Origin of the sequence: Sphingomonas faeni (genome assembly GCF_023195535.1) — a bacterium.
In the GTDB taxonomy this organism is placed as follows: domain Bacteria; phylum Pseudomonadota; class Alphaproteobacteria; order Sphingomonadales; family Sphingomonadaceae; genus Sphingomonas; species Sphingomonas faeni_B.
On the sequence record NZ_JALPNF010000001.1, the window covers coordinates 115,151 to 230,493 of the forward strand.

The window sequence follows — 115,343 nt, forward strand, 5'->3', positions numbered from 1 at the left end:
CGACCAGGAAGGCAAGCGCGGACAGCCGGCCTCGGATAATGCGTTCGTCCGGGAGCGAGACGTTGACCGCGACCATCACCGCGGTGTCGGGTGCGCGACCGGCTGCGATCAGGTTGCGCGCGATCTCGCCGGCGGCGGCGCGGCCCATGTAGACGGCGAGCGTCGCATCGGGTGCGGCGAGTGCGGTCCAGTCGAGATCGAGCGCTTCGCCCACGCGGGCGTGCGCGGTGACGAAGGTGAGCTTCCGCGCGATGCCACGCAGTGTCAGCGAGGCGCCACCCGAGGCTGCGGCGGCGCTCGCGGCGGTGATGCCGGGGCATATCTTCACCGCTATGCCCTTGGCGGCGAGATGATCCATCTCTTCGGTCGAGCGGCCGAAGATCGACGGGTCGCCGCCCTTGAGCCGGACGACGCGCTTGCCGGCGAGCGCGGCGATGTCGATCAGCACGTTGATCGACACCTGGTCCTTGGAATGCCGCCCCGATCGCTTGCCGACGCTCACCGTTTCGGTTGCCTCGGGGATCAGCGCGAGGACGCCCGCGCCGACCAATGCGTCGTAGAACACGATGTCTGCGGCCGCGATCAGCCGTTCGGCCTTGCGCGTCAGCAGGTCGGGATCGCCGGGGCCGGCACCGACTAGCCAAACCGAACCGGGCGGGAATTCATGCGACATGGGCTGATCCTTGCGTGACGAGGAGTTTGGCGAGGGCAGGGCGGCACGATCCGCAATTGGTGCCGGCCTTCAGCGCCGCACCGATCGCGGGGACATTGGCGAGATGCTGCTCGGCGATCGCGGTGAGGATGGTCTTCAGCCCGACATCGAAACAGGCGCAGACGATCGGCCCGCGGTCGACCTGCATGCCGGGTGCTCGGCCTGCGAGCAGGGTGGGCGCGGCAACCGCCTCACTCAGTTGTGCCACGAGCCAGTCGCGGGGCGGGAGTGTGCCGTCACGCGTCACGAACAGGACGCCGGCGAGCCTGCCACCATCAAGGACTGCGATCCGGCGGCTCCCGCGTGCTGCATCGACAGCCTCAGTCCGCTGGCCCTTTGGCAGCAGCGCATCGAGCGTGGCGGCGTCGCCATTCCCCGCCATGTCCCATGCCGTTCCGCACGGCACCGCAACGCGCGTTGCCCACAGGCAATCGGGGGGCGTCGCCAGTTCGCCGCGGACCACGACGAACCCGCGCCATTCGGTCGCGACCGGCTCGATCCGCACGGGAGTCGACTTGAACCCCGGCTGGCCCGAGATCGGATCGGCAAGCGGGCGAGGGAGCAGCCCAGCACGACCGCCGGTCGCGGTGCGATCGGTCCAATGGATCGGCACGAACAGCTCGCCGACCCGCTGCGTCGCGGCGACGCTCGTGCGGAAGACGCTGTTGCCCTGCGGCGTCGACACACGGGCCAAGCCACCGTCGACGATCCCTAACCGGGATGCATCATCGGGGTGGATCTCGACCAGCGGCTCCTCACGGTGCCGCGCCAGCTTGGGCGACAGGCCGGTGCGGGTCATCGTGTGCCACTGGTCGCGGTAGCGCCCGGTGTTGAGGGTCATCGGCCATTGCGCGAGCGGTGCGGCGACGGGCTTCTGCACGACCGGCACCAGCCGCGCGCGTCCGTCGGGCGTCGAGAAACGGCCGTCCGCAAATGGCGTGCCACCCCAGCGGAACGGTGGCATCGCGTCATACTCGGCATTGCCCTTGGCGGCATGGCCGGGGAGCGTGAACAGTCGCGCGCCGTCATTCTCGTATGCCGACAGCCGGCAATGCTCGCGCCAGATCTCGGCCGGTCGATCATAGGGGAACGCCGTCTTCCACCCCATCCGCCGCGCGACCTGCGTGACGATCCACCAATCGGGTTTCGCCTCCCCCGGCGCGGCCATGAAGGCGCGCTGGCGGCTGATCGTGCGGTCGGAATTGGTGACGGTGCCGTCCTTCTCCCCCCACGCCGCGGCGGGCAGGCGGACATGCGCGTGGACCGACGTGTCGGTCGTCTCGATCACGTCGGACACGACGACGAACGGGCACTCCGCCAGCGCCTCGCGGACGCGGCCGGCATCGGGCATCGACACCGCGGGGTTGGTCGCCATCACCCAGATCGCCTTGATCCGGCCGTTGCCGAGCTCGCGGAACAGGTCGACCGCCTTCAGCCCCGGCTTGGTCGCCATGTTGGGCGCGGCCCAGAACCGGCCGACCCGCGCGACGTTCTCGGGTGCGAAATCCATGTGCGCGGCGAGTGACGAGGCGAGCCCGCCGACCTCGCGCCCGCCCATTGCGTTGGGCTGGCCGGTGATCGAGAACGGGGCGGCACCCGGCTTGCCAATCCGCCCGGTCGCGAGGTGGAGGTTGGTGATCGCGTTGACCTGATCGGTGCCCGACAGCGACTGGTTCACGCCCTGGCTGAACATCGTCACGGTCTTCGGCGTCGCGGCGAACAGTTCGAAGAAGCGCCTGAGGTCCTGCGGCGGAACATCGCAGGTGCGCGCGACCGACCACAGGTCGCTGCCCTCGCCAAGCTGGTCCCAGAAAGCGTCGGGCGTTGCGACATGCGCGGCGAGATAGTCGTAATCCACCACCCCCGCGTCGCGGCACCACGCCAGCAGCCCGTTCATCAGCGCGACGTCGGTGCCTGGCCTGATCGCGAGGTGCAGGTCGGCCTCGTCTGCGGTCTCGGTCCGGCGCGGGTCGATGACGACCAGTTTCGCGCCGGCATCGCATCGTGCACGGACACGTTGATAGACGATCGGGTGGCACCAGGCGGTGTTCGATCCGACCAGCACGATCAGGTCGGCGGCGTCGAGATCGTCGTAAGCAGCGGGCACGATATCCTCGCCGAACGCGCGGATATGCCCGGCGACCGCGCTCGCCATGCAGAGCCGCGAATTGGTGTCGATGTTGGCCGAGCCGATGAACCCCTTCATCAGCTTGTTGGCGACGTAATAGTCCTCGGTGAGTAGTTGTCCGGAAACATAGAACGCGACGCTGTTCGGCCCGTGCTGTGCGATCGTGTCGCGGAAGCGTTTGGCGACGAGGTCGAGCGCCTTGTCCCAGGATGCGCGGCGCTGGCCGATCATCGGGGTGAGCAGGCGGCCTTCGAGCCCGATCGTCTCGCCGAGATGGGTGCCCTTGGAGCAGAGCTTGCCGGCGTTGGCGGGGTGATCCGGGTCGCCCTTGATCGTGACGGTTCGATTCCCGGTCGGAGTCGCGAGGATGCCGCACCCAACACCACAATACGCGCAGGTAGTGCGGATATCCTCCCCGGCACGGGGAGGGGGACCATCCGAAGGATGGTGGAGGGGGGCTTCCACAGGCGTCCCCCTTCGTGGAGTCCCTCCCACAGGCGTCCCCCTTCGTGGAGGCCCCCCTCCACCGCCTGCGGCGGTCCCCCTCCCCGTGCCGGGGAGGATCATGCGGCGGCTTTCATCGTCGAGGTGCGGCACAGCAGCACCCGCCCCCCCGACACCTTCACCGGGATCACCGGCGTGCACCCCTTATCCTCGCCTAGCGCCTCGCCCGTATCCAGTGCGATCCGCCAATTGTGCAGCGGGCACGCGACCGCACCGCCATGGACGATCCCCTGCGACAGCCGTCCCCCCTTGTGCGGACAGCGGTCGGCGAGCGCGAACACCTTGCCGTCGCCGGTCCGGAACACCGCGATGTCGCCGCCGCCGGTGACCTGCACGGTGCGGCTGCCGCGGACCGGGATCTCGTCGACCCAGCCGATATCGAGCCATTCGCCGATCATGCCATTTCCCTCGTTGCGTCAAGAGGCGTGAACCGCGCCATCGGGGCGTGCTGTTCGCGGTGCTCGCCCGCCGCGCGCGCCGCCCAGGGATCGTCCTGCGTGAACTGTTGCGAGAACAGGAACCGTGCCGCCAGCGCATCGCGACCCTCGGGATCCTCGGCGATCCGTTCGCGGATATACTCGACGCCGATCCGCTCGATCCACGGCGCGGTGCGCTCCAGATAGCGCGCCTCCTCGCGGTACAATTGGATGAACGCGGCGCAATAGTGCATCGCCTCTTCCTCGGTCGCGACCTTGCACAGGAAGTCGGTCGCGCGGACCTTGATCCCGCCGTTTCCGCCGACCGACAGCTCGTAGCCAGAGTCGACGCAGACCACGCCAAAATCCTTGATCGTCGCCTCGGCGCAGTTGCGCGGGCAGCCGCTGACCGCGATCTTGAATTTGTGCGGCATCCACGAGCCCCACGTCATCCGCTCGACCTTGACGCCGAGCCCGGTCGAATCCTGCGTCCCGAACCGGCACCAGTCCGACCCGACGCAGGTCTTCACGGTGCGCAAGCTCTTGCCATACGCATGCCCGCTGACCATCCCGGCGGCGTTGAGATCGGCCCAGACCGCGGGCAGATCCTCCTTCTTGATCCCGAAGATGTCGAGCCGCTGGCCGCCCGTCACCTTGACCATCGGTGCGTCGTATTTCTCGACGACATCGGCGATCGCGCGCAGCTCGCGCGGGTTGGTGAGGCCACCCCACATCCGCGGCACGACCGAATAGGTGCCGTCCTTCTGGATGTTGGCGTGCAGCCGTTCGTTGACGAACCGGCTCTGCTGGTCGTCCTTATAGTCGCCCGGCAGCGCGCAGAGCAGATAGTAATTGAGCGCGGGCCGGCACGACGAGCACCCGTCAGGCGTCGACCAGCTCATCTTCTGCATGACCTCGGGGATCGATCGCATGCCCTGCGCGACGATCTCGCGGCGGACGTCGTCGTGCCCGAAGCTGGTGCATTTGCACATCGTCTTGACGTCACGCTCACCCGAATATTCATCGCCCAATGTGACCGCGAGCAGCGTCTCGACCAGCCCAGTGCACGATCCGCACGATGCCGACGCCTTGCAGGTCGCGCGGACCGCGTCGAGCGTCGCGTTGCCCGCGCCGATGCACGCCACGACCTTGCCCTTGGTGACGCCGTTGCAGCCGCAGATCTCCGCATCGTCGGAGAGTGCCGCAACGGCCGCCTTAGGGTCCGCCGCGCCCCCTCCCGAGGCGAACGACTGGCCGAAGATCAGCATGTCGCGGATCGGCGCGATGTCTTCCGCCCGCTTGAGCAGGTCGAAATACCAGCCGCCGTCCGTCGTATCGCCGTACAGCACTGCGCCGACGATCCGGTCGTCCTTGACCACGACGCGCTTGTAGATGCCGCGCGACGCATCGCGCAGGACGATGTCCTCGCACGCCCCGCCGCCCGAGAAATCGCCCGCCGAGAACACGTCGAGCCCGGCGACTTTCAGCTTGGTCGACGTCACCGAGCCGCGATAGCCGCTGTGACTGTCGGTCAATCCATCGGCGAGCGCGCGGCACATGTCCCAGAGCGGCGCGACGAGGCCGTAGACGTTGCCGTCATGCTCGACGCATTCGCCGACCGCGAGGATCGACGGGTCGCTGGTGACCATATGGTCGTCGACCTTGATCCCGCGGCCAATCTCCAGTCCGGCGTCGCGCGCGAGGGCGACGGAGGGGCGGATGCCGACGGCCATGACGACCAGGCTCGCGGGGATCAGCGTGCCGTCCTTGAGCCGCACGCCTTCGACATGGGTGTCGCCGACGATCTCGGCGGTGTTCGCTTCGGTCAGGATGACCTGGCCGCGCGCCTCCAGCGCCGATTTCAGCAGCCAGCCCGCCGCCTCGTCGAGCTGGCGTTCCATCAGCGTCGGCATGAGGTGGATCACCGTGACCTTCATTCCCCGCAGCGTGAGGCCGTGCGCTGCCTCCAGTCCGAGCAGGCCGCCGCCGATGACGACCGCAGCGCCACCCTTTCCGGCCGCCTCCAGCATGTGATCGACATCGCCCATGTCGCGGAACGAGATGACGCCGGGCAGGTCCTTGCCGGGGACGGGGATGATGAACGGATCGGAGCCGGTCGCGATCAGCAGCCGGTCGTACGACACGGTCAGCCCCGAACGCGCGGTGACGGTCTTCGCGATGCGGTCGATCGCCTGGACCGGATCGCTCGTCACCAGTTCGATCGTGTTGGTCGCGTACCAGGCGTGGTCGTTGATGACGATCTGCTCGAACGTCTTCTCGCCCGCCAGCACCGGCGACAGCATGATCCGGTTGTAGTTCACATGCGGCTCGGCACCGAAGATCGTGACGCGGTAGCGGGTCGGATCGCGCGCGATCAGTTCCTCGACCGCGCGACAGCCGGCCATGCCGTTGCCGATTACGACCAAGTGTTCGCGGGTGTCGGGGGAGGGGGTTTGGTGGTCCATCAGATCGTCCAGTCGGGTTGGAGCCGGGGAAGGGAGGGTCACGCGGGGAGCGCCCCGTTCACGGAGCGGTCGCTGTTGCGCCGCGCGTCGAGCGCCGCGTCGAGCAGCGCGCGCTCGTCCGATTTGTGCGTCGCGGAAAAGCGGACAGCCAGAGCGCAGACCGCCGTGCCCGCAACGATGTAGCCGAGCACGATGAGGCATTGCTGCGGGGTGGCCGAGGCCTTGTTGAGGAACCCCGCCGCGACCGCACCGATGTTGCCGCCTGCGCCGATCAGCCCGGCGACCCCGCCCAGCGCCTTGCGGTCGATGAACGGCACCAGCGCATAGGTCGCGCCGCACGCCATGTGCGTGAACAGCCCGAACATCGTCATCGCCAGGATCGCGAGCGTCACGCTGCCGGCATTGCCGAACAAGACCAGCCCGATACCCTCGCCGAGCATCAGCGCGAACAGCAGCAGCGCGCGGCCATCGAGACCCTTTTTAAGCGCGATCCGGTCACTGGCGATCCCGCCGAGCGCGCGGGCGAACAGCGCTAGCCCACCGAAGATCCCCGCCGCCAGCCCGGCGCTCGTTAGCGACAGACCGAACCGATCGACATAATAGCTCGCCGCGATGTTGTGGATGAAGATCTCCACCCCGAAGCACGCGCCATAGGTCGCGGCGAGCATCCAGGTGCGGTAATTGGCGGCGGCGCGGCGGAAGATCGCCATGCCCGTCGCCTTGCCGCCGTCGAGTTCGACCCCCGCCGCCCGGAGGTCGACGATGTCGCCCTGCGGCGTGTCCTGCGTGTAGCGCGCATAGACGAACGCCATCGCGACCATCGCGACGCCCGGCACGAACATCGCCGCGCGCCATCCCCAGACGTGCTCGACGCCGAGCCCGATCAGCGCAGCGACGACCAGCGGCATCAGGCTCTGCGCCGCGCCGCCGCCGGCATTGCCCCACCCGCCGACGGTCGCGTTGGCGGTGCCGACGACATTCGGCGCGAACATCACACTCGTGTGATATTGGGTGATGACGAACGAGGCGCCGATTGCGCCGATTGCAAGCCGGAAAAACAGGAACGTCTCATAAGTCTGCGCGAACGCCAGCCCAAATACGGGGATCGCACCGAGTAGGAGCAGCCACGTATAAGTACGACGAGGCCCGAACCGGTCGCAGAGCGGACCGACCACCAGCCGCACCACGATCGTCACCGCGACCGCGGCGATGTTGATGTTGGCGATCTGGTCTTTGCTCAGCCCGAACTCGGTCTTGATAAGCGGCATCAACGGCGCGGCGGCGAACCATGCGAAGAAGCAGACGAAGAACGCGAGCCACGTGACATGGAACGCGCGCATCTGCGGCGTGGCGGCACTGAACAGGTCGATCCGTGTGGCTTTCGGCGCGGTGGTGTCGATACCCGGTGATGCGAACAACATGGTCGGTCCCCCATCTGCGATGGACAAAGAAAAAGCCGCCCCGACGGCGACCTTGCGGACGCATCGGAGCGGCTTCGTTGCCTATGGACGATCGGTGGATCGCCCTACGCGGTCAGGTCCCGCCATTGGAACCGGTCTCGCGATGATTTCGTGTCCGACTCCCTTGCCGGACGGTGCGAAGATGACCGAAGTGGCCCCATTGCGCAAGCGTCATTTCGCGGGTGCAGCAGATTTGGGTTTGGCGCCTAAATTATCGCCTTCCCCTACCGTGTTTCCCCGCGAAGGCGGGGACCCAGACTGGGCTACCGCCTTCGCGGGAGAACAAGGAGGTGCAGGGCCGCCTGCCGTCAGGGCAACCCGGCCAGATATCCCTCGATATCATCTGGATCGAACGCGCGCCGGTCGAAGAACGCATCGCGCCCAAGGATCAACCGCCCCTGCGTAGACCCCGCACCGATGCCGTCCGCGCCGATCGCCCCCTCCAGCTTCGAACTCGCATTGGGCAACGGCGCGCCCGACCCGGCCAGCGCGGCGCGGTAAATGTCCGGTCGGAACACCCCTTGCGCGATATCCGCCTCCTCGGCCGAGAACGGCGTACCGTCCCACCGCACCATCTGCGAATACAGCCACGCCGCCTGACTGCGCCACGGGAAGTTTGCCGCCTCGCGGTACTGGAACATGAAGTCGGGAACGTGGATCGGCACGGCATCCTTCACCAGCCGCACCCGGTCGCCGATCGCGCGCGCCACCGCATCGACCGGCGCATCGAGATACTCTGGGCGAGACAGGATCGCCGCATTCGCCTCAAGCGTGCCTGGATCGACGAACTGCGCAGCCGCAGCGTGCAGCGCGCGGATCAGTCGGTGGACGACGTCGCCGCGCTCGACCAGCGTAGTCTCGCGCATCGCCAGCACCTTCTCGACCCCACGCCGCCAGACCTGCGCCGTCACCAGCGCGATCCGCCCGACCCCGCGATCGACTGCCACCCCGTTCCACGGTTCGCCGACGCAGATACCGTCGACCTCGCCCGCCGCCAACGCATCGGCGGCGAAGGTCGGGCTGGTCGTGACGATCTCGACATCGGTATCCGGTCGGATGCCGACCGCAGCGAGCCAGTAGCGCAGCATGTAGTTATGGCTCGAATAGCGATGGACTACGCCGAACCGCAACCGCCGCCCCGCCGCGGCGCGCGCGACCGCCACCGCCTTCAACCGCGCGCCGAGCAAAACGGGATCGCCCAACGCATCCCCGTCCAGCACCTCAGCCGCGAGCGGCAGCGACAACGTGATCGCATTGCCGTTCAGCCCCAGCACGAACGGCACCGCCATCGCCACCGCCGGCCTCCCACGTCCCAGCGCCGTCGCGATCGCCAGCGGCGCGACCATGTGCGCTGCGTCGGTATGCCCGTACAACAGCCGGTCGCGCACCGTCGCCCAGGTCATGTCGCGAACCAGCTCGATCTCCAGCCCCTCGGCCTCCGCGAACCCGCGTTCGCGCGCAAGGATCGGCAGTGCCGCATCGACCAACGGCAGGAAGCCGATGCGGACCCGGTCGAGCGCCATCATAAATCTCCCATGAGTGCGTCGCTGGTGATGATTGCGTCGGCGATCTCGGCGATCCGGCGGTTGGATCGCATCGCCTGCGCGCGCAGCAGGCCATACGCGGTCGGTTCGTCGATCCCGCGGCGCTTCATGACGATCGCCTTGGCGCGGTCGATCGTAGTGCGATCGGCCAGCGCGCTGCGCGCTTCATGCAACTCCGCCTGCAACCGCGCGAAAGCCTGGAACCGCCGGATCGCGAGATCGATGACGGGCTTGATTCGCTGCTTGGCGAGCCCGTCGACGATGTACGCCGACACGCCCGCATCGACCGCGGCGTTCGTGGACTCCGCATCGCTCTGGTCAACAAACATCGCGATCGGCCGCGCCAGCGCGCGCGACACCGCGAAAAACTCCTCGAGTACGTCACGGCTCGGATTTTCGAGGTTGATCAGCACCACTTCCGGCGCGGCTTTCTCCAGCGCGGCGACCATCCCGATCGTTCCATCGATCACCACGAGATCGTCGAGCCCCGCCTCTCGCAGGCCGTCCGAAATGATCGCAGCACGCGTGGTACTCGTGTCGATGATCGCGATGCGCATCGTCGAGGCTTATTACGCGCCGTCTCGATTGGCGAGGCCGTGTCGGCGATTTTGGCAGCATGGGCTCGTCCGAAGCGACTGCGCATCGGACTATAAAGAGCCTCTGTCGTTCCCGCGATCCGGTGGTGGCGGCACTGCCGCGTTGCCCTTCTGATCCGACCGCGTCATTGTCGGTGCAATCAGGGGAGAATCGCGTGCGCAAGAACATCTGGCGAGCGTATGGGCTCGCGGTGCTGCTCGGATCGGCGGCCACCGCGCAGCAGCAGCCGGCCCCTGCCGATAACCCCCTTGCTGGTACCGCGCAGGGGGACGTGTCGGTCACGATCTACAATAACGACGTCGCGCTGGTGCAGGACATACGGTCGCTGTCTCTGCCGAACGGGCGGGTACGGCAGAGCTTCCCCGACGTGAGTGCATCGATCCGGCCGGAGACGGTATCGCTGACGGTGCCCGATGCCGCCATCGTCGAGCAGAACTTCGACTATGATCTGCTGAGCCCGTCGAGCCTGATGGAGAAAGCGGTCGGCGAGACGATCACGCTGGTGCGTACCAATCCCGCTACCGGTGCGGAGACTCGCGACCGTGCGAAGGTGCTGGCGGTCAATGGCGGTGTCGTCATCGAGGTCGGCGGCCATGTCGAAGTGCTTCGTGACGACGGACTGCCGGTGCGCGCGATCTTCGACCGGGTGCCCGACGCGCTGCGAGCCCGTCCGACGCTGTCGGTGACGCTCGCCAGTACGCGCGCGGGATCGCGGCCGGAGACACTCTCCTACCTGAGCCGTGGGCTGGGCTGGAGCGCCGACTATGTGGCGCTGTTCGACGACAAGAGCGGGAAGGTGGACGTCCAGGGCTGGGTGACGCTGAAGAACACCAGCGGGACGACGTTCGGCAACGCCAGGACGTTGCTGGTCGCCGGCGAGGTCGGCAGCGCCGACGATGACGGGAACGGCAGTTACGCGCCACGCCGCCGCCGCATGACGACGACCCGGCCCGGGACCGAAAGCAGCGCGCGCGAGCAACTCGGTGACTTTTATCTATACCCCTTGGCCGAGCGGACCACGATCGCCGACAAACAGACCAAGCAGGTCAGCTTTCTCGACGCGAAGGGCGTGGCCGCAAGCGCTGGCTACCGGTTCGAGAATGGCTGGCTCGGCAGTTCGGATGAGCCGCGCAGCGCGCAGTCGGTGCTGCGCTTCAGCAACTCGGGAGCGGCAAGCCTTGGCGACGCGCTGCCGGCTGGGGTGGTGCGGGTATACGTCCGCGATGCGCGTGGCCAGCCGCAGTTCACGGGCGAGAACCGTATCGAGCATACCCCGCAGGGATCGACCATCGCACTTCCCACCGGCGATGCGTTCGACGTGAAGGTGCAGCCCACCACTGTCTTGCGCACGCGACAGGGAGACAGCCGCTGGCGCACGGCGATGCGGTACACGCTGACCAACGCGCGCGCGCGGCCGGTGACGGTGGAACTCTTGCAGGGCGGGCTCGACTGGGGCGACGTGCGCGTCGTCGCGGACAGCGCCAAGGGAGAGCGCCGGGACGCCGGCACGCTGGCGTGGCAGATTTTGGTGCCGGCCAACGGCAGCGCGACGGTAACCGCGACCTTCGATACCCGCTACTGATGCGGAGCCTGCCCTGGCTTCTGCTGGAGGTCCTGCTGCTGTCAGGGATGCTGCTGACGGGCGAGGCGGGGGCGCAGACGATTGTCACCTCGTCGGCGCCCGATCGCGTTGCGTTGACGGTGTACCGTTCGCCCTATGGCAGGGGGGCGATCAACCTTCAGTATCTCGGCGGCTTTGCGCTGGTGACCGAAACGCGCCGGGTGCGATTGCCACGCGGACCCGCGGTGCTCCGCTTCGAGGGCGTGGCGGAGGGAATCGTGCCGGTCAGCGCCATCGTCGACGGCCTGCCCGGCGGCACGATCGAGAAGAACCGCGACGCCCGCCTGCTGTCACCGGCCTCGCTGGTCGATGGCACGCTTGGTCGCGAAGTGACGCTGACCCGCACCGACAAGGCGACCGGACGGCTGGTGAATGAACCCGCGACGATCGTCGCAGGCCCGACACCGGGTGTCATCCTGCGCACGACTGCCGGGATCGAGGCGTTGCGCTGCTCGGGTCTGGCGGAGCGGCTGAATTTTGGCCGCGTGCCCGCGAGCCTGTCGAGCAAGCCGGTGCTGAGCGTGACGACGACCAGCCCAAGCGCGCGCACGGTGACGGTCCGGCTGTCCTATCTTTCTTCGGGGTTCGACTGGCGCGCGAGCTATGTCGCATCGCTGGCCACCGACCGGCGAACGGTCGACCTGTTCGCCTGGCTGACGCTCGCCAACGGCAATCCAGAGGTATTCTCGAACGCAGACGTTCAGGCCGTTGCAGGCCGGCTCAACCGCGTCGCGGTTCCGGCGATCCCCGCGGCGGCTGGCGCCCTGCGGCTGGTCTGCTACCCGCTCGGCACGACGACCTCGGACCTACGCGAAACGCAATTCGAGCCGGCCGAGGAGATCGTGGTAACCGCGTCGCGAGTGATGTCGTTCGCGCTATCGGCGCCGCCGGCACCACCTGCGCCGCCACCGCCACCGCCGCCGCCACCACCGCCGCCCGAGGATCTCGGCGACCTGAAGCTGTATCGCGTGCCGACGCCGACGACCGTTGCGGCCCGGGGGCAGAAGCAGGTTGCTCTATTGGTCCAGAAGACGGTGCCGGTCGAACGCCGCTACCGGCGGGCCGTGTATCCCGGCCAGCAACTCGACGGTGTGCCAACCTCGATCGTGCTGGTGCTGAAAAACGATAAGCAGGGCGGCTTGGGCGTGCCGCTGCCCGCCGGCAGCACCGCGCTCTACGCGGAGCGGGCAGGCGCACGACTGCTTCTCGGTTTGGGAGCGATCGGCGACCGCACCATCGGCGAGACGGTTCGCCTTGCAGCCGGCGTGAGCACCCAGGTGACGCTTACCCAGGCGGTAGTGCCGCTTCGCGCACCGGCAGCGACCGCGCCGGGAGCCGGGGGTTCGCACGAGGCGGCGATAACCGCAACCAACAGCACCGCGTTCCCGGTGCTGCTCGACGTGCCGATCGGCGCAGCGGGGCAGGCGATCGAAGCCGACGCGCAGGAGGTCGGCCGTACCGATGGGATCGCCACCTGGTCCCCGCTGCTGCCGCCGGGTGGCAAGGCCGAGTTGCGCTACCGCTACTGACGGTCGAACTTCGAGCGCGGGCCAGTTTCCTCCACGGCCGACCCTCTCGCGTAATCTCGCTATGGTCGTCGATCTGAACACCGAACGTGGAAATTGACATGGTGACCGCGAACGTCCGGTCGTCGGTCGTATGGCGCGGGCCTAAGCCTCTGGGGGACATGGCCCGTACAAGGTATCGATCTGGGCGGCGTTTGCCTTGAGCGAGCCGAGCTTCGCCGTCGCACGCAAAGCGTCGGTGACCGCATCGGTGGTCGCCAGCGGCAGGGGCACGCGTTTGCCGCCCTTGCAGGTCCATTGCGTCCCGTATCGCTGTCGACCAGACAGCTTGAGCTGGACGCGGTCCGTCAACATCGCAAAATTGCGCGGATCGATTTCGTCTTTGGCCGCTAGCGGCGCCATGAGGCGCAAGGCCGTCAGCTGGAAGGCAGGATTGGTGTCCGCATGTTGGACGAGCAGCCAAGCGGCGCTGGATGCCTCGTCCCCTACCGTTGAACGCGTCGGCCAGCCTTGATGCGCGACCTTGGCGGATAGCCATGCCGTATTCGCTTGATCGCGATCGTCCAGGGCACGCAGAAGAATGCCTTCGTACGCGATCCGTTCGAGCGACGAATAGGTCGCGGTTTGCCCCTCGTGGCGCTGGCTTTCGACCCATGCGAACCGCAATGCCTGCTCCCCCATCGGTCGGGTGCGCAACTGCTCGGCATACGCGCCGTGATCGATCACCTGCCGCTCCACGAGCGCGGTCGCACGGATAATACCCAGGGCATAGGGCCGGACGCGATCGAGCGCAGAGGAAAAGGCCGGCCATGTCACGTCCGCCGGTATCGGCAGGCGGACGAACTGACGGCACGGTGCAGGCCGAGCATAGACGTCCGGACCTGGGTCGAAGGTCTGGCCCATCGCCGCCAGCCGGTCCTTCATCGCGGCACGCGACTGGTTTTCACACCCTTCGTTCCACTTCAAAGCGGTAACGAACGCCTGTTTGTCGCCATCGGTCGCGTCGGCAAACCGCCCGCGCAACCATCGATAGTCGCCGTCCTCGACGACGCCGTTATGCAGGAAAGAGGAGAGGGCAGGTGGAACACTCGACGGCTGAATCGCTGCACCTGCCGGAGCCGATCCGATGAGTAGGGCGCTCAGACCGATCTGGAATGCTCGCACATATATTCTCCGCCAGCGTCAACGCTTCGATGCGGCGGGCCAAGGGAAAACGCAACTGCGCCAACGACGTTCGATGGCGGCTTCGACGTCGTATCGGAAAGCGACGTGGCGGCGCACCCCCTTGTCGCCATTCGGACAGCGGATCCGCTTCACGTCGATCTTCCGCAGCGTGCGTACTTACTGGCACAGTTTCTTCAATGCGCCGGCCAGGGCATCCATATCCGCCATCGTATTGAACAGCGCGGGGGTCACCCGGACGCACGCGCCTCCTGCGGGGCCATCGCGATAGACGGTGAAGATCCGAAATTCCTCGAGCAATCGTTTCGACACCGCGATATTGTCTGCAGTGCTGGTCTGTCCTTTGAGACGGAAGGACGTGATCCCGCCGTGGAGCGTGGCGTCGTCCGGGGTCAGGATTTCGATGCCGGTCAGTGGCCGCACTTGTTCGACCCATCGATTGCGAAGTGCGGCGAGGCGATCGGCGCGGCGCTTGCTGCCGATCGTGTCCTGAAATGCCAGCGCTGCGGGGATCGTCAGGGGCGCGGCGAAATCGACCGTGCCGGTGTGGATGCGCGCGTTGATGGTGTCGCGGTCGGATGCGGGATTGGCAGGGTCGCGGTCGATCGCCGACAGCGCGCGCTGCCGGATATGGATCGCGCCGACGCCCAACGGCGCGCCGAGCCATTTGTGGCAGTTTATGCCGACATAATCGCAATCGAGATCGGCGAGCGTCATGTCGAGCTGGCACCAGCTATGCGCCGCATCCACGATCGTCGCGATGCCGCGAGCGCGCGCCATCGCGGCGATCTCGCGCACTGGCAGGACGAGGCCGGTGCGATGGCTGAGATGGGTGAGCAGGATCAGTTTCAGGCGCGGATTCGCCTCCATCGCGGCTGCATAGGCGTCGATGAGCGATTGGCGCGTGGCGGGCTGGGGCAGGGCGATCCTCACGACCGTCACGCCGCGCCGCGCCCTCAGGCTATCCATGCACGCCTGCATGCTGTCATAGTCGAGGTCGGCGTAGAGCACCGCGTCGCCGGGTGTCAGTGCGTTATAGCCGAGGATCAGCGCCTTCAAGGCCTCGGTCGCGTTGCGGGTGAAGGCGATTTCCTCTGCTGGCACCCGCACCGTGGCGGCCAGCGCGTCGCGCGCGGCCATCCAGTCCTTCATCATGCCACGTCGGGTATAATAGCTGGTGTCGCGGTTCACCCGCTCGAGATTGCGTTCATACGCCTGGAGCACGGGGCGGGCCATCATGCCCCAATTGCCGTTCTCGAGCTGGATCACCTCGCGCGTGACATCATAGTGTGCCGCCACGCCCTTCCAGAACGCGTCGTCCTCGGTCGCCGACGAATGTGGAAAGGCGCTCGCCGGAACTGCCGCAACGGCGGCGGCTCCGGTCAGGAACAGGCGGCGGTCCATGACAGTCGCGACGATACCGGACATCAGAAGCTCATCCCCATCCGCACGTAATATTGGCCGCCATCGGTATCGTAAGGCGCATTGCGTGAATAGATCAGGCCGCGCACCGCCTGGTTCGTCGCCTCGTCCGGATAGGTGTTGGCGACGTTCTCCGCGCCGACCCGCAGCGTGAAATGATCGTCGAACTTGTACGCAGCCGACACGTCGAACAGCGCGATCGAACCGAAGCGCTGGAACAGTTCGCCGGTCGCGTTGCCGGTGACGTCGGTCCAGGCGCCGTAATACCGCGCCTGCGCAAGGAGCGACAGCGCGCCGATGTCGTAGCCCAACGTCGCGGTGCCGTTATGCTTGGGCAGGCGCTCTTCGAAGATCCGCCTTTGCGTGTCGTTGGGGATCGCGGCGCTGGTACCGCTGCGCACATTGGTCTGGTTGTAGTTGTAGGCGAGGCTCAGATTGGCGCGGCCCGGTCCGACGCGGTGGCCATAGCCGACCACCGCGTCGATGCCGCGCGTTCGGGTGTCGAAGTCGTTGGTGAAATAACTGACCGCCGTGAAGCGCTGCGGGTTCGCAAAATTGGCCGGCACCGCGAAGGTGCGGGACTGGCTGAAGCGGTTGTCGACGTCGATCTGGTAGAGGTCGACGCTTGCCGTCAGGCCGAAACGGCTCTGGAAGGTCAGGCCGGTGGTCGCGGTCTTCGACGTTTCCGGGGTCAGCGGCGTGGCGCCCAGCGCGATCGCCAGCGGATCGCTGGGCGACAGGCGGCCCTGATTGAAGACCTGCAACGTGGTGGTGTCTAGCCCCTGCGTGGTCTGCGACGTGTTGAGCTGCGCCGGCGTCGGTGCGCGGAAGCCGGTGGAATAGGTGCCGCGCGCAGCGATGCCCTTCACCGGTTCGAACCGTGCCGACAGCTTGTAGTTGAACGTGTCGCCGAATGCAGAGAAGTCCTCGTAGCGGCCGGCGGCCCCCAGCGTGACGCTCTCGATCGGCTGCCATTCGAGATCGACGTAGCCGGCATAGCTGGTCTGGTCGAAGGTACCGGCAAGCGCGGGGCTGAAGCCTGGAAAGCCGTTGGAATTGGGCGCGAGACCGGTCGCCGCGCCCGCACCGATCGCGTAGGATGCGGGATCACCGGCCGACACCTGATAGGTTTCGCGGCGACGCTCGGCACCGAACGCGACGTTGACCGGCTCTGCCGTGCCGACCGGAAGGCGATAGACGAAATCGGCGTTCAGGTTGAATTCGCGCTGCTCGAGGCGTCCGAGATAGAAGCTGGTCGGGCTTGCCGGACCGAGCGAGGCGTTGAGGCTTTCGTTCAGCGTATAATCGATCCGGCTCCGTCCGAACGCGGCGCTCAGATCGTAGCTGAACCGGTCGCTCAGATCGCCGCGCAAACCGGTATCGCCCTGATAGTCGCTGTACGTCGTACCGAAGCGCGGCGAGAAGCCGACCGGATAGACGCTGTTGAACGAAAAGCCCGGAAACGCGCTGCTCGCGCCGTACACGCTGCTGGTGCCGGCCGGATTGCGCCAGTTGAAATCGGTGACGCCTTCGCCGCTTTGCGCCGTGCCGAAGACGTACAGCTTGGCGGCGTTGCTGAACGCATAATTGGCGTCGAGTGCACCGCGGATACGCTCTTCGTCGGGCTGGCCCCAGCGCTGAACCGGGTTACGCACGGACAGAGTGGGGTTGGCCGCCTGGAAGGCGATGGCGTCGGGGCGCTGGCGCGTACGCGATGTCGCCTCGCTATGATCATATTCGCCGGTGACGGCCAGCGTGCCGCGATCGCCGAGCGCGATGCCGCCCCGTGCACCGGTCTGATATTCCTTGCCGTCGCCTTTGTAATATTGGGAATATTGGCCGAACGCATCCATCCCGACGGTGTCGTCGAGGATGATGTTGACGACGCCGGCAATCGCGTCCGAGCCATATTGCGCGGACGCGCCGTCGCGCAGCACTTCGATCCGTTTGATCGCGAGTGACGGGATGCCGGCAAGATCGGGCGCCTGCGCGCCGCGTGTGCCGAGCAGTGCGGAACGGTGATAGCGCTTGCCGTTCACCAGCACGAGCGTCTGATCGGCGGACAGGCCGCGCAGGCTCGCCGGGCGCACGAACGCCTGACCGTCCGCTGCAGGAAGGCGCTGGACGTTGAACGAGGGCAACAACTGCGCCAGCGTGTCGGACAGGTCGCCCGACACGCTCGATCGCACCGCGTCGCCGGACAGGACGTCGACGGGCGCGAGCGTATCGAACTGGGTGCGCGATCGATCACGCGTGCCAGTGACGACGATCTGGTTCTCGGTATCCGCGCCATCTGCGGTCCCGGCTGCGGTGCCATCTGCGGTCCCGGCCGCGGTGCGATCTGCGGTACGATCTGGGCCCCGATCTGTGGGCAACGACGGGGTAACGTCCCGCGCCGTCTGCGCAAGCGCAGGCGTGCCGGCGAGCAGCGCAATCAGCGCGCTGCTGGTGGTGTGTTTCATGATGCCCCTAACGGTTGTCGACTTGGTATCCCGGCCTGAAGGGGCAGCTAGGCCGGGCGCATTTCATCGTGATGACGGGCCGGCGGCATTTCGATGACGCAATGATAGCCGCCTACACTCAGCACGATCGGCCGTGGGTCTCCGAATCCGCGACACGACGGAGACGCCTTCCAAGGTCGAAAGAAGTGTATTGCAACATATTGCGCAATATGTTGTATACCGTTTTCTAGTCAAAGGGGTCCAAATCGAAATGCGCTATCGACCGTCCTCGCTTGCAATACTCTCGGCTCTGTCGTTGCTCTGTCCGACGACCGCCTTTGCCGATCCACCCGCCATATCCGCGACCGAAAAGGCTGCGATCGTTGCGTCGCTGAACAGCGCGCTGGAGGCAAATTACGCGTTCCCGAACATGACCCGGAAAATCGGCCCGGTGCTTCGCGATCATCTGGCAAAGGGCGATTACGACGCGATCACGACCAAGGACGATCTGGCCCACCGCCTGACCGACGATCTCCTGAAGATCAGCGGCGACCTGCACTTCTTCGTCGGCGTCGATCCGAAATGGGTTGCCGACTTTCGGACAAAGGACGTGCCGGCGCGCAAGGCCGAGATCGGCAGAGCCGAACTTGCGAAACTCGAGGAAAGCAATTTCGGCTTCGACCAGGTCAGCCGCCTGAGCGGCAATATCGGCTATATCCGTTTCAGCTATTTCGCCGACCCGGTGCTTGCCTATGATACTGCCGCGGCGGCGATGCGCTTCGTCCAGAACAGCGATGCGGTGATCCTCGACCTGCGATACAATAATGGCGGGTATCTGGAGATGGCGCAGTTTCTCGCGAGCTATTTCTTCCCCGGCGACAAGGATCAGCTGCTCTTCGATTATGATTACAACGAAGACGGCAAGCGGATCGCGCGCGGGCAATGGGTGCTGCCAGGGTTGCCCGGCAAGCGCATGGTCGACACGCCGCTCTATATCCTGACCGGTTCGACATCCTTCTCGTCGGCAGAGTGGTTGTCCTACGCGATGAAGAAGCTCGGCCGGGCGACCTTGATCGGCGCACGGACCGGGGGCGGCGCGCATCCGGTGGCGCGTAAACCGGTCGACGACGACCTGTTCGTGCAGGTGCCGATCGGTCAGATTCGCGACCCGGTGGATCATGGCGATTTCGAGGGGACCGGGGTGCAGCCCGATATCGAAAGCCCGTCGATCGACGCATTGCCTTTGGCGCATAAGCTCGCGTTCGAAAATCTGGCGAAGGCCGACACGGTAAAAGGACGGGATTATGCCTGGCTCCTTCCCGCCCTGACGGCGAGCGTCCACCAGCCCGATGTCGATCCCGCCCAGATGCGAAGAGCGGTCGGGAAATATGAGGGGCGCGAGATCATTCTGGAAAACGGTACGCTCTTCTACGTCTGGCGGACGCGGCTTCGCGTTGCGCTGCAGCCGCTTGGCGCGGACCTGTTCGCAGTGGAGGGGGTGTCGGATTTCCGCTATCGGCTGAAGATCGAACGCGGCAGGGCGACTGCGCTGGAGCGTGTGAACAAGGACGGTAGCATGCAGACGTACAAACGCCTTGGCTGAGCGGAGGACCAACCCGCCGGCGATCGACGATGTCGCATTTCTCGGCCGTACGGTCGAACGACTTAGCGTACTGATCGCCGAACAGTCGAAAGCGGTGTTCGACGATCGGGGGATCGTCATCCCGGTGCGTTCATGTTCGCTCATGACCGTGCTTGCGAAACTGGGCGCGGCGTCGGCCTCGGATCTGGCGAGAGAGCTCGGTCACTCACATCAGCTCGTGATGCAAAAGATACCCAAGCTCGTCAGTCTCGGGTTGATCCGGGATCGCCCCGATGACGACGACGCACGCCGACGCCTGTTCCAGTTGACCGACAAGGGCACCGCGCAGTTCGCGAAATTCGAACAATGCACGGTGCTGCTCCGCACCGCCTATGCGCGGTTGTTCGCCGACGTGGGTGACGTGAAAAATCTTGTCGAGCGAACGACTGCTGCGCTCGACGATACCCCGCTGCGCGATCGTGTGGATAAGGGCGAATAGGGTGCGGCTGATGATCAGTCAAAACAGGCCGGCCGTCCCAAGCGATGTCGAAAATGTACCAATCCGCATGATTCGGTCGTGAAAGAAACGCCGGACGCAGCCCTTCTGACGTCGCGATCTTCAGTTCAGGATCTGTAGCGTCAGGTGCGGACCGCGCATGAGCGTCTGATGGCCGCGCGCAATGTGTTCGTTATCGCCGGGCAGGGATGCGGTGGAGCAGATCATGCGTTCGATCGGCGGCGTGACGCAGATCGGTTATCCGCTCGATCTAAACCTCGAAGCCTGTGATCCGTGCCCGTCAAAGCCCGATGCTTGTTGCGAGGTGCTCGATTCAGCTCCAGTGACGCAGTGCCCCTGTATCCATGTGCACGAAACCGTCGTTCGGGTAATAGCCCACGCCCCCACCGCGCAGCGACAAGGCGGCGCTTCGGAGATGACTGAGCGGCACCCCGGGAATCGCGATATCTGTCGCTTTGCCGAGCATGTGCTGGCTTTTGCTGGCGACGCCGTGCGACCGAGCATGGAGCGCGCGGTTGGTCTTCGGGCTCCGATACCCCGAGACCAGCTTCAGCGCCTTGCGCGGCGGCACGTCGAGCCGATCGCGGACCCGCACCAACAGATCGAGGAGCCCGGGGTCCATTTTCCGCGTCGCTCCGGTACGCCAATCGCGCATGGCGTGATTGAGTTCGGCAAGGCCGTCCGCGCGATAGCGGCCATTGGCGAAGAAACAGGCGTCGTAGCGCTCACCGTTGTGCGGATTGACCAGTACGAGCCGGCGCTCGGGCGCGCGCGCGGAAACCCGTTCCGACAAGGCGGCCGTCACGAGCGCGGCGACACCGCCGTTGATCAGATCACGGCGGGAAAACAAGGCGTTGGACAAATGTCGGTTCCGGTCAAAGAGTGGCTCCAACCTTAGGGCATGACAGTGCGCGTGTTCCTTAATGGTGTGCGCGTTCGTCGCATCCATTCCACCGTTCGCCTGATTGTCGGGCGCTGAGCGGGGGGCTTCTCGACAAAGTCACGTCGTCCGCTGGCTGGCTTATGAAGAAACACACCTTTTCTCCGAAGGCGCGACGGAAACGACGTCCTGCGTCGTTGAAGCCGGCATGACGCCGCGCAACCGGCGTTGATCACGTCAGGAGGTATCTCATGAAAAAGCTCGTGCTGGCCGCACTGGCGGTCGGAACCGCCATCACGACGGCCATGCCCACCGAAGCGCGGCAGGGCTGTGGCCCCCGGTTTCACCGCGGCGCTTATGGTCGCTGTATTCCCAATCGCGTAGGGCGCGTCGTGGTCGTGCCTGCGCCGCGGGTCGGCGTCTACTACCCCGGTCGCGGCTATCGGCATGCCAACCGCTATTGGGGGCATCGCTATCGCTGGCATGGCGGCTGGCGGTATCGTTAATCGACGATGGATATCATGGCGGCGCGAAAGACCAGGCTTGCTCGATCGCGATCCGTATACCCCCTTTAATCAGGCGGGATGGGTCCCAGCGCGGCTGGGCGATCAGCTATTGGCGGTCGATGCCTGCGTGTCCTTTTCCGGTGCTTCGAAGGTCGCCCAGTCGCCTTCGCCGGCTGGGCGCGGCGGGGGGCCGGCGATGCCGTCGGGCTCCTCGATCGCGCCGATCCGCCGACGATGAAGATGGACCTTCGCGATCATGTTGGCGGAGATCGGGGCGGTGATGAACAGGAACAATGCGATCAACAGTTCGTGGGCCGTCCAGATGCCGAGCCGCCCCTGGAAATAGACCACCGACGCGAGCAGCAGCGAGCCGAGCCCGAGCGTCGTCGCCTTGGTCGGGCCGTGCAGTCGCTCCATCGTCGAGGGCAGGCGGACGAGCCCCCAGCTGCCGATCAGGACGAAGGTCGCGCCGAGCAGGACCAGCGCGACGACGATGATATCGACCAGCGTGCTCACTCGACGATGTCCCCGCGCAGGATGAACTTGCAATAGGCGATGGTGCTGACGAACCCGACCATCGCGAGCAGCAACGCCGCCTCGAAATAGGTGTCGCTGCCGCCGGACATGCCGACCAGCACGATCAGCGCGATCGCATTGATGACCATCGTGTCGAGCGCGACGATCCGGTCGCCGAGCGCCGGCCCCTTGAGCAGTCGCCAGCCATTGAAGAGCAGCGCGAGCGCGACGCACCCGAACGCGATCCCAAGCGCGATGGCGATCATGCGAATATCCTTTGCAGCCGCGCCTCGTAGCGGGTCTTGATCCGCGTGATCTCGGCCGCCTCGTCACCGACGTCCAGCGCATGGACCAGCAGCGACCGGCCGTCGGCGGACACGTCGGAGGAGACCGTCCCCGGTGTCAGGCTGATGGTGGCGGCGAGCACGGTGACCGCCTCCGGCGTCCTCAGCGCGATCGGGACGACCAGCCAGCGCGAGCGCAGATCGCGGTTGCGCCGGAACAGGATCAGCCGCGCGACCTGGAAATTGGCGACGACGATGTCGAACAGGACGATGACGCAATAGCCGAGCAGCGCGCGCCCGAACCGGACGCGCGGGCGGTCCGGCCAGAACGGCTCGGTGAACTTGGGCAGGACGAGCCCGAACACGGTGCCGAGCAGGACTCCGCCGACCGTGACGGTGTTGGCCATCAACAGCCAGACGATCAGGAGCATGATCGACAAAGCGGGATGCGGCAGGAGGCGCTTCATCATCTTGGCCCTCCCCCCAGTACTGCGGCGCTATACCGGTCGGGGGCGAAGATCTGCGCGGCGGTCTGCTCGGTCTGCTCCGTCGCCCAGCCGGCGCCCAGCGTCAGGAGCGCGAGCAGCGCGATCAGCGCGGCGGGCGCGACCATTTCGGCTCGCGACCGGTCTGCGCCGGCGATCGGATCGGCGTCGGACGCGGCCGCCTTCCAGAAGATCGCGCTGCCGCTGCGGGCGAAGCCGATGACGCCGACCAGCGTCGTGCCCAGCACCGTCGCCCAGATCGCCACCCACGCGGGTGCCGTAAACGTCGTCTGGAGGATGAACAGCTTGGCGACGAAGCCCGACAGCGGCGGCAGGCCGACGGCAGCGATGGTCGCCGCGAGGAACAGCAGCCCCGTGGCCTGCTGATCGGCGAAACGCGGGCTGGGTGCGGTCGCGTCGCCATATTGGCCGCGCCGCCGCAGCGTCGCATCGGCGACCAGGAACAAGGCCGCCCCGGCCAGCGTCGCGTGGACCAGGTAGAAGAGTGCCGCCGCGGTGGTGGCCTGCGTCCAGCACGATACGGCGAGCAACAGCGTGCCGGTCGACCCGAGGATCGCGAAGGCCGCCTGCTCGCGCATCGCCCGCGCGGCGAGCACGCCCGCAAATCCGATCACCGCCGTCAGGACCGCGGCGGGTAGCAGCCAGGGCGCCGGCACCCACGCCGCGGCGCCTGCGGACTCGCCGAAGATCAGCGGCACCGTGCGGATCATCGCGTAGACCCCAACCTTCGTCATGATCGCAAACAGCGCCGCGACCACCGGCGTCGTCGCCGCATAGGTGCGCGGCAGCCACAGATGGAGCGGCACGACCGCGGCCTTCAGCGCGAACACGGTCAGCAGCAGCAGGCCGGCAAGGCGGATCATGCCCTGGTCCTGTGCACCGAGCAACGCGATCCGGCGCGACAGATCGGCCATGTTGAGCGTGCCGGTCAGGCCATAGAGCAGCCCGAGCGCGATCAGGAACAGCGCCGACCCGACGATGTTGACGATGACATAGGCAACCCCGGCCTTCAGCCGCGCGGATCCCTGCCCGTGCAGCATCAGCCCGTAGGAGGCGATCAGCAGGACCTCGAAGAACACGAACAGGTTGAACAGGTCACCGGTCAGGAACGCGCCGTTGAGACCGAGCAGCTGGAAATGGAACATCGGATGGAAATGCCAGCCCTTGCGATCGACGGCGGTGACGATCGCATGGATCATCACCACCAGGGCAAGTACCGACGCCAGCACGAGCATCATCGCGGACAGCCGGTCGAGCACCAGCACGATCCCGAACGGCGCCGGCCAGCCGCCGAGGGGATAAGCGCGGATCGCATCGTCCTGCGCGATGCCGAACAGCATGAGGGCCGCGATCAGCATCGCGACGCACCCGGCGAGCGACAGCGCCACGCCGACGCGGCGACGCCGGCGCATCGCCAGCAGCGCGAGCGGCGCGACGATCGCGGGAATGACGACCGGCGCGATCACCAGCTGGTCGATCGCCATCATGACGGGCTCTCGTCTTTCGCGGGGTCGGCAAGACCGTCGACCTGATCCGAACCGCTCTCGAGGAAACTGCGGAGCGACAGGATGACGACGAGCGCGGTCATGCCGAAGGTGATGACGATCGCGGTCAGCACCAACGCCTGCGGCAGCGGATCTGCATGCTCGGTCACCCCCTTGGCGAACAGCGGCGGACGATCGACGACCAGCCGGCCTATCGCGAACAGGAACAGGTTCACCGCATAGGACAGCAGGGTCAGCCCCAGGACGACCTGGAAGGTCCGGCCGCGCAACGACAGATAGACGCCGCCCGCGACCAGCACCGCGATTGCGCTGGCGATCAGGAACTCAAGGCTCATCGCACCGCCTCCCGGTCGGTCATGTCGGTTTCGTCATTGACCTCGGCATAGCGCGCGGCGCGCTGGGCGACGTGGCTGAGCTGCGCCAGTGCCATCATCACCGCGCCCACGACGACGCAGGCGACGCCGGTATCGAACAGCGTCGCGGTCGCCAGCTCGACCTCGCCGACCAGCGGGACGTGGAAATAGCCGAAGCTGCTCGACAGGAACGGCGCGTCGAAGGCGAGTGAGCCGAGCCCAGTCGCGGTGGCGATCAGCACGCCGAACGCGATCAGCGGATGCTCGCCGATCCGGCGGCGCTCGTCGGTCCAGTCGAAGCCCGAGGCGAGGTACTGGAGCAGGATCGCGATCGAGAAGACCAGCGCGGCGATGAACCCGCCGCCGGGCTGATTGTGACCGCGCAGGAAGATGTAGAGGCCGACCAGCAGCGCGAGCGGCATCAGCAACCGCGTCGCCATCACGAACATCATCGGATGACGCTCCGGCGAATGCGGCATGTCCGCGCGCCATTCCCGCAGCCGCCGGCCGGCAATGCCGCGCGCTGCGGGTTCGAGCAGCGCGAAGATCGCGAGCCCGGCAATTCCCAGCACGATGATCTCGCCCAGCGTATCGAAGGCGCGGAAATCGACGAGCGTCACGTTCACGACGTTGGTACCACCTCCGCCCGAATAGCTGTTCGCCCAGTGATAGGACGACACCGTGTCGCGCGTCTCCCGCGTCATGATCGCCCAGGCCGCCCATCCGGTCCCGAGACCCGCGACGATCCCGAGCGCGGCGTCGCGCATCTTGCGGGGCGTGCTCGACAGGCTTGGCGGGGCCTTCGGCAGCAGGTTGAGCGCCAACAGCAGCAGCAGGATCGTGACGACCTCCACCGCGACCTGCGTCAAGGCGAGATCCGGGGCGGAGAGGTGGACGAAGGCGAGCGCGATGACGAGGCCGATGACGCTGATGAACACCAGCGCCAGGAACCGCTGTCGCTGGCGGACGACCACGAGCAGCGTGGCGAGAACCAGCGCGACCCACGCGACGATCGCCACCGGCGAGGCCGGAAGCGTCGGGCGCATCCCTGCGGCAAACCCGCCCGGAGTCCGCGCCGCATCGACGGCCAGCATTGTCGCCACCGCGAACAGCGCGAACAGATAGCGCTGGAGCGAGGCGACGTGGAGCGCGAGCGTCGCCCGGCGGGTGGTGCCGACGACCGCCGCCATCGCGCGATCGAACAGCGATTTCGCATCGATCGCCGGCCGTTGGTCGAGCCATGCCGCGATCGATGCACGTTGCCATAGCAGAAGCGCGCCGATCGCGACGGCGGCGACGCTCATCGCCAGCGCCGGGTTGATCCCGTGCCACAGTGCGAGATGCAGGTCGGGGGCCGGGCCGCCGACGACCGCGGCCGTGGCTGCGGCGACGAGCGGGCCGGCGATCGTCATCGGCAGCAGGCCGAGCGCGATCGCGATCAGGACCAGCAAGGCGGGCGGGGCCAGCATGGCGGCTCCCGGATCATGCGGTGCCGCGGCCTTGCCCGTGCGGCGCTGCCCGAAGAACTGCGCGGTCGCGTAGCGCAGCGAATAGGCCACCGACAGCGTCGCCGCGATCGTCGCCAATAGCGGCACGAGCAGCGCCTGCCCCGCAAACACGGTATGCACGCTTTGCTCGAGCATCATCTCCTTGGAAATGAACCCGCCGAGCGGCGGCAGGCCCGCCATTGCCGCGACCGCGAGCGTCCCCAGTGTCGCGGTGATCGGCATCAGCGCGGCAAGGCCGCCGAGCCGGCGGATGTCGCGCGTGCCGGTCTCGTGATCGACGATACCGGCGTTCATGAACAACGCCGCCTTGAACGCGGCGTGGTTGAGGATGTGGAAGATCGCCGCCGACGCCGCAGCGGGCGTGCCGAAGCCCAGCAGCATGACCATCAGGCCGAGCTGGCTGATCGTGGAATAGGCCAGGATCGCCTTCAGGTCGTTGCGGAACAGCGCGACGCCCGCCCCGAACAGCATCGTGACGAGGCCGGTGGAGGCGACGAGGTAGAACCACATCTCGGTCCCGGCCAGCACCGGCCACAGCCGCGCGAGCAGGAACACGCCGGCCTTCACCATGGTGGCCGAATGGAGATAGGCGCTGACTGGAGTCGGCGCCGCCATCGCGTGCGGCAGCCAGAAGTGGAAGGGGAACTGCGCCGATTTGGTGAACGCACCGAGGAGAACGAGGATCAGGATGCCGGGATAGAGCGGCGAGGCCTGGACCATATCGCCGCGATCGAGGATCGTCGCCAGATCGTACGAGCCCGCTGCCTGCCCGAGCAACAGCATCCCGGCGATGAGCGCGAGACCACCCCCGCCGGTGACCGCAAGCGCCATGCCCGCGCCCTGCCGCGCGTCGGCCCGATCGCGCCAGAACCCGATCAGCAGGAAGGACGAGAGGCTGGTCAGCTCCCAGAACACCAGCATCAGCAGGATGTTGCTCGACAGCGCGATGCCCACCATCGCGCCCTGGAACAGCATCAGGAACGACAGGAAGCGCCCGGTCGGCTCGGTCTTCGCAAGATAGCCTTGCGCGTAGATCACCACGAGCAGGCCGATGCCCAGGATCAGCCCTGCGAACAGCAGCGCCAGCGGATCGAGCCACAGGCTGAAATCGAGCCCGAGCGCCGGTATCCAGCCGATCCGCGCGGTCATCGGCGTACCGGCGAGCACGCCGGGTGCCGCGGCCAGCAGCAACGCGAGCCCTGCACCGCTGGCTCCCGCAGCGATCGCCATGTGCGCACGACGCGACGCGCCGGCGTTCAGCGCCAGCATCACCGCAGCCGCGAACGGCAAAGACAGCAGGGCCACCAGGACCATTCGACATTCCCCCGGAGATTAGAACGCGCAGCCATGACACGGCGCGCCGCTCAGGTCGACGTCTGCATCGACGCGCGCGCAGAGGATCGCTTCACCCTGAGTTTTTCACCGCGCCGCCGCCGTTGCTCGACGTGGACTCGATGATCGCCTGCATCCTCGCGCGGCGTAACGGTGGTACGGTCATGCTGACGAACTTGCCGGAGCGGGACCTGAATGCGACGGTGCGTCTGACCTTGATCTGACGACCCCGGAGAACCCGCCGTTGCGCACCATCGATTTCAGTTCCTGGCAGAGCCTGCTCGCCACCATGTTCGGGTTGGCGCTCGTCACGCTGATCGGCGTTGGTATCCGCTTGTTGACCATGGTCACGATCCAGCAACGCCGCGAGCGCACCAACCGCCAGATCAACGAACGCCTGCGGACGCTGATCGCCGCCTACAAGACATTGGGCGGATCGTTCACGGGGACGCTCACGGTCGACCCGACGCACCGCCGCGACCAGCGCCAGCGGAGCGAAGTCGCGGCGGAACAGGACGCGGAGGCACTTGATCTGGGCTCGGCTGGCACCGGTTCCGACCGTACGCGCCGGATCCGCGACGCCGTCGAGGCCGCGCTGTCCGACATCATTCTCCTCGGCACCGAAGAGCAGGTCCGGCTTGCCGCACAGGCCGCGCACGAACTCGTGGCCGGACGCCCCGTGCCGACGCACGCGCTGGTCGTGTCGATGCGCGATTTCATCCGCGAAGCCCTGGATCTCGATCCCATCCCCCGCGACCTGGCGTTGCCCGCACAAGGTCCGACGCGACCCTCGGGCTCAAGCGGCCGAGGGAAAGGCGAGCAAGGCAAGGCGGAGCCGGCGAGGGGAGGCGGCGGTAGCGGCGGGGGCGGCGGAATGGGAACGGGCGGCGGCTCCGGTCCGAACCCGACGGACGAACAGCAGTCCACCGATCTGTCAGACGCCCGTAAGTGAAGCCAGCCGCGGCTGTTCAGACTTCTTCCAGTCCCATCGCCAGCGGTCGATCGTGGACGCGCGCGCGAGGCACGCCGCCGACGATCCGCGGATCGACCGCAAAGTCGCGCGCGATCTCTCGGGCGGTCATCTTGGCGGACATCATCACCGATGGCGTGCCGCCGCCGGGCTGTGTGCCCTGGCCGACAAGATAGAGGTTCGCGACATCCTCGCTGCGGTTGTGCGGGCGGAAGAACGCGGTCTGCGTCATCCGTGGCTCGACCCCGAAGCCGTTGCCGAGATGCGATCCCAGCACCTCTTCGAAATAATCCGGCGTCACGAAGCTGCGATGGACGATCCGCTCCCGCAGGCCGGGGATGTACCCGCGCTCGTCGAGGAATTTCAGCACGGTGTCGGCAAAGCCTTCGCCGACCGCATCCCAGTCGATGTCGCTTTGGTTGTTGGGGACCGGGATCAGCGTGTAGGCGGCGTGGTGCCCGGCCGGCGCGAGGCTGGGGTCGGTGATCGTCGGGATGTGGAGATATTGCGAGAAATCGTCGGCGAGGATCTTGCGCTCGAAGATATCGGTCAGGAGCTCCTCGTAGCGCGGGCCGAGGATGATGTTGTGGTGGCGCAGATCGGGGTCGCCGTCCTGCATCCGATAGCCGAAATAGATCACCATCAGTGACATGCTCTGCTTGCGGAACTTGACCAGCGTATCGCGATTGATCCGCCGATGCGCCTTGTCGACGAGCTTCAGGTAGGTCGTCGCATAGTCGGCGTTCGAGACGACCAGATCGGCCGCCAGCGTTTCGCCGTTCGCCAGCGTCACGCCGGTCGCGACGCGCTTGCGGCCGTGCTTCTCGACGTCGATCCGGTCGACCTTGGCGTTCAGCCGCACCGATCCGCCCAATTCCTCGAACTTGCGGACCATCGCCGCGACCAGCGCGCCGGTGCCGCCAACCGCGAAATGCACGCCCCAGGTCTTCTCGACGAAGTGGATCATCGCATAGATTGCCGGCACCTTCAGCGGATTGCCGCCGATCAGCAGCGGCTCGAAGCTGAACACCTGCCGCATCTTGTCGCTCTTGAAATATTTCGAGATCAGCGAGAACAGCGGCTGGATCGCGCCGAGCTTCAACAAGTCGGGAAGCACGCCGACCATCGAGCCGAGCGACCCGAAATAGGTATAGCCTAGCTCCAGAAAGCCGCGTTCGAAGATCGCCCGTGCGGCCTCGTGGAAGCGTTCGTAGCCGTCGAGGTCCTCAGGGGCCAACCGCGCGATCTGCGCCCGCACGTTGACCGGGTCGGCGTCGTAATCGAAGAAGGTGCCGTCGTCGAAATAGATCCGGTAGAATGGCAGGATCGGCACGATGTCGACATAGCGCTGCGTGTTGGGACCACCGCTTGCGCCCGAGACGACGCGGCTACCCTCAGCGAGCACCGACGGTGGAAAGTCCGGTTCGTCGAGCATCGCCGCGTCGCGCTCCAACGAGAACAGCTCCTCGATGAAATGCGGGACGGTCAGCACGGTCGGCCCCATATCGAAGACGAAGCCATCGACCCGGCGGACATAGGCGCGGCCGCCGACATCGGCGAGCTGCTCGACGACCTGCGTCTCGAAGCCGAGGCTTTGCAGGCGGATCGCGCAGGCGATGCCGCCGATCCCCGATCCGATTACGATAGCGCGCTGGCGGGTCATGACGGTCGTCTTTCTTGGAAGTCAGAAGAGGGTCTGCAACTCTGCAGGAACTGATTTTCGATCCGGCACGATAGCCGCAGATACGGCCCCGCGATGGTGGCGAGCGACTGGAACGTCCGAGCGGCGCTGGCGGGGGCATGACCGTCGACACGATTGCAGCGAACGGCATCAAGGTCACCGATTGCCGCAGTGCGCGACCGATGTTGCAGGCGGTCGGCACTGCTGCTTGTGAAACCCCGGTAATCCACCGCGTGCCGCTAAGCCCTTGTCGATTGGGTCACGATACGGACCTTGGACTATATCCTTCGGCACTGACGTCGCTCGATCAACACAAATCTTCCCTTGCCAGCCGGATCGAGGTCGGCAGTCGCACCCTCGATCGATCGAACCGGTCCTTTAGTCCGTATTGCCTGCGGCCCCCCCGATAGCGAGACCGCTGACAGGCTGACAGTGAGTTATCTAGCGCCCTGTAAGAAGGCGCTGTGACTGCGCTCCAGGCTGTCGTTTCGAGGTCCCGAACACGTTCGGTGGCGGGCAAACGGGAATGTAGGATGCTAGGAGAATCACGATGACATCACGGATTGCACGCACATTGGGCGTTTGCCTCGCGCTCTCGGCAGCGGTGCCGGTTATTGCGGTTGCCGCTAACCCGAAGGTTGGCGGCGCCGCCATGTACGCCAACAAGACGATCGTTCAGAACGCCTCCGCTGCCAGCAACCTGAGCACGCTGGTCGCCGCGGTGAAGGCGGCAGATCTGGTCGAGACCCTGTCCGGTCCCGGCCCGTTCACGGTGTTCGCGCCCACGAACGCGGCCTTTTCCAAGTTGCCGGCCGGGACGGTGGCGACGCTGTTGAAGCCGGAGAACAAGGCGCAGCTCGCAAGCATTCTCACCTATCACGTCGTGTCCGGTACCATCACGGCGAAGGCAGCGCTTGCGGCGATCAAGGCCGGGGGCGGCAAGGCGTCGCTCACCACCGTCCAGGGTGAGGCGCTGACCGCGCGGGTGACGAACGGCAAGATCGTGCTGACCGACGCCAAGGGTGGAACGTCGACCGTAACGACGGCGGACGTGATGCAGTCGAACGGCGTGGTCCATGTGGTCGACACCGTATTGATGCCGTGAAGCGTTTCGTGGCGCCGGATTGTCCGGCGCCACGTATCGCCGAACAGATCACGGGCGGTAGATGCTGGCGCCGTCATGCCGGTCGGGGTTCATCGATCGGCGTCCGAACAGGCCTCGGGCGTCCACCGCAGGGTGTCGATCAGGACGCGCAGTGCGGGTGTGACCTGTCGGTTCGGATAATAGAGGTAGCAGCCGGGGAAGCGCGGACACCAGGCGTCGAGCACCTGGATCAGCCGACCGTCGGCGATTTCGGCGGCCACGTCGTGTTCCAGCATATAGCCGAGGCCTGCACCGGCGCGGACCGCCGCGGCCGTCAGCACCTCGTCGTTCACGATAAGCTGCCCGCGCGGCCGGACCCTGATGTCGCGGCCATCGCGCTCGAACTCCCACGGCAATAGCCCGCCACCGCCCAGCAGTCGGTAGTTGATGCAAGTGTGGCTCTCCAGGTCGGCCGGAACGGCAGGCAGGGGGCGTGTCGAGAAATACTCGGGCGTGCCGACCACCAGCGTACGCAGTTGCGGGCCGACTGGCACCGCGACCATGTCGAGGTCGACCGTTTCGCCAAGCCGGATGCCGGCATCGAATCCCCCCGCCACGATATCGACGAGCCGGTCCTCGACGATGACCTCGACCGAAATTTCGGGATGCGCGCGCAGGAAGCCCGGCAAAGTCGGCGCCAAAACCGTCCGCGCCGCAGATCCGAAGGTAGTGAGCCGGATCGTGCCCGATGGCACGCCGCGCCAGTCGGCGAGCGCCGACAAGCCGCGCGCGAGCTCGGCCAGCGCCGGATCGAGCGACCGCAACAGGCGATCGCCAGCGGCGGTCGGGGCGACGCTCCGCGTCGTCCGCGCGAGCAGGCGCACGCCCAGCCGCTGTTCCAGGCTGCGCATCGCGTGGCTGAGCGCAGAGGGCGACATCCCGAGTTCGGCCGCGGCACGGGTAAAGCTGCGCGCGCGTGCGACCGCTGCGAAGGCCGCCAGGTCGTCGAGATCGCCCCGCATCATTGCTGCATAATCTTCATGAGCCCTTGCTGGAAATGGGGGATAATTCGCTCGGCTGAGACGGTCTATCCTGCCAGCACATTCTCTCGGGAGCTACAGCAATGACTCTTTCCACCTATCGCACGTTAGGCCGCTCCGGCCTTGCGGTCAGCACGCTCGCGCTCGGTACGATGACGTTCGGCGCCGGACGCTGGGGCACCGATGAGGCGAGGTCGCGGGCGGTCTTCGACGCCTATGTCGAGGCCGGCGGCAATTTCGTCGATACGGCGGATATCTATTCGGGTGGGCAAAGCGAAGAGATGCTGGGCCGGTTCATCGCCGAGCACGGCAATCGCGAACGGATGGTCATCGCAACCAAGTCGGGCTTCCCGCGCGTCGCGGGTACGCCGCTTGCCGGCGGTAATTCCGCACGCAATATCCGCGACGGAATCGAGGGGTCGCTGCGTCGGTTGGGGACCGACTTCATCGATATGTACTGGACGCATGTCTGGGATCGAACGACTCCCGCCGAGGAAGTGCTGCGTGCGCTGACCGATGCCGTGCGGCGTGGGGACATCCTGTATTACGGCTTTTCCAACGCCCCCTCCTGGTACGCCGCACAGATCGCAACGCTTGCCCGCGCGCACGGCCTGCCGGAGCCAGTCGGGTTGCAATATGCCTATTCGCTGATCGACCGCGGGGTGGAACTCGACGTGATTCCGGCCGGACAGGCGCTCGGGCTGGGACTGGTGGCATGGAGTCCCTTGGGAGCAGGCATGCTCACCGGCAAATACGGCCGCGAGAAGCTGGCTGATGCGGGGCCTGCAGGCAGTCTGCCTGATCGCGCGGGCGACGAAGCGGGGGACAGTGCAGGGGCGGGCGCAGGGGCAGGGGCAGGGGCAGGGGCAGGGGGCGCCAGCGACGGCAGGTTGAATGGCGACAATCCGTTTGGCGGCATGCTGTTCACGGCCGCGAATTTCGCCGTCGTCGATGTCTTGCGGTCGGTTGCCGCCGAGATCGGTCGGCCGATGGCGCAGGTCGCGCTGGCCTGGGTTGCCGGGCGCGTGGGCGTATCGTCGGTGCTCGTCGGCGCGAGCCGGCCCGAGCAACTGCGGGAGAACATCGCCGCGCTTGAAATCCGGTTCAGCGCCGATCAGCAGGCGCGGCTCGACGCCATCGGCGCGCCGCCGATGTTGAACCCCTATTTCATCTTCGATTTGCCGCGCTCACAGATATTCGGCGGTCAGGACGTAGCAATGTGGGCGCCGAAACCGCGGTAAGGCCGACCGTCGATTGCGGGACGTGGCGACCACGTCCTGCTTCCGCCAGCTCGGCTCGAGGCGATCGTTCCCCGCGTTTGAACTCGCCTATCGGACTCCGGATACGGCGCTGGTCGGTCTCGCAAGGTGGCGGTCCAGAAACTGCTGGTGCGTCGGCATTCCTGCAACCGCATCCGCGATGTTGCTGCGGATGTTGGTCAGCACGCTGGCGAGCTGCGGCGCGCCCATGATGCTGCCCAGACGGTGGTGATCGCGTGGGATGAGGCGCTGGCCGAGCATCACCTGCACCCAGCTGGCGACCCGGAACAGGTCCTCGCCGCCCTGATACGCCTGTGCCCCCTCGGCGAAGAGTGCGATGCGCTCGACCAGCGTGTCGGGGATGGGCATGTCTCGGCGCGCCGCCCAGAACGGCTCGGGACGTTCGTTGAGGTGGTAATGGAGGATGATGAAGTCGCGCACGCGCTCAAGCTCGGCCTGCGCCTGATCGTTGAACCGCGTGACCATCGAGGGTGCGATGCCGCCGAACGGGAAGCTCTGCATCAACCGCATCACACCGGTCATGACCAGGTGAATGCTCGTGGATTCGAGCGGCTCGACGAACCCGCCGGATAGGCTGAGCGCGACGCAGTTCCCCATCCATACCTGGCGCCGACGGCCGGTGCGGAAGCGGATCAGCCGCGGCTCGGTCAGTGGCGCGCCACCGATCGCGCCGAGCAGCCTGGCATGCGCTTCGTCGTCCGACAGGTGCTCGCTTGCATAGACCAGGCCATTGCCAACGCGGTGTTGCAACGGGATGCGCCAGCGCCAGCCCGCGTCGTGCGCGATCGCGCGCGTGTACGGATGCGCCGGCCCCGTCGCGGCGCTTTGCACGGCCAGCGCGCTGTTGGTCGGGAGCCAATGCGACCAGTCCTCGTAACCGGCGGCATAAGTGCCTTCGATCAGCAGCCCGCGAAAGCCGGTGCAGTCGATGAACAGGTCGCCTTCGACGCGCTCGCCCGAGTCGAGCACTAGGGCGCGGATGAAACCGGTTTCGCCATCGCGATCGATGCTCGCGATCCGGCCCTCGATCCGCTTCAGCCCGTTTGCCTCGCTGCGCGCGCGCAGGAAGCGGGCGTAAAGCCCGGCATCGAGGTGATAGGCGTAATTGATCTCGCCTTCGGAGGGGAGCGCGAACCGTTCCGCCTTGGCCGCCTGAAGCTCGAGGCAATAGTCGCCGATTTCGCTCGGATCGCCGGCGGCTTTGGCGGCAAGCCAGAAATGGTGGAAGTCGCCCATCCAGGTCGATTTGCCGATGTCGCCGAACGAATGGATGTAGCGATCGCCGTCGCGTGCCCAGTTCTCGAACGAAATGCCGAGCTTGAACGTGGCTTGCGTCGCGCGCATGAACTCGCGCTCGTCCAGGCCCAGGATCGTGTGGAAGGCGCGCATCGTCGGGATCGTCGCTTCGCCGACGCCGATGGTGCCGATTTCCTCGGACTCGACGAGCGTGATGTCGAGCAGCTGGCCCAATTGCCGCGACAGGGCGGCGGCGGCGAGCCAGCCCGCGGTGCCACCGCCGGCAATGACGACTTTCTTGACGCGCTGCTCGACCATGATCGGCTCCTATCGGTTGATGCGCTGGAGGATTTTAGCGCGCAATCGACGCGCCGACATCGGATCCAGGGGCGCGAGTTCGCCGCGCGCATGTTCGGGAAGATGCGCCGCGGCCTGGTCTGCGGGGCCAAAGACATAATGGTCGAACATCGCGCGCCACGCCTGTTTCTCGTGGTCGGGCCGGTCACGCAGCGACAGCAGACCGTGGAGCAACGTGTTCATCGGCGTATCCATGAACCGCGGCACCGCGTTCCACCAATAGTTGATCATGACGTTGAACGCATCCAGCGCCTCGACATTATGCCACCACAAAGCCGGGTAGAGCAGCACGTCGCCAGGCTCGAGTTCGGCGATCTCGGCGTGCGCCAGCGCCTCGGCAAAGCGCGGGTACCGGTCGAGATCGGGGGCGCCGAGGTTGACCATGCTCACCACTTGCCCGCCCGGCGTCGGCTCTAGCGGTCCGGGGTAGAGATTGGCGACCTGCTCGGGCGGGAACAGCGTAAACCGCCGTCGACCCACGAGGCAGCACGCCAGATTGTTCGACATGTCGTAATGCGTCGAGGCGATGGTACGATTGCCGATCCAGATGCTGACCAACGGCGGGTTCTCGACGAGCTGCGCGTCGCCGAATGGCAACGCCGCCTGCGCGCGAAGGCCAGGCAGATACAGATCGATGTCGGTCGAGCCGATATAGATGGCGGGCGCATCCGGATCGTCGAGGCTGGCGCGTAGCTGATCGAGATAGCCCGAAAGCGAACCACTCTCCCGTTTGAAGTTCAGCGCCGTGCAATCGTCCGAATAGCCGAACCGGCCGCCGATCGCCGGATCGCCCAGATACGCCGTGACCGGACGACCACCGTCGAACTGCTTGAGCCACGCGATCGCCGGCGCGGCCCCTTCCAGCCCGGCGGCGACCAGCGGCAGGTCGCGAGCGATCCCGCGCAGGATAACCGGGCGTCCGTCGGCGATCAGATCCGCCACCGGCACGCTGTCGGCGGTCGCCCCCTCGATTACCCGCGTGCGGCGCGTAATGTCCGGCACCGCGTTCAACCGACCTGGCTCAGCAGCGCCTGCTTGCGCACGATCAACTGCTGGATATTGCCGAGCGACGCTGCGGCGAGAATGGCGAGACGCAGTACGCCCGATCGATGCAGGCGTTCGAGCGGCTCGCCGGTCAGCGCCGCCAGCCGTTCGATATCGACGACCATCACGTCCGGTATGGTATAGCGGCGCTCCTCGCTGACATCGACGGTCAGCGTCACCGTCGTGAGGAGACCGGCCTCGTCGAGCGCGGCATAGGCTGCCGGCGCGGATTCGATCCCTTCGTACAGAAGGCGCAAAACGCCGGTGATATGATCGAGATACGGCGTGTTGCCGCCATGTTCGAGGAACAGCGGCAAACCGGCAGCATCGCCGACCCGCGTGTCGTCGAAATCGACATGGAGCATCGGTTCGCCCACGTCGTTACCGGCGTCATTGCCCGCGTCATCACCGGCAGCCCGGACCATCCCGATCGAGAACGGCCCGCGCTGGTGACTGGCCGGCACATAGCGGCTCGTCCAATAGTCACCGGATAGAAACAGATTCTCGTCGCGGTCCAGACCCAGCAGGGCATAGGCCTGTAATCCTTCGTCGCGACGGCGGAATATGAGGGCGAATTCGCGCTGCACCTCCTCGAATTCGGCGGGCATAACCAGCGCCTGATTTGCGGCATCGCCGAAGGCGGCCCCCGCACGCGGGCTGATGCGCAACGCGGCATGGTCGATATTGTTGATCTGTACGGGGTTCATCCGCTCCGGTCCTGTTGTTGGATCAGGTCTATCAGCGCGATGGCGACCGACAATAGGAAAAGGCCGCTGCACGACGTTGCGGCGGCCATTCTCCGGTGTCGGGAGTGGACCTGGATCCACTCCCGCATTCGTCAAAAGCGGTAGCGCGCACCGAGATAGAAGCGTGGCTTGAGTTCCTGCACATAGACCAGATTGGTCTCGGTGCGGGCATATTGCCGGAACGGTTCGCTCGTTAGATTGACCGCTTCGAGCGACAACGAGACATTCTGCGTCACGTCGTAGCTCACGCTCGCGTCCAGGGTGCCGAACGCCGCCGTGAAGAGCGGGTTGCGGTTGGCGCCCTGGTTGGTGGCGGCGAGGTATTTATCGCGCCAGTTATACGATACGCGAGCCGAAATGCCGTTCTTGTCGTAGATGCCCGTCAGGTTTGCACTGTCGCCAAGGCCGGTCAGCGCGAAGATGTTGACGTTGGGATCGGCATAGGGATCGACATTCACGTCGCCGCTCACCTTGGTGTACGAGACGGCGAAACCGAACCCGGACTGGCCAAAGAAGTTGGTCCAGGCCATTTCGAAACCGTGAATATTGGCTTCGCGGTTGTTGATCGGTTCGCTGATCGCAAAATTGACGAGTGGATCGTTGGCGTCGCCGACAAGATTAACGTCCAGCGCGAGCTGGTTGTAGAACGCACCATTGAGTTTACCCGTGGCCGGGTCGAGCGCGCCCTGGAAGGCCGTCGTCGCCGCTGCCTGATTGCCGTTATTGCGCTGCAGCAGCGCGGTGTAGGCGAACAGATTCTCGTCGGTCTGCGCGATCCCGTTGGTACGGAGATAGTCCAGCGCAGTACCCGACCGCGATCCTGCCGCGCCCGACCCCGGATCCCGCAGCCCGAACAGGGTGCCGCTCGTCACCTGGTTGCCGACGAAGTTGCGCACGTTCTTGTTGAAGAAGCCGACCGAAACGAAGCTGGTGGGCTTGTAGTACCACTCGACCGACACGTCGAAATTGTCCGAAACCAGCGGCAACAGCCCGGGGTTCTGACGCGACGCGGGCGCTGCTCCCGCGCCGAGCGCGGTCGGGCGGTTCGGTGCGTTTGCGGATACCGAGGCGAACAAATTGCCGTAGTCGGCACGCGCGAGCGTCCGGCTGAACGACGTACGCGCAACCACGTTGTCGAGCACTTCGATATTGAAGTCGAGCGATGGCAGCAGGTTGTCGTACTTCGCCTTGACGTTCACTGCGCCACCGGTCGCTCCGCCGAGGACCGCGAAGTCGTTATCCGATTGCCATTCCAATGCCGACGGGATCGACTGGAGCGCAATCGAATTGACCCGGGTCTGCTCGTAGCGGACGCCGATCAGCGCGTTCGCACGGCGGCCGCCGATATCGGCGGCCCATTTCATCTGACCGTATACCGCCCAGGTCTTCTCGCCGACCGTATCGTCCGACGAACCCTGCAGCACGCGTCCGCGCCCGGGGACATCCGCATAATAGGGCGAGAAGACGTTCAACAGGTCGACCGCATCGCCACGGAACGCGACCAGCGCCGAGCCGGTCGACCCCGGATCGAACTTGTCGAACTTGCAGGTCAGGCAATAGGTGCTGACCAGATCGCCCGCGAGCTGGTCGACCAGACCGGTGTCGGTGATGCCCCAGTCACCCAGCAGCTGCTGCGTGTTGGAACTGGCCGAGCGGGTCTTCGCATCGACATAATTGCCGCCGAACACGAAACGGCTCTCGTTACCAAGATCCCAGCCCAACTCCGCGTTGAACTGATTGACCCTCGACTCCTGCTGCGAGAAGATCTCGCGCGCGATCTGCGTGCCGAGATCGCCGACGTCGAGCAGGTTGTTGCAATTGCCGCCGCGGCCGCCGTTCGTGGCGTTGCAGTCGTTCAGTGTTTCGGACTGCTTCGGGAAGCCGTTGGTAAAGTCGACCATATGGGTCGCGCGGACCGGGGCGCCGATCGAGATCGTCGTCGCCGACGTGCCGTTCGCATTGTCGGGATCGGTGGTCGATTTCGAATGGTTGGCGTCGAGCTTCAGCGACAACGCGTCGGTGAAGTTCCATTTCATGTTGCCACCGAACGAGTACAGCTCGGTCTTCGTCGCGAACCGCTGCTGCTCGTATCCCTTGTCCGCCTGTTTCGCTTCGGCCAGGATGACTGCGGTCTGCATCTGCGTGTTGTCATCGAACGTGACGTCGGTGAATGGCCGCTGGAACCAGTTGGTCTGCTCGCTGCGCTCGTCGCTCAGCTTGTTCCGGGCATACAGGCCGTCGATCGTGATCTCGAGACGGTCGGTCGGCTTGAACTGGATGTTCGCCTGGCCGTTCAGTCGCTCGCGGCGGTTTTCCGAGAACTGGTACCGGCTGTCGTTGGGGATCTGCACATAGGCCGTGGTCGGCGAATTCGTGATCCGTGTCGCCGCATCGGTGTAAACGCCGTTGCGCGCCAGGAAATCGGCCACCGGAACGATGTTCCAATAGTTCGGATTGGACTGGACCGATGCCGATTCACGCAGCTGATAGCTGCCGAAGACGTTGACGCCGAAGGTTTCGCTCGGGTTCTTCCAGTTGATCAGACCCGAAAGCTCGGGCGTGACCTTTTTAAGATTGGCCTCGGCCTTCTCCACCGAGCTGTCATAAAGTGCCTTGGCGCCGATCGAACCGGACAGGCCGTCCTCGCGCGCGTCGAGCGGGCGGCGGGTGACGACGTTGATGGCAGCGCCGATGCCGCCCGACGGGATGTTGGCCCGGCCGGTCTTGTAGACCTCCAGCGTGGCGACGCCTTCGGATGCCAGGTTCTGGAAGTCGAAAGAACGACCGGTGCCGACCGCGAAGGCGTTGCCAGTGCTGGTATCGATGCTCGTCGATGCCAGCTGGCGACCGTTCAGCGTTACGAGGTTGAAGCCGCCACTGAAGCCGCGGACCGCGACCTGAGAGCCTTCGCCATTGGCACGCGTGATCGACACGCCGGTGATCCGCTGAAGCGATTCCGCCAGGTTGGTGTCGGGGAACTTGCCGATATCCTCGGCCGAGATGGCGTCGACGACGCCTGCGGAATTACGCTTGATGTCGATCGCGCGATTGAGACTGGCGCGGATGCCGGTGACGACGATGTCCTCGGTGGTGCCGGCCGTACCGTCACTGACGGCGTCGGTCGCGGGCGCCGCGTCGGGCACCGTCTGCTGCGGAGTAGGCTGCTGCGGGCTGGTCGTTTGGACAGTCCCGGTCGGGGCAGTGCCCGTCTGCGCGGCGGCGGCGCCCGAAGTCGCCAAGCCTGCCACTACAGCGATAGTCGATGCCGAATGCGCAAGTGCGCGCGGAAATCTTATCATACATCCTCCCCGATTCCCGGCCGCCCTAATCAGACCGGAGTGCACACGGTCGTTGCCGTGTATGATAGGGCTACCATTTGGCGTGCGGGTGTCAACAGTGGAAACGCGGGGGCCGTATTTGATCGTCCCGCATTCGTATGCAATAGGCTGAAAAATCAGAAAAACGCGTTTTATATCAGTGATATAGATATTATCCGGTCGTAGATCTTATACGATCCTTCGGCCTGGACGTTACACGGTCTGCGCGAATCCTTACGATGTGTGACATTATAAGCGCTATCGTAAGCCAAGAGCGGTTGATCGAGGTAAAGAGCGCTATCAAACTCGCCAGGATCGAACGCGAAAAACGGCAAAGCACCTGTAATCTCTCGACATCTACAGCATCGCCGCATCCGGCGTCGGACTGGATTCTTGGCAAGGTACCGCTACGCGGCCGTTGCGGACATTGCACTCGGACTGGCACCCCGATGTATTTTGGACTGCTGCCTTGTAGGCGGCTCGAGACCGTTATCCCCCGCCATCGTCCATTTGCCGTTCTACCGACTGCCGGCCCAGCGGATCGCATTGACGAGAATGCGCCGATAGTTCGGATCGTCATAGGCCTCCGGCGCATGGCCCAGTGCGGCATAGACGACCCGGCCTTTCGTTGCGGGATTGGTCCAGATGACGGGGTGGTCCCCCATCGCCAGTTTCGCACCGGGACGATAACTGGACTCGTCGATCCGCGCGAGCACGGTCATCCCGCGCGCGGCCGGATTGGCGTCGAACGAATACCATTCATCGACCGGCGACCAAGGCAACGTCACGCCGGCCATGACCGGATGGGCCGGTCGATCGACGATGACCCTCGCGGGTTGGAACTGATCGCTCCCGCCCGGATGGCCGATGAACTTGGTGCCGATCACCGTGTCGCTATACCAGGCGTCGGTGTGGCTATCGTCGCCCGCGGCATGCAAGGCCACCACGCCGCCGCCCCGCGCCACGAAGCGGGAGAAGGCCGCGCGTTGATCTCGCGTCAGGAAATCGCCGCTGGCACTGTTCAGCACGACGACGGAAAAATGCCGCAAATATTCGTCGTTGAAGACCGCCGCATTCTCGGTGGCGAAGCTCGCACAGCCCAGGCCCTTCGCGATATCGGCGAGCACGATGTTCGAGTGCGGAATATGCTCGATGTGTCGCCAGCCATTGGTCTTCGACACGATCAGGACCGCGTCGTGCAACCCCTTGGGAAGCACGGGGGCGACGGTGTCGTAAGTGGCCTTCGGCAGATGCGGATTGGGCGCCGCCTGCGCCATCGTCAATAGTGCGACCAGCGCTAACATCTTGTGCATCGTGCAATCTCCCGCCCGACCATTAGCCCAAATGGCGGGACGGCGCGAGCAAGCACCTGCGGTAGTGCCAGCCGGAGTGAAATCGCTGCGTGCGATCGCTGCGAGCGCGATAATCACCAGAGCGTGCATAGACGGACGTTCAACTGGTATCGATAACACGCTAGGCTATGGCTAATCGCTGGTCGAGCGATGGTTGAGAGGCGAATGTCTATGTGGTTTGATCGAGCAATGGTGGCGCTTCTGGTGCTGTCCGCCCCCGCGACCGCGCAGACGTCCAAGGAACGGGCCCGCGCCATTGCGGGCGCGCCGGCGACCACGTCGCAGCGCCTCACGCTGACGGACATACCGGTGCCGACCGGCAAGCCGACCGCGCTGTTCGACGGGCACAGCCTGAAGGGCTGGGCGCCCTGGCTGGGCTATGCCGACCCTTCGATCACGTACAAGTCCGACCCGAGCACGACGCCGATCGGTACCACCCGGGACACCAGCGGCGATTTCGCCGTGCGCTCCGTGGACGGTGCGCCGGCGATCTGGGTGAACGGCAAGACCTGGGGCAGTCTGGTCAACCAGGCCGACCTGCGCGACTATCATTTGCGGTTGCAGTTCAAATGGGGCGCCAAGACCTGGGCGCCGCGCGTCACGCTGCCTCGCAACAACGGGCTGCTGTATCATACCCACGGTGCGGCTGGCGAAGTCTTCGGCACGTGGCGTCCATCGGTCGAGTTCGAGATCATGACCGGATCGACCGGCATGATCGTCGCTGTGGGCGGCAAGCTGCGCGGGCGCACCAGCGTCGTCTTCGATCCGTCGTTGATCGAACCTCATCTTCGCTTCCGCGCCGGGGGGCGCGAGATCGACATCGTCAACGGCACGCCGACCTGGAACGTCGAGGCCGCGACCGACGCCGAGCGCCCGATCGGCGAATGGAACACGCTCGACTTGTATGTCGTCGGCGACCGCGCGGTGCATGTCGTCAACGGCGTACCGGTTGCCGAAGTCCACGACGTGGCGACGATCGCCCCCGACGGCACCCGGCGCCCGCTGACGCACGGCCATATCCAGCTTCAATCCGAAGGCGCCGAGACCTGGTTCCGCGCGATCACGGTCGAACCGATCAAGACGCTCCCGAAGATCGTCGTGGCGGCGCAATAGACGTCCCGTTTGCAAAGGCGCGCAGGGAAGGGGGCCAACCGACGCCCTGGGCGCGATCTTTCCGGTAGCTATGGGTGAAACGCTGCGGTTGGCCGCCGTTGCGGGGCAGGAGGGGCGCTGTCGCTACCAGGTCGAAAATCTATCGTTCGCGCAGGATCGGGTACATCAGATGCATGGTTTTGCGGTCGGGCAGGCGTGCCATGAGCCAGTCGAGCCGTGCGTCCGGGTCTTTTGCGAACGCAGGGTCATCCCCGAGTTTCGCCGCGAACGCCGTACGGACCTTTCCGTCTGCCGCAAGCAGCGCTTCGGCGAGGGGCGCGCGGACGAAGTCTTCCGCGCCCGGCGGGGAGGCGAGCATCTCCGGGAAAAAGCTCCAGGCGAGCAGGGAGTCCGGGGCCTCCGGCTCCAGCAGCGCGGCAGCGAGCAGGCCGAGCGGCTGGTCGGACGGGACGCGGACCGCACCGGCGGGGAGCGTCTCGGTCACGGGGACGTGCTCGAACGATGCCTTGAGCGGCAGCCGTCCGTCCTGCGCGCGTTGCACCACCGCATCGCGCAGGTGGACGCGGTCGAGCGTCAGCGTCTGCGGGGTCGTGATCGGATCGAACCGTATGCCGTGCAGACGGAGGCGATCGAGCACCTCGGTCTGCTCCGCCGGCACCCACCAGGCGGTCGGCAGAGTCACCGTCTCGACCGGGTCCTGTCCGATGATCGGCATGCGGAAGGTGATCGGCTTGCCCGTCCAGCGCTGTTCCATCCGTCCGCTCGCCGGCGAACGATAGGTCTCGAAACCGATCCCCTTGAACCGCTCGATCCAGCCGATCGGCGTCGCGGCGGGCTTCCAGCGCGCGAGCATGGTGGCCGGCCGGGTGGCGCGATCGGTCGCCTTCGCCGCGGCGATCCGTTCCCGGTCGGTCGCGGCCAGTTTCAGCGCCGCTTCGAGCAGGACATAGGTGCCGAGCACGCGCTGCCGATAGGGTTTGAGCATGTGGTTCTCGACCAGCACGGTCGGCACGCCGATGAAGTCGCCATAGCCGGTCGAATAGCGCGGTCCCTCGGGCGCCTGGCGGATGCCCTTGGCGGGATCGCGCGTGTCGACCGGGCTCGGGTAGAGCGTCGGTATATGCCCGGCGCGCTCCAGTGCCGTCGTCACCGTCGGGCCGAACCGTGCCGTCAGCCAGTCGGCCGTGGCGCGGTGATAGGCGTAGCGCCCCCAGCCGGCATAGGTGAAGGTGATGTCGTACTGCATGTCGAAGCCGTCGCTGACATGGCAATCGACATAGAGGATCGGATCGAGCCGCCGCAGCAACGCGATCATCGCGCGCGATTCCGGGGCGTCGGCCTTGGCATAGTCGCGGTTCAGGTTGATGCCGCGCGCGGTGGCGACATAGCCCTTTTCCAGCGGTCCGCGCAGCGCGGGGAAGTTCCAGCGGCTCATCGCCTCGTGCCCGTCAATATTGTAGATCGGCACGAACACCAGATTGACCGAATCAAGCAGCGTGTCCTTTCCCCTGAGCGCGATGTCGCGCAGCAGCATCAGGCCCGCATCCTTGCCGTCGATCTCGCCCGAATGGATGCCCGCCTGGATCAGGACGACGGGTTTCCCCGCGCCACCCTTGCTGGCGCGGACCATGAGCATGTCGCGCCCCTGCGCGGTGCGGCCGAACGTCTCGATCCGGATCAGCGGCGACGCAGCGGCGAGCCGTTCGAGCCAAGCACGTGTCTCGGCATAACGTGGTGTCGTCGCGAAGTTCGCGCGTTCGGCGGGAGTGATCCACGGATCGTTCGCCGCGACGATCAGGCGCTCGCTCGCGCCCGACCAAGGCTGCACCGGCGGCAGGATCGCGGCCGGCAGCCTCGGTAGCCGTGTGGGCGTTTGCGCCGAGGACGCTGCGGACAGGGCGATGATGGCGAGGGAGATAAGACGCATGGGGATCATTACTCAGAAGCTGGCGCGCAGGCCGATCGTGGCGGTGCGCGGGGTGCCCGGCTGCACCCAGACGGGCGAATAGCTGTTGGCGTACCAATGGTCGTCGAACAGGTTGGCGATCGAGCCGAACAGCTGCACCCCCTCGATCAGGTCGGCCTGGCCGAACACGCGGAACAGCGTGTGCGAGGGCAGCGTGAAGTCGGTCCCGGTTTCGCCGTTGCGCGCGCCGACATGCTGGACGCCGGCCCCGACCAGCAGGTCGCGCGTGCCCGCCTTGAACCGCTTGGCCGCCTGCATGTTGAGATTGTGCTTAGGGATGTTGATCAGCGGGTCGCCCGGCTCGATCTGGAACGAGAAATTCGGGTCGAGCACGCGCGACCGCGCCTCGGCATCGGTATAGGCATAGCTCAGCAGCAGCTCGATCCCGCCGGGCAGCCGGCCGTTCAGGTCCGCCTCGATCCCCCTGCTGCGCGCCTTGCCGATCGCGATCGAGAAACCGGGATTGGCGGTGTCGGTGGCCAGCACGTTGGATTTCTCGAGCTGATAGGCCGCCAGCGTGCCGGTTAGCCGGCCACCCAGCGCGGTCAGCTTCACCCCGGCCTCGATCGACTTGCTGGTTTCGGGCTCGAACACGTTGCCGTTCGCGTCCGCGCCGATATTGGCGCGGTAGCCCTCGCCATACGCCGCATACAGCGACAGCGGCGTGCTGAGTTCATAGACGATCCCCGCCTGCGGGCTGAAGCGGCTGCGCTTGCGCCGACCCAGCACGTTGGTCAGCCGGTTGTCGACGCGGAGCAGAAAGTCGTCGTAGCGGCCGCCGACACGAACCTGCAACCGATCGGTCAGGCTGACCTGGTCCTGCACATAGGCACCCATCGTGCGCTGTACGTCGAGCCGGTTGGTGATCGGCGCGGTCGCAGGCACCGGATAGCGGCCATAGACCGGGTTCTGGAGATCGAGCACATAGCCCGCCTGATCGGTCGTCGTCGCGGTCACGACTGGCCCGCGATAGCGCGTGAACAGCTGGTCGGTATCGAAATAGTCGAAATCCCCGCCCATCAGGACACGGTGACGCAGCCCCCCCGTGGCGAACTCGCCGGCCAGTTCGGCGCGCAGCACGCTGTGCTCGGAGGTGTACTGGCGGGTGCGCCGCTGCCGCGACAGCGATCGACCGTCGATATAGAGCTTCTGGCGCGATCGCAGCGTTTCCGCGTCCGACGATGCGCCCGTCAGCCGCGTGTCGCGGTGGCTGGCGCCTACCGACAGCGACCACCTGTCGCTGAAGTCGTGCTGGAGACGCAACTGGTGGCCGGTGGCGCGCGCAACGGTGTCGCCGTCGCTCGGTTCGCCCAGGAACCGGGAGCGCGGCATCGTGTCGAAATTCCCGTTGAGCACGACGATACCGCGATCGAACGGCACCTCGACGCGCGTCCATTCGAAATCATAGGTGACACGCGTGGCATCGCCCAGTTTCAGGCCGATCGACGGGAGGAAGCCCCAGCGCTTTTGCGCCACCGTGTCGCGGAACGTGTCGCCGCTTTCGGCATAGCCGATCAGCCGCGCCGACAGCGTGTCGGTCAGCGCCAGGTTGGCATCGCCCTCGGCACGGACGGTGTCGAAGCTGCGATATTGCAGCGATGCGGTGCCGAAGGTCCGGCCGAGTTCCGCCTGTTTCGTGACTAGGTTGATCGAGCCGCCGGGTTCGCCGCGGCCCAGCACCGCTGCGGCCGGCCCCTTCAGCACTTCGACGCGCTCGATCCCCGCGACGTCACGCTGCCCGCTGAACCCGCGCCCGGCGTTGAACCCGTTGACCAGATAGCCGCTCGGCAGATTCTCGTCGCCGGCAAAGCCGCGCACCGCAAAACTGTCCCACAGCCCGCCGAGCGTGTTCTGCCGCACCACCGATGCGTTCAGGTCGAGCGCGTCGGTCAACCGCGTGATGGCATTCTCGGCGATCACCGTGTCGTCGATCGTCGCGATCGCCTGCGGGATCTCGCGTAGCGTGAAGTTGCCGCGATACGGTTGCCGCACCCCGGTCACCGTGATTTCCTCACGTTCGCTTTCGGTTCGGCCCCGTTCGGACCGGCCTTCCTCGTCCGACTGCGCAACGGCAGGGGCGTAAGACAAGGCAATGGCAAGCGGAATGGCACCGGCCATCGAGGCGGCACGCATGGACAGACGCAAGACAATATCCCCTTCGGCAATTCGGATCGGGAGCGCTGCGACGCTCCGAACTGGCCTGCCTATGAAGGTTATGATGTAACATCGTCAATGATATCTTGTTACACAGGCGTCGACCGGGCATTGAGCGTCGATGTTCATTGCCGAGGATTTGATACGCCCGATGACCGAACCGATCCTGATCGACGATCTGACGTTCGCGTACGATACGCATGACGTCCTCAACGGCCTGTCGCTGCGCGTACCGGCGGGCAGCATTACCGCGTTGCTGGGTGGCAATGGCGCCGGCAAATCGACGACCCTGTCGACATTGCTCGGATTCACGCGGGCACGATCGGGGACGGTCGAGGTTTGCGGGATGAATCCGGCGACCGATCCCGACGCGGTGCGACGGCGGATCGCGTATCTGCCGGAGAACGTCGCGCTCTACGAGCATCTGACGGCGGTCGAGAACGCCGACTATCTGCTCGCGCTTTCCGGCGAGCGCCAGGGGCATGATGCCATCACCGCGGCGCTTGCTGCGGCCGGCTTGCAGGATCAGGCGTGGCACCAGCGGCTCGGCGGCTTCTCCAAGGGGATGCGGCAGAAGGTCGCGATCGCGGTGGCGCTGCTGCGGCAGGTGCCGGTGCTGCTGCTCGACGAGCCAACATCGGGGCTAGATCCGCGCGCGACCGCCGACTTCTCGCAGCTTCTCTTGCAGGTCCGGGAACGGGGCACCGCCATATTGATGGTGACGCACGACCTTCTCTCCGCCGCCGACATCGCCGACCGCATCGCCTTTCTGGAAGCGGGACGCGTCGCGCACGAAGTGCGGGCGGACGGCCCCGAGCGGTTCGACGTTCGCGCGCTGCACGCCCGTTTCCAGCTCGGCGGCGATCGGTTGGCGGCATGAGCGCGGTCGGACTGATCGCGCGCGACGAAATCCGCCTGATGACGCGCAACCGCGTCGCCATCATCGCCTTCGTCCTGGTCGTGCTGCTGACATTGGTCGCGGTCGCCAGTTCCTGGGCGCACCAGCGCGGGATCGCCGAGCTGCGCGCGCGTCAGGCCGAGGCGGCAGAGACGGCGTTCAAGGCGCAGCCCGACCGACACCCCCACCGTGTCGTTCACTATGGCACATTCATCTTCCGCCCACTGGGGCCGCTGGCCGCGTTCGATCCCGGCGTCGATGCATTCACGGGCAACAGCATGTTCCTGGAGGGGCATCGCCAGAACAGCGCCAATTTCGGCGATGTACGGCAAAGCTCGTTGCTGGTGCGCTTCGGCCAGTTGACGCCAGCCTTCGTTCTGCAGGTGGTTGCGCCGTTGCTGCTGATCTTCCTGGGCTATGGCGCGCTGGCGCGGGAGACCGAACGCGGCACGGTGCGCGTGCTGATGCTGCAAGGCGCCGCCCGCGGGCAGATCGTTCGCGGCAAGCTGCTCGCGTTGGGGGCGGCAGCGCTGCTTGCCGGGCTGCCGGCGATGATCGGCCTGGTCGCGATCGCCGGCCAGCCCGGCGCGTTGGTCTGGCCGATGCTGGTGCTCGCGCTAGGCTATATCGGCTATCTGGCGCTGTGGACCGTGTTGATCCTGCTCGTATCGGCGTCGGTCCGCCGCAGCCGCGATGCGCTCCTCGCGCTGGTCGCGGTGTGGGCGGTCGCGGTGGTGCTGTTGCCCCGTGTCGCACCCGACCTCGCCAGCGCCGCGATTCCCCTGACCAACCGGCTGCAGACCGAAGTCGCGGTCGCGCGCGACCTGCGCACGATGGGGGACAGCCACAATCCCGACGATCCCCATTTCGCGCAGTTCAAGCAGGCGCTGCTCGCGCGCTACGGCGTCGCGAAGGTCGAGGATCTGCCGATCAACTACAAGGGCGCGCTGGGCATCGAGGGCGAGCGGCTGACCTCGGCGGTCTATGGCCGCTATGCGACTGCGAACCACGCCGCGCAGGCGCGACAGAATAGCTTGGTCGACGCTATGGGATTGCTGAGCCCGGCTATCGCACTGCGGTCTTTGTCGATGGCCGCCGCGGGCACCGACCTTGCCGGGCACCAGCGGTTCCTGGAGCAGGCGGAGGCCTATCGCTACGCGCTCGTCCAACGGCTGAACCGGATGCAGATGGAGGACGTCAGCTATGCCGACGACGGCGCGACCGATGCCGGCGCGGACCGTCGCAAGCGCGTCTCCGCGCGCAATTGGCAGGCCATGCCGGACTTCAGGTTCATCGCGCCCGACGGTCGCACACTCGCCGCCGCCGCACTGCCCGGGCTTGCCATCGTGTTCGCCTGGCTGGCGGGGGCGCTGATCCTGCTGATGGTCGCGTCGCGTCGATTGGGAGCACGATGATGGGCCTGTTCCGCTATGAATTCCGGCTGTTGCTGCGCCAGCGCCTCACGGTCGGCGCGCTGGCCCTGCTCGCGCTGCTGACGGTGGCCGCGCTTGCTATGGGGATGGCCGAAGTCGCTCGCCAGCGCGCCGCCATCGCCGCCATCCCAGCCGCCCAAGCCGAGGATATCGGGGCGATCGCCGACTATGTCGATCGTACCAAGGATGCGGGGAGCGCCGCCTATTACAGCTTCCATCCGACCTGGGATGCGCCCGCGCCGCTCGCCTTCGCCGCGCTCGGCATGCGCGATGTGGCACCGTACATCCTGCGGGTCCGCACGCTGGGGCTGGAGGCGCAGATCTACGACGGCGACACCTTCAATCCCGAACTCGCACTGCCCGGCCGGTTCGATTTCGCCTTCGTGCTGGTGTTCCTCGCGCCGCTGTTCGTGATCGCGCTGTTTCACGATCTGCGGTCGGCCGAGCGCGAGGCGGGGCGGCAGAGGATGCTCGATGCGTTGCCGAACGGGGGGCGTGCGCTGTGGCGCCGCCGGACGCTGCTTCGCTTCCTGCTGACATGGAGCGCGCTCGGCATACCCTTCGGCATCGCCGCGGCATTCGCGGGCGTCGGCGTCGCATCGATCCTGATCGTCCTTGCCGTGGTCGCCGCCTATCTGCTGTTCTGGGTCGCACTCGCCGCGCTGATCGGCCGGTTGCGCTGGAGTTCGGTCGCCAACGCAGCGGCGCTGGCGGCGGCATGGCTCGTGCTGGTGCTGATCGTCCCGACCTTGTGCAACGTGGCGATCAACGCTGCGATCCCGGTAAACCAGGGCGCGGAGATCGCGATGGCGCAGCGTGAAGCGGTCAACGGCGCGTGGGACGTGCCCCGCGAAGCCACCATGCGGCGCTTCTACGCCCGCCATCCCGAATGGGCGGATTCGGCGCCGCTCGGTCCCGAATTCCATTACAAATGGTATCTGGCCTTCCACGAGAATGGTGACGAAAGCGTCGCCCCCGCGGTTCGCGCCTATCGCCAGGGCCTGGAAGCGCGCGATGCCGCGGGCCGTGCGCTCGGCTGGGTGCTGCCTTCGGTTGGCGTGCAGGCACTGCTGACCCGGATCGCGCATACCGACCTGACGGCTCAACTCGCCTATCAGGACCGTATCCGCGCGTTCCACCAGCGTCTCCGCACCTTCTACTACGGCTATCTCTTCCGCGACCGACCGTTCGGCAGAACCGATTTCGACCGCGCGCCCCGCTTCGACGATCGAGATCGTGGCTGACGGCAAGCGCGCGGTCCTTCGCGGTTAAACCGGGGCGGGAGCAAGCGTTGCGACGGAGTTGACGACCGCGTTCAGCCATTCCATAGGGCGCGGCGGCGATGGATTTCCGCCGGGCAATGTGGCCGAACCGCTCTGACAAGAGCTGATGATTCCTACTTGGCGCCCTGGGGCAGCAAGGAGGATTCGTGCGCGCTACCTTTCATAATCTCATCCGCGAACTGCATGTCGCCGTATTCGTCCGCGACCGTCGCGATCACGCTTTGTCGGTCCTACGCTGGGTGCTGGTTCTCGTGCCGATCGCCGCGCTCATCGGCACGCTATGCGCCGCGTTCCTGTGGAGCTTGGATGCCGTCACGCGATTGCGCTTCGCCTTCCCGTGGCTGCTCTACTTGCTGCCGCTGGGCGGTTTCGCGGTCGGGCTGCTCTATCATCTGACAGGTCGCTCGGTGGAGGGCGGCAACAATCTCATCGTCGAGCAGATCCATGAACCGGGCGGCGGCGTGCCGCTGCGTATGGCACCGCTGATCTTCCTCGGTACGGTGGTGACTCATCTGTTCGGCGGGTCGGCCGGGCGCGAAGGCACCGCAGTCCAGCTGGGCGGCAGTCTCGCCAGCGGCTTGGGCCGCGCGCTGAAGCTCGACGCGGACGACACCCGCATCCTGTTGATGACCGGCATCGCGGCCGGGTTTGGCGCGGTGTTCGGTACGCCGATCGCGGGGGCGGTGTTCGCGCTGGAGGTGTTGGCGATCGGCCGGGTCGAATATCGCGGACTGGTACCGTGCCTGCTCGCCGCGCTGGTCGGGGATTGGACGTGCCTTGCCTGGGGTATCCACCACGGCGTCTATCGTATCGATACGCTCGTGCCGGTCGATGCCCTGCTCGTCGCCAAGGCGGGTATCGCCGGCGTGGCGTTCGGGCTGGTCGGCCTCGTCTTTGCGGAATGCAATCACGCCCTGGGCGGTTGGCTCAAGCGGGTCGTATCCTATGGCCCGCTTCGCCCGGTCATCGGCGGGATCGCGGTCATCCTGCTCGTCCATCTTTTCGGAACGCGCGACTATCTCGGGCTTGGTACGCTTGCGGCGGCCCCCGACAGCATCACCATCGCCAGCTTTTTCGGGCCGGACACGCATCCCTGGAGCTGGGCGCTAAAGCTCCTGTTCACGGTCGTGACGCTCAGCGCCGGCTTCAAGGGCGGCGAGGTGACACCGTTGTTCTTCATCGGCGCGGCGCTCGGCAGCGCGCTCGCGCCGATATTCGGCGTCCCGACGGGCGTGTTCGCGGCGATCGGCTTTGTCGCTGTGTTCGCGGGCGCGGCGAATACACCGCTCGCCTGCACCTTCATGGGGATCGAGCTGTTCGGTGCGACCTATGCCGTGCCGATCGCGGTCGCCTGCTTCGTCGCCTATCTGTGTTCCGGCCATAACGGCATCTATCTGTCGCAGCGCGTCGCCATTCCGAAGGTGCCGACCAACGGTCTCGCCTCGAACGCGACCCTGCGGGACGCCCGCGCGCATCGTGCCGTGCGCCGCCCGCGCCCTTGAACGCCATCGTCATAGGCAGGGGCGGTTCGAGCAGGCGCAGGAAGCCAGGACCGCGCCCCGGGGTCGGCCTCGCATCGCGCGACCCCAATCTTGCGCAACCAGGGTTAACCTTGGACGCCTCCGAAGCGAAATTGTCCGCCGGCGCCCTCGCATCGCCTCGTCGTAAGCGTTATATATGGGCTATGTTGAAGTCCCCCCGCCTGCTCGTCATCAATCCCGCCGGCCCAGTCTGATGGCGTGGTTCGAAAAACTCGCGATCGTCGTCTTCATGGTGTTCTTCATGGAATGCTTCGCATGGGCCGCCCACCGATACATCATGCACGGCTGGGGATGGGGCTGGCACAAATCGCATCACGAGGATCATGAAGGCTGGTTCGAGAAGAACGATCTTTATGCGGTCGTCTTCGCGATCGTGCCGATCGTCCTGTTCATCGTTGGGCTTTGGTGGGAGCCCTTGTGGTGGGCGGCCCTGGGCATCACCGTCTATGGCGGGATCTACGCCTTCGTTCATGATATGCTCGTCCATCAGCGCGGAGGCTTTCGTTGGGTGCCCAAGCAGGGGTATTTCAAGCGTCTCCTGCAGGCTCATCGGTTGCATCACGCCGTCGAAGGCAAAGATGGTACGGTCAGCCATGGCTTTCTGTTTGCACGCAAGCCTGCGGTGCTGAAGGCGCAGTTGCGGGCGAATGCCGATCCGCAACGGCGTACCGCACCCCTCAACAGGGCGGCGAACGCCCAACCGTTAGACGCAAGCAAGTGAGCGCAGCGGCTCGTGATCGGCGAGATGTCATGAAGCGGCAGATGCGTATCAGCGTCTCGCTGGCCGCCGCCATCGTCGTGGCGTGGCTGTGCATTCATGTGACCGGCATCTTTTTCTGGCACTGGACATTGAGCACGGTTCCGATCGCCATTGCGATGGTCCTCGCCCAGACATGGCTGAGCACGGGGTTGTTCATCATTGCCCATGACTCGATGCACGGTGCGCTGGCGCCGGGTCATCCCAGGCTGAACCGAGCGATCGGTGCGACGTGTCTGACGCTGTACGCCTGCCTGTCCTATGCGACGTTGTTACCGCAGCATCACCTCCATCACAAAGAGACGGGAACGGCGGGAGACCCTGACTTTCACGGCGGGGACCCGCGCCTCATGGGCTGGTTCATGCAGTTCTTCCGTACCTATTATTCTCACGGACAGATTGCGCGCATAACCGTGATGGCGCTGATCTATACCCTGTTGCTCGGCGCGCCGCTCGGTAACATCGTCATCTTCTGGGCACTGCCGGCCTTGGGTGCGGTCGCACAGTTGTTCGTGTTCGGTACCTGGCTGCCGCACCGGGAGCGGACGGAACCCTTCGTCGATTCCCATCGCGCCCACAGCGTCAGCATCGGTCCGGCATTGTCGCTGCTGACCTGTTTTCATTTTGGCGGCTATCACCACGAGCATCATCTGTTCCCAGGGACGCCGTGGTGGGGGCTTCCGGCGAAACGGCGTGACATTGCCGCGCGGACTCCCGATCGCCAGCGGGTGAAGGATCTAGCCTGACACTCGCAGTCAGGCTCGCTGTAATGCCGAGGACCGGTCCGTGCCTGGCCGTTTACCGATACCAGGCGTAAGGACCGACCAGCGTGCCGACAAAGCCGCCCGCAGTCTTGGTGCTGAGAAACTTTGCGTCGACGTTGCGCATCAACGTGCGTCTGCTCTCGGCACTTGTATAGTCGAACGCCAGCGTACCGCCGTCCGCACGGATCGTTAGCGATATCGGGCCCGAACCGGAAATAGGGGCGGACGCCACGAGCAGCTCCTTGCCCTTGTCGGCGGTGTAGAGCGCGACGACGGGCTTTCCGGCGATCCGGGTTATGCCGAAGAAGAGATAGTTCGCATCGCTTTGCATAGCCACCAGACCCGCGCGATCGCCGTCGGTGTCGGGTGCGAAACGGACGGTGGTCGACATTGTCGCCACATGATGGTGCTGCCGGCGTCCGACGAATGACGGTACACGCGACAGATCGCCAATCCGTCCGCCGCGGTCCAGCACGAGATCGCCGCCGTCGAGCCGGTAGAACGGCGTCTTCGGCGTTCGTACGCCGACCCACTGCATCGCCAGCGTGCTGCCGTCGAAGTTGTCGACATAGCCGAAGTCGCCGCTGGTCGGCAACGGGCCGGGTGTGCCCGCGGGCAGCCGCGGCTTCGTCCCGACGAACGGTATCGGTTGTCTCTTGGGCAGGATGATCGGCCATCCGTCTTTCCACGTGACCGGCAGGAGGAACGTCTCGCGGCCGATATTGTAATAGTCGCCCTCGTACGGACGGACGCCCAGGAAGGTCGCATACCAGTCGCCATGCTGCGTCTGCACCAGCGTGGCGTGGCCCGCCGAGGTGATCGGATTGGGGCGGGCAGGGTCGAGATCGCGCTGGGTCAGGATCGGATTGTCGGCGTACGGCACGAACGGCCCGCGTAGAGACTTGGATCGCAGCACGACCTGCGAATGGTTGACGCTCGTGCCGCCCTCGGCCGCGGTCAGGTAATAATAGCCGTCCTTGCGGAAAATGTGCGGGCCCTCGATCCAGACCGGCTTCTTGGAGATGTCGACGCCGCCGTTGATCAGCTGCGTGCTGTCGCCGACCATCTTGCCTGCGCGCCAGTCATATTCCTGGATCCAGATCGCGCGGTGGCCGTCATAGCGCGGCGGCTCGGCGGGCGCGCGGTTGTTGACGATATAGGCCTTGTCGCCTTCCCAGTAGATCGACGGGTCGATGCCTTCGAAGGGTAGCCATATCGGGTTCGACCACGGCCCCGCCGGGTCCTTCGCGGTGATGACGAAATTGCCTTTGCACTCCACACACGTGTTGACGATGTAGAACACGCCGTCGTGATACGAGATGTCGGGCGCGAACACCGCCTGCGACGTCCGCATGCCTGTGAAGTCGAGCTGTTCGGGCCGGTCGATCGCATTGCCGATCTGCGTCCAGTTCACCAGGTCCTTCGACCGGAAGATCGGCAGGCCCGGATAATGCGCGAACGACGACAGGACGAGGTAATAGTCGTCGCCGACCCGCGTCACCGAAGGATCGGGATAATAGCCGGACAGGATCGGGTTGCGGTATTGGTTCGGCCCGACCGTCACCTTTTCCTGGGCGTGGCCGTCATAGCTGAAGCGGCTGAACCGCGGCGCATCGCTGGCAGCGGCGGGCGATGCGAGGGCAGCGCCCGAGAGCAACAGGGCAAGCGTTTGAAGTTTCATGATGGTCCTCATCGAACGGCGCCCCCGCGCACGGTTGCGGTCGGCTTTGCGCTGGCGGAGCGATTGGCGAGATCCTGCGCGGCGAGCGCGAGTTCGATCCACATCGCGCCCTCGGGAATGACGTATTCGTTCTCACCCCAGAAGAACGGCCAATCCTCGTGGTTCTCGGGCAGGTCCGGCTTGACGATCAGCACGCCCGGCACGACGCCGCCGGCGATGAAGGAGAAGTCCGCGCGGTTGTTGCCGTAGGCGACTTCCTTCGACACGGTGCCGACGCCCGATACGAACGATATGTCGGACGCGGGGTGATGCCCGACCAGGAATTCCAGCCCGCGGAACACCGCGTCGGCGGGCATGATCTCGGGAAACGCCGTGTGCAGCGCATAGGCATTGAGTGCGGTCCCCAACACGGTGCCGCTGCCCGCCCAGCCGCCGGTAGTGATCGGCACGCCGAACGGGTTGGCCTTCGCCGCCGCAGCCGTTGCGGCCGCGTAGGCGCGGACTGCCGGGACCATGCCGTCGCGGTAGGCGGGCGGCATGAACGGGATCGCGGCCACCGCGTCCCGCAGCGTGAAGGCGAAGCGTTTTTCCATTGCCGGCCATAGCGACTGGACGGCGGCGGCATAGCGCGGGTCGCGGGTGGACCGCAGCAGTTCGACGGCGGCGGAGAATTGCTCGGCCTCCAGCGGCCCACCGGTCGTGTTGCCGTGCTGGTACATATCGGGCGCGTGCGACTGTTCCTCGGCCCAGGTCCGCGTCGCGATATCGAGCGCCTTTTTCGACAGGGCAGGGTCGACGTCGGCCAGCGCGCGCGAGGCCGCGGCGAGCCCCGCGATCGAGCCGTAGTTGAGCGCGGACGCCTTGGTCGTAAAGGCCCAGCGATCGTCGGGCGTACCGCTGCGTCCGCCCTTTTCCTCGCCGAGCTTCAGCGCCGGATCGTAGACCAGCCCATCGGTTTTGGTCGATGCGTCGCCGAGATGGGTATATTGCGCGACGTCGGGCTCGACGATGCCGTGGATCGCATGGCCGACCGCGTCGAACTGCGCGATCAGTTGCAGCGTGCCGTGGCGGATCTGCTGGACGAGATCGGGCGTGCCATCGGGGACGTGCATCTCGGTCTTGCGCCGCGTCCAGTCGATCGCGGTGGTGTCCCGCGTCGGATGCCAGCGCTCCCAGCTGTCGATCAGTGACCGGATCACCTGATATTGCGACTGGGTGCGGATGTCGTAGTCACCCGCGTCGAACCATCCGCCGACCGCTAGGCCGGGAATGTGCTCGCCCGGCTTGAACTTCGTGTCGGTAGTCGGCCCCTGCGCGTAAAGATCGATATGCTCGTGGTTCACGGGTGCCTGGCGCGCATCGTCGCGGTGCGCGTCGCCGTGCCAGACCCGGTAGCCTTCGTTGACGAACATATGATCCATCGCGACCGGAAAATACACGTCGAGCGTGGGATGCCACGCGCCCGCATAGGCGTCGGCGGCGATCCGGAACGGCGCGGTGCGGGTCGCACCATATTCGAGCACATAGGTGCCGGGCTGCCGGACCGCGCTGAAATCGAGCTGAAGATAGGTGTAGCGCAAATACTCGCCCCAGCGCTTGGCCGGCGCGGTGCGGATCGGCGTCATGCTGCCGTCTGCTCCGACGCGGAGCAGGCGCGCGGGCAGCGTTCGACGATCGTTGCGGTCGAGTTCGATCGTCGCGACCTTCCGCGCATCCGGCGTGTAGCCGAGCTGCGAATGCGCGATCACCGGAGGACGCAGCCAACCGGGTACGCTGTTCGGCTGGATCGTCCATTCGAGGACCGTGCCGGTGCGTCCAGCGGGCAGGAGCGACCGGAGCACGAACCAGCCGTTCTGCGCCTGGTTGCGACCGTCGAACAGCTGCACCTCGGCGGTGGACCGTATCGTCACGCGCCGGGCAGGATCCTCCGGCGCGAGCACGAAGCGAGTGCCCTTGGCGATCGCGGTCGGCTCGGCGCCGGGCCCTTCGGCACGGCCGCTCGCCGCGTTGCGGTCCGGCGTCGCGACCATCGCGTCGGCGGGATAGATCGGGAAAGTGCCGGTGGCGTCGTCCGCCATATAGCTGTGATGGAAATAGGCGGTGGGGAGGAATTCCAGGTTGAACCCGGCCTTGCCGGCAAGCGCGGCTGGTACCGGCTGGTCGAGGATCACCGAGACGGCGACCGCCCCGCCGCGCTTTTCCGATCGCACCCGGTACTGCCATTTATAGTCGGGATATTCGAGCGTCACCGTGATCGCGCCGGTTGCCGCGTCGACCTTGCGGTCTACCAGACGACCGATCGCGTCCCACTGGCCGGGGGTGGCGGAGAGGCGGACATCGCCATTGGTCGCGATGCGCTCGCCCTGCTGGATGATCTCGACGCCGCTGATCTTCGAATCGGCGAACAGCCCGTCATACCAGTTGGAGAAGACGAGCACGTTGGCGGCGGGCGCTTCGTAATAGCCGGCCGCATTCAGCGTCAGCGCCGGTGCTTTGCTCGACGGCTTTGTCTGAGCGATTACGGGTGCCACGGTGGCGAGCAAGGTCGCTATTACGCAGAATGCCGGTCTTACCGTCACTGGCAGATCCTCCCCAAGTCGTTGTGCAACGGTCAATCCGAGTCACATTTCCGCCAACTATAGCGCTAACAGCGGGCCGCGCCAGTCACTGTATCGAATGCCTCGATGAAAGGCGGGCATGGAGAATTACTCGACTTGATAGCGGTATCACATTATCACTCCGACAAGGACGCAAGAGCGGCCGGCGGAGCCGATTGTCGGCAAGGTCGAATACCGCCTATCAGCAGTCCCTGGGAGAAGAGGATGACCGGGATGATCGGCGATCTTCGTGATACGCTGCTTGCATCGATCGCCACCGAGGCGAGGTTGATGATGCCCGCGGACGATCGCGCGCCTATCGGCACATCCCGACGGCGATGCCGGGAATACGCGGCGATCATGCGGCCCCATACCGCCGCCTGGAGCGCATCCTGCGACGTGCGTCTTCATGCTCGGTCTGGGCTGACCTGTGCCTAGCGATCCGTCGCGGCGCGATCTGATCGAGGGTGCCGCGGCGAGCGTCGCTGCCCTTACCTTGCCTGCGCCTGCATGGGCGACAGCAGGGAAGGCGGCGGCGGGGAAGGACGCGCGGCTGTGGTATCGCCAACCGGCCGTCGCCTGGACCGAGGCGTTGCCGGTGGGCAATGGGCGGCTCGGGGCGATGGTGTTCGGCGGCACCACGCGCGAGCGGTTGCAGCTCAACGAAGACACGCTGTGGACGGGCGGGCCCTATGATCCGGTCAACCCGGCGGCGCGGGATACGCTTCCGGAAGTGCGACGGTTGATCGATGCCGGCAAGTTCGCCGAGGCGCAGGCTCTGGCGAACGCCAAGCTGATGGGCGTGCCAAGAACGCAGATGGCGTATCAGCCGGTCGGCGACCTGCTGCTCGACATGCCGGGGATCGGCGCGATCGCGGCGTATCGGCGCGACCTCGATCTCGACACGGCGATCGCCACGACCAGCTTCATCGCAGGCGGCACGCGGTTCCACCGTGAGGTGTTCGCCGCACCGGGCGATCAGGTGATCGTCGTACAGGTCACCGCGGATCGCCCCTTCGATGTCCGCATCGGCCTGACGTCGCCGCATCCCGGCGCGGTCGTCTCGGCGAGCGGGGCGGTGTTGACGCTGACCGGGCGTAACGGCGAGCGCGCAGGTATCGCGGGGCGATTGAGGTTCGCGGCCCGCGCGCGGGTGTCGACCGCCGGCGGGACGATCGTCGCCGATCGCGACCGTCTGCACGTCCGCGGTGCGCGATCGGTTACCGTGTCGATCGCGATGGCGACGAGCTATCGTCGTTTCGATGACGTGAGCGGCGATCCCGAAACTGCGACGCTCGCCACGCTTGATCGGGCGCAAGCTCGCGGGATCGACCGTATCCGCACCGAGATGATCGCGGCGCATCGAACGCTGTTCCGTCGCGTAACGCTGGATCTCGGGCGGACGGCTATCGCTGACCGCCCGACCGACGAGCGTATCCGCGCGAACGATGCCACCGCCGACCCGGCGCTCGCCGCGCTGTATTTCGACTATGGCCGCTATCTGCTGATCGCGTCGTCGCGGCCCGGCAGCCAGCCCGCCAATCTCCAGGGCATCTGGAACGACCAGATCAAGCCGCCCTGGGAGTCCAAATACACGGTCAATATCAATACCGAGATGAACTACTGGCCGGCGGAGGTCACCGCGCTCGCCGAATGTACCGAGCCGCTGGTCCGGATGGTGCGCGAACTGGCGATCACCGGCGAACGCACCGCGCAGAAAATGTACGGCGCGCGGGGCTGGGTGTGTCATCATAATACCGACCTGTGGCGTGCGACCGCGCCGATCGACGGGGCGGAGTGGGGGCTGTGGCCGACCGGCGGCGCGTGGTTGTGCACGCATCTGTGGGATCCCTACGATTACGGGCGCGACCTCGCCTATCTGCGCTCGGTCTATCCGCTGATGCGCGGGGCGGCGTTGTTCTTCCTCGATACGCTCCAGACCGATCCTGCGACCGGCGCGCTGGTGACCAACCCGTCGCTGTCGCCCGAGAACATCCATCCGGCGGGGGCCTCGATCTGCGCGGGGCCGGCGATGGACATGCAGATCCTCCGCGATCTGTTCGATCAGGTGGGGCGGGCGGCGGCTTTGCTGGCGATCGATGCCCCGTTTGCAGCCCAGGTAGCGGCGGCACGGGCGCGCCTCGCACCCGATCATATCGGTGCGCAGGGGCAGCTTCAGGAGTGGCAGCGCGACTGGGACGGGGCCGCGCCAGAGCCGCACCACCGCCACGTATCGCATCTCTACGGGCTGTTCCCGAGCGACCAGATCGATCTCGACCGGACGCCCGCAATGGCTCAGGCGGCGCGGCGTTCGCTCGAACTGCGCGGTGACGAGTCGACCGGCTGGGCGACGGCGTGGCGTGCGAACCTGTGGGCGCGGCTGCGCGACGGCGACCACGCGCACCGTATCCTCGCCTTCCTGCTGGGGCCCGAGCGGACCTATCCCAATTTGTTCGACGCGCATCCGCCCTTCCAGATCGACGGTAATTTCGGCGGCACGCGCGCGATCGCCGAGATGCTGATGCAGAGCCGCGGCGACGAGATACTCCTGCTGCCGGCACTGCCGCGTGCATGGCCGACTGGATCGGTGAGCGGATTGCGCGCCCGCGGCCGGTGCACGGTCGACGTGAAGTGGCGGGGCGGCGAACTGGTCATGGCGGAGGTCCGTGGCGAGCTATCGGGACGCCGCGTGATCCGCCTGGGCACGCGGCGCGTCGAGATCGTGCTGACACCGGGCAAGGCGGTCAGGCTGCGCGGTAGCGATCTGACGCGCGCATGAACAAACAAAGGGGATGTCCGTGAACAGAGTTTTCGTCGCAATCGGTACCGCGTTGGCGATGCTGTCGATCGATCCCGCATCGGCGCAGGTCAAGACGCCGGCACCGCCGCCCGTCGCCGGTGCGCGCCCGGTGACGATCGAGCGGATTACCGTCCACTCGCCCGCGATCGAAGGCAATCTGGAAGGCGAAAGTCCGGACCGGGCCGTGCTGGTGGTCCTGCCGCCGAGCTATCGCTCCAACCCGAAGCAGCGCTATCCGGTGGTCTATGCCCTCCACGGCTATTCGATCGGCGTCGAACAGTGGATCGGCGAGATCCATGTACCGCAGACGATCGAGGGCGCGTTCGCCAAGGGTGCTCGCGAGATGATCGTCGTGCTGCCCGACAGCAAGACCGCGCATAACGGGTCGTTCTATTCGAGTTCGGTGACGGTCGGGGACTTCGAGACGTTCGTCGCGCATGATCTGGTCGGCTATATCGACGGCCATTACCGGACGATCGCGGACCGTCGCAGTCGCGGCCTCGCGGGCCATTCGATGGGCGGTTACGGTACCGCGCGGATCGGCATGAAGCACGCGGACGTGTTCGGCGCGCTCTACATGATGAGCCCGTGCTGCCTCTCGACACGCGCGCTCGGCACGCCCGATGCGGCGACCGAGACGGCGATCCGCGGGCTGCGCTCGCCGGCGGACAGCGCGACCTTGTCATGGGGGCAGCGCGCGCAACTCGCGACCGCGGCGGCGTGGTCGCCGAATCCCAAGGCACCGCCGCTGTATCTCGATCTGCCGGTCAAGGACGGCGTGCCGCAGCCCGACGTGCTGGCGCGCTGGGCTGCCAATGCGCCGCTGGCGATGCTCGACCAATATGTCGGCAATATGCGGCGTTACGCGGCGATCGGGATCGACGTCGGCGACCGCGATGGGCTGAAGGACGATGCCGGCAAGCTTCACGAAGCGCTGGATCGCTACGGGATCGCGAACAGCTTCGAGGTGTATCCGGGCGATCACACCAGCGGCGTCGCGGGGCGCGTGCAGGACAAGATGATGCCGTTCTTTTCGCGCACGCTGGCGTTCGGCGAGTGAGGGTCGGGTTGGCAATCGCACTGGGGCTGATGCCGACGGTAGCATCGGCGCAGGTGTGGCGATCGGATCAGGGCGATGGGACGTTCCGCAATCCGGTGCTGTTCGCGGATTATCCTGACCCCGACATCATCCGCGTCGGCAGCGACTATTACTTCGCGACCACGACGTTCGCGAACACGCCTGGGATCACGATCCTGCATAGCCGCGATCTGGTGAACTGGACGCTCGCCTCGCACCTCGTCGATCGGCTGGAGGGCAAGCCCGAATATGATCTGAAGGGCGGCAACGCGTACCGGCACGGGCTCTACGCCTCCTCCTTACGCTATCACGCGGGCACCTATTATCTGGCCAACACGCCGGTCGGGCAGAAGACGCGGATCTGGTACGCGAAGGACGTGCGCGGGCCGTGGCGCTTTTACGAACTGGAGCGCGAGGCGTTCGATCCGGGGCTGTTCATCGAGCCGGACGGGCGCGCGTATCTGGCGACCGCGAGTACCGCGGACGGGACGATCACGCTGCTGACGCTCGACAAGGCGCTCGCGCATGTCACCGCGTCGCAGAAGGTGCATTACATCAAGGGCGCGGAGGGGTCGAAGATCATCCGGCGTGGTGCGTATTATTACATGTTCAACGCGCTGCCGCCGCGGTTGGCGCTCAGCGTCTCGCGGTCGCGCAGCCTGTTCGGGCCGTGGGAGACGCGCGACCAGATCGACGACAAGACCGGCGGGCATCAGGGCGCGCTGGTCGACCTGCCGGACGGTCGGTGGTTCGGCTTCGTGATGGAGGATAGCGGCGCGATCGGGCGGATGACGAACCTCAGCCCGGTGTTCTGGCAGGACGACTGGCCGGTATGGGGCACACGCGGGGCACCCGGTCGCGTGCCGCGGCGCAGCGTGAAACCGATCTTGGGATCGCCGTTTGCGGAGCCGGCGAGGTCGGATGATTTCGGGAAGCCGATGCTCGGGTTGCAGTGGCAGTGGAACCACAATCCGGAGCCTTCGCGCTGGTCGCTGACAGAACGGCCGGGATGGTTGCGGTTGAAACCGACGGTTGCAGCCGGGTTCTGGAGTGCGCGCAATACGCTGGTGCAGAAGGGGCAGGGGCCTGCGAGCCGGGGCGAGGTGAAGCTCGACATCCGCCATCTCGCACCGGGCGATCGCTGCGGGTTCGGCACGTTCGGGCAGTTCAGCGGGAACTTGACGGTGCAGGGCGCGGCGGGGGGCAAGGCGACGCTGGCGATGGAGGTGACCGAGGACACGGTCGCCGGTCCTCGGACCGCGGTTCGCGCCACCGCGCCGCTCCCGCCGGCCGAGGCGTTGTGGTTGCGGACCGACATGGACTTTACGACCGATCGTGCGCGCGTCGCATATAGCGTGGACGGGCGGCGTTGGACTGGCCTCGGCGGCGATTTCCCGCTGGCATTCGCGTGGCGGACGGGCACGTTCCAGGGCGAGCAATTCGCGCTGTTCTGCTACGCGCCGGCGGCAAGCCGCGGGTCTTTCGACATCGACAGCTTCACGTTGTCCGCGATGCAGCCCGCGAGGCCGGAGCGTGTCCGTTAGGGCGATCGACAGCTGGCGGAGGTGATTACGGCGTCGATCCTCCGCTGCTGTTGGATCGAAGCATCAGAACGGGAAAAAGATGCGCGTAGTGGTGATCGCGACGATCGCGGTGATCAGGTTGAGCGGGAGCCCGACACGCAGGAAGTCGGTGTAGCGATAGCGTCCGAGCTGATAGACTATGACGTTGGTCTGGTAGCCGAACGGGGTCGCGAACGAGGCGCTGCCGGCGATCATGACCACGACCAGGAAGGGACGGGGGCTGACCCCGAGGCTTTCCGCCAGCGCTACCGCGACCGGCGTCACCAGGACCGCGACGGTCGCGTTCGACAGCAGTTCGGTCAGCACCATCGTCAGGCCGTAAAGCACGATGAGGGCGGTCAGCGGACTGACCCCTTCGAGCGACGATATCAGCGTCGTCGTGGCGGCGCTGGCCAACCCGCTTTGCGCCATCGCGATCCCCAGCACGACCATCCCGGCGATCAGGATCAGGATCTGCGGGCGAAGGCCGCCATAAGCCTGATCGGCCGAGATGACGCGCAAGAGGATCAACAACACCGCGCCCGCGAACGCCGTCGCGGCGATCGGCGCGACGTTGAGCGCGGCCAGCAGGATCGCCCCCACGAACGTCGCCAGCGCGATGGCGGCCTTGGCCGGCTGAAACGGACGGCGTTCGGCGAACACTTCGGCATCGCCCACCTGTCCGCCAGCAGCGTCGATCGTCGTATCCGGACGCCCATCATCGGGATCGAGCATCCGCGTCCCCATCAACTTGCCGCTGAACAGCAGCAGATAGAGACCGCCGACCAGGGCGACGGGCAAGCCTACGGGCGTGATCTCGAAGATGCCGAAGCGGCTTTGCCCGGCAATGCGCGCCATGTCGTCGACGAGCAGGTTGGTCGACGTTCCGAGCAACGTGCAGCACCCGCCGAGGATCGTGATGTACGACAACGGCATCAGATAGCGCTTGGCCGATAGCTGCAAGCTGGCGGCGACGTCCTTCACGACGGGGGCGGTCAGCACGACGATCGGGGTGCTGTTCAACACGCTGGAGAATAGCCCCGCGATCCCCAGCAACAGCCAGACCCCCGTCGCGCCGAGGCGGCGGCACATTGCGACGGTGGCCTCGATCGCGCGATCGAGCAGTCCGGACAGTTCGAGGGCATAGGAAATGACGAAGAGCGAGGCGAGCGCGATGATCGCTGGGCTGGCGAAGGCGCCCTGGACATCAACCGGGCGAACCACGCCGGTCATCAGCAAGACGGCTGCCCCTGCAAGCGCGACGACGTCGGCACGAATCTTGTCCCAGATCAGCGCGGCCACCACGCAACCCAGCACGAGCAGTGTAACGATCTGGTCGAGTGTCATAAACGCCTCATCGGCAACCAGAACACGGCGCTTCCCATTCGGACTCTCATGCCACGCGGTATGGAGCATCGCGAGAATTTTGCTACAGTTCGCTGATGCACGAGCCATCCCCCCGCACCAGTCGCCTTGTCGTCGCCGGCTCGGCCGCCGCGATCATCTTGTTGGGCGGCGGCGGATTCCTGCTCGGGCGCAGCACCGCGCCGTCTCCTCCGCTGCCAGCCGTAACCCCAGCACCGGCGCCAGTTTCAGCACCCGTGGTCGCGCCCAAGGCGCCTGTCGCCCGCGTGCTTTCGCGCGCCGATATCATCGAGATCGCCAACGCCGCTGCGGATGCGACGTCTTCGGGCGCAAAGATGCCCGATCGCGTCGGCGCCGCGGAGGGCGCGCAATTCGATGTCGACCTGCCGTTCGGTTGCGATGGCCCGGCGGCTGAAAACAGCCGTGAGCCTTTCAGATGGCGGTATGATTCCGAATCTTCGTCGCTCAGGATTTCCGTGGCACCGGCGGTGTTCGATCCGGGCGAATGGCTGGGCAAGCCGTCATCGGATAGTGCCGGCACCACGCCCCCGGCCGCAAGCGAAGAGGCTATCGAGGGCTTCTGGATTGCGAGACCGTGGTCGTCGCGAGGCACGTGTGAAGCTGGTTCGCCCACGACCGCTCCGCTCGGCATCGACGCCGTGACGCTCCCCGGTCAGACGCTGGGGCTCGCGCAGGTTTTCACCGAAGAGGGCTCGAAAAACGCCCGGCGGGGCGGCAAGCCTTATGAAAGCGTCCGTCGGATCGGCGAGAACGATCTGAAGATCGATCAGGGACTGCGGGTCCGGCTTCGCGGTCGCGTGGCGCGTTTCCCCGATGGATCGACGGTTCGGTGCCGTCAGCCCGCCGGCAAGGAGCAACGTCCGATTTGTCTCGTTGCCGTGAGCCTCGACGATGTCGGAATCGAGAACCCTTCGACGCAGGACACGATCGCGACCTGGGCATCGGCGAGCCGGACGTGACGCCGATGATCGTCGCGAAGTCCGCTGCCGCATGAGCGGTTACGAAGAGACTGGTCCGAACGCGCGAACCGCCGTCCCCGAAGTCGAGAAAATTCCCGAGACCCGTATCCTGGCTGCGGTCAGCGGATCGGGGAGCGGACAGCGGGTGGTGGAGATCGCAGCCGATCTGGCGACCGCGCTGGACGCGAGTTGGCATGCCGTATTTATCGAGACGCCCAAGTCGGCCCGCGATCCAGCGGTTGCACGACGGGCGGCAGACGCATTGTCGTTTGCGGTTCGTTATGGTGCCACGGTCAGCAACGAACCCGACGATGATGTCGTCGGCGGCCTGGTCGCGCATCTGACGACCATGCCTGCCAACCACCTGGTGATCGGAACCCCGTCTGCGGCGCGTCCCGATCGCTGGCGCCGGCGATCGGTGATGGCGTCGGTCCAAAAGCGATTTCCAGCGCTTACCCTCCACATCGCTCCCGCTGCGGACCTGGCGACGAAGAGCGCCGATGTGCCGGACGCTGCCCCAAAGCCCAAATCCGACTTGCGGCAGCATCTCTGGGCGCTGGGTCTCGTGGCGATCACGCTTGGCCTTGCCGAACTGGCCAGCATGCTACTCGGCGGACGACCGTTGAACCTGTTGTTCCTGTTTCCAGTGATTGCCGCCGCCGCACGCTTCGGATTGGCCCCGGCCCTGACTGCAACGGCGGCGTCGGTGCTCGGTTTTGATTTTTTCCTGCTCCAGCCACGGTTTCATCTCGAGCCGGCGGCGCCGGTCATGGTGGTCACGCTGGCTGCGCTGCTGGCGGTTGCAGTCTATACGAGCCTCGTCACCCAAGCGCTCCGGGACCGGGTTGCGCTCAGCGACCGTAGCGCGAAGGAGAATGCCAGGATCGCGACGTTCTCGCAGGTCCTCGCCCGCGCGGCGGACTGGGAGGAAACCGCCGGCGCGATCTGCGAAGAGTTTGCCGCCGTGTTGAAAGCCGAGGTGGCGGTCTTTCGCGAAAACGGCGGCAAGCTGGAGCGGGTCGGCGCGACGATCGAGCCGTTGGTGTGGGGACCGATCGATCAGGCAGCGCTCGAATGGTGCTGGGAACGGGGCGAAGCGGCGGGGCGGGGCACGACCGCGGTGGCTTCCGCGGAATGGCGCCTCGAACCTTTGCGCACATCGCTCGGCACTTTGGCGGTCGTGGCGTTCGCACGTCCCGATGGTCGTGACCCGATCAGGGCCGACCGGGGCGTCTTGTTCAACACCTTGATCGGCCAGGCGGCGCTGGCGCACGAACGGTTGATCCTCGAGGATCGCTTGCGACTTGGGTGATAGCGCTCGACGGGAGCGAAATCCGGTGCCGGTCGTTGGCCGGGATGTGCTCCGCGTCCCTCGTCGTCTTCAGTTGAAACATCTGGCGGTAATCGGCCTGCTTGCGGGCTCGACCGGCTGTGCGACATTGCCGCCGGCGCAGATGCAAAAATGCTTGCCGTCTTCGCGGGAGCCGGTGTCGGTATCGACGGACGGCACCAGCGCCAGCACGACATTCGATGTCCTGACCTTCAATATCGAGGGGTTGGGTTGGCCCGCACGCGGGAAGCGTGGTCCGGCGCTCGAGCAGATACGCGCCGCGCTCAGGCAGATGGATGCGCGGGGTGACTCGCCGGATGTCGTCATGGTGCAGGAAATGTTCAGTAAGGCTGCGGTGCGCGCGGTTACGGGCATCGGCTATCCCAACATGGTTTTCGGACCGTCACGCACCCAGCGGAAGAGCCTGCCGGGCGCGGATCGCATGGGGGGACCGTATCGGTGGAAGAAGGGCGAGCTCGGCCTGCACATGGTCGGCTCGGGCCTGGCCATCCTGAGCCGGCATCCGATTCTCGAGACGCGATCGGAGCCGTTCGGCCGCCGGCGGTGCGCTGGCTTGGACTGCCTCAGCAACAAGGGTGCGTTGTACGCGCGCGTAGCGATCCCGGGCGTTCCCGGCGCGATCAACCTGTTCAACACGCACCTCAACTCGCAGCGCTCCTCGCGCGTGTCGCCCAGGCGTCATGCCCGCGCGCATCGGCTGCAGGTCGACGAACTGGGCGCCTTCATCGCCGCGGTTGGCGACCAGGATGTCCCGACGATCCTCGGGGGCGACTTCAACATGAAGGATTCGGCCATCCGGTTCGAACGATTCCGGAATGTGACGGAGCCGTTCGAGATCGTGCAGGAATGGTGCACGGCCAACCCGCTGCCGTGCGATACGCGCATATCATGGGATGGCGACGAGCCCTGGATGGATACGCAGGATCTCCAGCTCTTCGAAAGCGGTTCCACCGTCGCCATGACTCCGATCCGCGTCGAAGCGGTCTTTGACGGCTCGGCCGGCAGCCCTCGATTGTCGGATCATGACGGGTTTCGGGTCACCTACAGGGTGAGTTGGCCTACTAGCGTTCGGTCTCGGACGGGTAGCACGGAGGCCTTGCCGAACTGTGGTGGTCGAGACGGCTGAGCCGCCGCAGGAGCCGCGAAGCGCCCCCGGTGATTATCGGTGTGGTTCGGCCGAGGGGGCTATTTTTCCGCTTGGCGGAGAATGAAAGCGCAGATCGCGCTGCGGCACCGGGATCGTGACGCCGTGCTCCTTGAACAGATCCCAGATGCGGAAGAACACGTCGCTGGTGACGTTGCCGACCCCGGCCTCGGGACTGTCGATCCAGATCCGCAGGTCGAACTCGACGCCGTTGTCCCCGAATTCCTTGATCCAGCACACGGGCGCCGGTTCGGTCAGCACGCGCGGCGAGACCGACGCGGCCTCGACGGCGAGCCGTTGCGCCAGCCTCAGGTCGCAATCGAACGACACCCGAAACCCGACATGCACCCTGACGTCCCGGCTCGAGAAGGACCAGTTCTCGACCTCGTCGGTCATCAGCCGTTCGTTCGGGATCAGATGCTCCTTGCCGTCACGGGTCAGCACCGAGACCGCGCGGACACCGATCTTGTTGACCCAGCCGAAGGTATCGCCGACCGCGATGACGTCGCCGGGCTTGATCGATCGGTCGAGCAGCAGGATGAGCCCCGCGATCAGGTTGCCGAGCGTCTTCTGCAACCCGAAACCGATCGCGAGCCCGAACGCCCCGGAGAACACGGCCAGCGCGGTGAGATCGATGCCAAGAAGGTCGATGCCGACGAAGATCGCGACGGTGACGACCGCGATCTGGGCGAGTTTCTGGAACAGCACGCGTTGCGCCGCGTCGAGCAGCCGGGCCTGTCCGATCCAGCGCAGGATCAGCCCGAGCAGCGCGCGCGCGGCGAGGAACAGCAGGAGCGACAAGCCGACCGCGTTGACGATGTCGAGCAGCGAGATGCGGCGGCTGCCGACCCCCATGCTGGCGCGGTCCAGTCCCGCGATCAACGGGGTCAGGCCGCCCAGCCGGCTTGCCAGCACAATGAGGAACAAGGTGGCGGCGATCAGCGATGCGGGTCGGCTTTGCAGGCCAAGCGCCCGGCCGAACTCATAGGCCAGCACGGCGACGGCGATGCCGAGACCTCCGGCCAGGAGAAGATCCGCGCTCGGGTTCAGACCACGGACGCCGAGAAACGCCGTCAGGACCAGCGCCGTCACGCCGGCGCGGGAAATCGCCATCAGTCGCGGCGCGATCACGTCGGCATGCCGTGGCGCGAGGGCGGGCAGGAGATATCGACAGGCAAGACGCGCCGCGACGATTCCCAGCAGCAGCGCCATGCTCAGGATCGCGACAGCCGCGATCAGGTCATGGAACGGGAGCGCCGTCCACTGGTCCAGGTAGGTCTGCCACCAGGCATCGTGTTCCAACCGGTTCTCCAATGCGCGCTCCTGGGCGTCGTTCGCCCGACGATCATCCCGACAATCACACCGTCATGCACATCCGTTAGCCAGACTTGGCATCGCGGTCAGCCCTTGTCGTTATGCCTTATCCCCGCACGACCGTCAGCTCCATTTCCGGGATTTCAAAAAGGGGAATGACGCATCGCTGGCTCTTTATCGCGCTTTGCGGGTTGTCGGTGTCGATTGCTCGACTCCTGCGGGGCGGAATGATGCGCCGGGAATCGATGCGCGCGGGGAGGTCGACCATTTGGAAGACGGTGCGAGGATGGGGAGGGCGAGGAGCCCGGCAGTCCGAAGGGTGGACGGCCGACGATCGGCGTTGGGACGATCCGGGTATCTGATCGGCCTGATCGGTATTCTGGGCGCCGGCAGCGCGCAGGGGCAGATCACGGACGATGGGCCTCTCCACGCGGCGATCGGCGCGCCCGACGCCTTGCATCTTTCGGGAAGCGTCCGCGCCCGGTTCGAGGCGATCGACGGCCAATATCGCGAAGATGCCGTCAACCGCGATCAGGTGCTGGCGCTGCGGACAACGATTTTTGCGGAGTATGACACCGGACCGGTTCGGATCGGCGCGGAGTTCCACGACGCCCGCGCCTATTTCCAGCGACGCAACTCGTCGGTCGGCACCGACATCGTCAACGCGCTCGAATTCTCGCAATATTATCTGCGCGGCGATTTGGGCGAAGCGTTCGGTGCGGGTAGCAACAGCCATATCAAGGCCGGGCGGATGACGATGCAGATCGGCTCCGAGCGACTGGTCGCGCGGCAGGGGTTTCGCACATCGGTCACATCGTTCACCGGCGTGCGGCTGATCCGCGAAGGCGACGACGACCGCCAGTTCGTCGCCTTCTGGACGATGCCGACCGTGCGGCTGCCGACCGGCGCGCGCGCCATTCGTCGCAACAGCCCGCAATGGGACCGGGAGAATACCGACCTGCAATTGTTCGGCGCGTTCAGCCGGGTTCCTGTGGGCCGCGGCGTCAGGCTGGAAACCTACGCTTACGGCCTGATCGAACGCGGCGAAAGCCAGGCCGATCGCAGCGATCGCCGCCTGTTCACGCCCGGCGTGCGCGTGTTCAACACACCTGAGCGCGGCGTCGAGTTCGAGATCGAGGGCATGGCGCAGTTCGGCCGTGCCCGCGATGGAAGCCCCGACAGCGGCAAGCCGGTACTGCCGGTCGAGGCCTATGGCGCGCATGGCGATATCGGCTATCGGTTCGGTGGTCGCTGGCAGCCGCAGGTGTCCGCGTTTCTCGATTATTATACCGGCAACCGCCGCGAGGGGCGGATCGGGCGCTTCGATACGCTTTACGGAGCCCGCCGTTTCGAATTCGGCCCGACCGAGCTGTTCGGTGCCGCCGATCGCTCGAACCTCGTCTCCCCGGGTTTCCGCGTGAAGGCATCGCCGACCAAGCGACTGTCGCTGATGAGCGACTATCGGCTGCTCCGGCTGGCGAGCGCTGTAGACCGGTTCAGCAACAGCGACGTTCGGGACGAAACCGGGCGCGCCGGACGCAGTGCGGGGCAGCAGGTGCAGGCCCAGCTGGAATACGACCTCGTTCCGAAGATCGTCGCGCTGGACCTTGGCTATGCAAGGCTGTTCAAGGGGCGCTTCTTCCGCGACGCACCGAACGCACCCGACCCTCGGGACGTCAATTACGGCTATGGCTCGATCATGGTCTCGTTCTGAGACGGTGCGCCGCGCCACCGAAGGATCAGCAGCGGTCGCACGGCCGCGAGTGATTGCACCAATAGTGCCCGGCGCGGCCGCTCCGGACGAAGACGCTAGCCCGCGTCCGGCTTGGGCGACGCTTTGGCCATGCCCGGCACCGGTGATCCGACCGACGAGAAGGTCGGCGCGTCGGTGCCGTCGGTCATGGCGACAGGCCGTATCGCGCCGTCGGTGCCATAGCCAACACGGTCGATCGCCACCTGGCGCTCGCCCTTCAGTGGTCCGGTACCAGAGGGCTGGTCCCAGCGGTGGTAAATGATGAGCCAATCGCCTTTGTTGGTGCGGACGAAGCTGTGGTGGCCCGGTCCCTGATGGGTCGCGTCGCTCTTAAGGATCGCTCCGCGGTAGCGCCACGGACCGATCGGCGAGCGGGCCGTCGCATAATGGACCGAGTAATCGGGCCGGTCCCAATGGCCGTGGCTGTAAGACAGGTAATAGACGCCGTCGCGCTCGTGCATGAACGCGCCCTCGGTGAAATTGGCGGGCTGGTCGACCGGGACTTCGCGCGCAAGACTGACCATGTCGCGACCGAGTTCCCAGACACGCAGCCTCGCGCCCGCGCTGCCGCCGGCGTAGAGATAGGCTTTGCCGGACCGCGGATCGACGAAGACCATCGGATCGATCGCCTCGAACTGGCCGTTCGCCTGCCGCCCGCCGGTCACCAAAGGCCGGCCGCTGTCGCGGTAGGGGCCCTGCGGTGCGTCCGCGACGGCGACGCCGATCCGGCTCGGGGTCGGGTTTTGCGGCCCGACCGAATAATAAAGATACCATTTGCCGTCGCGCGTCGCGACGCCCGGCGCCCACAGGAAATGCGCCTTCGCACCGTCGTCGCCGATCCAGCGGATCTGATCGCGGCGCAGGATCTCGCCACGGCTGGTCCAGGTCTGGAGATCACGCGACGAGAACGCACCGAACCGGTCCGCGGCCCAGCTTCCACCCGGACCGCCGGTCGGAAAGATCCACATCTCGTCGTCGATCATCATCGCGTGCGGGTCGGCGCCTTGGAACACCGGGTTGCGCGCGGTCGCGGCTGCCGCCGTAACCAGTGCGACCCCGATCGCGCTCGCGATCCACGGTGCCCGACGCCACGTCATTGCGCTGGCTGCCCGGACTCCGAGCACCAGCACCGCGTCGAGAACCGCGGTCGTGAGGCCAATCCGCCCGAAATCCGCACGCTGCATGTATAGATCTCCCATGATCGCTGTATCAGGTCAGAACCGGAACCGTACGCCGAGCGAATAGGTGCGTTCGAGGTAGAAGATCTGGCGTGCGAACTGGTCGCCGGCGTCGTTGAATTCACGATAGCGTCGGATCGGATTGCCCAGCACGTTGACGATGTCGAATGCCAGCGTCACGCTCGGCACTGGCGTGACCGTTGCCGACAGATCGAGTTGTCCACGCGCTTTCTCGATGACCCCGCCGGTGCGTTGCGCGCCGTTGACGTCGACGTCGAGCGGCTCCTGGCTGTAATATTGTACGAAGTCCGAGCGGAAATTATACGCGACGCGCGCCGAGAAGAACGGGCGCTCGTACAGCCCGACCAGATTATAGGTCCATTTCGAGACACCGTTGAAGCGCTGCTGCTGGCCGGCGACGTTGGGCGACGTTGCGAGCGTCGAGGCGAGATCGCCCTTGGAGTCGACATAGGTACCGTTGGCCTGGAGGCCGAAGCCCTTTGCCCAATTGGGAAGGCCGTCGATGTCGAGAAAGCTCGTAAAGCCGACTTCGACGCCCTGGAACCGCGTCGCGCCGGTATTCTCGGGCTGCGTGAAGCGTACGCGGCCATAAGTGGGGTCGGTGGTGAAGACCGTCGTGTTCGAGATAAAGCCCTGCGCATCGCGACGGAAGATCGCGCCGGTCAGCGAACCGCTCCGCGAGAAATACCATTCGAGGCTCGCGTCGTAATTGTTCGACGTCAGCGGCGACAGGTTCGGGTTGCCGGCGGTGATGTTGCGCACGTTGCTGTTGGGGTCGTTCGGGTTCGGCGGATTGTTCGGATCGATCGTCGGCGGCGATCCGACGGTCAGCGCCGGATTGAGATCGAAGAAGTTCGGCCGGGTCCGCGTTTGCGTATAGGCTAGCCGAAGCTGTAACTCGTCGGTGGCGGCGACACGCGCGCTGACGTTGGGCAGGTAGTCGGTGTATTCGTTCGTCGCGGTGATCGGCGTTATGACGAAATTTCCGGGCGTCTGTTCGTCGCGCAGGAAGCCGCTGATGCGGTTCTTCGTGCGGATCGCCCGCAAGCCGACGACGCCGTCGACGACGACGCTACCGATATCGAAGCCGTATTTAACCTGGGCATAGGCGGCCAGCGCCTTTTCGTTCGCGCGGAAATTCTCCGACGGGTTGAATTCCGGTCGTCCTGCCGGCGCCCCGTAGAAGCTTCGCAGCGCTACGAGATTGTCGCGGATGCTGCTCGACGGGATCGCGGTGAAGGTGCGGATGGGGAAGGTGTTGTTGTAGCCGAACCCGGCGAGCGTGGATTCCGTGCTGACCGGCAGCGCGGTGATCGGCAGTTGCGCGGGCAAGTTGAAGATGTACGGCGCGCCGCGATCGCGGTTGGCGTCGCGATCATTGTAGCGGACGCCGAACTGCAACCGCTTCAACAGCCCGTCGCCGAAATCGTACTGGACGTCGACGCGCGACTGGATGTCCTTGCCGCCGACCTTGGTATATTCCTGGAAGAAGCCGCGGCTGAGATAGTTGGCCGGGTCGGTCAGGTTGAAGTCGCCCAGGTTCAGCGTCGGGCCGCCATCGGTACCGGGGGCTTCGAACACGACGTTGCGCATCGGCGAACTGCGGAACGTATAGTCGATGTTGATCAGGTCGAACGTGTAGCTGCTGTCGGTATAGGCCACGTCGCCCGAGATCTGCAGATTGTCATGCTTCCAGATCGCGCCGCCACCCGCCTGATAGGTGTTGGTCGTGCCGTTGGCCGACCCATAATAGCCGTCGGGCGCATTGGCGCCCGTGACGGTCGCGCTTTGCGCCACGTTGGCGTTGCCGGGACGCGTGGTCAGGTTCGTCAGCTGGAAGTCGGCACCGCCGAAGATCGGGACGAACATGAACCGGTTTGAGTCGCGTCCGCGATAGCCCTGGTACAGGCCGTCGACATAGATTTCGAGTTCGGCAGTTGGCTTCCACTGGAACGCCGCGTTGGCGGATGGCCGCCAGCGTCGACCATAGCCGAGGAAGAGCGACTGTGCGTCCGGATAGCGGACTCCACCGGCGGTATCCGGCGTGTTCGCGGAATTGGTCGTGCCTATCACCAGCGACTGCTCGCGCGTGGCATCGAGGAAATTGATGCCGACATAGGAGGCGTTGACCAGCAGGCCCATCTCGCCGATCCCGGTGTCCCACCGGTCGCTGACGAGCAGGTTGCCGTTCCACGACATCTTGCCCGATTGCTGCCAGTTCACGCCGTTCAACGATCCCGACAGTTCGAAGCCGTTGAAATCGAATGGCCGGCGACCGCGAACGTTGACCTGGCCGCCGATGCCGCCCTCGATCAGGTTGGCGGTGCCCGATTTATAGACTTCGAGCGCGGCGACCGTGCCGGCGGGGAAATCCTGGATCTGGACGAAGCGGCCTTCCGCGGTGAAGATCTCGCGGCCGTTATAGGTCGTGCTGAGATCGGGCAGTCCGCGCACCGTGACACCCGCCGACTCGCCGCCACCACGCGTCACCTGCACGCCCGACACCCGCGCGAGTGCGGACGACGCGAACGTGTCCGGCAGCTTGCCGATGTCCTCGGCGACGATCGCATCGACGATGCCGTCGGAATTGCGCTTGATCGCCTGCGCCGACTGGAGGCTGCGACGAAGGCCGGTCACGACGATCTCGTCACCGCCCTCGGTCGGGCTTTCCTGGACCGACGGCTGTGGTGCGGCGGGGTTGGCATTCTGGTCCGACGCCGTTGTCGGCTTGGGCAGATCCTGGCCGCCGGCTTTGACCTGAGTAGTGCTGGAAGTCTGTGCGGTTGCCGGCGCCGCCGTGGCGATCGCCACGGCGGCCACGGATGCGCAAAGGCGTGCTTTCGCGTTCATGTCTCTCTCCCCCTCAGTGTCGCTGGTTTTCCATACGACTTGCCGCCACGCTAAAACGATCAAACCGCGCAAGCAATCCTTTTTGTAGGACAAGAGCGATGGATTCCTCGCGGGGTCTTGTTGATCCGATGCCTGGCCCGCTAGAGTTGTCGAGGATGCGGAAACAGCACCGCGGTGAGGCCGCTGCGTAGCGTCGATACGGCGCGCGGCGAAACCGTTGAACAGGAGAGGAACGCCCGTGAAGGATGGCAATTTGGCGCGGTCGCCCGCGTGGTCGATACCAGAGCCTCGGACCGCGAGGACCGCAACTGCTGCAAAGCCGCTATACCTTGCCTTGCTCGCCACCGCGGTGTTCGTCGCCAGTCCTGCCGATGCCCGCGGGCGCTGGACGGAGGCGCAGGCGAAAAGCTGGTACGCTGCGCAACCGTGGTTGGTCGGCGCGAATTATGCGCCCGCCACCGCGATCAACCAGCTCGAAATGTGGCAGGCGGCAACCTGGGATCCGAAACGGATCGACTACGAACTCGGCCTTGCACAGGGCATCGGCATGAACACGATGCGCGTGTTCCTCCACGACCAGCTCTGGCAGCAGGATCCGGAAGGCTTCAAGCAGCGGATCGACGCGTTCCTGGCGATGGCCAAGGCGCACAAGATCAAGCCGTTGTTTGTGCTGTTCGACAGTTGCTGGGATCCGGATCCGAAACTCGGGCCACAGCATCCACCGATCCCCGGCGTGCATAATTCCGGCTGGGTGCAGGGACCGGGGCTGCCGGGCCTGCGCGATCGTACGCGCTATCCCGGCTACAAGGCGTATGTGCAGGGCGTGGTCGGCGCGTTTGCGAAAGACGACCGGATCCTCGGCTGGGACGTCTGGAACGAGCCCGATAATGGCGCGGACCAATATAAGGGGCAGGAGGGCAAGGAGCCGCTGGTCCGCGCGCTGCTGGCGCAGGTGTTCGACTGGGCGCGCGACGCCGATCCGTCGCAGCCGCTGACCTCGGGGGTGTGGATCGGCGAGGACTGGGCACCGGGCGGCAAGACGTCGCCGATGGAAAAGCTCCAGCTCGCGCAGTCGGACGTGGTGACGTTCCACGACTATAGCTGGCCAGAGACGTTCGAGCGGCGGATCAAGCAGCTGCTCGCCTATAATCGCCCGATCATCTGCACCGAGTATATGGCGCGCGGCAACGGCTCGACCTTCGACGGGTCGCTGCCGATCGGCAAGCGCTACAATGTCGGCATGATCAACTGGGGGTTCGTCGACGGGAAGACGCAGACGCGGCTCCCCTGGGACAGCTGGCAGAAACCGTACGTGCTGGCCGAGCCGACGATCTGGTTCCACGAGGTGTTCCGGAACGACGGCACGCCGTACCGGCAGGCTGAAACCGACCTCATCCGGCGATTGAGCGCAGCGCCGAAGGGCGTCGTATCGGTGGCCCCGTCCGATACGTCAGCGGCAGGTCGCCAACGCTGAAGCGATAGGCCGCATCGCCTCCACAAGGGAGGCGATGCTGTCCGCGTGCTTAGTGGTTGTCGCGCGGCAGACCCATCGTCTGCGCGATCCGCTGGTACTTCTCGGCGCCTTCGAGGATCGCGCCGGTTTCCATCTGGCCGACGGTCGCGCGCTGGATTTCCTGCCAGGGCGTCTGCGAGCGCGGGAAGGCATAGCCGCCCGCCTCGGTCAGCGCACGGCGGCGTTCGGCGAGTTCCTCGTCGGAGATCAGGACGTTGGCCGAACCCTTGGCGAGGTCGATGCGAACCCGGTCGCCGGTCCGGATCAGCGCCAGGCCACCCATCGCCGCCGCCTCAGGCGAGGCGTTGAGGATCGAAGGCGAGCCCGACGTTCCCGACTGGCGACCATCGCCGATGCAGGGGAGGGCATGCACGCCCTCGCGGATCAGATACGCCGGCGGCCGCATGTTGACGACTTCGGCGGCACCCGGATAGCCGATCGGCCCCGCGCCACGCATGAACAGCAACGTGTCGGTCGTGATCCCGAGCGAGGGATCGTCGATCCGGTGGTGATAATCCTCCGGCCCGTCGAACACGACCGCGGGGCCCTCGAATGCTTCGAGATCGTCCGGGTTGCTGAGATAGCGCGCGCGGAATTCCGGCGAGATCACGCTGGTCTTCATGATCGCCGAGTCGAACAGATTGCCGCGCAGCACGATGAAGCCGGCATCCTCGAGCAGCGGCGTCGCGAACGGGCGGATGACGCGCTCGTCCTCGATCGTCGCGGTCCGGCAATTGTCGCCGATCGACTTGCCGTTGGCGGTCATCGCGTCCTCGTGGATCAGGCCCTGCTTCATCAGCTCGGCCACCACCGCGGGCACGCCGCCGGCATGATAATAATCCTCGCCCAGATACTCACCCGCGGGCTGGAGGTTGACCATCAGCGGCACCTTGTGGCCGTGCGTCTGCCAATCGTCGATCGGCAGGTCGACGCCGATGTGGCGCGCGATCGCGGCCAAGTGGATCGGTGCGTTGGTCGAGCCGCCGATCGCCGAATTGACGACGATCGCGTTGTGGAACGCTTCCTTGGTCAAGATGTCCGAAGGCTTCAGGTCTTCGGCAACCATGTCGACGATCCGCTTGCCGGTCTTGTACGCGACCTCCTGGCGATCACGGTACGGCGCCGGGATCGCGGCCGAGCCGGGCAACTGCATGCCGAGCGCCTCGGCAAGGCTGTTCATCGTCGTCGCGGTGCCCATCGTGTTGCAGTAACCGGTCGACGGCGCCGACGACGCGACTAGCTTGATGAAGCCCTCGTCGTCGATCGCGCCGGTCGCGAGCAGTTCGCGCGCCTTCCACACGATCGTCCCCGAACCGGTCCGCTCGCCCTTGTGCCAGCCGTTGAGCATCGGCCCGACGGAGAGCGCGATCGCCGGGATGTTGACGGTCGCGGCGGCCATCAGGCAGGCCGGCGTGGTCTTGTCGCAGCCGATCGTCAGCACCACGCCGTCGAGCGGATAGCCGTACAGCACCTCGACCAGCGCCAGATAGGCAAGGTTGCGGTCGAGCCCGGCGGTCGGGCGCTTGCCGGTTTCCTGGATCGGGTGGACCGGGAATTCGAGCGCGATGCCGCCGGCTTCACGGATGCCTTCGCGCAGGCGTTCGGCCAGCACGAGATGGTGGCGGTTGCACGGCGACAGGTCGCTGCCGGTCTGCGCGATGCCGATGATCGGCTTGCCCGAGCGCAGTTCCTCCAGGCTCAGCCCGAAGTTCAGATAGCGCTCGAGATAGAGCGCGGTCATGTCGATATTCTCGGGGTTGTCGAACCACGCACGGCTGCGGAGCTTGCTGGAAGCGGGGGGCATGTCGGTCATCGGGTCGGTCATCGGGAGGCTTTCTGGAAGATCGGGATCGGTAGGATCAACGCGCGACGGAGACGCGGTAGATCATGCGATGATGATAGGGTTTGCCGGGATCGACGCGCGCCGAGCCGAACGCGGGCTGGTTAGGCGTGTCCGGAAACTTCTGCGGTTCGAGCGCCAGGCCGTCGCCCATCCGGTAGACATGGCCCGACTTGCCGATCAGCGACCCGTCGAGGAAGTTGCCCGAATAGAACTGCACGCCGGGCTCGGTGGTCAGCACTTCGAGCACGCGGCCCGATGCCGGATCTTCCACGCGGGCGGCGAGGCCGGGCTCGGGCGTCGCGCCCTTGTCGAGCACGAAGTTGTGATCCCAACCGTGGCCGATCACGATCTGCGGATCGCGGCCGTCGCGAATGCCGTCGGACAGAGCGCGGCCCTTGGTGAAGTCGAACACCGTGCCCGCAACGGGCTTCATCTCACCGGTCGGAATCAGCGTGGCGTTCACCGGGGTGTAGCGCCGCGCCGGGATCGTCAGCCGCTGGCCGTAGATGCCGGTCGCCGAGCCTTCGCCGGCCAGATCGAACAGCGCGTGGTTGGTCATGTTGACGATCGTCGGCGCATCGCTGGTCGCATCGAAATCGATCGTCAGCGCGCCCTTGTCGTCGAGCGCATAGGTGACCTTGGCCATCAACGTGCCGGGATAGCCCTGGTCGCCCGCCGGGCTGGTCAGCGTCATCACGACCTTCGCCTGCGCGCCATTGGTGACCGACACGATCTTCCACACCAGCTTGTCGAACCCGACCGTGCCGCCGTGCAGCGTGTTGGTCTTGTCGTTGAGCGGCAATTGATACGCCTTGCCGTCGAGCGTGAAGCGACCGCCGGCGATACGGTTGGCATAGCGGCCGATCGTCTGGCCCCAGAAATTGGGCGCGCTGGCATAGCTCGCGGCGTCGTCGTAGCCGAGCGTGATGTCCGCCACCTTGCCGTTGCGGTCGGGCGCGTTCAACGACTGGAGCGTCGCGCCGAGGGTCATGATTCGCGCGCTGACACCATTGGTGCTGGTCAGCGTGACGGCTTCGATCGCGGTGCCGTCGGGCAATTTGCCGAACGATTCTCGCTTCGCCGACGCGGCCGACGCGGCCTGCGTCGATACCGCCGTCAGTACGGCCGCCATGATGATCCCCGTTTTTCCGATTGCGCGCATTCCGGTTCCCGTCCTTAATCGCTCGACGCCGTTGACGCGCCTTGTGAGGCTATATAGTCGGACAATATATTTCTGAGCAAGCCATGCGGGAAAAGACTGTCTTTCAGTCGCCGACATGGCACGGAGGGTGAGCGAATATGGCGATGCCGATACAGATGCAACGACCCGTCGAGGGCGCCGCGACACAGGGTCCGCCGGGGGGCAGTCCCAGTTACCGCTCCGCACTGACCCTGCTCGCCAGCCTGTTCTTCATGTGGGGCTTCATCACGGTCATCAACAACACGCTCCTGCCGCACCTGCGCAGCGTGTTCGACCTCAGCTACACGCAGACCACGCTGATCGAGAGCGTCTGGTTCATCGCCTATTTCTTCGCGTCGATCCCGTCCGCCAAGCTGATCGAGCGGGTCGGCTATCAGCGCGCGATGGTGTTCGGCCTCGGCCTGATGGCGGTCGGTGCGCTGATGATGGTGCCTGCCGCGCGCCTGCCGAGCTACGGCGTCACGTTGTTCGCGCTGTTCGTGATCGCGAGCGGCATCACGCTGCTCCAGGTCGCCGCCAACCCGTATGTTGCCGTCGTCGGTCCGCCCGAGACCGCGTCGTCGCGATTGAACCTGGTCCAGGCGTTCAACTCGGCCGGTGCGACGCTCGCCCCCTTGTTCGGTGGCTATCTGATCCTCGGCCGCTCGACCGGGGGGACTGCGGCCGCCGGGTCGACCGCGGTACTGACGCCAGCCGAGCGGCTTGCCGACGCACAGTCGGTGGTGCTGCCGTATCTGATCGTCGCGGGCGTTCTGGTAGTGCTCGCGATCGTCATCGCGCGCTTCCCGCTGCCGGCGATGGGTGCAGCGACCCAGCGTTCGGCCAAGGCGGACCGGAAGGGGCTGTCGCTCTGGTCGCACCGCAACCTGGTGCTCGGCATCCCTGCGATCTTCATTTATCTGATAGCCGAGATCGGCGTCGCCAATCTGTTCATCAACTTCGTCAGCCAGCCGCAGATCGGTAATCTGACGCACGAACAGGCCTCGCATTACCTGTTCATCCTGTGGGGCGGGATGATGGTCGGCCGGCTGGTCGGCAGCGTCGTGATGCGGACGATCCCCGCCGAGCGCGTGCTGGCGGTGGCGAGCATCGGCGCATTCGTCGTCATGCTGATCGCGACCTTCACCACCGGCCATGTCGCGATGTGGGCGCTGATCTCGGTCGGGCTGTTCCACTCGATCATGTTCCCGACGATCTTCACGCTCGGCATCCGCGGCCTGGGGCCACTGACCGAGGAAGGGTCGGGGCTGCTGATCATGGCGATCGCGGGCGGTGCGCTGGTGATCGTCCAGGGTTGGCTCGCCGACACCTACGGGTTGCAGATCTCGTTCCTGCTGACCGCGGCGTGCGAACTCTACATCCTGTTCTACGCGGTCTGGGGCTCGAAGGTCACTAACGCCCTGCCGGATCAGGTTACCCGCTAGACCATATTCCTCCCCCGCCAGGGGGAGGTGGCGCCAAAGGCGACGGAGGGGGCGGACACGGAGCAGAGGTTTCCGCTCACCGCCCCCTCCGTCAGGCTGCGCCTGCCACCTCCCCCTGGCGGGGGAGGATCATGATCAGCGCGCCATCGCCAGTTTCGTATCTTCCAGCGCCAGGTCGACCAGCGTCCGCATCGCCGCGCTGGCGCCGTTCGCATCGCCCGCGGCGATCGCGTCGTAGACCAGCATGTGATCGGGAATCGGATTGCGGGGCAGGGCACGGGCGCGCTGCTTGAACTGCGTCGTCCAGTTGACCGCCGCACCGATGCTCGCGCTCAGCACGATGAGCGCATCGTTGCGCGTCGCGGTCAGCACGGCGTCGTGAAACTCGCGATCCGCCGCGCGCCCGGCTTCGGTGGCCAGCGTATGCCGCCGCATCGCCGCCAGCGCATCCTTCATGATCTTCAGGTCGGTTCGTTCGCGCCGTTCCGCGGCAAGCGCCGCTGCGGCGGGCTCGACGATCGCGCGCAATTCGAACAGCCCGCGGACGAAGGTGATGTCGGGCTCGCCCGCAAACGCCCAGGCGAGCACGTCGGGATCGAGCAGGTTCCACCGGCTGCGCGGCAGGACGCGCGTACCGATCTTCGGTCGACTTTCGACCAATCCCTTGGCGGTCAGGACCTGGACCGCCTCGCGATAGGCGCTGCGCGACACGTCGAGCGTTTTCGAGAACTCGACCTCGCCCGACAGCGTGTCGCCGGGTGCATACTCCCCCGACAATATCGCGGTGCCGAGCTTGTGCGCCACCGCACCGTGAAGGCGACGACCCGTGCCGCGCGGAACGCGGGCGACCGGCGCTTCATCGTCGTTGCCACCCTCCACAGGATCCTCGATACGATCCCCGATACGATTGACGTCCGTCATAACGCTTGCTCCCTGAACACGGCGTAACAGTCCCTGCGCGATCAAGGAACGACAAAGATTGCCAAAGCCCGGCGCCGCTTATATGTCGGAGTATAGGGAGTGGATACTATGTCAGACACAAGCACGAGCCAGACCGAGCGTTCGGCGTTTCGATCCATCGATGCCGCTACCGGCCTTGCGGTGGGTAATCCGATCGCGGTCCATGGTCCAGCCGAGGTCGAGGCCGCCTGCGTTGCCGCCGACACCGCCTTCGATGCGTATCGCGCGACCGGCAACGACGCGCGGGCCGATTTCCTCGAGCGGATCGGCGACGAGATCGTCGCGCTCGGCGACGACCTGATCGTCACCGCGATGCGCGAAAGCGGCCTGCCGCGCGCGCGGCTCGAGGGCGAGCGCGGTCGCACCGTCGGCCAGTTGAAGCTGTTCGCGGGCGTCGTCCGTCGCGGCGGCTGGATGGGGCTGCGGATCGACCCCGCGCTCCCCGATCGCGCACCGCTGCCGCGTCCCGATCTGCGGCTGCGGATGATCCCGCTCGGCCCGGTCGCGGTGTTCGGCGCGAGCAATTTCCCGCTCGCCTTCTCGACCGCCGGTGGCGACACCGCATCGGCGCTGGCTGCCGGTTGCCCGGTCGTCGTCAAGGGTCACCCGGCGCATCCCGCGACCGGCGCGATGGTCGCCGGCGCGATCGATGCCGCGGTTGCCGCCTGTGGATTGCCGAAGGGCGTGTTCTCGCATCTGGTCGGTCCCGGCAACGATCTCGGCAGCGCGCTGGTGCAGGATCCGCGCATCGCCGCGGTCGGCTTCACCGGATCGCGGGCAGGCGGCCTGGCGCTCGTCAAGCTGGCACAGGCCCGCGAAGTCCCGATCCCCGTCTACGCCGAGATGTCGAGCATCAACCCGGTCGTGCTGCTGCCCGAAGCCCTGAAGGCGCGCGGCGCGGCTCTCGGGACGGCGTTCGTCGGGTCGCTGACGATGGGTGCGGGGCAGTTCTGCACAAATCCCGGTCTCGTGCTCGCGGTTGAAGGCGAGGGGCTCGATGCGTTCGTGTCCGCTGCGGCAACGGCATTGCCCGAGGCTCCTTCCGCGACGATGCTCACCAGCGGCATCCATGCCGCCTACGAGCAGGGCATCGCCGCACTTGCCGGCCACGACGCGGTGAACGAGATCGCGCGCGGCAAGGTCGGCGAAGGCGTCGCGCAGGGGCAGGCGGCGTTCTTCGAAACGACCGCCGCGCAGTTCCTGAGCGACAAGGCGCTGGGGCATGAAGTGTTCGGTGCGTCGTCGTTGCTGGTGCGCTGCACGAGCGAGGACGAGCTTCACGCCGTGCTGCGCGCTGCGGAGGGTCAGTTGACCGCGACGATCCAGATGGATGCGGGCGATGCCGACATGGCGTCGCGGCTGATCCCGCTGCTCGAGCGCAAGGCCGGGCGGATCCTCGCGAACGGCTGGCCTACCGGTGTCGAGGTCGCGCATGCGATGGTGCATGGCGGTCCGTTCCCGGCGACCTCGGACGGCCGCACGACCTCGGTCGGCAGCCTCGCGATCGACCGGTTCCTGCGGCCGGTGTCGTACCAGAATCTGCTGCCCGAACTGCTGCCGGAAGTGCTGCGTGACGGCACGACGGCGCCGCGGCTGATCGACGGCGTTCCCGCCAACTAATCGAAATATCGGGGGGGCGAACCGTAACAGCGGCGTCCCGACTAGGAGAGAGACTGATGACTTTGCGCCTGTTGCAGCATGTTGGCGTCGACGGCACGCGATCGGTGATCGCGGCCACTCATGAGGGGGCGGCGTTCGTTACCGGCGTAGACAGCGTCCGCGCGCTGGCCGAACGCGCGATCGAAGCCGGCACCGATCTCGCCGGGGCGGTTTCGGCCTGCGGAGCGGGCGACAGCGTCGATATCGCCGCCGAACTCGCCGCGGGCCGCCTGACCTCGCCGATCGATCATGTCGATCCCGCGCACCTGATCATGACCGGCACCGGCCTGACGCATCTCGGCTCGGCCGAGGGCCGCGACAAGATGCACCGCGCCGCCGCGGATGCCGAGAAGCAGACCGATTCGATGCGGATGTTCCTCGAAGGCGTCGAGGGCGGCAAGCCTGCCGCGGGGACGCGCGGGCAGCAGCCCGAATGGTTCTACAAGGGCGATGGCTCGGGTCTCGTCGCACCCGGTGCTGCGCTGACGATGCCCGACTTCGCCGAGGATGGCGGCGAGGAGCCCGAGCTTGCCGGGATCTACCTGATCGGTCCCGACGGCACGCCGTTCCGCCTGGGCCTCTGCCTCGCCAACGAGTTCAGCGACCACGTCACCGAACGCCACAATTACCTGTGGCTCGCGCATTCGAAGCTGCGCCAGGCGTCGCTCGGGCCCGAACTGCTGGTCGGCACGCCGCCCGAGCATATCGAGGGTGCGAGCCGCATTCACCGCGACGGCGCATTGCTGTGGGAAAAGCCGTTCCTGTCGGGCGAGGCGAACATGTCGCACAGCATCGCCAACCTCGAGGCGCATCATTTCAAATATGATCTGTTCCGCCGTCCGGGCGACGTGCACGTCCATTTCTTCGGCACCGCGACGCTGTCGTTCGCCGATGGCGTGACGACGCGCGAAGGCGACGTGTTCGAGATCGAGGCCGCACCGTTCACGCTGCCGTTGCGCAACACGCTGACCAAGGCCGCACCGCAGCCCGTCGTCGTGAAGGCACTCTGAGCATGGCCGCTATCAAGATCGCCGTCGTCGGAATGGGCAAGATCGCGCGCGACCAGCATCTCCCCTCGATCGCCGGTAATCCAGACTTCGAGTTCGTCGCCAGCGTCAGCCCGCGCGATCCGGGCGTCGAGGGTGTCGCCAACTTCAAGTCGCTGGAGTCGCTCCTCGCCGATGGCCCGGCGATCGACGCGATCGCGCTCTGCACCCCGCCGCAGGTGCGCTACGAGCTGGCGTCGATGGCGCTCGCCAAGCGCGTGCACGTCTTCCTCGAAAAGCCGCCCGGCGCGACGCTCGCCGAAGTCGATGCGCTCGAAGCCCAGGCTGCCGAGACGGGAACGACGCTGTTCGCCGGCTGGCATTCGCGGTTCGCTGCCGGTGTCGCGCCGGCCAAGGCGTGGCTCGCCGACCGGCAGATCCAGCGCGTGTCGATCGTCTGGCGCGAGGATGTCCGCGTCTGGCATCCGGGGCAGGCGTGGATCTGGGAGCCGGGTGGGCTCGGCGTGTTCGATCCGGGGATCAACGCGCTGTCGATCGCGACCGAGATCCTGCCGCAGCCCTTCTTCCTGACCGCCGCGACGCTGTCGACGCCCGCCAACCGCGCCGCGCCCATTGCTGCCGACCTGACCTTCCGCAGTGCCGCGGGCACGCCGATCACGATGGATCTCGACTGGCGCCAGACCGGTCCGCAGAGCTGGGACATCACCGTCGAGACCGATGCCGGCACGCTCAGCCTCGCCAAGGGCGGCGCGGTGCTCACTTTGCCGAGCGGCACGGTTCATAACGACGACGAGGAATATCCCGGCCTCTACACCCGCTTCGCCGCGCTGATCCGCGGTGGCCGAAGCGAAGTCGACACGACCCCGTTCACACTCGTCGCCGACGCATTCCTGCGCGGCACCCGCAAATCCGTGGAGGCTTTCGATGATTGAGGCAAAAATGACCCGCACGCTGAAGGGCCTCGCCGCCGCGCTCCTGCTGTCGACCGCCGGCATCGGCGCCGCACAGACCGACGCGCCCGGCACCGCGCCCACTTCGGCTGGGGCGACCGTGACGGTCCACGCCGACACGCCCGGCCCGACCTATGATCGCCGCATCTTCACGCAGTTCGCAGAGCATCTCGGCACCGGCATCTATGGCGGGCTCTGGGTCGGCGAAAAGTCGAAGATCCCCAACGTCCGCGGCTTCCGCACCGACGTCGTCACCGCGCTGCGCGGCATCGGCGTGCCGGTCGTGCGCTGGCCCGGCGGCTGCTTCGCCGACGAATATCACTGGCGCGAGGGGATCGGTCCCAAGGCCAAGCGCCCGGTCAAGATCAACACGCATTGGGGCGGCGTGACCGAGCCCAACACGGTCGGCACGCACGAGTTCATGGACCTCGCCGGACAGCTCGGCGCCGAGGCCTATATCGCCGGCAACGTCGGCAACGGCACGCCGCAGGAAATGGCGGAATGGGTCGAATACATGACCTCGCCCTCGGGAACGCTGGCCGACGAACGCGCCAAGAACGGCCACAAGGCGCCGTGGACCGTCCCGTATTTCGGCGTCGGCAACGAGCTGTGGGGCTGTGGCGGCAACATGCGCGCGGAATATGCCGCCGACGTGACGCGGCGCTACGCCACCTTCATCAAGGCGCCCAAGGACACGCGCGTGATGAAGATCGCGAGCGGCGCCAACGTCGACGACTATCACTGGACCGAGACGATGGCGCGCGAGCTGGTCGGCAAGGTCGATGCGCTGTCGCTGCATTACTACACCGTCCCCGGCGGCTGGCCGCCCCGCGCGTCGGCGACCGTGTTCGACGAGCGTGGCTGGGCCGAGACGCTGTCCGAGACGCTGCGGATGGACGAGCTGATCACCAAGCATTCGGCGATCATGGACAAGGTCGATCCGAAGAAGACGATGTGGCTCGCGGTCGACGAATGGGGCACGTGGTATGCCGGCGATCCGGGCACCAACCCCGGTTTCCTGCGCCAGCAGAACACGCTGCGCGACGCGCTGGTGACGGCGATCAACCTCAACATCTTCGCCAAGCATGCCGACCGCGTGAAGATGACCGCGATCGCGCAGATGGTGAACGTGCTGCAGGCGATGATCCTGACCGACGGCAGCAAGATGGTGCTGACGCCGACCTATCACGTGTTCGCGATGTACAAGCCGTACATGGACGGCACGGTGCTGCCGATCGACATCAAGTCGCCCTGGTACAACAAGGACCAGTGGACGATGCCATCGGTCAGCGCCTCGGCAGTACGCGGCAAGGACGGCGTGGTGCGGATCGCGCTCTCGAACCTCGATCCGAACAAGCCGACGAGTGTCTCCGCGGCGCTGCCGGGCGTGACCGCGCAAACCGTCACCGGGCAGGTGCTGACCGCACCGACGATGACCGCGCTCAACACGTTCGAGGCGCCCAATGCGGTCGCACCGACGGCGTTCAACGGTGCCAGCCTCAGCGGCGGCACCTTGTCGGTGACGCTGCCGCCGATGTCGGTGGTGATGCTCGAACTGAAATGACCGTGACGCCCGCCGGAGCAACCGGCGGGCGCACAGACCGGGAGAGAGACGATGGCCGCACCGAGATGGGCGACCGGACTGATCGCGCTTACGCTCGCGACGAGCGTGACGGCGCAAACCGCGGAGGCACCGCCGACACGCGGGGCACTCAACGCCAGCCTGACGGGAGACATCGCGCCGGTGCATGATCCGGTGATGATCCGCGCGGGGAACACCTATTACGTCTACGGCACCGGGCTCGACGGCCAGATGCTGAGCGCCCGGACGTCGCCCGATCTGGTCCACTGGACCGCGGGCACGCCGCCGCTGTCGCGCCTGCCCGACTGGGCGACCAAGGCGGTGCCGGGGACCAAGGGGATGTGGGCGCCCGACATTTCGCGCGGCACCGATGGTCGCTACCGGCTCTATTACTCGGTCTCGACGTTCGGCTCGAACCGCTCGGCGATCGGCCTTGCGACCAGCCCGACGCTCGATCCCAAGGCACCCGGCTATGGCTGGCGCGACGAGGGGCTGGTGGTGATGTCCACGGCCAAGGACGATTTCAACGCGATCGATCCCAACCACGTCGTCGATGCGCAGGGCCGCGAATGGCTGTCGCTCGGCAGCTTCTGGACCGGCATCAAGCTGTTCGCGCTGAACCCCAAGACCGGCAAGCTTCTCGATCCGGCCGCGAAACCATACGCGATCGCCCGCCGTCCCGCACCCGCCGGCGGCCCCGCGCCGGTCGAGGCGCCGTTCATCATCGGCCATGGTGGCTATTACTGGCTGCTCGCGAGCTACGACTATTGCTGCAAGGGCGTGAACAGCACCTATTACACCGTCGTCGGCCGATCGAAGGCGATCACCGGACCGTATCTCGGCAAGGACGGCAGCGCGATGATGCAGGGCTGGGGCACGATCTTCCTGCGTGCCGATCTTCAGGAGCAGCAGCGCTTTCGCGGGCCCGGCCATCCCGGCGTGATGCACGACACCGACGGCAAGGATTACGTCGTCTACCACGCGTACGACCGGACCAAGAATGGCGCGCCGACACTGCGGATCGCGCCGATAAACTGGGGCGCCGATGGCTGGCCCGTAGCGGAGTATTGACGATGACGGATCTGAACCGCCGCCTGTTCCTCGCCGGCGCCACCGCGGCATCGGCCAGCGGCGCGATCGCGCGACTGCCCGGTGGCACCCCCGCTGCGGCTCCGGTGCCGAGCAACCCCGTCGTCCGTCAGCGCGCGGATGCGCAGGTGTTCCGCCACACCGACGGCTATTACTACCTGACCGGGTCGGTGCCCGAATACGACCGGCTGGTGCTGCGGCGTTCGCGCACGCTCGCCGGGCTGACCACCGCGCGCGAGCAGATCCTCTGGCGCCACCTCGCCAGCGGCCCGCTGTCGGGCTTCATCTGGGCGCCCGAGCTGCACCTGATCGACGGCCGCTGGATCATGTATTTCGCGGCCGGCCCGAGCGGCGGCGGCGAGGACGTGTTCCGCATCCGCACCTATGCGCTGGTCGCCGACGGCCCCGATCCGATGACCGCGCGCTGGTCGGTGCTGGGCCAGCTCAAGACGCCGTGGGACAGCTTCAATCTCGATTCGACCTCGTTCGTCCACCGCGGCACGCGCTATCTGTGCTGGGCGCAGCGCGAGCCGGGGATCGAGACCAACAGCAACCTGTATCTCGCGCCGCTCGCCACGCCGATCACGCTCGCCCAGCCGCCGATCCGGATCGCGGTGCCGACGCTCGACTGGGAAATCCAGGGCTACAAGGTCGCCGAGGCACCGTCGCTGCTGGCACGCAACGGCAAGCTGTTCATCACCTATTCGGCGAGCGCGACCGACGCGCGATACTGCCTCGGCCTGCTCACCGCAGACGCCAATGCGGACATCATGAAGGCGGACTCCTGGACGAAATCGCCCAAGCCGGTGTTCGTCTCGTCGTCGATGACGGGCGTCTATGGTCCCGGCCACAATAGCTTCACGGTCGACGAACAGGGTCGCGACGTGCTGGTCTATCACGGCCGCGACTATGCCGCGATCAAGGGCGATCCGCTGTTGGATCCGAACCGCCACACCCGGATGCAGCGGCTGTATTACACCGCCGACGGCACGCCCGATTTCGGCATTCCGGTCGGCAACGGACCGGTGCCCGACCGGTTCTCGCCGGCCAGCGACAAGGGCGCGTTCCTGCGTCACGACGGCGACAGCGTCTCGGTCGGGCGCGGCGACATTCCCTCCAGCCAGTTCCGGCAGATGCCGGGGCTCGCGGGCAGGGGCAGCGTCTCGCTCGTGCCGATCGATGCGCCCGATCGCTATCTGGTCGCACAAGCCGACGGACGGATCGGTCTCGCCACGAAGGATGCGAGCCGCGCCTTTGCGGAACGTGCGAGCTTCCTGCCGCAGCCGGGCCTGAGCACCGCAAAGGGCGTGACCTTCGCCGCGCTCGGCAAACCCGGCATGGTCCTGCGTCATACCGCGGGCGGCGTGGCGTTGGGGACCGCGACGCACCCCGCCGACCGTGCCTCCGCCACGTTCCTGGTGAGCTGAGCATGACGCTGTCGCTCGACCGCCGCACGCTCCTCACCGGCACCTTGGCGGCCACCGCGATCGGCGTCGCAGGTCCGGCGCGTGCGAAGGACGCACCGCGCCTGCTCGCGCCGACCCCGCCGATGGGCTGGAACAGCTGGAACAGTTTCGCGACGACGATCACCGAGGCGCAGGCGATCGAGACCGCGACGATCATGGCGGAAAAGCTGCTGCCGTCGGGCTATGATATCTTCACCGTCGATATCCAATGGTACGAGCCGGGGGCAAGCAGCTACACTTACGCGACCAAGCCCAAGCCGGTGATGGACGATTATGGCCGGTTGCTGCCCGCGCCGAACCGATTCCCGTCGAGCGCCGGCGGCAAGGGCTTTCGCCCGCTTGCCGACCGCGTCCACGCGCTCGGCCTGCGGTTCGGCATCCACCTGATGCGCGGCATTCCGCGGCTCGCGGTGGAGCGCAACCTGCCGGTGTTCGGGACCAAATACCGCGCCCGCGACATCGCCGACACCACCAGCATCTGTGCCTGGAACCCGGACATGTACGGCGTCGACATGCGAAAGCCCGGCGCGCAGGCCTATTACGACAGCGTGTTCGCGCTCTACGCATCCTGGGGCGTCGACCTGGTCAAGATGGACGACATGAGCCGTCCCTATGACGCGCACGCACCGGAGATCGAGGGCGCGCATGCCGCGATCGTCGCGACCGGGCGCCCGATCATCCTCAGCCTCTCACCGGGGGAAACGCCGGTCCCCCGCGCCGATCACGTCCGCCGTTTCGCGCAGATGTGGCGGATCAGCGACGATTTCTGGGACGAATGGCCGCTGCTCGAAGCGCAGTTCACCCGGCTGGAGAACTGGAACGCGCACCGCGTGCCCGGCGGCTGGCCCGACGCGGACATGCTGCCGCTCGGTCGCCTTGCGCTGGGCGCGCGCGATACCAAGTTCACGCCCGACGAACAGCGCACGCTGATGACCCTCTGGTCGATCGCGCGCTCGCCGCTGATCATGGGCGGCGACCTCCGCCATCTCGACCGCGCGACGCTCGACCTGCTGACCAATCCCGAGGTCATCGCGGTCAACCAGGCGAGCTACGACAACCAGCCGCACTTCGTCGCCGATGGCATTCGGGTCTGGTCGGCGCGCGTGCCGGGATCGAAGGACCGCTATCTCGCGCTCTTTAACACAGACAAAAGCGAGCGTTCCGTGCAGCTTCGTCTCGACGTGATCGCCCTCAACGGGCCGGTCGGCGTCCGTGATCTCTGGGCACGGCGCGATCTGGCGCGGGCCTCTGGTACGCTGACGAAGAGCCTGCCGTCACATGGTGCGGCGCTATATCGGCTCACGCCTGGCTGACCAATCTGCAAGACCTATCAGGCAAATTGTTTGGCAAATTAACGCTTGCGTCGATGACTAGGTTCTCATACCTAATGTCCGAGTAATACCGGCTGCGAATAAGGTCGGATGGACATGCCAGGGAGAGGCCAAATGGCGATGAAATCGTTGATTCTGTGTTCCGCATCGATCGCAGCCCTGATGCTGGGCGCGCCCGTCAACGCGCAGGCCGTGCCGACCACGCCGCAGGATCAGGCCGATCAGCCTGTGACCGACCAGCCTGCAAGCGGTGACGACATCGTCGTCACCGGCGTCCGCGCCTCGATCGTCGGCGCGCTAAACGTCCGCAAGAATTCGATCCAGATCGTCGACTCGATCGTCTCGGAAGACGTCGGCAAGCTGCCCGACAACAACGTCGTCGAGGCGCTCCAGCGCGTCACCGGCATTCAGGTCACCGACCGCGCCGGCGGCGAAGCGGCGACGATCACCATCCGCGGTCTGACCGATCCGTTGACGACGCTCAACGGGCGCAACATCTTCACCGCAGCCGGCACGTCCTTCGCGCTGCAGGATATCTCCGCGAACCTCGTCAAGCAGGTGGACGTCTACAAGACCCGCTCGGCCGACCAGCTGGAAACGGGTCTGGCCGGGCAGATCGACGTGCAGACCCGGCGCCCGCTCGATTTCGACGGCTTCACGATATCGGGCCTCGCCCGCGGGCTCTATTCGGAACTCGCCGACAAGGTGAACCCCAACGCCGCGTTGCTGATCAGCGACCGTTGGGAAACCGGCATCGGCGATATCGGTCTGCTCGTGAACGGCAGCTACACGCGCGCCGAATTCCGCAACCAGAATTTGCAGGCCGGCGCGATCGTGCCGTTCGCCACGGAAAACCCGACCGCGGGTTCGGGCCTCGCCCCGCTGGAACGCATCTTCCCGGGTGACAGGAACCAGAACTGGACGCCGGGGCTGGATGCTGGCCTGCCGACCGCGCCGGGCTCCACGCTCAACATCAACGGCGTCGATACGCCATATTATCTGTCGAGGGACGCGGTCATCGCGTCCGATCTCTACGGCAAGCGGGACCGTCGCGCGGTCAATGCCGCGCTGCAATGGGCGCCCAACGACCGTTCGGTCTACACGGCGGAAGTCTTCTACACCGGCTTCAAGGGCAAGACGTTCAACAGCCTGAACTTCAGCTTCGTCGACTGGTGGGGCGACCTGCCGGCCAATCCGGGGTCGAGCTTCGAATTGTTCGACGGGACAAACATCATCAAGTCGCGTCAGGCCGGATCGGTCGCGGGGTTCAACAGCGGCGACACGGCCACCAGCAAGACCGACAGCTATGTCTATGCATTGAACGCCAAGTGGGACGTCGCCGACCGCGGCAAGATCTCGGCCGACCTCACATATCAGGACAGCAAGAACGAGACCTCGTTCTTCGCCATCCGCACCGATCGCGGGCCGCTCGACATCGACGTGGACTTCAACGCGGGCGGTGGGCTGCCGTCCTACAGCTTCGGCAATCAGGCCGTGCTGACCGACGCGACGGCCTGGACGATCGGCAACCTGTTCGACAGCGGTACCAAGAATACCGGCAGCGCGCTGACGATGATGCTCGACGGCGAATATTCATGGGACGACGGCTTCCTGCGCCGCATCAAGTCGGGCTTCCGCTTCGACGACCGCAAGGCCGACACTTTCGTGCGCGACCAGGGCGCGGGGGGGCTGGGCACCACGCTGGCGGCCTTCGGTGAAGGCCAGCCCTTCACCAACAGCGGCTTCTTCGGCGGTCGGGCGGACATTCCCACGAGCTGGGTGCAGGCGGATCCCCGCACGATGGACCGGGATGCCGTCCGCACCCTGTATCGCGCCGTGGCGCCCGGCCTGTTGCTCTCCGATCAGCTGAGCTTCGGCCAGGTGTTCGGCATCTCGGAAACGAACCTGGCCGCCTATGCCCTTGCCGATGGCGAGGTCAGCATCTTCGGGCGTCCGCTGCAGCTTCAGGCCGGCGTGCGCTATGTGGCGATCGACACCGATTATGACTATTTCGATCGCGGTGCGAACTTTGCCCGGACGAGCGTGTCGAACGGTTCGGAAAAGTGGCTGCCTTCGTTCACCGCGCGCTATGCGCTCACGGACAATCTGCGCATCCGCTTCAACTATGGCGAAACGCTCCGGCGTCCCAGCTTCGGCGATCTGAACCCCAATCCCGTGCTAACTGGCGACCTGTCGCGCATCGGCTTCGGTTCGGGCACGTCGGGCACCGCAAACCTCACGCCGACCCATTCGAAGAACATCGATCTGGCGGTCGAGTGGTATTTCGAGCGCAACAGTGCGATCTATGTGACCGCCTTCCGTCGTGAAATCGACGGGCTGGTCGTGCCGCTTACGGTGCGTGAATCGATCCCGAACAACTACCTGCCGCGCAACGAGACCTATACCGAATCGTTCAACATCACCCGTCCGGTGAACGCGTCGGACGGCGTGCTGAAGGGCGTCGAACTGGGCCTGACCTATTTTCCGACCTACCTGCCCGGTCCTCTGAACGGGCTCGGGGTCACCGGCAGCGCCACGATCCTGGATTCCGAACAGACCATCCCGCTCACCAACGCGGCCGGCGAGATCACGGGATCGACGAAGTCGGCGTTCTTCGGCGTATCGAAACTGTCGTACAATGCGACGCTGGCCTACGATACCGGGCCGATCGGCGCGCGTCTGTCGTACGTCTGGCGCAAGGGCTTCCTGCAGAGCAACGAAGCCCGGTCGTTCGCCAATCCGATCGGCTTCTGGCGCGCCCCGGAAAAGAGCCTGGACTTCCAGCTGACCTTGAACGTGAACAAGGATATCGGCCTGACCTTCGACGCGGTGAACCTGACCAAGGCCAAGCAGCAGAACTATTACAAGTTCGGCGACGTCGGTAACCCCGAGCAGTTCAACTCCAGTACGCTGCTCATCGACCGCACCTTCGCCATCGGTGCGCGCTACACGTTCAAGTAACCCGGGCATCCCGGAGGAGCGCATTTGCCGCGCGCTGCAAATGCGCTCCTCGTTTCAGGCGAGCCGGTCCGCCGCATATTCCGGTTGCGCTCGCCGCGGTCGTCGGCGGCGCCCGGCTATTCCGCCCGGCTATCCCAAGCGGTACGATGCGCAGCCTCGAACGCGGCGAGATCGCCGGGGTCGTCCATCATCCGGCGGGCACGCTCCAGGGCGTTATCGGCCAGTGCGCGGATATCGCGTCGGGCGGCGGGCAGCGCCGCGTGGAGCGAAGCGAGCGTGACGGCCAGCCGGATCGCGACTTCGGCCGCCTGGCTTCCGTCGCGCAGGATCGGACGGAAGGCATCGGTCAGCATCTCCTCGACGGTCGGGCGCGTCAGATAGACCGGCGGCAGCTCGTCGATTGCCACCGCTTCGGGCCGTTCGGCTGGCAGGTTGAGCAGCACCCGCAGCAACGCGTTGAGCACCTCTATCGCGGTACCGGGATCGTTGATTGCGGGCGACAAGGCCCGGCTCGCAATCTCCGACAGCGCGATCAACCCGAGCCGCGGGTCCTGGTCGAACGAGCGATGGCGCTCGATCGTGAAGGCACGCAGCGCCAGCGTCCGCAGCGCGTCGTCCACGGCGCCTTCGATCCGCATCAAATCGCGGTGCGGGTGGATCATTGCCCCAGGCCGTACGACGACATGGATGACGATACCCCGCTCGGTCGCGATCGCGCCCAGCGCGGCGACGTCGACATGCGTGACATAGCCGGTCGCGGTGCCGCGGATCGACCGTGCCCCGGCCGGTACCGCGATCGCGGGACGCCCGCCCAGATAGGGATTCGCGGCGAAGTCCGTCATCGCTTCGGCCGCCGCGTTCTCGACCCGGTCGATGACGTCGGACATCCGGCCGAACGCGGTGATGTGCGCAATCCAGCGCAACAGCGTGACGACCACCCATACGACGATCAGGACGGTCGCGCCGAACAGGATGATCCGGCCCTCGCTGCCATAGGCATGCGTCTGTAGGCCGATGATCCCGACGATCGAGAATACGAAGGCGCCGAGGAACGTCGACAGGGCGTTCTGCGAGGTGGGGTCGTTGATCAGCAGCTGCGTCGCGCGCGGCGTCGCCAGTTGCGTTGCCGACGAATAGGCGCTGACCATCGCCGTCAGCGAGAAGGTCGTCACCGCCAGCATGCTCGACGCCATGATCTGCAGGATCGTGCCGACCGCGTCCTGGCCCAGCTCGGCGCCTAACGCATAGGGGAGATAGGGCACGATCGCACCCGAAAGGATCGCCAGCACCACGCTCAGCAAGCTGATGATGGCGGCGCGAAACCAGATCTTGCGGACGATCCGGCGCAGGATCCACGACCATTTCTTCATCTCTATTCCCTGATCGAACCATGGCGCGTTCGCAAGGAAACGGTTGCTGGCAAGGAACCGCCCAAAACACGGTCGCATGCCGCGGATAGCTGTCTGACGATCGCCCCGAATCATCGGTGTAATGGCTCACGATGCAGGTCGCCATAGCGTGTGTGGTCTTCGCGGCAGTAGCGGTCAGTCCAGCTGCAAGGCTCTTCGGTCGGCCGTCGCCGCGGCAAGTTCGGCGCGCGCCGATGCGATCCGCGCTTGCGCGTCGATCACGCGCACCCGCGCATCGGTTGCGGTCTCCTCGCGTTGATTAACGAGGAAGAAGTCTCCCGATCCCAGTTCGAAGCGCCGCCGTTCGGCTACCGCCAGGCGATCGGCCAGCCGGCGTTCCTCCTCCGCTATCGTCGCCAGCCGTTCGGTCGCATCGACCGCGATGACGATCCCGTCGACTTCAACGGCGATCTGATCGCGCAGGAAGCGGCTGCGCTGCCCGAGCGCATCGATCTCGGCGCGTGCCTCGGCGACACGCCCCTTGGCCGCGCGGTTCTGCAGCGGCACGCTGAAGCGAAACCCGACCGCGGCTTCGAGCGGCGTACGGTTCGGTCCACCCAGACCGACCGCGCCGATATCCTTCCCGACGTCACCGCGCAGGTCGAGCCGCGGCGAAAGATCGTTCTCGGCGAGCATCAGCCGTGCGGTCGACTGGTCGATCTTGGTCAGGATCGCGCGATAGTCCGGTCGCGCGACAGGCGCCTTGATCGGGGTCGTCGGCGCCAGACCTGCCAGCGGCGTCGCGTCGGGCGGCAGCCGGTCGGCCGACACCAGCAGCGGTGCACCCGCGTCGTCGCGCAGATACAGCGACAGCGAGTTGGCGGCACTCGCGATATCCTGCTCCGCGCGGACGACTAGTGCGCGCCGTCGGACCAGATTCTGGTCGTTCTCGGTCAGCAGGATTTCGGGCCGCGCGCCCAGCGTGACCAGGCGACCGATGGCGCCGCGACGACGTTCTGCAAGGTCCAGCAGTTCGCGATAGGCACGCAGTCGCAATCCGGCCGCGACCCAGGCCTGATACGCGTCGACCGCGCGGCGCTGCACGCCGATCGCAACCATCTCGCCCTCGAACCGCGCGACGTCGATATCCGCCCCGGCCACGGTGCGGCGCGTGCGCCGCTCGTCGATGACCCGGTCGCGGAGCAGCGCGAACAACGCACCGACCTTCGCCTCGCCGGCCCGGTTGGTATAGGCCTGGTCCTGGTAGACGGGAAAGCTGCCCCGCGACGCGCGGTAATTGCCGTAGAGATAGCCGCCATTGCCGGTCAGCGGCCGCGTCGCGCGGCCTTCGATGACGGTTCCGTCGTAATAGCCCGCGACCCGCGACTTGGCATCGACGTCGAACACCGTGTCGAACGCCCCTTCGGCCGACAGCGAGCGGCCTTCGGCCTGGCGAACGCGTGCGAGCGCTTCGACGATCTGCGGTGCGGACCGTGCGGACGACCGCAGAACCTCGTCGAGCGTGAGCGGTCTGACCTCGACCGAAGGTGGGGTTTGAGGGTTCGACAGCGCCTCGGAAGGGGCGGCGGGGGAGAGGGCGGGGGCGGGGGGAGCAGCCGCGGCGGTGAGGGGGGACAGGACGACGAGCGTGCCTAGAAGGACGCGGATCATTTCTTCGCTCCTTCGTCTTCGCTTGGCTTCGACATCGACGCCTTCTGATCGTCCTTGGCGGGCGCCGTCGGGCGGCGGCGGCCGAACTCGAGCGGGAAGTCGTTGAGTTGACGCCAGAGTTCGTAGCCGACGAGCACCGTCTCGCCCTGCACCCAGCCGCGTACCTTGCCGCCGGGCCGGGCGAACTCGCGGGCGGGCCAGGCCGGTTTGCCCGGTTGCGGCTCGACGAGGATGCGGAACAGCCCGTCGACCGCGGCATTGGGGTCGATCGTGCGGACGCGGCCATCGAACATGCCTTGTGCGACCGATGGCCACCCGCTGAACTGGATAGCGGGCCAGCCTTCGAATTCCAGTCGAACCGGTCGACCGGTCCGGAGCAGGGGCACGTCGCGTCCGTCGATGAACAGCTCGACCGCGCGCTCGACCCGTTCCGGGGCGATGACGGCCAGTACCGTCCCCGGCGAGACCATCGCCCCCCCGGTTGCGGCGTTGAGCTGCTGGACCCGGCCTTCGCGGGGCGCCCGCACCATTTGCACGGACTGGCGGTTGAGTTGGATGTCGATCCGGTTGAGTTTCGCCCGTGCTTCCGCAAGTTTTGCGCCGGCGTCCGCGACCTTGATCTGCGTCTGCTCATAGTCACGCCGGGCGGCCAGCCCTTCGGCAAACAACTGCGCGGTGCGCGACACGTCGATACCGGCGACCGCCCGGCTTTGCTGGATGGCCGCGATCTCCGCCTGCACCTGGGCACGTTCGGCGGCGAGGCGGGACAGCAGGTCGGGATCGAGATCCACGACCCGCGCGATCGGATCGCCCTTGGCGACGTGCTGGCCATCATGGACGTACCAGCGCTCGACGCGACCGGGCACGAACGCGGTCACCTGCTGCTGCCGATCGTCGGGATCGAGCGCGACAACTTGGCCTGTGCCGCTCGCGGTCTGCACCCAGGGGACCAGCGCCATGATCGCGCCCGCTGTCGCAACGCCGATCAGCAGCAACCAGGCAAGCGTCGCTGCCACGCGGGGTGGCCGCATCTTGGCCAAGGTAGAGAAATGCGCGGGGCGATCAGGCGTGTACGACATCGGTCCCCTCCTTTCGCGTGGCAGCGATCAGCGCGTCGCAGGTGTCGAACCGCCGCTGTCGGCGCAGGTCGAGCTGGAACCAGCCATCGAGGCTGATGTCCTCGGGTCTGCCGGTACACAGCAGAACGGTCGTCTGCGCTGCCTTCAACGCGCGCAGTGCCCTCGCAAGCCGGTCCGCGGGCACGAGATCGAACAACTGCGACAGCACCAGTACCCGCGGGCGTACGAGCAGTGCCTTTGCCAGCTTCAACGCGATGACCTCGGCGATCGACAGGGGATAGCCGGACGCCGCGAGCGGTGTATCGAGACCGAGCGGCAACCGCGCAACGGTATCGCGCAAGCCGACCATGGTCAGCGCATCGAGCACCGCCGTCGGAATGGAGTCGTCATTGGCCAGGGTGAGATATTCGCGGATCGTGACCTCGACGATCGAGGGGCGGTCGAGCACCATGATCTCGGACCGCAATCGATACATGTCGAACGTCGCCATGTCCGCACCCCCGACGGTGATCAGGCCGCGCTCGGGAATGAGGTGGCGCCGCAGCACCATCGCCAGCAACCGCTCCGCGCCGCCATTGGGCAGGGTGACGAGCTGTTCGCCCGCCGCCACGGCAAAGTCGAAGCAGGCGTCCTCGATCTCGACGCCTGCGAGCTGTACGGCACCGTCGGCGGGTCCTGCGCTCGCCTTGGATACCGCCGGTTCCTGGCGGATCGCGTACAGCAGCGACAATTCCTCGGCGCTCGCGATCAGGTCGTACAACGTGTCCAGATACCAGCCGAGTTGCGACACGCCGTAGAAGACGCCGCTCAGGATCAGTTCGGCCGCGACCAATTGCCCGATCGACAGCTCGCCGCGCAAAATGAGGTTGCCGCCCAGCGCCAGCAGCGCCGCGCTGGCAAATGCGTAGAGGAGCAGGAACGCGACGGTCTGCGTGAAGGTGTAGCGGAAATAGCGGCGGTGCTTCTCGACATAGGTCGCGGTGACCGCTTCGGAACGGTCCATCGCGAAATCGAGATGACGGCTGGATTTGTAGAAGCCGTTCGACGCGCCGACGCTCTCCAGCCACCGCGCGGCGTCGTGCTTGGCGTGGCTGAGCGCGACCGCGGACCGGATCGACCCCCGCGACCAGATCAGCCAGATCGCCAGGACGAGCACGACCAGCAGCGCGTTGAAGGCCAGGAAGAAGGGATGGTAGAAACTGGTGACGACGAGCCCGACCACGGATTGCAGCAGGATCGTGAAGCCGCCGATGATCAAGCTCGGCACCGCCTTCTGCACCACGACGAGATCGAAATAGCGGTTGAACAGGTCGCCACGGTTCTGATCGGCAAAGAACGGATTTTGCGCGTGTATCGCACGTGTAGTAACCTCAGACACCACCCGCGCGAAAACATGCCGCTCGAACAAGGCCATGATCCAGAACCGCATCGCGCTGAGGCCGGCCACGAACAGCAGCAACAGCAATAGCAATCCCGCCAGCGTCCAGAGCGGCGCCGGTAACGCCGTGTTGGCAACATTGTTGATAAGAAGCTGGACCGAGATAGGAGTCGCTAGCGACAACAGGCTGATCGCGATACCGTACACCGCTGCCAGACGGATGTACGGGATGTCTGGCCCTACGACCTGATCCAGCCATTCGCTTGCCTGGCGCCATCCAGTCCGTTCGCCTGCCACATGCATCATCCATCGTCGTTAGAACGATATGCACGCTCGGGTATCGATGCTATTGGCACAAGATAGTGTGAGCTATAACATTGATAGGGTTTTCCTATGGGCCGACGACGCGAAGCATTTCCGCTATCAGACGATACGCGGGTGCCCGCCCCGCACCGCTACGCCATAACAGCCCTATTTCACGGTAATAGCGACCACCCTTGATCGGTCGGACGATCACGTCGTCGCCATCTCGCACCTCCTGACGGACATATAGTTCGGGCAACAACGCAAGCCCCATTCCCATGCCGGCCATCTGGCGAATGGCATCCAGACTCGTACCTTCATAATCGTTCAGCATGATCCCACCGACATCTGCAGCGATCGCCGCGACTTGTTCGGCAAGCCTGTATTCGGGCACCAATGTCAGCAGATTCTGACCTTGCAGATCGCCTGGTTCGATCGCGTGCTTCGTCGAGAGGGGATGATCGGTTGCCATCGCCAGCCACAAGGCTTCGCGGAACAGGCGTTCGGTGTGAAAGGCGCGTCCTGCGACTGGGAGCTGGAGCAGGATCAGGTCATGGTCGCCCGCGGCAAGCCCGCTTGTCAGCGTGGCAGGCAGCCCTTCGCGAATGTGCACGCGCAATGTCGGATGCTCGCGGTGCAGGCGCGCCACGAGGCTCGGCAGAAGATACGCGCCCAGCGTCGGCGACACCCCCAGCCGGATCGTTCCGACGAGCGCATCCGCGGAAGCAGCACGGATTTCCTCCATATCTGTCAGTTCGAACAGGATACGTTTTGCCCGCTCCAACGCCTCTCGACCAAGCGGAGTAAGGATCGCGGGTCCACCCCGCTCGAACAGCGGAGCACCGATCACGAGTTCCAGACCGCGTATCTGCTGCGACAGCGACGGCTGGGATATCCCCATGCGCTCTGCCGCGCGGGTAAAGCTGCCGGTCTCGGCAAGCGCGACGAAGTAGCTGAGTTGACGGGTGGTGGTGCGGGGGCGGTGCATGCCGCAGGCTACCGCGTCGCCGGTACGCCGTCGCACTCTAATTCTTAGTTTGGGGATCTTCGGATGGTTCGATCCTACCGCATCACAGCGCGTCGCTGCAGGGTTTCTCTTCCGCTATTCGGCCGTCGTCCCAGATGGCCACGTTTCGGCACCGGCAAAGGATGACTTTGCCGCTAGCCTCTATCACACAAATAATGGCTGGTGACCCCTACGAGAATCGAACTCGTGCTTACGCCGTGAGAGGGCGTCGTCCTAACCGCTAGACGAAGGGGCCGTTAGCAGATGCGGGCGTCTACGGAATGGGTCGGTAGCCGTCAAGACGGTCACCGACAATTCTTGCGACGCCCGCGCATTTTATTAGGCGGCGACCTTCTTCCGCTCGGCCATTTCCTCGTTGAGCATTTCGGCCAGCAGGAACGCGAGCTCCAGGCTCTGGCTGGCGTTGAGGCGCGGGTCGCAGTGCGTGTGGTAGCGATCGGCAAGCGATTGCTCGGTCACGTCGACCGCGCCGCCGGTGCATTCGGTCACGTTCTGGCCGGTCATTTCGGCATGGATGCCGCCGGCGTGCGTACCCTCCGCGCGGTGGACCGCGAAGAAGCCGCGGACCTCGGCGAGGATGCGGTCGAACGGACGCGTCTTGTAGCCATTGGCGGCCTTGACGACGTTGCCGTGCATCGGGTCGCAGCTCCAGACCACCGGATGGCCTTCGCGGGTGACGGCGCGGACGAGGCGGGGCAGGTTCGCCTCGATCTTGTCATAGCCGTAGCGCGTGATCAGCGTCATCCGGCCGGGTACGCGGCCGGGATTGAGCGTGTCGAGCATGCGGAGTAGCGCGTCTGGTTCGAGGCTTGGTCCACATTTGATGCCGATCGGGTTGCAGATGCCGCGGAGGTATTCGACATGCGAAGACCCCTCGAACCGCGTGCGATCGCCGATCCACAGGAAATGTGCGCTCGTGTCGTACCAGTCGCCGGTCAGCGAATCCTGCCGGGTCAGCGCCTGCTCGTACTGGAGCAGAAGCGCCTCGTGGCTGGTGTAGAAATGCGTCTGCGCGAGCTGCGGCACGGTCTCGGGATCGATCCCGCAGGCGGCCATGAACTCCAATGCCTCGCCGATCCGGTCCGCGGTCTCGGCATATTTCTTCGACCACGGGCTGCGGCCCATGAAGTCGTGCGTCCAGCGGTGGACCTGGTGGAGGTTCGCGTAGCCGCCCTGCGCGAACGCGCGCAGCAGGTTGAGTGTCGCGGCGGACTGCGAATAGGCGCGGATCATGCGCTGCGGATCGGGCGCGCGTGCCTCGGCGGTGAAGGCGATGTCGTTGACGTTGTCGCCACGGTAGGATGGCAGCTCGACGCCGCCGATCGTCTCGGTGTCGGTCGAGCGCGGCTTGGCGAACTGCCCGGCCATGCGGCCGAGCTTCACGACCGGGAGCTTCGACGCGAAGGTCAGGACGACGGCCATCTGAAGGATGACGCGGAAGGTGTCGCGGATATTGTTCGCGCTATGCTCGGCGAACGATTCGGCGCAGTCGCCGCCCTGAAGCAGGAACGCCTTGCCGGCCGCGACCTCGGCGAGGCTGGCGGTCAGGTTGCGCGCTTCGCCGGCGAAGACCAGCGGCGGGAAGGTCGCGAGCTGATCGGTCGCCGCGGTCAGCGCTGCGGCATCGGGATAGGTGGGGAGCTGCCGTGCTTCGTGACGCGTCCAGCTGTCGGGGGCCCAGTTCGCGGCCATATCATGTCGTCCGGATGGTGAATTGTGCGGCTGGCCATGCGCGAAAACGCCTTTTCGCGCAATGAAGTAAAGCTTGTAGCCGTTCTACCTTAGACATTCTCGGCACCGGCGTAGCACTGGCCCAGCGACCCGCAACGACCAATGCGGAACGACCACCGCGGTCTGGCGATACAGTCGGCGTGGCATCCTTCGTCATAATCGGACAAATTAGATATGGCGTGGGGGCTGCCCTTTTGGCATTAGCCCAAGATGGATATGCCGTTACGCTTAATAGTCGCGTTTTCAATTATCGCCGCCAGCGTCGTGGTCGGTGTACCTGTTCTCGTGATGCTCGCTCGTCGCCGCCAGGCAGACAAACTGCGGCGGCGTGGTATCAAAAGTTATAACCGCACACCCCGCGCCTCATCGGTCGGACCATCGTCGAGCGATCAATAGCCTTCGCTCAGATCGGCTACGTTCCTCATCGGCGCACCCGACAAAAACGCGTCGAGATTTTGCAGAAACAGCGTCGCCCCGCGCTTGAACATCGTCGTCTGGCTCCGGCCGGACAGGTGCATGGTGACGATCGCGTTCGGTGCCGACCATAAGGGATGATCGGCGGGCAGCGGTTCGGGATGGGTCGGATCGAGAAACGCGCCGGCGATCGATCCATCCGCAAGCGCCGAGCACAATGCCGCGTCATCGATCATCTCGCCGCGTGCGATGTTGATCAACCATGCCGAGTTCTTCATGCTCTCAAGCTCGGCCTTGCCGATCATAGCCTGAGTCGCGCCGGTCGACGGGGCCGCAAGAACGACCCAGTCGAACGTGCCGAGCTGGCCGCGCCAGGCGTCCGCTGTCGTCGTACCGTCGCGACCGGTCCGCGTGACGCCGATGACGTCGACGCCGAACGCGGCAAGGCGATCGCCGATCAACCTGCCGATCGTGCCATAGCCGATGATCAGTGCCTTCGTGCCGTCGAGTTCGACCTTGCCCGGCGCATCCTTGAGCCATTCATGGCGGTCGTGCGCGCGCAAGACCGTATCGAACCGCTTGGCCGCGACCAACACGCCCATCACCGCGTATTCCGCAACGGTTACCGCATTGATGCCGGCACCGTTCGTCAGGGTAACGCCGTTGGTCTTGAGAAAGTCGAGCGGGAAGGCGTCCAGTCCCGCATAGATCGTCGAAACCCATTTCAAGCGCGGTCCGGCAGCACGGATCGCTTCGGTCACGAGGTGGGTCGGCTGCATGTCGACCCAGGCGATGTCGGCATCGGCGATCATCGCGTTGGCCTCGGCGGGCGTCGAAAACCACGCGACATCGAGCGCGGGGGGAAGATGCGGTTCGAGGAGCGGGCGGGCGGCGGCGGGTAGAACGGCTTTCATAGGTCAAACATCGGCCCGCGACGCGCCCTGTCAAGCACTGCGCGCAACGGCGGCGCGCGATCACACCGCGCGCGGAGCATCTGTCGGGCGGTCACCCGCCCGTCACCGCGGCGACATTGTCGTCGCCGTTGCGGTCGACGTAGAGATTATAGGGGTCGACCCCCGCAAAGGCTGGCTTGCGTTTCGTGATGATGCGGATCGCCTGTTCGCCGGAGCGGACCTGACGACGTTCCTTCAATATGACGTCGTTGGCGGCGAAGCTGCCAAGGCCCGGGCGCTGGTCGAAGACACCGACGTCGATCGTGTCGTCGAGCCGCGCCGGCTTCTCGGCGCCGACGCCATTGGCGTAGAATTTCGCAGCTTCGATCGTCAAAACGGTCTCGTACAGTCCGTCGGACCGCTTGCGCGTCACCGCCGCCTTGGTCTTGAGATCATACACGGTGATCCGGTCGAGGAGATCCAGCACGAGTTCCGTTTCGGCCGGGGTCCGTGCCAGCGAGAGGAAGCCGTCGACCAGATCGAGCGAGCGCGGATACGGCTTGCCCTTGAACCGGTAGCGCGCGAGCAACCCGCGGAGCATCGTGTTCACCCGAGCCTCGCCGAGCCGATCCTGGAGCAGATACATCACCAGCGAGCCCTTGCGGTAATGGATATAGCCCTGGTTCTCGACCCGATCGAGCGGGACTTCCTCGACGACTTCGCCGCCCCGCGAGCGGAGATAGCTGTCGAGCTCGTACTTCAGGAACCGGCGTATCTTGTCGTCGCCATATTGGTGTTTCATCACCATCAGCGCCGAATATTGCGCCATCGTCTCGATCAGCATCGAGCCGCCTTGCATGTCGGCGCTGATCAACTGATGGCCCCAATATTGATGGCCGAGTTCATGCGCCGTGACGTAGCTGATATAGTCGATCTTGGTAGGATCACGGTTGTCGGCGATGAAGCCGATCCGTTCGGAATAGGGGATCGTGCCAGCGAACGCCTGTGCGTAGCTCGCATAGCCCGGATATTCGAGGATGCGGGCATAGTCGAACTGATAGGGTCCGAAATTGGCGCGGTAATAGCGCAGCGATCGCTGCATCGCATCGAGCATGCGGTCGACGTTGAAGGCATGCTGCGGGTCGTAGAATACGGTCAATGCGGTAGCGTCGGCGATCCGGGTCTTTTGCGCGTAGGCAGCGGACTGGACCGAGAAGAAGGCGAGGATCGGGACGGTCGAGACGAACCGCGCGGTGCGACGACCATCGACGACGCTATCGGAGACTTTTCGCCCGGGGGCGACCGGCACCTGGCCCGCCAGCGTCGAGATGGTGATATCGGACCGGACCCATGGTGCATTGTCGAGCAGGTTGCGATCCTGCGCGCTTCGGTCTTCAAGCTTGGCGGGACGAAGCTCTGGGGACAATCCGTATTTCCGACGCTTGGACCGGTCCTGGAGAAGACCGTCCTTGCTCATGCCGAGTTGCGGGGAGAATTCGGCGTTCTGGAGAAATGTCCCGTTGCCGACCACGCGGATGTCGTCGCCGTTCGCGACAAGCCCGCGTTGCCAGCGGGTCGCGTGGAACGTCAACGTCCCACGAGCGCCGGGCGCCAGCGGCGTCGCGAACCGATAGATCCGGTATTGTAAATCGGCATCGTTCATCACCAGCGTCGCACCGGGAATGGCGACCGCGCCCAGCCGCGTCTTCTCGTCGCGCAGGCGGACGTGGAGGTCGTGGACCGGCGCGCCGGTATCGTTGACGAACGCATAGGTGCCATCGGCCTCCAGTCGGCGCTGGTCGGGATAGAGCGCGACATCGAGTCTGATATCGGTGACCGAGGGCTGCTTGACGCCGAAATAGCGCAGATACTTCTTTTCGTACGCCGCCTGCCGAGCCTCTCCGTCCTCGGTGGTGCGATAGGTGCCGATGACGTCCATCTGGTGATAGAGAAAGGCGCCGGTCGCGACCGCGACGAGCAGCGCGCCGGCGAGAACGACGCCCGGCGTGCCGAGCAAGCGGCGCGGCATCTGCGCCAGTCGAACACGAAGCCGCGTCTCGGTCCCGCGTCGCCACAGCAGGTGTGCGAAAACGCACAGACCGACCGCGATCGAGCCCCAATAGAGTCGCAGCCACCAAGCACGCGGGCCACCGATCTCGGCACCGTTCATATCGGACAGCTGGACCGCCCCGGTGCTACCGTAATCGTAGAGCGGATGTTCGAACCCGAGGTTCGCCAGCGTGATGGTCGCGACCAGATAGACGACCATGATCGCCCAGCCGATATATTTGTTCGGGCTGAGCGCCTGGACGAGCACCGCCAGCACCGCGAGGATCACTGCGTTTACGGTCATCGGCAGCACCCACCAGGCGAAATATTCGCCGAGCGCGAGCGTCATTTGGCCTTGGGCGAGCTGGACGATGCAGGCGGTGACGACCGCCACGACGGAGGTCGCGAACAGCACGCCGGTGATCGCCAGGATCTTGGGCACCAGATACGCCCAGTTGGGCAGCGATGTCGCGTCGACGATCTCGTGCATCCCGCGCTCGCGGTCGCGCCAGACGAGCTCGCCCGAATAGTAGATCGCGATGATGATCGGGATGATACTGAACGCGCCCTCCAAGGCCCCGATGACCGCGAAGGTCAGCGGGCGGATCGCGGTGCCGTACATCTCGTTGGACGACAGCAGCGCGGCGAGTGCGTTGAAGATGCCGATCAGCATGAGCACGAGGAACGCCGGGCTGCGGAATACCAGCGCCATCTCGAACCGGCAGCGTTCGCGCAGGCGCGTCCACGCGGCGGCATCCGGGCGTGCGGGGGGCAGGCGGTCGACCAACATCGGCGGGGTCGCGGCGAGCTTCGCGGTGGTGCGTCGTTGCTTGCGCAGCGCGCGTTTCGAGACGCCGCGCTCGGCGAACGAAAAGCGCGCATAGGCGATGCCGATCGCAACGAAGCCGATCAGGATCGCGAACAGCCGGTTCCACACGAGTATGCCGGCGAAGGGCGGCAGCCCGGCATTCGCCTCGCTGGCGGTGAAATAGCGCGTCGTGGTGCCGAACGCGCCAAGCCCGAACGGTTCGAGATAGCTGCCGACCACGCGCCATTCCGGCTTCGCGCGCAGCACCGCGTTGATCGCGAGGTACAGGACCAGGAAGACGATGACGCCGAGATAGCTGTACATCATTGACCGCGTGATCGTCGCGACGGCGAAGAAGATCGCCGACGTCATGAACACGCTCGGCAGCGCCAGCAGGAAATAGGCGTAGGCATAGTCGCCAAGATGGTTCGGCCCGAGCCGCTCGGCATCGACCCACGGCATCAGCGACCCGAGCCAGATCGCCAGCGGGATCGCCGCGAACGCCACCGCCGCGGCGCCGAATGCGCCGAGAAAGCGTGCTGTCAGGTAATCGAACTTGGAGACGCGGGTCGATCGCACCATCGGTCCGAACCCGCTCTCGTCATCGCGGACGATCACGTTGGCGACGAACGCGGTCGTCACGAACATGAAGAAGAGCGACATGATCAGATGGACCTGCGCGATCGCGACCGGGGCGTTCTTGTGGATGTTCGCGCCGCTGCCGATCTGAATCTGCTCGATCGTCATCGATCCGAAGCTCAGCAGGAAGAACAGGATCGCCACGGTCCAGAAGACCGGATTGCGGAGCTGATAGCGTAGTTCGAAGCGGGCGATTTGACCGAACATCAGGCGGCGACGCTCTGCGCGGGCGCCGCGGAAGGATTGCGGCGCGACCGGGCCAAGGTCGAGAAATAAACGTCCTCCAGACCGCCATGCGCTGCTGCAAAGCCGTCGCCGGGATCGTCGGTCGACAGGATGTGGATGATCGTCCGCCCGGCAAACAGGCGCGTCGATATGACTTCGTAGCGTCGCTTCGCCTCGTCGAGCTCGTCGCGACCGATCGTCTTCGCCCATACATGGCCGCGGGTCCGCTGGATGAGGTCGAGGGGAGCACCTTCGAGCTGTATCCGGCCCGCGGCCAGCACGGCCATCCGGGGGCACAGATCGGCGACGTCCTCGACGATGTGGGTCGACAGGATGACCACGACGTTCTCGCCGATCTCTGCGAGGAGGTTGAGGAAGCGGTTGCGTTCCTCCGGGTCAAGGCCTGCGGTCGGCTCGTCGACGATGATCAGCGCGGGGTTGCCGATCAGCGCCTGCGCGATGCCGAACCGCTGGCGCATGCCGCCCGAAAAACCCGCGATCGCCTTTTTGCGGACCGACCACAAATTGGTCTGGTTGAGCAGCGTCTCGACCGTCTCCTTACGCTCGCGCGCCGAGGCGATCCCTTTCAGGACCGCCATGTGATCGAGCATGTCATAGGCCGAGACCCGCGGGTACACGCCGAAATCCTGCGGGAGATAGCCCAGCGTCTCGCGCAGCGTCTCCGGATGGGCGATCACGTCGATGTCGCCGAATCGAATCGCGCCGGCGGTCGGGGTCTGCAACGTCGCCACCGTCCGCATCAGCGTCGACTTGCCTGCGCCGTTCGGCCCGAGCAGCCCGAACATGCCGTTGGGAATACTGAGGGTTACGTCGTCGAGCGCGCGCGTACCATTGGCATAGACGTGCGAGACATTGATCAGGTCGAGCATGGAACCCCCGTTCGTTTCGGAGGGCAGCGTATCAAGTGTATTGCCAATGTAAAGCAGTACCACGTCGGCGCGCGCGCTTATCGTCGTGATCGCACCGAAACGGCGCGGTGTCCGCCTGGGGCCGCGGTGCCCGAGCACGATGATGATCGAGAGCGATACCCGGCGCGAAAGTCAGGGGGGAACGGCGTCGCGGCCATTGCTTGGCTGGCAGGCTGCGGTACAGGATCGGGGTGCAAACCGTTGAGCCAATGCCTTAAGCCGGGCACTCGACGGAACATCGGACCATCGCCGCGGTGCGTGGAAAAGGTAGAAATGCTGTGGGGACGTTCGCATTCTTGGGCGGCGGTAGCGGTAGGGGCGGGGGTGAACTGGCGACGCTCATCGGAGCGTTCGACTGGTCGTCGACCGAGCTCGGGCCGATCGAGACCTGGCCGCAGCCTTTGAAGACTGCGACGTCGATCATGCTGTGCGCGCCGGTGCCGATGGCCTTGCTGTGGGGTGCGGACGGCATCATGCTCTACAACGACGCGTTCGCGGGCATCATCGGTGCGCGCCACCCGGCCACGCTCGGCGCGCCCGTCGAAGAGGCCTGGCCCGAAGCGCGCGTGTTCAACAGGCATGTTCTGGACGTGTGCCTGGTGGCTGGCGAAACCTTGTCGTTCGCGCGTCGCGATATGACATCCTATCTCCCGACCCGCGACGATGCCGTCTTTCTCGACCTCAATTACTCGCCGGTTCTCGATGAGCGGGGCGTGCCGGCTGGGGTGCTGGCGATCGTCGTCGAAACCACCGATGCCGTACTCGCCGAACGCAGCTTTCACGGCGAGACCCATACGCTGGAGACTCTCAACGTCACCGGCGCAGCGCTTGCCGCCGAACTGGAACTTGAGCCCCTGATCCAGATGGTGACGGATGCCGGCGTCAAGCTCACTGGCGCGCAGTTCGGGGCGTATTTCCATAACCTGATGGATGAGACCGGCGAGAGGCTCCATCTCTTTACGCTGGCAGGGGCCGAGCGTGCGGCATTCGAGGCGCTCGGGCGTCCGCGCGCGACGGCTGTGTTCGGCCCGACCTTCCGCAACGAGGGCGTCATCCGGTCCGATGATATCCTTGCCGACCCGCGCTACGGTCGCAGTGCGCCGCATTACGGGATGCCCAAGGGCCATTTGCCGGTGCGGAGCTATTTGTCGGTGCCGGTCGCGTCACGATCGGGCAAGGTGCTCGGCGGCCTGTTGTTCGGCCATTCCGAGATAGGGCAATTCACCGAGCGGCACGAACGCCTGCTCGTCGGCGTTGCCGCGCAGGCGGCGATCGCGATCGACAATGCGCGACTGTTCAAGGCCGTCCAGACCATCAACGACACCTTGGAGAACCGCGTCGCGGAACGCACCGCGGAGCTGACGCAGGCGCATGAGGCGTTGCGGCAGGCGCAGAAAATGGAAACGCTCGGTCAACTGACCGGCGGCATCGCGCATGACTTCAACAATTTGCTGACGGTGATCCGAGGATCGACCGACCTGTTGAAGCGGCCCGATCTAAGCGAGAATCGCCGGACGCGCTATATCACGGCGATTGCCGATACCGCGGACCGTGCGACCAAGCTCACCAACCAGCTATTGGCGTTCGCACGACGGTCTTCGCTGACGCCCGAAGTGCTCGATGCGCGGATGATCGTGTGCGGGATGAACGACATGCTCACGACCTTGTCGGGGGCGTTCATCGAGGTATCGTTGCGGCTGCCGGACGAGCCGTGCCGCGTCAATGCGGATGCGAGCCAGCTGGAAACGGCGATCGTCAATCTCGCGGTCAATGCACGCGATGCCATGAACCACCGAGGCCGGCTGACGATCGACGTCGGCGAAGCGGATCGTATCCCGGCGGTACGCGGCCATCCGGCACGGGACGGCGATTTCGTCGCGATCGCCATCCGCGACACCGGCACCGGGATCGACCCCAGCCATATCGATCACATCTTCGAGCCGTTCTTCACCTCCAAGGCGGTCGGCCACGGCACCGGGCTGGGGCTGTCGCAGGTGTTCGGGTTCGTAAAACAGTCGGGCGGCGAGGTGATCGTCGACAGCCGGCCCGGCAAGGGCGCGACGTTCACCTTGTATCTTCCGCGCGAACGCAGCGAAGCGCCGATCGCCACCGACCCGGCGCGCATGGTCTATCCCGAACAGGCGCCCGTCCGTATCCTGGTGGTCGAGGACAACCCGGACGTCGGTGCATTTGCGATCGCGGCACTCGGCGATCTGGGCCATGACATCGTCTTCGCCCGCGACGCCGAGGAGGCGCTGGCCACGCTCGAAGATCTCGCGCCGCCGGTCGACATCGTGTTTTCAGACGTGATGATGCCGGGCATGAACGGGATCGAACTGGCGCTCGAGATCCGCCAACGATTTCCCGAAACGGCGATCCTGCTGACCAGCGGCTATAGCGAGATCATATCGAAGGAGGGGGCGTACGGGTTCGAGCTGCTACGCAAACCCTATTCGATGGAAGAGCTTGCTGCGGCCATCCGTAACGTGACGACGCCGATGGCGGCCGCTGCCACGGCAGGCGCAGCGGACGCCTAGCGGCCGGTCATCCGCTGGCAAGGTCGGTGCAATAAGCCGCGACCATCGACCGAATATCGACCCGCGCCTTCAGCCTGGCGGCCAGCAACGCGGTGCCGCTGATCTTGCGCTGAACGAACAGCGTGTCGATCGGCGGGAGATGCCATGTCTCGCGGTCGCGGGCGATCTCGGTGCCCTGTTCGCGGAGCACGCCGACGAACGCGCGGTCGCCGAAATCGAACGGGCCGGGCTTGGCGAGTTCACCCAGGATCACGTCGATCATCCGGTCGACCAGCGCGCGATGCCGGGCGACCGCCGCCTCGCCGAGGAAGCCCGCGGCGATCGCAGCCTCGCGAACCGCATCGCGGTCGCCCGCCAGTGCGGCAGCGAGCAGGCGGCGATAGCCTTCGCCGGTCTCGGCGGGGAGGGGGCGGGCCGCGCCGAAATCGAGCAGCACGAGCTTTTCGGTATCGGGTTGCCAGCGATAATTGGCGAAGTTCGGATCGGTCTGCATCAGCCGCCAGTCGAACAGTTCGCGCAGAACCAGCGATATCAGATCGCGCACCACGCGGTCGCGCACCTCCTGGGGGGCGGTTTCAAGCGTCTCTACCGGAACGCCGGTGACGAAGCTCATCGCCAGCACGCCCGGCGTCGTCAGGTCGGCGACCAGCGATGGTACCACGAAGGTGGTTTCGCCTGCGAGCAGATCGCCATAGCGCGCCAGCATCGACGCCTCGCGCAGATAGTCGGCCTCCTCGTGAAGCTGGCGCTTAGCCTCGTTCAGCAAAGGCGCGATGTCGAGCGTCTTGGGCAACAGCCCCGACACGCGTAGCAGCGTGGCGACATTGTCGACATCGGCATCGATGCTGTCCTTCACGCCCGGATACTGGACCTTGATTGCCAACTCCGATCCGTCGGGCAACCGTGCGCGGTGGACCTGGCCGATCGATGCGGCGGCGACCGGATGCGCCTGGAAATGCGCGAACCGCCGCCGCCAATCCTTGCCCCATTCGGTGGCGAGCACACGGTCGAGTTGCTGCGGCGGCATGTGGTGCGCGTTGTTGCGCAGCTTGGCGAGGATGGTCGCGAGTTCGGGGGGCAGCATGTCGCCCGCGTCCATCGAGATCATCTGGCCAAGCTTCATCGCCGCACCGCGCAAGTGCGATAGCTGGTCGGCGACGCGCGTGGCGTTGGCGGGCGTCAGCAACAGGTCGCCCATGCTCGGCCGCTCACCGCTGGCCAGACGTCGGGCGCCCTCGGCTACCACACCGCCCGCTACACCACCGGCGAGACGTCCGAAGACGCCGAGACGGGCGAGGCGGCCACTAGGAATCGCGCGTCCTGCGCTGGCTTTGCTGCCGCGGTCCTCGGTCAAATCAGATCCTTCGCGGGGTGGAATTGCTCGCGTATCATATGGGGCGAGGAGAACGGGGTGCAATTGATGTGAGTCACCGCGGATCGATAAGGTCTCGATCCTCCCCCTTCAGGGGGAGGTGGCAGGCGCCGCCTGACGGAGGGGGAGGGAGGAGGAACGTACGTTGCGTGTCCTCCCCCTCCGTCGCCTTCGGCGCCACCTCCCCCTGGCGAGGGAGGATCGCTCCGACGCTCTACTCGGCGTCGGTCAGGCGGTTTGTCGGTGGGGCGGCCTGGAGCGGATCCGCAAGTATCGTTTCGCCCAGCGAGGCCAGCACGGCCGCGGCGAGCGCGTCGAGGCCGTACGGCTTCTCCAGCATGATCGCGTCGGTTTCGTCGGCGACCGATGCCGTATCGCCGGTCGCGAAGACAATGCCGACCCCCGGCCTGAGCGCCCGTGCCGTGCGCGCGAAATCCGGTCCGGACACGCCAGGCAGGTTCACGTCGGTCACCAGCGCATCGATCGGCACGGTTTGGAGCGCCGTCATCGCGTCCTCCGCGCTTGCCGCGTCGACAACGACGAAGCCGCTACCCTGCAACATCTCGGCGGTGTTGGCGCGGATCAGCGCGTCGTCCTCGACCAGCAGGACGGTGCGGCGGGCGGGGGTGTCGAGGCGGCGGTCGGCGTCGATCCGGGCATCGCGCGCGGCCTTCGCGGCGGGGCTGCCCGCACGCTGGCGGTTGGCGAGCACCTGACGGAATTTCCGGGCGAGCGCCTCGCGCGTGTACGGCTTCGACAGCAGGTCGAGCCCCGCATCGAGCTTGCCGCCATGGACGATCGAGTTCTCGGTATAGCCCGACGTGAACAGCACCGCGAGATCGGGCAGCCGTTCCTTGGCTTTCCGCGCGAGTTCCGGGCTTTTCAGCGTGCCGGGCATCACGACATCGGTGAACAGGATATCGATCGGCACGCCGCTCTCGACCACGTTCAGCGCACTGGCCGCGTCGACCGCCTTCAACACGCTGTAGCCGAGATCGGTGAGCAGCTCGACGACGGTGCCGCGGACCTCGTCATCGTCCTCGACCACCAGCACGGTCTCGGTGCCGCCGGCAATCGGGCTGGCATCGGCGACGACCTCGACGTCCTCGCTCTCCATCGCGCGTGGCAGGTACAGCTTGATCGTGGTGCCTTCGCCGACCTCGGAATAGATCTTCACATGGCCGCCGGACTGTTTGACGAAGCCGTAGACCATCGACAGGCCGAGGCCGGAGCCCTTGCCTTCGCCCTTGGTCGAGAAGAACGGTTCGAAGACCTTTTCGATGATCTCCGGGCTCATGCCGGTGCCGGTGTCGGACACGGCGAGCATGACATATTGGCCGGCTTCGACCTCGTCATGGCCCTGCGCGTAGCTGTCGTCGAGATGGGCGTTGCCGAGTTCGATCGTCAGCTTCCCCTGGCCCTCCATCGCATCGCGCGCATTGATCGCGAGGTTGAGCAGCGCGTTCTCGATCTGCGCGGGGTCGATGAAGGTGTTCCACAGGCCACCGCCGACCACGGTTTCGATTTCCACGCCTTCGCCGATCGCGCGGCGCAGCATGTCGTCCATCCCGCGCACGAACCGCGTGACGTTGACGACCTTGGGCTCGAGCGCCTGGCGACGCCCGAACGCTAGCAGTTGTGCCGCAAGCTTCGATCCGCGCGTGACGCCAGCCATCGCGTTGGCGACCCAGCGTTCGGCGCGCTCGTTGCCTTCGAGGTTCTTGCCGAGCAGTTGGAGGTTGCCCGAGACGACCTGGAGCAGGTTGTTGAAGTCGTGCGCGACGCCGCCGGTGAGCTTGCCGACCGTCTCCATCTTCTGCGACTGGGCGAGCTTGGCCTCGGCCTGGCGACGCTCGTCGATCTCGCGGATGACGCGGGCTTCGAGCGTCTCGTTGAGCTGGCGGAGCTGATCCTCGGCGCGCTCGCGGTGACGGACCTGGCGGGCGAGCGCCTCGGCCTGGTCGCGCAAGGCGGCTTCGGCAGCGCGCTGGTGGGTGATGTCGGTGTGGACGCCGACCCATTCGAGCACCTCGCCCGCCTCGTCGAGGATCGGCAGGCCGCGCACCGCAAACGTGCGCCACGTGCCGCAATGGCGACGGACGCGGTGTTCGAAGACGAACATCGACTTGCTGAGGACCGCGGCGGTCCACGCCTTGATCGTCGAGGCGACGTCGTCGGGATGGATCGCATCGGCCCAGCCGAAATTCTGGTATTCGTCGATCGACTGGCCGGTGAGCGTCGCCCAGCCGGCTTGCTCGCCGATCATCCGGCCGTCCGGGCTGTTAGTCCAGAGGACGCCGTGGACCGCGTCCATCGCGGTGCGGAAGCGGCCGTTGCTGATGCCGAGTTCGGCCTCGCGTTCGGCACGCTCCTCGACGTCGATGCCGAGGACGTAGATGCCGGGTATCGAGCCGTCCGCGGCGGTGTGGGGCACGTAGCGGAATTCGGCGCGGCGTGGGCGCCCGTCGCGGTGCGGGAAGACGGTTTGCGCGATGAAGCTTTCGCCCGCCAGCGCGCGCTCGAACGAGGGACGGCGATCCTGATATACCGTGTCGCCAAGTACCTCGCGAACGGGCTTGCCGATCATCGACTCAGGCACGACGCCGAGCCACTCGTCGTAGTGCGCGTTGGCGAGGCGATAGACATGGTCGCGATCGACGTATGCAATCAGCATGGGCACCGCATCGGTGATGCGGCGCAGTTCGGCTTCGCTAGCGGCGAGGCGGTGCTCGGCTTCGACTCGGCCGCTATTGTCG

At 65.9% G+C, this 115,343-nt stretch carries 80 protein-coding genes, 1 tRNA gene and 1 riboswitch (2 of these 82 running past the window's edge); of the genes, 34 read left to right on the forward strand and 47 right to left on the reverse strand.

What is annotated here, in order from left to right:
• The 7 genes from cobA to SPHN_RS00530 all read right to left on the reverse strand — a co-directional run.
• Positions 1-673, reverse strand: the 5' portion of a protein-coding gene (cobA, locus tag SPHN_RS00500; protein WP_248520532.1) for a uroporphyrinogen-III C-methyltransferase. Its footprint begins 146 nt before the window's first position; only the first 673 of its 819 coding nucleotides appear in the window; the start codon lies at positions 671-673; its stop codon lies beyond the left edge, outside the window.
• On the reverse strand, positions 663-3,305 hold the full coding sequence (locus tag SPHN_RS00505; RefSeq protein ID WP_248520533.1) for a molybdopterin-dependent oxidoreductase: 2,643 nt from the start codon (positions 3,303-3,305) through the stop codon (positions 663-665). Before SPHN_RS00505 ends, cobA begins: the two co-directional genes overlap by 11 nt.
• 98 nt (positions 3,306-3,403) lie before the next feature.
• Complete coding sequence (nirD, locus tag SPHN_RS00510) at positions 3,404-3,742, reverse strand: nitrite reductase small subunit NirD (protein WP_248520534.1); 339 nt, start codon at positions 3,740-3,742, stop codon at positions 3,404-3,406.
• Complete coding sequence (nirB, locus tag SPHN_RS00515) at positions 3,739-6,225, reverse strand: nitrite reductase large subunit NirB (RefSeq protein WP_248520535.1); 2,487 nt, start codon at positions 6,223-6,225, stop codon at positions 3,739-3,741. The genes nirD and nirB overlap by 4 nt, the downstream gene beginning before the upstream one ends.
• A gap of 38 nt (positions 6,226-6,263) precedes the next feature.
• Positions 6,264-7,646, reverse strand: a complete 1,383-nt coding sequence (locus SPHN_RS00520) for an MFS transporter (RefSeq protein WP_248520536.1) — start codon at positions 7,644-7,646, stop codon at positions 6,264-6,266.
• A 347-nt stretch (positions 7,647-7,993) separates the two neighbouring features.
• Entirely contained in the window at positions 7,994-9,208 is a 1,215-nt protein-coding gene (locus SPHN_RS00525) for a CmpA/NrtA family ABC transporter substrate-binding protein (protein WP_248520537.1), read from the reverse strand.
• Positions 9,208-9,786: an ANTAR domain-containing response regulator gene (locus SPHN_RS00530; RefSeq protein ID WP_248520538.1), complete on the reverse strand. Its 579-nt coding sequence runs from the start codon at positions 9,784-9,786 to the stop codon at positions 9,208-9,210. The genes SPHN_RS00525 and SPHN_RS00530 overlap by 1 nt, the downstream gene beginning before the upstream one ends.
• Before the next feature lie 230 nt (positions 9,787-10,016).
• Here SPHN_RS00530 and SPHN_RS00535 point away from each other — a divergent pair, with 230 nt between their 5' ends.
• Both SPHN_RS00535 and SPHN_RS00540 read left to right on the forward strand, forming a co-directional pair.
• Positions 10,017-11,408, forward strand: a complete 1,392-nt coding sequence (locus tag SPHN_RS00535; protein ID WP_432715041.1) for a DUF4139 domain-containing protein — start codon at positions 10,017-10,019, stop codon at positions 11,406-11,408.
• Positions 11,408-12,976: a DUF4139 domain-containing protein gene (locus SPHN_RS00540; protein ID WP_248520540.1), complete on the forward strand. Its 1,569-nt coding sequence runs from the start codon at positions 11,408-11,410 to the stop codon at positions 12,974-12,976. Before SPHN_RS00535 ends, SPHN_RS00540 begins: the two co-directional genes overlap by 1 nt.
• Before the next feature lie 141 nt (positions 12,977-13,117).
• On the opposite strand, the gene SPHN_RS00545 is transcribed toward SPHN_RS00540, so the two are convergent.
• The 3 genes from SPHN_RS00545 to SPHN_RS00555 form a co-directional block, all read right to left on the reverse strand.
• The gene (locus SPHN_RS00545) at positions 13,118-14,137 is read right to left on the reverse strand and encodes a DUF6624 domain-containing protein (protein ID WP_248520541.1); all 1,020 of its coding nucleotides are present in this window, start codon (positions 14,135-14,137) and stop codon (positions 13,118-13,120) included.
• Positions 14,138-14,314: 177 nt separating this feature from the next.
• Complete coding sequence (locus tag SPHN_RS00550; protein WP_248520542.1) at positions 14,315-15,583, reverse strand: aminotransferase class V-fold PLP-dependent enzyme; 1,269 nt, start codon at positions 15,581-15,583, stop codon at positions 14,315-14,317.
• Positions 15,583-18,039 carry a TonB-dependent receptor plug domain-containing protein gene (locus SPHN_RS00555; protein ID WP_248520543.1) on the reverse strand — a complete coding sequence of 819 codons (2,457 nt, stop codon included), beginning with the start codon at positions 18,037-18,039 and terminating at the stop codon, positions 15,583-15,585. The genes SPHN_RS00550 and SPHN_RS00555 overlap by 1 nt, the downstream gene beginning before the upstream one ends.
• A gap of 295 nt (positions 18,040-18,334) precedes the next feature.
• On the opposite strand from SPHN_RS00555, the gene SPHN_RS00560 reads away from it, so the two are divergent.
• Together SPHN_RS00560 and SPHN_RS00565 are read left to right on the forward strand one after the other, a co-directional pair.
• On the forward strand, positions 18,335-19,621 hold the full coding sequence (locus tag SPHN_RS00560) for a S41 family peptidase (protein WP_248520544.1): 1,287 nt from the start codon (positions 18,335-18,337) through the stop codon (positions 19,619-19,621).
• On the forward strand, positions 19,614-20,099 hold the full coding sequence (locus tag SPHN_RS00565; protein WP_248520545.1) for a MarR family transcriptional regulator: 486 nt from the start codon (positions 19,614-19,616) through the stop codon (positions 20,097-20,099). Before SPHN_RS00560 ends, SPHN_RS00565 begins: the two co-directional genes overlap by 8 nt.
• Positions 20,100-20,430: 331 nt before the next feature.
• On the opposite strand, the gene SPHN_RS00570 is transcribed toward SPHN_RS00565, so the two are convergent.
• Complete coding sequence (locus tag SPHN_RS00570) at positions 20,431-21,066, reverse strand: DUF882 domain-containing protein (RefSeq protein ID WP_248520546.1); 636 nt, start codon at positions 21,064-21,066, stop codon at positions 20,431-20,433.
• Between the two features lie 182 nt (positions 21,067-21,248).
• Here SPHN_RS00570 and SPHN_RS00575 point away from each other — a divergent pair, with 182 nt between their 5' ends.
• Positions 21,249-21,503, forward strand: a complete 255-nt coding sequence (locus tag SPHN_RS00575; RefSeq protein WP_248520547.1) for a GCG_CRPN prefix-to-repeats domain-containing protein — start codon at positions 21,249-21,251, stop codon at positions 21,501-21,503.
• Positions 21,504-21,605: 102 nt separating this feature from the next.
• Here the strand turns inward: SPHN_RS00575 and SPHN_RS00580 are convergent, their stop codons facing one another.
• The 6 genes from SPHN_RS00580 to SPHN_RS00605 are packed head-to-tail and all read right to left on the reverse strand — an operon-like array spanning position 21,606 to position 27,489.
• Positions 21,606-22,019: a Na+/H+ antiporter subunit G gene (locus SPHN_RS00580; RefSeq protein ID WP_248520548.1), complete on the reverse strand. Its 414-nt coding sequence runs from the start codon at positions 22,017-22,019 to the stop codon at positions 21,606-21,608.
• Positions 22,016-22,285 (reverse strand): K+/H+ antiporter subunit F, encoded by a 270-nt coding sequence (locus SPHN_RS00585; protein ID WP_248520549.1) that lies wholly within the window; start codon positions 22,283-22,285, stop codon positions 22,016-22,018. The genes SPHN_RS00580 and SPHN_RS00585 overlap by 4 nt, the downstream gene beginning before the upstream one ends.
• The gene (locus tag SPHN_RS00590; RefSeq protein ID WP_248520550.1) at positions 22,282-22,773 is read right to left on the reverse strand and encodes a Na+/H+ antiporter subunit E; all 492 of its coding nucleotides are present in this window, start codon (positions 22,771-22,773) and stop codon (positions 22,282-22,284) included. Before SPHN_RS00590 ends, SPHN_RS00585 begins: the two co-directional genes overlap by 4 nt.
• Positions 22,770-24,296: a monovalent cation/H+ antiporter subunit D gene (locus SPHN_RS00595; RefSeq protein WP_248520551.1), complete on the reverse strand. Its 1,527-nt coding sequence runs from the start codon at positions 24,294-24,296 to the stop codon at positions 22,770-22,772. The genes SPHN_RS00590 and SPHN_RS00595 overlap by 4 nt, the downstream gene beginning before the upstream one ends.
• The gene (locus SPHN_RS00600; protein ID WP_248520552.1) at positions 24,293-24,649 is read right to left on the reverse strand and encodes a Na+/H+ antiporter subunit C; all 357 of its coding nucleotides are present in this window, start codon (positions 24,647-24,649) and stop codon (positions 24,293-24,295) included. Before SPHN_RS00600 ends, SPHN_RS00595 begins: the two co-directional genes overlap by 4 nt.
• Complete coding sequence (locus SPHN_RS00605) at positions 24,646-27,489, reverse strand: monovalent cation/H+ antiporter subunit A (RefSeq protein ID WP_248520553.1); 2,844 nt, start codon at positions 27,487-27,489, stop codon at positions 24,646-24,648. The genes SPHN_RS00600 and SPHN_RS00605 overlap by 4 nt, the downstream gene beginning before the upstream one ends.
• Before the next feature lie 262 nt (positions 27,490-27,751).
• Here SPHN_RS00605 and SPHN_RS00610 point away from each other — a divergent pair, with 262 nt between their 5' ends.
• Positions 27,752-28,459 (forward strand): hypothetical protein, encoded by a 708-nt coding sequence (locus SPHN_RS00610; protein ID WP_248520554.1) that lies wholly within the window; start codon positions 27,752-27,754, stop codon positions 28,457-28,459.
• Between the two features lie 16 nt (positions 28,460-28,475).
• Here the strand turns inward: SPHN_RS00610 and crtI are convergent, their stop codons facing one another.
• Positions 28,476-30,140: a phytoene desaturase family protein gene (gene crtI, locus SPHN_RS00615; protein WP_248520555.1), complete on the reverse strand. Its 1,665-nt coding sequence runs from the start codon at positions 30,138-30,140 to the stop codon at positions 28,476-28,478.
• 568 nt (positions 30,141-30,708) lie between these two features.
• Here crtI and SPHN_RS00620 point away from each other — a divergent pair.
• Positions 30,709-31,263, forward strand: coding sequence for a fasciclin domain-containing protein (locus tag SPHN_RS00620; RefSeq protein ID WP_248520556.1), 555 nt, complete (start codon positions 30,709-30,711; stop codon positions 31,261-31,263).
• An 89-nt stretch (positions 31,264-31,352) separates the two neighbouring features.
• Here SPHN_RS00620 and SPHN_RS00625 read toward each other — a convergent pair whose 3' ends face one another.
• Positions 31,353-32,267, reverse strand: coding sequence for a LysR family transcriptional regulator (locus SPHN_RS00625; protein ID WP_248520557.1), 915 nt, complete (start codon positions 32,265-32,267; stop codon positions 31,353-31,355).
• 98 nt (positions 32,268-32,365) lie between these two features.
• Here SPHN_RS00625 and SPHN_RS00630 point away from each other — a divergent pair, with 98 nt between their 5' ends.
• Positions 32,366-33,523 (forward strand): aldo/keto reductase, encoded by a 1,158-nt coding sequence (locus SPHN_RS00630; RefSeq protein ID WP_248520558.1) that lies wholly within the window; start codon positions 32,366-32,368, stop codon positions 33,521-33,523.
• A gap of 87 nt (positions 33,524-33,610) precedes the next feature.
• Here SPHN_RS00630 and SPHN_RS00635 read toward each other — a convergent pair whose 3' ends face one another.
• From SPHN_RS00635 to SPHN_RS00655, 5 genes are all read right to left on the reverse strand, one after another.
• Positions 33,611-35,116 (reverse strand): tryptophan halogenase family protein, encoded by a 1,506-nt coding sequence (locus SPHN_RS00635; RefSeq protein WP_248520559.1) that lies wholly within the window; start codon positions 35,114-35,116, stop codon positions 33,611-33,613.
• Between the two features lie 9 nt (positions 35,117-35,125).
• Positions 35,126-36,157, reverse strand: coding sequence for a cupin-like domain-containing protein (locus SPHN_RS00640; protein WP_248520560.1), 1,032 nt, complete (start codon positions 36,155-36,157; stop codon positions 35,126-35,128).
• A gap of 5 nt (positions 36,158-36,162) precedes the next feature.
• Complete coding sequence (locus SPHN_RS00645; protein ID WP_248520561.1) at positions 36,163-36,906, reverse strand: SapC family protein; 744 nt, start codon at positions 36,904-36,906, stop codon at positions 36,163-36,165.
• Between the two features lie 131 nt (positions 36,907-37,037).
• Complete coding sequence (locus SPHN_RS00650) at positions 37,038-40,244, reverse strand: TonB-dependent receptor (protein ID WP_248520562.1); 3,207 nt, start codon at positions 40,242-40,244, stop codon at positions 37,038-37,040.
• A 536-nt stretch (positions 40,245-40,780) separates the two neighbouring features.
• Positions 40,781-41,575, reverse strand: a complete 795-nt coding sequence (locus SPHN_RS00655; RefSeq protein ID WP_248520563.1) for a ThuA domain-containing protein — start codon at positions 41,573-41,575, stop codon at positions 40,781-40,783.
• A 228-nt stretch (positions 41,576-41,803) separates the two neighbouring features.
• On the opposite strand from SPHN_RS00655, the gene SPHN_RS00660 reads away from it, so the two are divergent.
• Positions 41,804-42,727, forward strand: coding sequence for a 3-keto-disaccharide hydrolase (locus SPHN_RS00660; protein ID WP_248520564.1), 924 nt, complete (start codon positions 41,804-41,806; stop codon positions 42,725-42,727).
• A gap of 139 nt (positions 42,728-42,866) precedes the next feature.
• On the opposite strand, the gene SPHN_RS00665 is transcribed toward SPHN_RS00660, so the two are convergent.
• Together SPHN_RS00665 and SPHN_RS00670 are read right to left on the reverse strand one after the other, a co-directional pair.
• Positions 42,867-44,654 (reverse strand): M14 family metallopeptidase, encoded by a 1,788-nt coding sequence (locus tag SPHN_RS00665; RefSeq protein ID WP_432715035.1) that lies wholly within the window; start codon positions 44,652-44,654, stop codon positions 42,867-42,869.
• Positions 44,655-44,666: 12 nt separating this feature from the next.
• On the reverse strand, positions 44,667-46,826 hold the full coding sequence (locus tag SPHN_RS00670; protein ID WP_248521426.1) for a TonB-dependent siderophore receptor: 2,160 nt from the start codon (positions 46,824-46,826) through the stop codon (positions 44,667-44,669).
• 172 nt (positions 46,827-46,998) lie between these two features.
• On the opposite strand from SPHN_RS00670, the gene SPHN_RS00675 reads away from it, so the two are divergent.
• From SPHN_RS00675 to SPHN_RS00700, 6 genes are all read left to right on the forward strand, one after another.
• Positions 46,999-47,727 (forward strand): ABC transporter ATP-binding protein, encoded by a 729-nt coding sequence (locus tag SPHN_RS00675; RefSeq protein WP_248520566.1) that lies wholly within the window; start codon positions 46,999-47,001, stop codon positions 47,725-47,727.
• Positions 47,724-49,160, forward strand: a complete 1,437-nt coding sequence (locus SPHN_RS00680; RefSeq protein WP_248520567.1) for an ABC transporter permease — start codon at positions 47,724-47,726, stop codon at positions 49,158-49,160. The genes SPHN_RS00675 and SPHN_RS00680 overlap by 4 nt, the downstream gene beginning before the upstream one ends.
• Positions 49,160-50,422, forward strand: a complete 1,263-nt coding sequence (locus tag SPHN_RS00685) for a DUF3526 domain-containing protein (RefSeq protein WP_248521428.1) — start codon at positions 49,160-49,162, stop codon at positions 50,420-50,422. Before SPHN_RS00680 ends, SPHN_RS00685 begins: the two co-directional genes overlap by 1 nt.
• A gap of 85 nt (positions 50,423-50,507) precedes the next feature.
• Positions 50,508-50,584, forward strand: a riboswitch (Fluoride riboswitch).
• A 23-nt stretch (positions 50,585-50,607) separates the two neighbouring features.
• Positions 50,608-51,963 (forward strand): voltage-gated chloride channel family protein, encoded by a 1,356-nt coding sequence (locus tag SPHN_RS00690; protein ID WP_248520568.1) that lies wholly within the window; start codon positions 50,608-50,610, stop codon positions 51,961-51,963.
• A 232-nt stretch (positions 51,964-52,195) separates the two neighbouring features.
• The gene (locus SPHN_RS00695; protein ID WP_248520569.1) at positions 52,196-52,723 is read left to right on the forward strand and encodes a sterol desaturase family protein; all 528 of its coding nucleotides are present in this window, start codon (positions 52,196-52,198) and stop codon (positions 52,721-52,723) included.
• 29 nt (positions 52,724-52,752) lie between these two features.
• Positions 52,753-53,505, forward strand: coding sequence for a fatty acid desaturase (locus tag SPHN_RS00700; protein WP_248520570.1), 753 nt, complete (start codon positions 52,753-52,755; stop codon positions 53,503-53,505).
• Between the two features lie 52 nt (positions 53,506-53,557).
• On the opposite strand, the gene SPHN_RS00705 is transcribed toward SPHN_RS00700, so the two are convergent.
• Both SPHN_RS00705 and SPHN_RS00710 read right to left on the reverse strand, forming a co-directional pair.
• Positions 53,558-55,204, reverse strand: a complete 1,647-nt coding sequence (locus tag SPHN_RS00705) for a glycoside hydrolase family 43 protein (protein WP_248520571.1) — start codon at positions 55,202-55,204, stop codon at positions 53,558-53,560.
• 8 nt (positions 55,205-55,212) lie between these two features.
• A complete protein-coding gene (locus SPHN_RS00710) occupies positions 55,213-57,783 on the reverse strand; it encodes a glycoside hydrolase family 9 protein (RefSeq protein ID WP_248520572.1) in 2,571 nt (856 codons plus the stop codon).
• A gap of 243 nt (positions 57,784-58,026) precedes the next feature.
• Here SPHN_RS00710 and SPHN_RS00715 point away from each other — a divergent pair, with 243 nt between their 5' ends.
• Genes SPHN_RS00715 through SPHN_RS00730 form a run of 4 tightly spaced genes read left to right on the forward strand, consistent with a single transcriptional unit; the run spans position 58,027 to position 63,223 of the window.
• Positions 58,027-58,239: a hypothetical protein gene (locus tag SPHN_RS00715; protein WP_248520573.1), complete on the forward strand. Its 213-nt coding sequence runs from the start codon at positions 58,027-58,029 to the stop codon at positions 58,237-58,239.
• The gene (locus SPHN_RS00720) at positions 58,232-60,580 is read left to right on the forward strand and encodes a glycoside hydrolase family 95 protein (RefSeq protein WP_248520574.1); all 2,349 of its coding nucleotides are present in this window, start codon (positions 58,232-58,234) and stop codon (positions 60,578-60,580) included. Before SPHN_RS00715 ends, SPHN_RS00720 begins: the two co-directional genes overlap by 8 nt.
• A gap of 58 nt (positions 60,581-60,638) precedes the next feature.
• A complete protein-coding gene (locus SPHN_RS00725) occupies positions 60,639-61,661 on the forward strand; it encodes an alpha/beta hydrolase (RefSeq protein ID WP_248521430.1) in 1,023 nt (340 codons plus the stop codon).
• 8 nt (positions 61,662-61,669) lie between these two features.
• Complete coding sequence (locus SPHN_RS00730) at positions 61,670-63,223, forward strand: glycoside hydrolase family 43 protein (RefSeq protein ID WP_248520575.1); 1,554 nt, start codon at positions 61,670-61,672, stop codon at positions 63,221-63,223.
• A gap of 63 nt (positions 63,224-63,286) precedes the next feature.
• Here SPHN_RS00730 and SPHN_RS00735 read toward each other — a convergent pair whose 3' ends face one another.
• Positions 63,287-64,588 (reverse strand): SLC13 family permease, encoded by a 1,302-nt coding sequence (locus SPHN_RS00735; protein WP_248520576.1) that lies wholly within the window; start codon positions 64,586-64,588, stop codon positions 63,287-63,289.
• Positions 64,589-64,683: 95 nt separating this feature from the next.
• Here SPHN_RS00735 and SPHN_RS00740 point away from each other — a divergent pair, with 95 nt between their 5' ends.
• The 3 genes from SPHN_RS00740 (at position 64,684) to SPHN_RS00750 (ending at position 68,063) form a co-directional block, all read left to right on the forward strand.
• The gene (locus tag SPHN_RS00740) at positions 64,684-65,586 is read left to right on the forward strand and encodes a hypothetical protein (protein ID WP_248520577.1); all 903 of its coding nucleotides are present in this window, start codon (positions 64,684-64,686) and stop codon (positions 65,584-65,586) included.
• A 31-nt stretch (positions 65,587-65,617) separates the two neighbouring features.
• Positions 65,618-66,898, forward strand: a complete 1,281-nt coding sequence (locus tag SPHN_RS00745) for a DUF4118 domain-containing protein (RefSeq protein ID WP_248520578.1) — start codon at positions 65,618-65,620, stop codon at positions 66,896-66,898.
• A gap of 127 nt (positions 66,899-67,025) precedes the next feature.
• Positions 67,026-68,063, forward strand: a complete 1,038-nt coding sequence (locus SPHN_RS00750; protein ID WP_248520579.1) for an endonuclease/exonuclease/phosphatase family protein — start codon at positions 67,026-67,028, stop codon at positions 68,061-68,063.
• A 33-nt stretch (positions 68,064-68,096) separates the two neighbouring features.
• Here SPHN_RS00750 and SPHN_RS00755 read toward each other — a convergent pair whose 3' ends face one another.
• Positions 68,097-69,395 carry a mechanosensitive ion channel family protein gene (locus SPHN_RS00755; protein ID WP_248520580.1) on the reverse strand — a complete coding sequence of 433 codons (1,299 nt, stop codon included), beginning with the start codon at positions 69,393-69,395 and terminating at the stop codon, positions 68,097-68,099.
• Positions 69,396-69,714: 319 nt separating this feature from the next.
• Between SPHN_RS00755 and SPHN_RS00760 the strand changes: the two genes are divergently transcribed.
• Positions 69,715-71,109, forward strand: coding sequence for an alginate export family protein (locus SPHN_RS00760; protein WP_248520581.1), 1,395 nt, complete (start codon positions 69,715-69,717; stop codon positions 71,107-71,109).
• Between the two features lie 95 nt (positions 71,110-71,204).
• On the opposite strand, the gene SPHN_RS00765 is transcribed toward SPHN_RS00760, so the two are convergent.
• Together SPHN_RS00765 and SPHN_RS00770 are read right to left on the reverse strand one after the other, a co-directional pair.
• Positions 71,205-72,332, reverse strand: coding sequence for a family 43 glycosylhydrolase (locus SPHN_RS00765; protein ID WP_248520582.1), 1,128 nt, complete (start codon positions 72,330-72,332; stop codon positions 71,205-71,207).
• A 30-nt stretch (positions 72,333-72,362) separates the two neighbouring features.
• Positions 72,363-75,197, reverse strand: a complete 2,835-nt coding sequence (locus tag SPHN_RS00770) for a TonB-dependent receptor (protein WP_248520583.1) — start codon at positions 75,195-75,197, stop codon at positions 72,363-72,365.
• Positions 75,198-75,531: 334 nt separating this feature from the next.
• On the opposite strand from SPHN_RS00770, the gene SPHN_RS00775 reads away from it, so the two are divergent.
• Entirely contained in the window at positions 75,532-76,671 is a 1,140-nt protein-coding gene (locus SPHN_RS00775; protein ID WP_248521431.1) for a cellulase family glycosylhydrolase, read from the forward strand.
• A gap of 49 nt (positions 76,672-76,720) precedes the next feature.
• On the opposite strand, the gene SPHN_RS00780 is transcribed toward SPHN_RS00775, so the two are convergent.
• Positions 76,721-78,523 carry an IlvD/Edd family dehydratase gene (locus SPHN_RS00780; RefSeq protein WP_248521433.1) on the reverse strand — a complete coding sequence of 601 codons (1,803 nt, stop codon included), beginning with the start codon at positions 78,521-78,523 and terminating at the stop codon, positions 76,721-76,723.
• 46 nt (positions 78,524-78,569) lie between these two features.
• The gene (locus SPHN_RS00785) at positions 78,570-79,685 is read right to left on the reverse strand and encodes an aldose epimerase family protein (protein WP_432715042.1); all 1,116 of its coding nucleotides are present in this window, start codon (positions 79,683-79,685) and stop codon (positions 78,570-78,572) included.
• 185 nt (positions 79,686-79,870) lie between these two features.
• On the opposite strand from SPHN_RS00785, the gene SPHN_RS00790 reads away from it, so the two are divergent.
• A complete protein-coding gene (locus SPHN_RS00790; RefSeq protein ID WP_432715043.1) occupies positions 79,871-81,178 on the forward strand; it encodes a sugar MFS transporter in 1,308 nt (435 codons plus the stop codon).
• A gap of 135 nt (positions 81,179-81,313) precedes the next feature.
• Here SPHN_RS00790 and SPHN_RS00795 read toward each other — a convergent pair whose 3' ends face one another.
• The gene (locus tag SPHN_RS00795; RefSeq protein ID WP_248520586.1) at positions 81,314-82,099 is read right to left on the reverse strand and encodes a FadR/GntR family transcriptional regulator; all 786 of its coding nucleotides are present in this window, start codon (positions 82,097-82,099) and stop codon (positions 81,314-81,316) included.
• A gap of 108 nt (positions 82,100-82,207) precedes the next feature.
• On the opposite strand from SPHN_RS00795, the gene SPHN_RS00800 reads away from it, so the two are divergent.
• The 8 genes from SPHN_RS00800 to SPHN_RS00835 all read left to right on the forward strand — a co-directional run bounded on the left by SPHN_RS00800 (position 82,208) and on the right by SPHN_RS00835 (position 94,183).
• A complete protein-coding gene (locus tag SPHN_RS00800) occupies positions 82,208-83,758 on the forward strand; it encodes an aldehyde dehydrogenase (NADP(+)) (protein ID WP_248520587.1) in 1,551 nt (516 codons plus the stop codon).
• Positions 83,759-83,814: 56 nt separating this feature from the next.
• Entirely contained in the window at positions 83,815-84,807 is a 993-nt protein-coding gene (araD1, locus tag SPHN_RS00805) for an AraD1 family protein (protein ID WP_248520588.1), read from the forward strand.
• Between the two features lie 2 nt (positions 84,808-84,809).
• Positions 84,810-85,736, forward strand: a complete 927-nt coding sequence (locus SPHN_RS00810; RefSeq protein WP_248520589.1) for a Gfo/Idh/MocA family protein — start codon at positions 84,810-84,812, stop codon at positions 85,734-85,736.
• Positions 85,737-85,743: 7 nt separating this feature from the next.
• Entirely contained in the window at positions 85,744-87,318 is a 1,575-nt protein-coding gene (locus SPHN_RS00815; RefSeq protein ID WP_248521435.1) for an alpha-N-arabinofuranosidase, read from the forward strand.
• Between the two features lie 51 nt (positions 87,319-87,369).
• Entirely contained in the window at positions 87,370-88,407 is a 1,038-nt protein-coding gene (locus SPHN_RS00820; protein WP_248520590.1) for an arabinan endo-1,5-alpha-L-arabinosidase, read from the forward strand.
• A gap of 2 nt (positions 88,408-88,409) precedes the next feature.
• Positions 88,410-89,852, forward strand: coding sequence for a family 43 glycosylhydrolase (locus SPHN_RS00825; protein WP_248520591.1), 1,443 nt, complete (start codon positions 88,410-88,412; stop codon positions 89,850-89,852).
• Positions 89,853-89,854: 2 nt separating this feature from the next.
• Positions 89,855-91,204: a glycoside hydrolase family 27 protein gene (locus SPHN_RS00830; RefSeq protein ID WP_248520592.1), complete on the forward strand. Its 1,350-nt coding sequence runs from the start codon at positions 89,855-89,857 to the stop codon at positions 91,202-91,204.
• A gap of 132 nt (positions 91,205-91,336) precedes the next feature.
• Entirely contained in the window at positions 91,337-94,183 is a 2,847-nt protein-coding gene (locus SPHN_RS00835) for a TonB-dependent receptor (RefSeq protein WP_248520593.1), read from the forward strand.
• 116 nt (positions 94,184-94,299) lie between these two features.
• Here SPHN_RS00835 and SPHN_RS00840 read toward each other — a convergent pair whose 3' ends face one another.
• The 10 genes from SPHN_RS00840 to SPHN_RS00885 all read right to left on the reverse strand — a co-directional run bounded on the left by SPHN_RS00840 (position 94,300) and on the right by SPHN_RS00885 (position 108,639).
• Positions 94,300-95,553: a DUF2254 domain-containing protein gene (locus tag SPHN_RS00840; protein WP_248520594.1), complete on the reverse strand. Its 1,254-nt coding sequence runs from the start codon at positions 95,551-95,553 to the stop codon at positions 94,300-94,302.
• Between the two features lie 174 nt (positions 95,554-95,727).
• Entirely contained in the window at positions 95,728-97,203 is a 1,476-nt protein-coding gene (locus SPHN_RS00845; protein ID WP_248520595.1) for a TolC family protein, read from the reverse strand.
• The gene (locus SPHN_RS00850) at positions 97,200-98,282 is read right to left on the reverse strand and encodes an efflux RND transporter periplasmic adaptor subunit (protein ID WP_248520596.1); all 1,083 of its coding nucleotides are present in this window, start codon (positions 98,280-98,282) and stop codon (positions 97,200-97,202) included. The genes SPHN_RS00845 and SPHN_RS00850 overlap by 4 nt, the downstream gene beginning before the upstream one ends.
• A complete protein-coding gene (locus SPHN_RS00855) occupies positions 98,266-99,963 on the reverse strand; it encodes an ABC transporter transmembrane domain-containing protein (protein WP_248521437.1) in 1,698 nt (565 codons plus the stop codon). Before SPHN_RS00855 ends, SPHN_RS00850 begins: the two co-directional genes overlap by 17 nt.
• A gap of 88 nt (positions 99,964-100,051) precedes the next feature.
• On the reverse strand, positions 100,052-100,987 hold the full coding sequence (locus tag SPHN_RS00860; RefSeq protein ID WP_248520597.1) for a hydrogen peroxide-inducible genes activator: 936 nt from the start codon (positions 100,985-100,987) through the stop codon (positions 100,052-100,054).
• Between the two features lie 163 nt (positions 100,988-101,150).
• A tRNA-Glu gene (locus SPHN_RS00865) sits at positions 101,151-101,225 on the reverse strand.
• 83 nt (positions 101,226-101,308) lie between these two features.
• A complete protein-coding gene (locus SPHN_RS00870) occupies positions 101,309-102,682 on the reverse strand; it encodes a class II 3-deoxy-7-phosphoheptulonate synthase (protein WP_248520598.1) in 1,374 nt (457 codons plus the stop codon).
• Positions 102,683-103,110: 428 nt separating this feature from the next.
• The gene (locus SPHN_RS00875) at positions 103,111-104,049 is read right to left on the reverse strand and encodes a D-2-hydroxyacid dehydrogenase (RefSeq protein WP_248520599.1); all 939 of its coding nucleotides are present in this window, start codon (positions 104,047-104,049) and stop codon (positions 103,111-103,113) included.
• 91 nt (positions 104,050-104,140) lie between these two features.
• Entirely contained in the window at positions 104,141-107,731 is a 3,591-nt protein-coding gene (locus tag SPHN_RS00880; RefSeq protein WP_248520600.1) for an ABC transporter permease/M1 family aminopeptidase, read from the reverse strand.
• Positions 107,731-108,639, reverse strand: coding sequence for an ABC transporter ATP-binding protein (locus SPHN_RS00885; protein ID WP_248520601.1), 909 nt, complete (start codon positions 108,637-108,639; stop codon positions 107,731-107,733). The genes SPHN_RS00880 and SPHN_RS00885 overlap by 1 nt, the downstream gene beginning before the upstream one ends.
• Before the next feature lie 317 nt (positions 108,640-108,956).
• On the opposite strand from SPHN_RS00885, the gene SPHN_RS00890 reads away from it, so the two are divergent.
• Positions 108,957-111,215 carry a hybrid sensor histidine kinase/response regulator gene (locus SPHN_RS00890; RefSeq protein ID WP_248520602.1) on the forward strand — a complete coding sequence of 753 codons (2,259 nt, stop codon included), beginning with the start codon at positions 108,957-108,959 and terminating at the stop codon, positions 111,213-111,215.
• 7 nt (positions 111,216-111,222) lie between these two features.
• Here the strand turns inward: SPHN_RS00890 and SPHN_RS00895 are convergent, their stop codons facing one another.
• Complete coding sequence (locus SPHN_RS00895) at positions 111,223-112,569, reverse strand: ABC1 kinase family protein (protein ID WP_248520603.1); 1,347 nt, start codon at positions 112,567-112,569, stop codon at positions 111,223-111,225.
• 232 nt (positions 112,570-112,801) lie between these two features.
• Positions 112,802-115,343: the 3' portion of a PAS domain-containing protein gene (locus tag SPHN_RS00900; protein ID WP_248520604.1), read on the reverse strand. 602 nt of this gene lie beyond the right edge of the window; the window shows 2,542 of its 3,144 coding nt (coding positions 603-3,144); its start codon lies off the right edge, out of view — the gene reads right to left on this strand; its stop codon occupies positions 112,802-112,804.

Excerpts from the sequence above, each read along its gene's own strand:
- nirD (WP_248520534.1), bottom strand. The coding sequence starts at position 3,742 with ATGATCGGCGAATGGCTCGATATCGGCTGGGTCGACGAGATCCCGGTC.
- nirB (WP_248520535.1), bottom strand. The coding sequence starts at position 6,225 with ATGGACCACCAAACCCCCTCCCCCGACACCCGCGAACACTTGGTCGTA.
- SPHN_RS00520 (WP_248520536.1), bottom strand. The coding sequence starts at position 7,646 with ATGTTGTTCGCATCACCGGGTATCGACACCACCGCGCCGAAAGCCACA.
- SPHN_RS00525 (WP_248520537.1), bottom strand. The coding sequence starts at position 9,208 with ATGGCGCTCGACCGGGTCCGCATCGGCTTCCTGCCGTTGGTCGATGCG.
- SPHN_RS00530 (WP_248520538.1), bottom strand. The coding sequence starts at position 9,786 with ATGCGCATCGCGATCATCGACACGAGTACCACGCGTGCTGCGATCATT.
- SPHN_RS00540 (WP_248520540.1), top strand. The coding sequence starts at position 11,408 with ATGCGGAGCCTGCCCTGGCTTCTGCTGGAGGTCCTGCTGCTGTCAGGG.
- SPHN_RS00550 (WP_248520542.1), bottom strand. The coding sequence starts at position 15,583 with ATGTCCGGTATCGTCGCGACTGTCATGGACCGCCGCCTGTTCCTGACC.
- SPHN_RS00555 (WP_248520543.1), bottom strand. The coding sequence starts at position 18,039 with ATGAAACACACCACCAGCAGCGCGCTGATTGCGCTGCTCGCCGGCACG.
- SPHN_RS00570 (WP_248520546.1), bottom strand. The coding sequence starts at position 21,066 with ATGGATGCGACGAACGCGCACACCATTAAGGAACACGCGCACTGTCAT.
- SPHN_RS00575 (WP_248520547.1), top strand. The coding sequence starts at position 21,249 with ATGAAAAAGCTCGTGCTGGCCGCACTGGCGGTCGGAACCGCCATCACG.
- SPHN_RS00585 (WP_248520549.1), bottom strand. The coding sequence starts at position 22,285 with ATGATCGCCATCGCGCTTGGGATCGCGTTCGGGTGCGTCGCGCTCGCG.
- SPHN_RS00590 (WP_248520550.1), bottom strand. The coding sequence starts at position 22,773 with ATGATGAAGCGCCTCCTGCCGCATCCCGCTTTGTCGATCATGCTCCTG.
- SPHN_RS00595 (WP_248520551.1), bottom strand. The coding sequence starts at position 24,296 with ATGATGGCGATCGACCAGCTGGTGATCGCGCCGGTCGTCATTCCCGCG.
- SPHN_RS00600 (WP_248520552.1), bottom strand. The coding sequence starts at position 24,649 with ATGAGCCTTGAGTTCCTGATCGCCAGCGCAATCGCGGTGCTGGTCGCG.
- SPHN_RS00605 (WP_248520553.1), bottom strand. The coding sequence starts at position 27,489 with ATGGTCCTGGTGGCCCTGCTGTCTTTGCCGTTCGCGGCTGCGGTGATG.
- crtI (WP_248520555.1), bottom strand. The coding sequence starts at position 30,140 with ATGACCCGCCAGCGCGCTATCGTAATCGGATCGGGGATCGGCGGCATC.
- SPHN_RS00620 (WP_248520556.1), top strand. The coding sequence starts at position 30,709 with ATGACATCACGGATTGCACGCACATTGGGCGTTTGCCTCGCGCTCTCG.
- SPHN_RS00625 (WP_248520557.1), bottom strand. The coding sequence starts at position 32,267 with ATGATGCGGGGCGATCTCGACGACCTGGCGGCCTTCGCAGCGGTCGCA.
- SPHN_RS00630 (WP_248520558.1), top strand. The coding sequence starts at position 32,366 with ATGACTCTTTCCACCTATCGCACGTTAGGCCGCTCCGGCCTTGCGGTC.
- SPHN_RS00635 (WP_248520559.1), bottom strand. The coding sequence starts at position 35,116 with ATGGTCGAGCAGCGCGTCAAGAAAGTCGTCATTGCCGGCGGTGGCACC.
- SPHN_RS00645 (WP_248520561.1), bottom strand. The coding sequence starts at position 36,906 with ATGAACCCCGTACAGATCAACAATATCGACCATGCCGCGTTGCGCATC.
- SPHN_RS00650 (WP_248520562.1), bottom strand. The coding sequence starts at position 40,244 with ATGATAAGATTTCCGCGCGCACTTGCGCATTCGGCATCGACTATCGCT.
- SPHN_RS00655 (WP_248520563.1), bottom strand. The coding sequence starts at position 41,575 with ATGCACAAGATGTTAGCGCTGGTCGCACTATTGACGATGGCGCAGGCG.
- SPHN_RS00660 (WP_248520564.1), top strand. The coding sequence starts at position 41,804 with ATGGTGGCGCTTCTGGTGCTGTCCGCCCCCGCGACCGCGCAGACGTCC.
- SPHN_RS00665 (WP_432715035.1), bottom strand. The coding sequence starts at position 44,654 with ATGCGTCTTATCTCCCTCGCCATCATCGCCCTGTCCGCAGCGTCCTCG.
- SPHN_RS00670 (WP_248521426.1), bottom strand. The coding sequence starts at position 46,826 with ATGCGTGCCGCCTCGATGGCCGGTGCCATTCCGCTTGCCATTGCCTTG.
- SPHN_RS00675 (WP_248520566.1), top strand. The coding sequence starts at position 46,999 with ATGACCGAACCGATCCTGATCGACGATCTGACGTTCGCGTACGATACG.
- SPHN_RS00680 (WP_248520567.1), top strand. The coding sequence starts at position 47,724 with ATGAGCGCGGTCGGACTGATCGCGCGCGACGAAATCCGCCTGATGACG.
- SPHN_RS00685 (WP_248521428.1), top strand. The coding sequence starts at position 49,160 with ATGGGCCTGTTCCGCTATGAATTCCGGCTGTTGCTGCGCCAGCGCCTC.
- SPHN_RS00695 (WP_248520569.1), top strand. The coding sequence starts at position 52,196 with ATGGCGTGGTTCGAAAAACTCGCGATCGTCGTCTTCATGGTGTTCTTC.
- SPHN_RS00700 (WP_248520570.1), top strand. The coding sequence starts at position 52,753 with ATGAAGCGGCAGATGCGTATCAGCGTCTCGCTGGCCGCCGCCATCGTC.
- SPHN_RS00705 (WP_248520571.1), bottom strand. The coding sequence starts at position 55,204 with ATGAAACTTCAAACGCTTGCCCTGTTGCTCTCGGGCGCTGCCCTCGCA.
- SPHN_RS00715 (WP_248520573.1), top strand. The coding sequence starts at position 58,027 with ATGACCGGGATGATCGGCGATCTTCGTGATACGCTGCTTGCATCGATC.
- SPHN_RS00725 (WP_248521430.1), top strand. The coding sequence starts at position 60,639 with ATGCTGTCGATCGATCCCGCATCGGCGCAGGTCAAGACGCCGGCACCG.
- SPHN_RS00735 (WP_248520576.1), bottom strand. The coding sequence starts at position 64,588 with ATGACACTCGACCAGATCGTTACACTGCTCGTGCTGGGTTGCGTGGTG.
- SPHN_RS00740 (WP_248520577.1), top strand. The coding sequence starts at position 64,684 with ATGCACGAGCCATCCCCCCGCACCAGTCGCCTTGTCGTCGCCGGCTCG.
- SPHN_RS00745 (WP_248520578.1), top strand. The coding sequence starts at position 65,618 with ATGAGCGGTTACGAAGAGACTGGTCCGAACGCGCGAACCGCCGTCCCC.
- SPHN_RS00765 (WP_248520582.1), bottom strand. The coding sequence starts at position 72,332 with ATGCAGCGTGCGGATTTCGGGCGGATTGGCCTCACGACCGCGGTTCTC.
- SPHN_RS00770 (WP_248520583.1), bottom strand. The coding sequence starts at position 75,197 with ATGAACGCGAAAGCACGCCTTTGCGCATCCGTGGCCGCCGTGGCGATC.
- SPHN_RS00780 (WP_248521433.1), bottom strand. The coding sequence starts at position 78,523 with ATGACCGACATGCCCCCCGCTTCCAGCAAGCTCCGCAGCCGTGCGTGG.
- SPHN_RS00785 (WP_432715042.1), bottom strand. The coding sequence starts at position 79,685 with ATGGCGGCCGTACTGACGGCGGTATCGACGCAGGCCGCGTCGGCCGCG.
- SPHN_RS00790 (WP_432715043.1), top strand. The coding sequence starts at position 79,871 with ATGCAACGACCCGTCGAGGGCGCCGCGACACAGGGTCCGCCGGGGGGC.
- SPHN_RS00795 (WP_248520586.1), bottom strand. The coding sequence starts at position 82,099 with ATGACGGACGTCAATCGTATCGGGGATCGTATCGAGGATCCTGTGGAG.
- SPHN_RS00800 (WP_248520587.1), top strand. The coding sequence starts at position 82,208 with ATGTCAGACACAAGCACGAGCCAGACCGAGCGTTCGGCGTTTCGATCC.
- araD1 (WP_248520588.1), top strand. The coding sequence starts at position 83,815 with ATGACTTTGCGCCTGTTGCAGCATGTTGGCGTCGACGGCACGCGATCG.
- SPHN_RS00810 (WP_248520589.1), top strand. The coding sequence starts at position 84,810 with ATGGCCGCTATCAAGATCGCCGTCGTCGGAATGGGCAAGATCGCGCGC.
- SPHN_RS00815 (WP_248521435.1), top strand. The coding sequence starts at position 85,744 with ATGACCCGCACGCTGAAGGGCCTCGCCGCCGCGCTCCTGCTGTCGACC.
- SPHN_RS00820 (WP_248520590.1), top strand. The coding sequence starts at position 87,370 with ATGGCCGCACCGAGATGGGCGACCGGACTGATCGCGCTTACGCTCGCG.
- SPHN_RS00825 (WP_248520591.1), top strand. The coding sequence starts at position 88,410 with ATGACGGATCTGAACCGCCGCCTGTTCCTCGCCGGCGCCACCGCGGCA.
- SPHN_RS00830 (WP_248520592.1), top strand. The coding sequence starts at position 89,855 with ATGACGCTGTCGCTCGACCGCCGCACGCTCCTCACCGGCACCTTGGCG.
- SPHN_RS00835 (WP_248520593.1), top strand. The coding sequence starts at position 91,337 with ATGGCGATGAAATCGTTGATTCTGTGTTCCGCATCGATCGCAGCCCTG.
- SPHN_RS00840 (WP_248520594.1), bottom strand. The coding sequence starts at position 95,553 with ATGAAGAAATGGTCGTGGATCCTGCGCCGGATCGTCCGCAAGATCTGG.
- SPHN_RS00845 (WP_248520595.1), bottom strand. The coding sequence starts at position 97,203 with ATGATCCGCGTCCTTCTAGGCACGCTCGTCGTCCTGTCCCCCCTCACC.
- SPHN_RS00850 (WP_248520596.1), bottom strand. The coding sequence starts at position 98,282 with ATGTCGTACACGCCTGATCGCCCCGCGCATTTCTCTACCTTGGCCAAG.
- SPHN_RS00855 (WP_248521437.1), bottom strand. The coding sequence starts at position 99,963 with ATGCATGTGGCAGGCGAACGGACTGGATGGCGCCAGGCAAGCGAATGG.
- SPHN_RS00870 (WP_248520598.1), bottom strand. The coding sequence starts at position 102,682 with ATGGCCGCGAACTGGGCCCCCGACAGCTGGACGCGTCACGAAGCACGG.
- SPHN_RS00875 (WP_248520599.1), bottom strand. The coding sequence starts at position 104,049 with ATGAAAGCCGTTCTACCCGCCGCCGCCCGCCCGCTCCTCGAACCGCAT.
- SPHN_RS00880 (WP_248520600.1), bottom strand. The coding sequence starts at position 107,731 with ATGTTCGGTCAAATCGCCCGCTTCGAACTACGCTATCAGCTCCGCAAT.
- SPHN_RS00885 (WP_248520601.1), bottom strand. The coding sequence starts at position 108,639 with ATGCTCGACCTGATCAATGTCTCGCACGTCTATGCCAATGGTACGCGC.